Source organism: Segetibacter sp. 3557_3 (assembly GCF_004354985.1).
Lineage (GTDB): Bacteria > Bacteroidota > Bacteroidia > Chitinophagales > Chitinophagaceae > Segetibacter.
Map to the genome: position 1 here is coordinate 57,672 of NZ_SMSK01000012.1, position 115,343 is coordinate 173,014.

Sequence of the window (115,343 nt, forward strand, 5' to 3'; positions counted from 1 at the left end):
ATCAAGTACAGCAAAACTGGAACTGCCTAGGTTAACTTACCGCGAAACAGCTCTTAGAGCCGCTAAGGATTTCGAAGATGCAGCTGCTCTATTACCAATCAATTGGGACAGTTCACCCGTTGGCGATCTAACCAAGGGCCTCAATCAACAACGCGTAACTTCATCAGTGGCGCTTGCCTATAAGGGTAAAGATTTGTTGTATGCAGCCAGCCCAATGATGAACCAACTAACAACAGGTGGTAACACTTACGACCAGGAATTGTGCAAACAAGCCGCAGAGGCATTCTCGAGGGTGCTCAAATTATCTGAAACCGGAGCGTCCCAGTACAAACTGCTGCCCTGGGATCGTTACAGTGAAAATGTGTTTACAATTTCACCAAACGGCAAACATCCTGGCTTTCCTGAGGTCATCTTTGGCCCACCAAGTTTTAGTCCCGGTAATTCAAGGTGGTCATTGGTAAATATGTTCATCCCACCACCATTGGGTGGAGAGGCCGGAATATCATCACCAGCTGCCAACTATGTTAATTATTTCGGTATGGCAAACGGTTTGCCCATCGACGCAGCCGGTTCAGGATACACTACTGCTGATCCATGGACTAACAGGGACCCACGGTTCTATAAGGCGATTACTTACGATGGCGTACGCATGATACGTGGTACCGCCAATGCTGCTTATCGTTTTGCTGAACTCTTCAATGGCGGAAACTTACGCCTCGATAATACCGCCAGCCGTAGCGGATACCTGGTTCGCAAATTTGTAACCGACGGTTGCAACAGTACCGACAACGAATGGAATAACATTAATATCGTAATTCCTTATCTGCGCTTAGCTGATGTTTACCTTATGTATGCTGAAGCAGTTGTGCAGGGATATGGAACCCCTCAAAGCAGTGTTCCAACTTTCATTTCTGCAATCGAAGCGGTAAATAAAGTAAGGGCGCGGGCTACAGTACCAGATGTGGATAGCAGGTACGCAAACTCAAAAGACGCTTTCATGGGCGAACTGATGAGGGAAAGAGCGGTTGAACTGGCTTTCGAAGGTTTGCGTTGGCATGACCTCCGTCGCTGGAATGTGGCCGAACAAATGAAGTACCGCGAAAAAACTGTTATTGATTTTGACCGTGGCCCGAATGGCAAGCCGCTCAACCTCAGGGAAAGAGTTGTTGTGACAAGGGTATTCGAAAAGAAACACAACTGGCTTCCTTTACCAAATAATCAGGTAAATCTATATCCCTCATTTGGGCAAAACGAAGGATGGTAATTAGTACCGGCCTTGGTTGTATCGGGTAAAATCAATGTCGTTTAGTTAAGAGATTGCTTTGGTTCCAGCCGGAGTATTTGAACGGGCATTGTTTCCTCTCCCGCAACTATACAGTTGAATGGGCGTTGAACTTCCGTCGGCATGAGCCGGACAGGCTCTTACTGCATACAATCAACGGTAACAGCAGGTGAACAAACGGCTTAACTAAACGACATCGTTTCAAAATCAATTAGCACTAAGGCATAAACGAAGGAGTTAATTTCAAAAGTTACTTAATGAAGTATTTCAAAATATGGATGGCATTCTTGGTAATTCTCTCGTGTCTTTGCAAGAATGTAGCAGCACAAGATGCTAACCAGGTTACAATTGTTTCAGTTATTTATGACAATAAGGGTCTCCCTGTCGCCAATGCGCTTGTAAGCGGCAATGGCGGGCAAACAACAGCTTACACTGATGAAAGTGGCAAATTTTCCATCACCGTACCAGCAAACGCCGTTGTTTTAATCAATGCCAAAGGATTCAAAATGCAGTCACTCCGGGCAGGTGCAATACCCGCGAGAATTGGCCTTACTGTAGACAATGAGGCCGAAATGATATACCTTCCTTTTAGTAGAGTCAATAGGCAAGACCGTCCGGGTGCAATCAGCGTATTAAATCCTGAGACATATATCGATCGCGACTATAATTTCACTGTCGAAGGTGGAATGAACGGGAGGGTAGCGGGCTTGTTATCCAGTAATAATATCTGGGGCATGGAGAATGCTATGGTGATGATTGACGGGATCCGTCGTGAATTTAGCGATATCACTTTTCCTGAGGTACAACAGATATCAGTTCTAAAAGGCATCAACGCAGTTGCGCTTTATGGTAGCCAGGCAGCCAAGGGCATTATCTTCATCACAACAAAAAAAGGTGAGGTCAATACGCGTAAAATAAGTGTTCGGGTAAATTCAGGTATTGCGCTGCCAAGGGCTCTACCAAACTACCTGAATTCTGCTGACTATATGACCTTGTATAATGAGGCACGCCGTAACGATGGTCTGCCGGAATTGTATACCCCTGCTGCTATCGAAAGTCATCGTACGGGAAATTCTTTTCGCTACCCCAATGTTGATTATTACTCATCAGAATACCTGAAGAAGTTTCAGAACGCTACCGATGCGAACGCTGAATTCTCCGGGGGATCAAATGTTGCACGATTTTACTCGAATGTTGGTTATTCAAACAGTACGACCCTGCTGAATGTGGGAGAAGGTAAAGACGAAGGCGACAACCGTTTAAATGTTAGGGGAAATGTCGATTTAAAGTTGAATGACAAGATATCCAGTTCGATTTACGTATCTGCAATATTCCGTGAAAGCCGCAGGGCTCGTAGCAGTGTTGCAGGTGCCAATTACTGGAACAATGCCGCTACGTTGCTTCCCAACAGATTTACCCCGCTTATTCCTATTAGTTCAATATCTCCTAACGACAAGGCTACGCTCGGTGTTGTAGGAGCAAGTCGTAATTTGATTAATGGACAATACTTATTAGGTGGACTGCAAAGCTTTCAAACGAACCCTATTGCCGACTTGTATGTAGCCGGATACGATAAAAACATACAACGTGTGTTTCAGGTTACAAATGAAATCAATGCCGACCTGGGTGCAGTAATTCAGGGCCTTTCTTTTCACACATTGTTCAACCTTGATTATTCAAACTCTTACCTGCAGTCGATCAGTAATACTTACGCGGTGTATACACCTACCTGGAGTGCTTCAGGCGATACGATTACCGGGCTCCAGAAATTCGGTGAAGATACCCGGCCAGGTACGCAGAATATCAACAACACAGCTCAGCGGCAGAATAATAGCTTTTCAGCGTGGCTGGGTTACGACAGAAGCCTGAATGCAGTTCATAACATATCTGCCAAGTTGCTGGGTTATACTTCATCTATTACCGTTAATGATATCTACCAGCCCATTACCAATTCACACCTGGGACTACAACTGGGTTATAATTACAAACACAGGTATTGGGCAGATTTCAGCGGTGCCTATATTAATTCTACCAGGTTGCCGGATGGTAACAGAACAGGATTTTCTCCTACCGCAAGTGTGGGATGGTTACTTACCTCTGAACGCTTTCTTGCGAATTCCAAAGCTGTCAATTACCTGAAACTGTCTGCATCTGCAGGCATCCTGGACACTGACCTGGATATTAGAAGAAACAATCAGGATGCATTTTACCTGTATAACAATATTTATGGACGTGGTACAACCTACAGGTGGAATGACGATGTTGCGGGTGCAAATCAAACCACTACCTCAAACCAGGGAGCAAGCCCTGACCTTGGTTTCCCAAGCAGAAAAGAAGTGAATGCAAGTCTCGAAGGTTCTTTCTTCAACAACCTGATAACACTTCAAACAACTGTCTTTAAAACAAAAATGGACGGTCTTGCAACACAACGATTCTCACAGTATCCAAACTACTTTAGCACATTTATTCCTTTCACCAATTATAATGCTGACCAACGTAGTGGATTTGATGTAATGTTTAACGTGAACAAAAAAGTTGGGAATGTTGAATTAAGTCTGGGAACAAACGCCACCTATGCGGTATCAAAAGTGATAAAACGCGATGAGCTCTTTTTAGATAGTTACCAGAACAGGGCTGGCAGACCAGTGGATGCAATTTTCGGCCTGGTAAGTAATGGTTTCTATATGGATCAAAATGAAATCAACAGCCAGTCAAGACAGTTGTTTGGTGAAGTGAAACCCGGAGATATCAAGTACGTTGATCAAAACGGAGACAAGTTGATTGACACAAGGGACGAAGTAATAATTGGTCGCTTTGTTGCCCCTTTTACTTACGGTATCAACTTCAATGTTGCTTATAAAAATTTCAATCTGTTTGTGTTAGGCACAGGTAGTAAAGGTGGAAATAATCTAAGAAATAACAACTACTTCTGGGTAAGTGGTGATTTAAAGTATTCTGATGTTGTACTTGGCAGGTGGACAGAAAGTACCAAAAGCACCGCCACATTCCCTCGTTTAAGTGCACAGCAGAGTGCTAACAATTTCCGTACTTCTGATTTCTGGCTTTATAGTACAGACAGATTTAACCTTAGCAAAGTGCAGCTTACCTACAACCTGCCTGAGAAAGTTTCAGGTAACGCCTTAATTAGAGGTTTGGTAGTATATGTCGCCGGCTCAAATTTGTACACGTTTTCAAAAAACCGTGAAATCCTGGATTTGTCCATTGCCAACACGCCTCAGTTCAGAAATTATATTGTAGGTATCAGGGCAAAATTTTAAAGAAACATCTTACGTAGTAAAACGATAATCATGGGTAAAAACTTACTGGTACTTCTTATAGTCGCACTAGCGTTCGGCGGCTGTAGAAAGAACCTTGTTCCTCTCGACGATAACCATCGCACATTAGAAGATATTTATGCTGACGCCGGCTATGCCGAAGGAATATTAATGAATGCTTATACAAGGCTTCCAACAAATACATACACGTTTACCGAAGTAGCCACAGACGATGCGGTGACCAACAACAAATTCAGCCCACTCCTTAACATGGCCCTGGGCTCATGGTCAGCTGCTAGTAACCCGGTTGATCAATGGAACAACTCTTATACCGCCATCATGTACTTAAACCTTTTTCTCCGGGAAGTTGACAGTGTTAACTGGGCGCCCATGAGTAATAAGGATGTCCGCAGGTTATTTTCGGATCGTCTGAAAGGCGAAGTTTACGGGCTAAGGGCACTTTTTATGTTTCATCTTCTTCAGTCTCATGCCGGTTACAGTACCAGTGGCGAACTATTGGGTGTGCCGATCATTACTGAAGCACTTGAACCAGGTTCGGACTTTAAAAGGCCACGTAATACATTTGATCAATGTATGCAGCAGATATATGCTGACCTTGCAGAGTCTGAGAAGTATCTTCCATTGGACTATCTCTTCCAGGATATTACAAACCCTTCTCAATTGCCCGCAAAATACGCTGGTGTTGCAACGGGCGATTATAACCGGGTGTTTGGCAGGTTTGCAAGGCAACGTATGTCGGGCCGTATTGTAAAAGCGATCAGAGCCAAGGCAGCCCTGCTTGCCGCAAGTCCGGCATTCAATCCACAGTCACTGCAAAGTAAGTGGGAGGCTGCAGCAAATTTTGCAGGAGAAGTGCTGACCTTAAATGGAGGTGTCAACGGCATGGACCCCCAGGGAGGTTTGTTTTACACTTCCACGAATATCAATGCACTTAATCTCAATCCATCGTCAGGTTCACCAGTTGAACAACGCGAGATGTTGTGGAGAGGCAATATTGTAAATACAAGCAACTTAGAAGTCGACAATTACCCTCCAACTCTCTTTGGAAATGGACGGGTTAATCCAACGCAAAACTTAGTTGACGCCTTTCCTATGGCAAACGGCTACCCCATAACCAATCCTGCAAGTGGATATGTAGCGACTAACCCGTATAATAACCGGGATCCTAGGTTGAGGAACTACATAGTTGTTAACGGCACCACCATGAGAAGTACTACCATCTTTACCAAGTCCGATAATCCCACAAACGATGCGGTTGATGTACTTCCCACCTCCACCAGAACCGGCTATTATATGCGCAAGTTGCTTAACGAAAGTGTGAACGCTAACCCCACCTCCATCAGCAATCAGCGACATTACCCGGTCCATATCCGGTACACCGAGATATACCTGATTTACGCGGAAGCAGCAAACGAAGCCTGGGGACCTACAGGTACGGGAACCCACGGGTTTTCGGCCCGCGATGTTATTGCCGCTATACGCAGGAGAGCGACGATAACTCAGCCGGATAATTACCTGGCAACAATTGGTACAAAAGAAGAGATGCGCAGCCTGATCCGCAACGAAAGAAGACTGGAACTGAGCTTTGAAGGTTTTCGTTTTTGGGACCTGCGCCGCTGGAAGGAAAACCTGAATGATCCTGCAAGAGGGGTGCTCATAAACAATAACGTTTACAACATCAGAACGGTGGAAAGCAGGCAGTATACCAATGATATGTATTATGGTCCTATTCCTTTAACCGAAGCACTGAAGGCCAATCTTCAACAAAACAAAGGCTGGTAAAATCGGTTTTACAATCATCAAGACAATTAACATGAAAAGACTTTTTTTAATATCCTCTTTATTCCTTCTTGTACTAACAGCCTGTAACAAGGATTGGGAATTTCCTGACTACAAGTTTTCTACGGTATATTTTCCTTATCAATCGCCGGTAAGAACGCTGGTACTGGGGGAAGATATCTTTGATAACACTTTGGATAACCAACGGAAGTTTTCCGTTATGGCTACCATGGGTGGTGTTTACGAAAACAAGAAAGATGTAACACTTGACGTTTTGGTAGAGAATACGCTTACCCAGCGGTTAAAATTCAATACGGCGACCGGTGATGATGTAGTTGCTTTGCCAGCTAACTATTATACTTTGCCTCAGGACATGAAGATCAGAATCCCTGCCGGCAAGGTTATGGGTGGAATGGAAGTTCAGCTTACTGATGCGTTTTTCGCAGATCCCCGCTCAATTAAAAATACTTTCGTTCTTCCCCTCAAGATTGTTTCGGTAACCAATGCAGACTCAATCTTAAAGGGCACAAGTAGCAAGACTACTCCTGATCCGCGTCAGGCGGGCGACTGGGGTGTAGCGCCGAAGGATTATGTGCTGTATGCGGTTAAATACATCAATCCTTTTCATGGTGCCTATTTGCGCAGGGGTATCGATGAAGTGAAAGGAAATAATGGAAACACTGCCCTTGATACCACAGTTGTTTATCGGAATGCTTTTGTAGAGCAAGACGAGGTGGTTAGCCTTTTCACCAGATCGCTGACACAGGATAGTATATCGTTAAACGCAAAGAACAAGGGGAATATCAATGCTCCATTCCGGTTGGTGCTAACCTTTGATAATGCCGGAAAATGTACCGTCTCGGCCGTTCCTTCTGCAACGTATACCGTTTCAGGTAGCGGGCAGTTCGTTAAAAAAGGCGACATGTGGGGAAATGAAAAAAGAGATGTGCTGCATTTGAAATACCAGGTTAATTTCGGTACTACTACACATAATCTTACCGATACGCTGGTAATGCGCGACCGGGCGGTTAAGTTTGAAACCTTTTCCATGGTCGTAAATTAATAATCCTCCAACCACATAACGCATAGGTCTTACAAAGCAAGCCCGGGCTTCTTACCGGGTTTGCTTTGCTACCAAACCAGACTTATTAAATCCATTAGGCTTTTCAGGCGCGGTGAGTTGACAATGGTCACTTCGCGCGCTATGACACGCATTGTTGTTCCGGTTTGCCGTTGATGCAAGCTGGAACAGCATTAGCAATGCTAATGAGGTTAACTGAAAGACATGAGCATCTCGTATGCTTGAAGTAGCACTCGTTAGGTAACAGCACTTCTTACCTATACTCTTTCCGGTTTAAACGAGGCAATGCACGAGTTGCTTTGACCCAATTGTATAATCGAACACCCACAATATTCTTTTCAATAACAATCATGAATTCGATGAAATCTTACCTGCTGCTATTAAGTACGCTTTGTATTGCAGTCCTGTTTAGCCGGTGCACGGGAAAGATGTCCGCGCAAAATGCTACGCAATCGTCGCGATCCACAAAAGGTCTTAAGGACTACTATAAAAATTACTTCACCATGGGGGTCGCTGTATCCCCACGGGAGTTAAGAACAGATGCAGCTAAGCTGGTTGCTGAACACTTTGCCAGTGTTACACCCGAAAACGCCATGAAGATGGGGCCGATACATCCCAGGGAAAATGAATACTTCTGGTCAGATGCCGATACCATTGTTGCCTTTGCCAAAAAGAATAAAATGAAAGTACGTGGTCATACCCTCGTATGGCATGCACAAACACCCAACTGGCTCTTTACAGGAGCTAATGGCGACACGGTATCGAAACAGCTATTGTTGCAAAGAATGAAAGATCATATCACTACTGTTGTTAACCGCTATAAAGGCAGCATCTATGCATGGGATGTTGTTAACGAAGCAATAGACGATAATAACCAGCTTTACCTGCGCAATACTGCATGGTACCGCATTTGTGGCGAAGAATTCATTGCCAAAGCATTCGAGTATGCACACGCAGCCGATCCCAAAGCAGTACTTTTCTACAACGATTACAACACCGAAAACCCTGGAAAGCGGGATCGTATTTTCAAGCTGGTAAAAGGTTTGAAAGACGCCGGTGTACCCATTCACGGAGTCGGTTTGCAGGGCCATTGGTCTGTAAACAACCCCAGTCGCGAAGAGCTCGAGCAATCGATAAAAATGTTTTCTTCTCTTGGTCTCCAGGTACAGGTCACCGAGCTGGATGTCTCGGTTTATGCGGGCCGCCAGGGTGGTCAGCTCATCAACGGACAGCGCGATACTTCAAGCACCTTTACAGCTGAAATGGAGCAACAGCAACTGGAGAAGTATAAAATGGTATTTGATGTATTTCGTAAATACAAAAAGGAGTTAACGGGTGTTACTTTTTGGAATATCTCTGATCGTTATAGCTGGCTTGATGGGCGCGGGCGCAAAAACTACCCGCTCCTGTTCGATAGAAACCTCCAGCCAAAAAAGGCCTTTTGGGAAGTTGTAAATTTTTAGAATTATTTGTCGTTTGTTTTAAGGGGCACGATGTGCTGCATGCCTTTACACCATCACCTTTAAACATGAAGGTGAACTACGCTAACAGCAATATGGGCCACCCCGCTAACCTGGTAACACGATGCCGATAATGGCTTTGGGTTACTAGGATTGTGGTTTGAAATGGACCAGGTGTGGCTCATGGACAGATCCTGCTCCGGTATGGTTTGTCAACCACAGATTGAAGAGCGCTATTAGAAGACCTTAGACGTTACGTTCTCACAATATCCGTTCAGGGCTTAGCAGAACTTCTCAACTAAAAATTAGATACAATAACCTTAAGCAGTTTTAGAAAAGGTCAATGCGATAACGGTTTGGAGCGATGTTTTCCCGCAGTCAACCTGCTTATAGTCATACCACCCGGCCAGTACCTAAGCTCAAGGGCTGCATGAGCTTCAGACTAAAAAAGCCTTGTTTCTTAGGTATAGACTCCAGGGTATCTGATAAAATAATTTCTTTAACTTGCTTCAGGGGCGAATAGTTTCCGGTCAACCAATCATTACTTGAATCCGGTAGTCAGTAGAAGCGGTTCTGGAGTGCTAATTCTTAGCGTGGTTATTTCCATACTTAAACTCCTTGCTTGGCCGCATTGGAGGTGCCAATTTCGAGCATTATCTGAATCACCAATGAACCCGGACAAGGTGTGATTCCCAAACTTAGCTTGATCCAAACCGTTTTCCTTGTTTCATTGCCAGCGAATAACTGATAGGGGATATGGAGTCTGTAGAATACTTAATTTACCTTACAATTTCGATCCTGTTTATCAGGTCGAAGATTCCCTAAACATTCATTGCATCTATTTCAACATTTCAGCTCTGTTAAAACCCGTCTTAATTATAATTTGAGTGAGATTAATTATGGTCATGCGAGTGGGTATTTAAATTGATCAAACCGGCTCAATCCACCACGCTAATCACATTTAAGTTTTCCTGAGTCCCATCAAAAAAATTAACCATTCAGTTTTTTGAGCATTTGTTTAATGCCGATCATACATCAAACGATTCCTGCATAAATATGAAAAAATTTCCAGCGAAAATGACCTGTGCAATTCTTGCACTTTCAACTTTGTTTATCTATGCGTCATTTACTACAAACACCCCGGATAAGATTTATTCCAATAGCGACAGTGTTTCAACCTGGCGTCAATACGGTGGTGGACCGGACCAGTCGAAATACTTTAGTGCTTCGCACATTACCAAAGAAAATGTGAGCCAGCTCAAGGTGGCCTGGGTTTATCCTACTGCCGATTCCTTTCCAAACTTTTTTAGTCCGATCGTTGTCGATACCATCATGTATGTGATGGCCAAAAACTCTTCGCTAGTAGCGGTAAATGCGCAAACCGGTAAAGAGATTTGGATACATGCCAACCTGCAGGGATTAACGCGCAGAGGAATGAACTACTGGGAGAGTAAAGACCGGAAGGACAGGCGCCTATTATTTACCCTGAACAATACATTGCAGGCTATTGATGCCCTGACCGGGAAGTCTGTTATGACTTTTGGCAAGGACGGTTATGTGGATATGAGGGAGGGCCTCGGCCGTGTTCCTTCGACCATCAGGAGAATGCAATCGATGATGCCCGGTGTTGTGTTTGAAGATCTTATCATTATGGGCTCAGCCCCTGGGGAAGGTTATTTTTCTGCACCCGGCGATGTCCGGGCTTATAATGTAGTTACCGGAAAGCTGGCCTGGACCTTTCATACCATTCCACGCCCCGGTGAATTTGGTTATGATACCTGGCCAAAAGATGCCTATAAATATGTAGGCGGCACAAACGTATGGAGCGAAATCTCTATTGATGCTGCAAGAGGCATTGCCTACCTGCCCATTGGTTCGCCAACGTACGACTTTTATGGTGCTGACAGAACCGGAACCAACCTATTTGGCAACTGCCTTGTTGCACTAAATGCCCGTACAGGAAAACGGATTTGGCACTTTCAAACGGTGCACCATGATCTTTGGGACTATGACCTTTCTTCTGCACCTCAATTAATCACGGTAAAAAAAGAAGGCAAAAATGTTGATGCCGTTGCTGTCGCAACCAAACACGGTTTCATGTTTGTATTCGACCGGTTAAACGGTAAACCAATATTCCCTATTGAAGAAAAGCCTTTTCCTGCAAGTCAGATGCCGGGCGAGAAATCGTGGCCCACCCAACCCATTCCAACGGTCGTACCTGATTTTACCAGGCATGCGGTAACCAAAGAAATGCTCAACCCTTATTTACCTGAAGATGAAAAACAGAAATGGTATAAGCGGATCGCAGCTGCAAAATCAGGACTATTTATGCCCCTCTCTGATAAGTATGAAACCATTGCGTTACCCGGTGCTTTAGGCGGTGTAAATTTTGGCAATACTGCGTCAAACCCGGGCAAGGGAATGGTGTATATCCTCACCCAGGAGTACCCCTCTGTATATAAACTTGAAAAGGTTAAGTCAGCACGTGAACTGATGTCCAAAGACGAGGTAGAGAGAGCCAAGTCGATATTATCTACGAGTTGCCGCTCTTGCCATGGCGACAACCTGACCGGAAGAGGTATAGCACCTTCCATTGTTACTTCCGGACAGCGGATGTCATTCGAAGAATTCAAAACAGTTTTGTCGGTTGGCCGTGGTCAGATGCCTGGTTTTGCCCATATCGACGAACAAAGAATGATTGCTGTTCACCGCTACCTCGGTGGTAGTCCTCTTCCAAGAGCAGGTTTTGGTCCCAGAAGAAGTCAGGCATCAAGAACCCCGGAGGGACCTGTAGTGGCTTCGGGTGGCGCACCAGTTAAACCAGATGTAGACCCGGTTCCCGCAATGAATGATTATCCTAAACCGGTACCTCATCCGGCAAGCCGCTACACAACAGATTACGGTACCGCATGGCCCAATTTGTTGGGGCCAACCTGGGCATGGGTTATGGCATATGATCTTAATAGCGGTACCGTAAAATGGAAACAACCACTCGGCGAAGATTCGGCTGCTATGGCCAGGGGTGATAAAACATCCGGCGCCGTAAACGGCTCGCAACGTAAAGGCATGATTGTTACATCAACCGGGGTGCTCTTTTGTAACGGTAAGGGTGGAAAATTATATGCTTATGATGCAGATAATGGAAAACTCTTATGGGAGACCACGTTAAGTAATGAGTCAAATGCCCAGCCGATAATGTATGAGTTGAATGGTAAACAATTCCTCGTGGTTAATTCAACAGCAGGTTTCTCCAGGGATAGTTATGACCACTCTAAAAAGGCTGGTGCTTTACCAAGGGGTTATGTAGTGTACTCGTTGCCTTAAGCAAGCAGTATAATGATGAAGTATGAATCATGAATGCATTTATACTTCATCATTCCCATTGCGGGCGCAGCAAAGCAATCCCGTGTTAATGCAGAAGTATGAATGATGAATGCATTTGTACTTCATCGTTCGTCATTGCGCGCGCAGCAAAGCAATCCCAAGTTGTAGCATCGTAAGCATATGTTAGCAGAAGCAAACCCTTGCCAATCGTCATTGCGCGCGCAGCAAAGCAATCCCGTGTTAATGCAGAAGTATGAATGATGAATGCATTTGTAATCTGCAATTCGTCATTGCGCGCGCAGCAAAGCAATCCCTTTATTTAATTTTGAAGTATGAATGATGAATGCATTTGTAATCTGCCAATCGTCATTGCGCGCGCAGCAAAGCAATCTCATGTTGTGGCATCGTAAGCATATGTTAGCAGAAGCAATCCCTTGCCATTCGTCATTGCGCGGCAGCAAGGCAATCCCATGTTAATGCAGAAGTATGAATGATGAATGCATTTGTAATCTGCCAATCGTCATTGCGCGCGCAGCAAAGGAATCTCATGTTGTGGCATCGTAAGCATAATATTAGCAGAAGCAAACCCTTGCTTATCGTCATTGCGCGCGCAGCAAAGCAATTCCTTTTTTCTAATGATGAAGTATGAGTGAATATCGTTTACTTAACGTGAGTTGCAGAAATTGGTGAATAAAGCGATGCGGTACAAGGGAGTGACACAACGATGGCAAATAGAATTGCCACAGCTGGTCACCAAAGATTTCTCTTAAGTAAACGACATTGAACTATGAATGATGAATGCATTGGTTATCTGCCATTCATCATGCTTACTGCTCACCGGAGCAATCCGAAGTTGTGGCGTCGTAAGCATATGTTAGCAGAAGCAAACCCTTGCCAATCGTCATTGCCCGCGCAGCAAAGCAATCCCATGTTGTAGCATCGTAAGCATGTGTTAGCAGCAGCAAGAACCAAGGCAAAAAAAGGGCCCTGTGTAAAACAGGGCCCTGGACGAACCTTCAGGATTAGTAAGAATCTAAAGGTAAATATCGCTCATTTTATCGCTGGTCATCTTCACCCGCCACATCATAACCTCTCCACTTATAAGCTTTGGCAAGTTTTGCAGCTGCTGGCCATGCAACCTTGTGTTGTTCGCTGGCTACCCACTTGCGCCGGTTTTCTTCGGTATCAAATGCAATTTGTACCTGGTAATTGTATTCTGTTGGTTCAGCTTCAATTGATTTGCTGACATCTGCCGGAAACATGCGCAGCAACTTTGACCAGAGATAACCCGTTTGAACTTTCATTGCGGGAACATAAATGGAAGAATACATTTTTTCAAATGCTTCGCTGTTTTCTTTTGTTACGGTAAAGTCCATCTGCAATGCAATGCCTTTGGTTTTATCGGCAGGCTTCCTGGTCCCCTGGTCCTGGAGCTTATCTGTACTAATACCAACGACCAGTAACTGCAACTCGGTATTACCACGGTTTGATAATTTTAATGTTTCGCCTACCTTAACAAAAAAGGCATCATCCGCTTTAACAGCTGTAGAGTCACCATTGATGGTAACCGTACCCGAGCCATTCATAACATAATACACCTCTTCAATACCCGCCACCGGGCGCGGCTCACCAGAGCCACCCGCAGGTATCACAACATGGTCAACATGGTTCCAGTTGGTACCAAATACACCGGGACCCAGCTCGCGACGATATAGCGCACCACTGCCGGGGTAAGCTGTATTATTTGCCCTGAGGCCCTCCCGTTTTAACTGGCTGGAAACAAATACCGGGATAGGATCCAGGTGTGCGCCCACACGTGTATCGCCGAGATCAAAGTTTTCTGAACGGCCTTTTACCTGGCTCACAGCGAAGTTGAGCCATTTAACAGGTTGTGCTGTTGCATTATAAATTGCATGTGCATCGCCTAATTTACAAGGAACAAGCGCAGGGGCCTTTAACCTGGAGGTATGACCGTTAATGGTAAATTCTGCTTCACCACTAAGGAGCACATACATCTCTTCGATGCTGTGGTGAAAATGGTGGCCAATACCACTTTTTGGTTCTATCACGCCGGCGTGCAGGTAAAGAAAGTTGGTCGATAATGCCTGGCGTCCGATTAATTCGGTAAAGCCCATTTTTCCTGCTCCCGCATGCACTGCAGACAATGACCGGTATTTGGCTGGGTCATTTTGGATAACCCGTTTACTGTTTGCTTGTGCACAAACTGTTAAACAGGTGAGGACTGTGGATAATAGTAAAAGAGATCGGTTCATGTTGATGAAATTTGCCCCATAAAGGGAGAAAATGTTTGAGTTACTCTGATCAGCAATTGCCTGGAACGGCTCACCTCGGTCTACTTCACCAGGTTGTTCCGAACGGGTTTAGCGCTTTTCTTGGCTGTTCCTGAAAGATGAGTCTTAGCCATCAACGGCCAGCCGGAGAATGTGCACATGGATTAGAAAATCATAATTACAAAAGCGCATGTATGATAAAACGCTTTACGCGTTTGTTTACCGCTTTTTTGCAAATGACTTTTGGTCGTTGTTTATTAGTGTAAGTTGTTTTAAAGTTTATCGCCGGCAGGCAGGTGTAATCATTCTGCCCGGCAAATCAATGGGCAACTTTGGTCTTTAAGATCTTATTCCACTTATAGTAAACCCAAAATAAAGGTTTACGATCAATGAAAGCGGACCATAGTGAAAGCCTGAAGTTGCCCAAAGCTATGCGGATGAATGGAGGGTCGCCCCCCGTCCGAACCCGGTTCATCCGGGCGGGCGTCCGACTTGCGCAGCCGGGCGGGCAAGCAAAGCCTCCATGAAAAACAAATGTTCGCGACCAAGAAAAGTTTTCCTGTTTGTGAAAGAATAATCGGTTCAGATCACTATGCAAAAAACGGAACATTAGGTGTTGCATATTTTTTCATTGCCTCAATATTCAGATCAACCCCGATACCTGGCTTCTCAGAAACCCTGATGTAACTATCTTTTACCCAGTTTGCTTCATCAAAAGTTACAATCTCCCTGAACATGGGTTCTGTATGAAAATAAGATTGCCACTCCATCAGGTGGAAGTTAGGCACGGTAACACAAACGTGTGCACAGGCCATAGCTCCAAGTAAAGAAGCCACCATGTGCGGAGAGAAAGGAACATAATACATGTTGGCAAGATTAGCAATACGCTGACCTTCACCCAGGCCACCACATTTTTGCAAGTCAGGCATTACGATGTCTACACCATTATCGAGCAATTGCTTGAAACCATAACCAAGATATACGTTTTCGCCCGCAGCAATTGGTGTATTCGTTTCCGCTGCAATTGACTTGAATGCAGCATAATTCTCTGCCGGAATGGGCTCTTCTAACCAGGTAAGGTTTAAGGGCTCTACTTTTTTAGCGATAGCCTGTGCGGTTGCAAAATCGTACCGGCCGTGCATATCTACGCAAAGGTCAATTTTCGGCCCGACTGCTTCACGTACGGCAGCAAGCTGGTTGTACATCCTTTGTAATTCACCAGGGCTGGCCGTCCAGTTATAGCGGTCCTTCTTATCCGGATCAGATGCATAATCCAGGTCAAACTTTAACGCGTCGAAGTTCCACTTTTTGATGGCTTCTTTACCTGCGTCAGCAAAGTCTTTGGGTGTAGGAAATTGATTACGGTAAAGTGCTGTATCGCAGTATACCCTAACCCTGTCGCGGAGCTTGCCACCCAGCAACTGGTAAACAGGCATGTTATAAGCTTTCCCGGTCAAATCCCACATGGCTGTTTCAATAGCCGACAGTACTGCTACATACATACCTGATTGTCCGCCGCCGAAGTGAGCGCTCCTGCGCAGGTCTTCAAATATTTTATGCGGGTTCAACGGGCTTTGGCCCCTTAATCTTCTGCCAAGGTTTTGTACCAGGTGATAGGTGCCGCCGATGGCGTCTACACCTTCGCCCAAACCATAGATATCCTGGTTGGTAAAGATTTTTACAAAAAGGCTACCACGGATATATCCACATTTTACATCGGTAATTTTTAAATCGGATGGGGGAGAGCTCATTGGCGTTTTCTCAATCGCGTCCTCCATTGGCCTGCCAAAGGTTGCCAGTGGGGCAAGTGGGGCCAGGGCTGCCGCGAGCCCGGCTTTTGATAAAAATGATCGTCTTGAATTCGACATTGTAATCGTTTTAATTTTTCTGAAATGGAGTTGAGTATTCGATTTAAATGGTTGATCCCGCTACTAACTTAGGTCTTAGAAGGTGTTGGTTTGTACGCCGCTTTCTCTTTGTTTGATAATTTCCTGCACCTGCTCTTTGCCAACCGGTAATTTGTTCACGTTGTCTTTAAGCCATTGTGTGAAGTCTTTCTGAATGGGATCGGCCCATCTTGTATCAATCTGTCCGGAAGTATATTTTCCTTCACGTATACGGGTTTGACCGAACAGGTCTTCCAAACGGACACGTTCAGAATTCTTTACCACTCTCTCTGCCAAATGTGGTGGAATAAACATAACCATTCCCATTTTGCCTAATACCACATCGCCGGGCATTACCGTTACACCGTGAATATTCGTTGGCCTGTTAATTCCTACAATCATCGTTGTGAGGTCCCTGTTATTTCCGCCTCCGGGATTATGAAAGGAAGGATCGTAACTATTGAAGTAAGATGTAAAACCATTAAACTCCTTCAAACCTTCTACATCTCTTAATGCACCATTATAAACAATGCCATTACCGGTTCTCGTGTAAATATCTGTACCTACTCTATCTCCAATGGTAGGGCCATTCTTTTTTGCGCCAAATTGATCAGCAACATATACGTCACCCTTTTGCAACTGTTCTACGGCCCAAACATTTTGAGCCCGCCTGCCCACCTTTTTTCCGTCGGCAGTTATCACGCTGTCTTTCCTGCCCATCGAATCGATGGCTCTCCATACATCGGGGCGACCCGGCATAAACGTGGCGGTAAAAGCACGACCGACAAGTACACTATCAGGGTTGATGATCTGTCCCCAGCCTTCAGCAATTTGATACCTGAAGCCTCCTTGCCCCTGCACTACTTCCCATGCTTCTTCTATCGTTACAGCTTTCATTCTTTTAAGAATATCATCTGTTACTTTAGGTCGCCCATCGTGGAAACGATCGCCTTTCCAGTCAGGGGTTAGTGCAATAAGCTCTTCTTTGCTGGCCTGCACATATTGTGCTTGCAGGTGAGTTGTGAATACCACTAATAAGGAAAGCAAAAACAAACGTTTGGTTTTAGACATACCGGCTTATATTTTAAATGAACAATGTTTTAGAGGATATCTGCTTTTAAAACTTCTTTTTCGTCGGCGATTTTTTCGTTGTCCACCAGGTCATCTTTTGGCACACGGTTATGCCACCAACTTGAAAGCAACGAGCCGGTGATATTCATCATTGGTCCGAAAACAGCAGGAGCCAGCGCAACTGCAGGACTGGTACTAATCTTAGACGCTAACGCTGATGCGAGTCCTGCGTTCTGCATACCCACCTCCAGTGCGATTGTCCGGCTATCTCTTTCATTAAACTTGAACAATCTTGCTGACCAGTAACCTAATAGATAACCCAGTGTATTGTGAATGAATGTTGCGAGTACGATTAAGGCACCAACCTGTAAAAGTGCATCTCTTCCTTTTGCGATAATGATAACCAGGATCAGCACAATACCAATCATCGAAGTAATCGGCAGCACCTTGTTCAGCCATGTCGCCTTTCCTTTCAGCAGGTAGCGCAACAGCATACCTGCAGCTACAGGAATAACTACCATCTTCACCATTTCCCAAACCATATCGAGGAGGTGAATGGTAATAAAACTTCCTCCGAGGAACCGCATAAGCAAGGGGGTTAGTAAGGGTGCCAGTAAGGTTGACACCGTGGTGACAGATACAGACAGCGCCAGGTTGCCACGCGATAAATAACACATCACATTTGATGCGAGGCCACTGGGAGAACAACCAACGAGTATGATACCGGCTGCTATTTCGGGAGGAAAATTAAACATATTGGCCACACCAAAACCTATCATGGGCATAATGGTATAGTGGCAAACGATTCCGATTATTACACCTTTTGGCATCTGGAGGATACGACTAAAATCCTGCATACTCAACTCGGTACCCATACCAAACATGATGAGCTGCAACAGCGGTACGATAATAAGCGAAAGGTTGAAGCCCCCTAATGTTTTAAAATAATCAGGGTAGTACATAGACAGGCTCACCGCCGCAAAAATCAGTACGGTGTAAGAAAACCCTTTCAGGAATTTGTTTCCCCTGAAAGCAACCACAAGGCTCAGGAAGAACAGCATCAGCAGCCATCCGCCATACTGATGCATTTGCTGAATGCTTACAAAAATCCAGGCTGCCAAAAAGATACCGGCAGCAACGTAGCAAAGATTATAGATCGTGTTACTTTTCATACGAGCAATCATATTGATTTAAAAAACGGGTTAGTTTCCGGCGTCTTGTTGCAAACCTGCAATTGCTTCAAATTCATCAAACAGCTTTACACTTAGTCTTTCAAAAATCTCGAAGTGCTTCATATATACTTTGTGGTGCTGCGCATGGGGAAGAAAACTGTCGGGCAGTTTCACCGTTTTTGCAGCTTCTTCCAGGTTTTCATATTGGCCGTTTTCTGTTGCGGCGAGTAAAAAGGAGCCATAAGCCACACTGTCTGAACCTGACCCCTGCTTTATATGAACGGGCTTGTTAAAAATATCAGCCATCATTTGTGTCCAGAAAGGATAAGAAGCAAATGTGCCGTTTGCAGAAAGACTGGTGTACGTGCGATGTTCTGAAAGGCTTTTGCCGATGTTATAAAAGGCATATAAAATTCCTTCGATAGTGGCGCGCACAAAATGCTTTTGTTCGTGCTTTATGTTCAATCCAAAATAAACACCCCGTGCATTTGCATTCCAGATCGGCGCCCTTTCTCCCTGCAGGTACGGAAGAAAAATCAATCCATCAGATCCCACGGCAACCTTGCCTGCCTCATTAATCAGGTTCTCCATACAGTCCTCGAGATCGAAGGCTTTCTTGAAATCACCAAATTGTTTGGCATACCACTCAAACACCGCACCCGCATTGTTGGTCGGCCCCCCGGAAACATAGTTTCCTTCGGTTAGGAGGTAATTAAATATGCGTTGCTTTTCATCCTGTAGTACTTCTTTGCCGATCACGCGCACGGCCCCACTTTCTTCAAGCGTTACCGTTGCTTTTCCATCACCCCAAACGCCTGCGCCTAGTGTCGCCATACATCCGTCGCTTGATCCGACAATGATTTTAACCTTATCGTGCAGGCCCAACGACTTTTGATATTCTTTCTTTATTTTTTTTGGTGAATAAAAAACCGATACGAGATCCGCCAGCCTTTCCGTTTTTATACCGCTATGCTTTAGTGCATCAGCTTCCCAGTTCAAAGTATGAATATTTAGCATTCCGGTTGCAGAAGCCACACTGTAATCAATTACATATTCACCGGTTAGTTGCTGTATGATGTACGATTTCAGCGAAATGAACTTTTTTGTTGCCTGGAAGCGATCCTTGTCATTATTTTTTAACCACGTAATCTTATTGAGTGGTGACATGGGATGTATCGGGGTTCCGGTTTCTTTGTACAAAGATTTTCCAAGCTCGGAATTTTTTAGATCGTTTGATTCTTTTTTAGCCCGGTTATCCGACCAGACAATCGCGTTCCCAATAGGTGCCCCATTTCTGTCAATGGGCAATACACTATGCATGGCAGAACTAAAGCATATACTTACAACCTTGTAATTTTTGGGATGGATTTTATCGTTTAAGAAATTTTTCAGCAAGTACAACAGCGTAATGAAAATCTGCTCAGGGTCCTGCTCACTGAAATCCGGCTTTTCATGGAAAGTAGGATAGGCACCTTTTAGGGAGCCAAACATTTTTCCCTGCATAGTACAGGCAACAATTCTTATTGCTCCTGTTCCTATTTCTATTGTGATAATACATTCCATTGTCAGGCAGTTTCGTCAGATGGCGCTACGTGTTTTTTTCGAAATTCACTCGGGGTATAGCCGGTAAGCTTCTTGAAAGTTGTAGCAAAATGTTGTGATGAATAAAATCCTACATCCAGCGCTATATCGGTAATCTGCACATCTATTCGTTTCAGCAATTTCAGGGCTTCGGAAATGCGAATGTTAATCAGGTAATTCAGGGGAGAAAAGCCGGTAAAGCCTTTAACCTTTTCCGAAAATGCCGTAATGCCTAATCCAACCAATGCTGCCATTTCATCAACCGTCCATTGATGTGAGAGATCCGCGCGAAGCGTTTGTTCGAGTTTCGTAAAGGCTTGCGGGAAATCCCTTCTTGCATTGTTGTGTCGCGTTAGTTGGCGGGCCACCAGGATGATCAATTCATCCAATAACTGGTTAATGCGCGCAACATAACCGATTTCCTGGTTGATAAATTCTTTGTGTATTGTTTGTAAAATGGTACCTGCGTCTTTAAGTTTAGGAAATACCTGGCAGTTACTTACAAGTAGCATTTTTCCTATCGTTGTGCATTCTGTGTCCGAAAGACGACTCCAGTTTCCTATCGCCAGCTTTCCCTGTTGTTCCAATTCCTGCTGCTCCAGGTGAATCCATGAAACGGTGCCGATATCAAGTAAATCTTTTTCTCCGCCAAAGCATTGACCGGGTAAGATAATCGCCAGGTCACCTGGATAAAGTATATAATGTTGCTCCTCTATGTTCCAGTCGAAACGTCCATCTACTACATAATAAAAGCGCAGAAATTTGCAGGTTTCTTTTCTAAGCGAACCAAATTGTATCGTATTATTTTTTTTAAACGCGAATTCAAGCACATGAGGAAACGCATGAAGTTCCTTACATTCTTTTTTTAAAAAATATTGATTCATGCGATCGTTAGGTTCTGAAGTTCCGCTTCTTGCAGCGATATTAGTGAAAAAAGCGAAGGAGTTTGTACAATATCCTTCGCTGGGTTTTATTGGAAGTTTAACGTTCTGTAGTGCAGATATTTGTATAGTAAAGTGAAAGGCATTTTCCTTTTTTCATTTCCCCCTTAACGATCAATTTCTTGCCATGAACCCAAATCTCCACAGGCAGATTTCTGCACCATTTAAACGATTGTTTTTTTCGCTGCTGTTCCTGCTTTTATCAGCGTCCGCATTTTCCCAGGCCATTACGGGTACTATTACCGACGCTAACAAAAGCCCCATTAGTAAAGCTACCGTATCGGTGAAAGGCACACCAAGAGCGACTACTACGGATGATGCCGGAAAGTTCTCGATTAATGCATCGCAAAACGATGTACTTGTAATCAGCTTTGTTGGCTTTGCTCAACAGGAAGTTCCGGTAAGAGGACAAAGATCCATAACTGTGTCCATGGTTCCGGATACCAGGAATCTTGATGATGTAGTGGTAACTGCACTTGGTATCAAACGCGCAGCAAGAAGTCTCGGTTACTCTGCAACAACCGCTAAAGTGGATGAATTGCAGCAAAACCGAACCAACAATTTGGCGACTTCGCTGGAAGGTAAAATAGCAGGACTGGATATTTCTCCCCCTTCTGCCGGTCCCGCATCCAGTAATAAGATTCGCATACGTGGTCAGTCGGCATTTGCTGGCGCTGATAACAGCCCTTTGCTTGTAATAAACGGCCTTCCAATGAGCCAGGGCGCAACCAGCGCTGCTGGTGGTGGCGGCGGTGGTGATGCTAACAGCCGTGATAGAGGCGACAACCTGCTGTTGGTTAATCCGGATGATATTGAAACGATGACGGTGTTGAAAGGCGCTACTGCTGCGGCGCTATACGGATCAAGAGCTTCGAATGGCGCTATAATCATTACAACAAAAAGCGGCGCGAAGAATACGGGCCTTGGTGTTGAGGTTACATCGGGTGTTAACGTCGACGAAGTACTCGACCTTACCGATTATCAGATGGAATTTGGACAGGGCACGCTTGGTCAGGGCCAGCCTTCACGACCGGGGGTAAGGGGTGTAACTGCAGCGGCCACGGGCCAGTTCGGATGGGGTGAAAGATATGATGGGGTACCTACCATACAATTTGATGGCGTGTCAAGACCTTATTCTCCTCCTGCAAAAAGCCGGATCAAAGAATTTTTTAATACCGGGCTTACTTTAAGTAATACCGTCGCACTGTCAGGTGGAGGTCCGAAGGGAAGTTTCAGGGTATCGTATTCGCAGCTGGATGCCCAGGGCATTACCCCTGCAAATGAATACAAGAGAAAGATTTTTAATCTTGGTTTGAATCAGAACCTCGGCGATAAACTTTCCGTGTCCGTCAACATAAATTATACGAATGATAGAAACATCAACCCGCCCCAGGTTGGTGTGCAGGGGCAAGGTTACATGAACTTTATTGTAAGAACATCACCTGTTGTACCACTCACGGCTTTCCGGGAAAGTGCAGCAAACGCGGTAGGTGCTGAAAACCTCACCACCGGATTTGGAGCAACCATCCTTAATCCTTATTTCTATATACCAAGGCAATTTTACAAGAACTATGGCGACAGGGTACTTGGTACGGTTACTACAAAATACCAGTTTCTTAAATGGCTCTACTTACAGGGACGTATAGCAGTCAATTATGATGTAGCGCACGCTGAATTTAATAACCCTACAGGCGGCGCAGGCTTAACGCAATTTAGCAACGGCGGTGTCTATTATAATGCCTCCAGAAATACCTTCAACGGTACCTACGACCTAAACGAAAGCCAGTCGAAAGATATCAACTACGACTTCATACTGGGCGGTAATCATGAATTTAAAGATTTTACGGTTGGTTTTGGCTTTTCCGGTAACAGGAGAACCACCGTTGAGCGTGGTATAAGCGCAGGATCGGAGGCTTTTTTATCCAAGGATGTTTACACGCTTGCGAATGGAACAGTGTTTCGGCAGGGCCAAACATCTCGTCAGTCCTGGGTTAATTCGCTGTTTGGCTGGGCAGAGCTCGGCTGGAAGAATATGCTTTTCCTAAACGTAACCGGACGTAATGATTGGTTTTCGGTACTGAACCCTGATTATAACAGCTATTTCTATCCCTCAGTAAGTGGCAGTTTTGTGTTCACCGAGTTACTAAAAGGCCAGCCCAAATGGTTAAACTATGGCAAGGTACGTGCTTCGTGGGCAGAAGTAGGGCAACTTACCAATGTTGGTCCTTATTACTTCAACATCAATTATAGCTATAGTACACAACAATATCTGGGTCGTACGGTCGGATCAATCGGAACTAATGTACCTAACCAACAAATTGCACCCTACAGCTTACAGGAAAAAGAAGTTGGTTTGGAACTAAGAATGTTCAACAACAGGTTGACAACGGATATGGCGTTTTATCATAAGAAAACCACCAACCAGATTTTAAGCGTATTAACCTCCACAGCCTCCGGTGGAAGCAGTGTTCTTCAAAATGTTGCGGCACTTGAAAACAAAGGTGTTGAACTCCTCTTCGATGCCACTGTTTTAAAAACCACTAATTTTTCATGGAACTCTGCGTTCAACACAGCGTACAACATTAGCAAAGTGCTCGATTTGGGTGGTCAACAAAGAATGACTGTAATCGACTGGTACAACAACGGCTCAAGCAACGAATTCATGGGTAAGCAGGTTTACGAAGTAGGTAAACCATTGTCGCAGATTGCTGCAAGAACCTACCTCAGAAATGCTAATGGACAAGTATTATTGGACAACAGGGGACGGCTTATAGGCACACCAAACGATACGCTTTTTGGTAGCGCGCTGCCAAAATGGACCGGAGGATGGAACAACACTTTCCGTTACAAAAGACTAAGTCTTCTGGTACACTTCGACTATAAAGCTGGTGGCAAGTTTGTTTCGGGAAGCGCCCTGAATGCTTTAAGGCAAGGTCACTCAAAAGCATCTTTAGTCGGTCGCCGGCCTGGTGAAAACGGCGTTGTTTTCGACGGAATTTACAGGGATGGTCCTAACGCAGGAAAAGCAAATACAACAGCTGTTTTCGGCCAGGATTTCTATACTGATTACCGCGGACAGCAAATAGCCGATCCTTTTATTTTCAAATCAGACTATATCAAGCTCAGAAACGTCACTTTAACGTATGATTTTACACGTATGATTGGCACTCAGCTCAATTGGGTTAAAGGGCTAACCCTGTCGCTTTCCTGCCGCAACGTTGCCATCATAAAGAAATATGTTCCGGATATCGATCCTGAGCAAATTGCATCTACCAATGATAACAGGGCCGGGTATGAGGCGGTGTCATTACCAACTACCCGTACATGGGGCGCTAACCTAAATGTGAAATTCTAAAAAGAAGGAAAAATGAATAATTTGAAGCGTATACTAACAATGTGCCTGGCGGTTTCTTTGATGACGTCGTGCGATAAAGGTTTTGAACAACTAAATACAAATCCACTCGCAATAACTCAAATTAGTGATCCGGGTCTTCTGTTGACGAACATCTTACGAAACACATCCACTGCCGGCGGGTGGGATGCTGAATCGACCATAGTCCAGCATTTCGTACTTCCCTATAACGTGGGCGCTACATTGGGCTACCAGTTTAATGACAATAACCCTGGTATAAACGCCGGTCCGTGGGGTGTTTATACAGGGGTGTTAAGAACCACAGGGCAACTGATCACGCTGGTAAAAGACAATCCTGCAAGGTCTAACCTTTATAACATGGCCAGGATCTGGAGAGCATACCACTTTATGTGGTTGGTCGACCACTATGGAGATGTACCTTATTCTGAGGCTTTGCAAGGCCAGGCTGAAGGCAAATTTTATCCTAAATACGATAAAGGTGCTGTTATATACGAAGACCTTTACAAAGAGATCAAAGAAGCAACGGCTGCATTAGATCCCGCAAAGGACAATAATGCTGCGTTCGACATATTTGTGTCTACCAGTGCCTCTACGGCTGCTGAAATAACATTCTGGAAAAGACTGGGGTATTCCTTACTGCTGAGACTGGGAATGCGCTATTCGAAAGTTGACGCCAATAAAGCCAGAACGATTGTTACAGAAGCTTTCAATGGTGGGGTAATGCAAACCAACGCCGATAATGTGGTAGTTAGAAACATGACCGATGCCGGTGCGCCTATTGTAGGGTTTGAAAACGGCAGAATGACAACCATTCGCGTCCAAAATGCATTTAACTACTACGTGGCTGAACCCTTTGTTGATACCTTGAAAAGGTTCAGAGATCCGCGGTTAAAATTCATTGCTGCCCGTTATGCTCCGCTTCAGTCTACAGCGCCCCAGGTCGTGAGTCCTGATACGACGATGGCAAACCAATTTGGTTTTCCGGTGGGTATCGACCAATCAAATTTTCCTACAACGCACCCAAGCTACAGGGCTCCTACTGGGACCGGCCAAAACTTTTCACAGCTCAACTATAATGTTGTTGCCAATATGACAACCCCGTCGCTGGTAATTACCAATGCACAAACCAAATTGCTATTGGCTGAGGCGGCCTTTAGAAACTGGCTTCCTGCCGGTGCTCAAACAGCCCAACAGTATTACGAAGCAGGAGTAAAGGCCTCAATGGATGCATATACCTTGTTTCCAAATACAACCCCTATTCCCGTCTCGCTTCAAAATGAATACCTGAATGTTCCTGGTGTTGCATGGGATAATTCAAGTGCCCTAAGTTTAATCAATACCCAATATTGGATCGAAAACTTTAATAATGGATACGAAGCATGGTGTAATTGGAGAAGAACAGGTCTCCCGGTGTTGAAACCCAATCTTATCAATGCTAATCTTGCGGGTGGTTTCATCAGAAGATTTTCTTATCCGCAGGATGAACAAACAACAAATGCGGTAAATTACCAGGCAGCAGTATCAACATTGGGTGGCCCGGATTTTCTTACTACGCGAATTTTTTGGGACACGCCATAGTACCTGCTTGGCGACAATAAAACGGCAGACAAGCAGGTTCAACGCTCACCCCGGTTATTGCCGGTTTACAAGGGAGAACGTTGGTTATAATGGTACGATCAAGGGCTGTAGTTCTTAATTAATCGTTCGCGCAGGAAGGCGCTGGATCGAAAGAACATTTGTGCACGAAGAGTCATTTGTCGGCGAATTAGGTCTTTTTTCGGTGACCAACAGAAGAACATCTATTTGGCTCCGGTTGTGTCACTCACTTTTACGGTAACAATGCTACTGGGCAAGCGAAGGAGGGCAACTGCTGATCTTGTTTGTTATTGTTCAGCAGGCCGGTCAGTTGGCGAGATCCTACCGGCGTATGTAGACCTTACTGTGAAAAGATGTTCATAGGAACACCAGGGTGGGTCCAAACAAATATTGCATAATAAACAATGTTGATACAAGCGATATGGGCGATCTTGCAGGGGTAGAGAGCACAAAAGTTTTACATAGTGCCCTCTTTTCACCAACTAATCAGCATTGATCCAAAAACAGGTTAACAGATATGGAATTAAGAAGTAAAGAATGGTTCGGGAAATCCGACAAGATGGGATTTGTACATCGGTCGTGGTTGCGGAACCAGGGTTATCCCGACGATTACTTTCGCGGTAAACCAGTGATAGGCATTTGTAACACCTGGAGTGATTTAACACCTTGCAACGGGCACTTGCGCGATCTCGCCGAGGTTGTAAAACGCGGTGTACTTGAAGCAGGCGGTTTCCCGGTAGAGTTCCCCGTAACGTCGTTGGGTGAAACCATCATGAAGCCTACTACCATGCTGTTTCGTAACCTTGCTGCAATGGATACGGAAGAAATAATACGGGCCAATCCTATTGATGGGGTGGTATTATTGACCGGGTGCGACAAAACAACTCCTTCCACCCTAATGGGTGCATGCAGTGTTGATCTGCCAACAGTCGTTGTTCCGGGTGGCCCCATGTTGAACGGACGTTTTAGGGGGGAGTGTTTGGGCAGTGGCTCCTTTAACTGGATGGTTAAAGAAAAAATGCTGGTCGAGAAGTACTCAGATGAAGATATACTGGAAGCAGAAATCGGGGTGGCAAGAAGTGCGGGTCACTGCATGACAATGGGTACTGCATCAACAATGGCATGTATGGTGGAAGCACTTGGCTTAACCTTGCCGGGTGCTGCTGCTGTGCCCGCTGTAGATGCCAGGAAGAAAGTGATGGCACAACTTACGGGAAGAAGGATCGTAGAAATGGTGAAAGAGGACCTGAAGCTTTCAAAGATACTCACCAGGCAAGCCTTTGAAAATGCCATCGTTGTAAATGCCGCCGTTGGCGGTTCAACTAATTTCATCATCCACTTGCTGGCAATTGCCGGAAGGATAGGCATTGATCTGAAGCTTGAAGATTTTGATACCATAGGCAGTCATATTCCTTTACTCGTTAATTTAAAACCATCTGGTAAATACCTGATGGAAGACTTTTATTATGCAGGCGGCTTGCCTGTGGTGTTACAGGAACTAAAAGATGTTTTACACACCAACGCAATAACAGTAAACGGGAAAACCATAGGCGAAAATAACCTGAAGCATGTTTGTTATAACCAGGATGTTATTGCAACCATGAGTGAACCACTGCAGCAATCTGCAGGTATCGCCATATTAAAGGGTAACTTATGTGAACAGGGTGCGGTTATTAAACCTGCGGCTGCAACAAAAGAATTGCTAAAGCACCGCGGTCGTGCCGTAGTTTTCGAAACTATGGAAGACTATCACTTAAGGATTGATGAGCCTGATTTAGACATCGACGAGAACTGCGTGATTGTACTTAAAAATGTGGGTCCTGTTGGTTACCCAGGTATGCCCGAAGTGGGAAATGTTGACTTGCCCGAAAAGCTCCTGCGCAAAGGCGTGCGGGATATGATCAGGATTTCGGATGGTCGCATGAGTGGTACCGCCTCCGGTACAGTGGTTTTGCATGTATCTCCCGAATCTGCCGTTGGTGGCACCCTTGCATTGGTAAAAGATGGCGACATAATCGAACTGGATATAGACCAACGGAAATTGAATTTACTTGTGAGCGAAGAAGAACTGGCAATTCGAAGATCAGGGTGGACCGCGCCAGAGCCCATGGCAACTCGCGGCTACGCAAAGTTTTATATCGACCATGTGCAACAAGCCAGCCTTGGCGCCGACCTCGATATTCTGCAGGGTGGTTCGGGCTCTATTATAACAAGAGATTTGCATTGATCGTTTAACCGAAATAACGGATAACGATAAACGGGTTTTTACTTATGCCATCCGTATAAGCACTAAATCAATTATGCTGCGTTGCCACTTCTGCCTGTCATCAAAACGGGCAAACGTCAACGGCATCCGTTGCGGTAGCCAGTATACGATATGAGGCTCAATCACCGGAAAAAATTACTGACAAATAAACTGATATGAAAATTTACAGAACCACCGACGGCGTTGTTATTCAGAACGAGGGTAAATTCTATTTGTTACCAAACGAAGACTGGGATGTTTTTATTAACGATGACGATCTTATGAGTAAGGCGCAATCCAGGATATCATCAGCTACCAGCGGAGGAAGGGAGTTAATAGGTACCGTGCTGGCACCTATGGTTAATCAGGAGCTGTGGGCATGCGGTGTAACTTATTTGCGCAGTAAAATTGGGCGGCAGGAGGAGAGCAAAGATGCAGGCGGAGGTGATTTTTATGCAAGGGTTTATGAAGCTGAGCGACCGGAAGTTTTCTTTAAGTCAACCGCACATCGGGTAGTCGGGCCAGGCGGGCAGGTTAAAATAAGAAAAGACTCTACCTGGGATGTGCCTGAGCCGGAACTGACCCTGGTGGTAACCTCGTCGGGTAAAATTATAGGTTATACCATTGGCAACGATATGAGTAGCCGGAGTATAGAAGGCGAAAACCCCCTGTACCTTCCACAGGCGAAAACATACGACGGTTGTGCAGCGGTTGGACCTTGCGTTTATGTAACAGAACAATCATTGGATAGTAATACCCAAATTCAACTTGAGATTACCAGGGACAACAACCTGGCTTTTGAAGGAAATATCCCCATCAGTCAAATGAAAAGAACACCCCAGGAGCTCGTGTCGTTTGTGTACCGGGAGTGTAGTTTTCCTTTTGGCTGCCTGATCATGACCGGAACCGGGATTGTTCCCGAGCAAGGCTTCACCTTACAAAGTGGAGACGTGATCAGGATCTCAATCGACGGAATCGGTCAGTTGGAGAACGTGGTGGCATAGGGATAAATGGTCGTACCGGCTTCAAAGCATAAGTTTAAAAATACGTAGATGGAAGGTGCGGGTGCCTGGCTACTCCCTTCGACTGGCCTCCACGCCTGGTGCCCGCGCAAACCATCTTTTCGGGTTGAATCCCCCGATTGCACCCGGATGAACCCATTGGATTTCCCTGCACAGAAGCTTCATCAGGGAACTGCGGATGAACGGAGCGTCGCAACGGCTGCCACATCAAGGCTCTGCAGTTGACCCACAAAATGGACTCTCAAGTTCTATGCTCCGGCTTTAGACAAGCTGTTGACGCTATCATGCTAAAAGGAGATTGGGGGCTTAGCTCCTGTAAGCGTTCATCGCTCCAACGTAACCGAAACCTGGAGGTGGTAGTTGCCAACGTTCAAACAGGATACTTAAGCTTAAGATAAGGACAACAGGTTGCACCTGCGATGCCGGCTTGTGCAGGTTGATTTTGAGAACGAGCACTTTTTTCAATTAAAGTCAGCGATATGATCACCTGGGTTCGGCAGCCGCCTGTGCCTCGTTTGAAGAGGGTTATTGATACCCTTCGGTATCTGCCAAAGTGTAATGGTTTTTAATGGTTTAAAGAACATCTGTTCCATAAGTATCAACAAATGTTTCCTACTTCGCCTGGGTAAACGGGTAGTTTTGAGAACTGCGTTTTATTGGAAAAGTCGTCTGCAGGCATGGAAAATCCCCCATAGTGATATGTATTCAGGGGTTAACGGATAAGGAAGGTGGAAGTTATTCATGCAGCTTACCAGTTGAAAACGTTGTATTCGGGAACGGCTAACAGTTGTGCAATTTTGAACAGCCTGCCAATGCCTCCCGGAAAATGATTGCTGTTATTTCCCCATCGAAAAGGTGGGGGGCAACAACACCTGTTTTATATAAATAGCCATAATGAAAGTTGAAGCCCCTAAAACTTATTTCCAGGATATTCCCGACATTAAATACGAAGGTTTAGAAAGCGACAACCCCCTTGCTTTTCGCTGGTATGATGAAAACAAAGTGGTAGCTGGTAAAACGTTGCGGGACCATTTTAAATTTGCCTGCGCTTACTGGCATTCCTTCAACGATACGGGCGCTGATCCTTTTGGCGAGTCCACCCACCAGTTTCCCTGGAATGAATACAAATTTTCTATTGATCGGGCAAGGGCTAAAGCCGATGCCGCTTTTGAATTTATTACAAAGCTCCATCTGCCTTATTACTGCTTTCACGATATGGATGTAGTTGATTACACCAGCGACGTAGCAGATAATGACAAACGCCTTCAGACACTCACGAGCCACCTGAAACAAAAGCAACAGGACACTGGGGCAAAGTTGTTGTGGGGTACCGCAAACCTGTTTTCCAATAAACGTTATATGAATGGTGCTGCCACCAATCCCGACTTCCTGGTATTGGCGCACGGCGCGGCACAGGTAAAAGCAGCCCTTGATGCAACAATAGAACTGGGTGGAGAAAACTATGTGTTTTGGGGTGGCAGAGAAGGTTATATGTCGCTGCTCAATACAAATATGAAGCGGGAAAAAGAACATTTGGCGCGCTTCCTCCATACCGCAAAAGACTATGCGCGGAGAAACGGGTTTAAGGGTACTTTTTTTATTGAGCCAAAACCGGCTGAACCATCAAAACACCAATACGACTACGATGTGGAAACCGTTGTTGGATTCCTGCGACAGTATGACCTCATCGGGGATTTCAAAATTAACATCGAAGTAAATCATGCAACCTTAGCCGGGCACACTTTCACCCATGAGCTGCAGGCAGCAGCTGACCACGGCGTGCTGGGTTCAATCGATGCCAACCGGGGTGACTACCAAAATGGGTGGGACACCGACCAGTTCCCAAATAATATCAACGAGATTACTGAGGCGATGCTCATCTTCCTTGAAGCCGGTGGGCTACAGGGTGGTGGGGTAAACTTTGATGCCAAGATCAGGAGAAACTCTACGGATCCGCAAGACCTTTTTTATGCCCACATCGGAGCCATGGATACGTTTGCAAGGGCATTGATTATTGCAGACGAGATATTGCAAAACAGTGAATACAAAAAGTTTCGCCAGGAACGCTATGCAAGCTTCAACAGCGGTAAAGGAAAACAATTTGAAGAAGGCATCCTGAAGCTGGAAGACCTGCGACAATACGCGATCGATAATGGCGAGCCCGAAGTAAGAAGCGGCCGCCAGGAATGGCTGGAGAACCTTATCAACCGATACATCTGATGGCTTGGATGACCTGTAACTAACGTAGTCACCGCCGTTACAGGTGTACGAAGATGTTATTTGTTTTTCCTGTGTGCGGGTATAGCAGGAGACTTTTATATCGATTTTAAAACTGAACTGGGAGTCAGGGAGGCAACGCCATATCATTGCTAAATGAAGGTTGGTTTCAATCCAGCTCAGCAATTGTATAGCTGTACAAGGAGCCCTATACCGCACTCGTGGCGCTCCTCAGAACCCGTTATTAGGGTTAAAAATCTTTCCTAAGAAATACTCAAGATGAAAACATTAAGGCTGTTCTTTTTGGTTGCAATAACTGTGGTGAGCACAGGCGCCTTTGCCCAGGATAAGAATTTTTATATCTTCCTGTGCTTCGGGCAATCCAATATGGAAGGGAATGCAAGAGTGCAGGCACAAGACTCGTCAGGAGTACCCGAACGTTTCCAGGTTTTGGAAGCTGTTGACTGTGCTAACCTTAACCGTAAGAAGGATAACTGGTACACTGCCGTTCCACCGTTGAGTCGCTGCAGAACCGGCCTTACCCCTGCCGATTACTTCGGGCGCACAATGGTTGAAAACCTTCCTGAAAAGATCAGGATAGGGATCATCAATGTTTCTGTAGGGGGTTGTAAAATTGAGCTCTTCGATAAGGATAATTATGGGTCTTATGCGGCTACAGCTCCGGCGTGGATGGTTAATATGATTAAAGAGTACGACGGCAATCCATATGGTCGTTTAGTGGAACTGGGGAAGTTGGCCAGCCAATACGGTGTAATTAAAGGCATCCTGCTGCACCAGGGAGAGTCGAACACCAATGATAGTTTGTGGCCCGGCAAAGTGAAAGGAGTCTACAATAACCTCGTGAAGGACCTTCATCTAAAAGCCAAAAAAGTGCCCTTGCTTGCAGGAGAACTCGTTAATGCCGATCAGCAAGGCAGATGTGCAAGTATGAATAACATCATTGCGACGTTGCCGCAAACGATCCGTAATGCGCATGTAATTTCTTCAGCAGGTTGTGAAGCGGCACCAGACAGGTTGCATTTCAACGCGGAAGGTTATCGCAAGCTAGGTAAAAGGTATGCCGTTAAGATGCTTTCCTTGCTGGGGCATACGGTTACGCAACCTTAAGCAAAATGGGTTGGCCAAAGCGAAAGCGGTCAGCCGTGGTTCAGCAGCTTGGCTAGGCTATCGTAGCTAACCTGTCCGCTGGTATGCGATAGAACAGGAGTTTGGGTACTTTACGTCGACACCCTCCAGGCACCTAAGCAAGAATGTCTACAGTTCTGGCACCTTTTTAAGTTTTAGGTGATGGTAACCTGGTAAGCCTTCGCATTTACCGCCGGCTAACCGTGTTTGGCTTCTAACCCGCAAGAGGGGCCATCGGTTTAAATCAACTAATGATCAATATTCTAATGAAACTATTGCTGGTTACAGGGATCGTATTTATAACAGGTGTATTTTCCGCAGTGGCGCAGAAAGTGACCATCAAATCACCAAATCAAAAAATTACAGCATCACTTTTTTGCCGGCAAAATGCCATGATTGGTGAATGGTATCTAAGAGCCGATTATACCAATAACGAACAGACCTCTGAAGTAATTCCACAGATCGACCTTGGACTATCAAGAAGCGACCAGGTATTTACCAACGAACTAAAGTTCTTACGCACAAGCAAGCCCGTTTTAATTAACGAACAATACACGGCGCTTCATGGAAAAAAATCAGTGCGCAGCAATGCTGCCTATGAAACCATTGTCTCTTTTGAGAATCCCTCGAAGGCGAAAATGAACCTGGTTTTAAGAGCGTACAATGATGGTATCACTTTCAGGTATGAGTTCCCGGAAAAAGGCGGGAGTTTCGTGATTAAAGATGAGCAAACAGCTTACACTGTTACCCGCGAAACCGAAAGATGGATGGAACGATGGAACCCGGCAAATGAAGGACTTTACACGGCGATGAGCAATGAGAAAGTGCAAAAGCAGGAATGGTGCTACCCGGCGCTGTTCAAATTAAAAGATAGTGCTTGCTGGTACCTGCTGCATGAAGCGGGGCTTGATCGCACCTATTGTGGTACAAAGCTCAGTAATGTGGTAGACAGCTCCCGGTACAAGCTCACCTTTCCGAATCCTCGTGATGGCAGGGGCATGGGAGAGTCGGCACCAACAATCACCCTCCCATGGAAATCACCGTGGCGGCTTGTAACCATTGGTAGCCTTTCCGACATCGTAGCTTCTACCTTGGTAGATGATGTTTCGCCACCTTCAGTAGTAAGTAATACAGCCTGGATAAAACCGGGCCTGGTGTCATGGAATTACTGGTCGAGCAATCATGGAACAATGGATTATAAGATTGTGACAGACTTTGCTGACCTGGCTGCTGAAATGAACTGGCCTTATACCTTACTCGATTGGGAATGGGACAGAATGAGCAATGGCGGCAATGTGGAAGACGCAGCAAAATACATTTTGTCTAAAGGGGTAAAGCCATTGATCTGGTATAATTCAGGCGGCAATCATACCTGGGTTTCATCAACGCCAAAAGATCGTATGTTAACGCACGAAAACCGTCTTGTTGAATTTGCAAAGCTCAGGAAAATGGGGTTCGCAGGCGTTAAAATCGACTTCTTTGAAAGTGAGAAGCAGGATATGATCCGCTACTACCTTGACATTCTTGATGATGCCGCACAATTCGAAATGATGGTTTACTTTCATGGGTGCCTGGTGCCACGTGGATGGTCGCGCACTTACCCGCACCTGATGACGTACGAAGCAGTGCGCGGGGCAGAATGGTATAACAATACCCCTGATTTTACCATGCCTGCGGCTGAGCATAATGCAACCCTTCCTTTTACACGTAACGTTGTCGGGGGAATGGATTATACACCTGTCACCTTCACCAATTCGCAGTTTCCCCATGTTACTTCATATGCACATGAGCTGGCCCTAAGCGTATTGTTTGAATCGGGTCTTCAGCATTTCGCTGACCGACCCGAAGGATATCGTGCCCTGCCGGATGCAGTCAAAACGTTTTTGAAAGAAGTGCCAAACGCCTGGGACGACATCAGGTTGATAGAAGGAACTCCCGGCAAAAACGTGTTGTTAGCGCGACGAAAAGGAACCGGTTGGTACCTTGGGGGTATCAATGCCGAACAACGGGAAAGACGTAAAACAATAAAGCTAGACTTCCTTGAAGAAGGAGTGAAGTATAAGCTCACGCTAATTGCAGACGGCAAACACGATAAAGATTTCACAACCGAATATATGGTTGTTGATAAAACGGGTTCAATGGATGTAAGGGTACTTCGACGTGGTGGTTTTGTTGCTTCACTAAAACCAATGACAAAATAATCCAGGTTGTATTTTAATCGAAGAATCGCGGTTACATGTTGTGTCCCGGCTGTGCTTTGGCATCTATTCAAGCGAAATCATTATATCAACATCCATCTCAATCTCATTAGTTATCCATGAACTTTCGCATCAAGGTTAGTTGTATCAAAATACCGTTTTTCGTTTTATTGCTGATTGCATCAACAAATGGCTACGCTCAAAACAAGCCCGGTTTAAAACTTTGGTACAATAAGCCATCCGGTAAAACCTGGGAGAATGCACTTCCAATCGGAAACGGACGCCTCGGTGCAATGGTGTTTGGAAATGTAGAAAAGGAAACCATTCAGCTTAATGAGCACACCATATGGAGCGGGGGACCCAATCGAAACGACAATCCCCTCGCACTGGATTCTTTGCAAACAATAAGACGATTGATTTTTGAGGGTAAGCAAAAGGATGCGGAACGGATCGCCAACAGGGTAATCATTACAAAGAAGTCGCATGGCCAGATGTTTCAGCCTGCCGGTAATGTTCAGCTCACTTTTAATGAACACGAAAACTTTACCAGCTTTTATAGGGAGCTCGATATAGAAAGGGCGGTCGCTAAAACTTCCTACAAGGTTGGTGATGTTACCTATACACGCGAAGCATTTGCATCTTTCCCCGACCGTGTAGTGGTGATGCGATTAACAGCAAGCAAGCCGGGCAGCATTTCCTTTACCATTTCGTTTTCAACCCCGATGCCCAAGGTACAAGTGAAAACTACTCCTGCTAAAGCGTTAACCTTTGCAGGCACAACCATGGATCATGAGGGCGTCAAAGGAGTAGTGAATTACAAAGGCATCGTGCATGTTCAACCGGAAGGAGGAACGCTTACTTCAAACGATACTTCCGTTACGGTTAGCAACGCGAATACGGCGACGATCTATATTTCAATTGCCACCAACTTCAACAATTATAACAGTGTTGGCGATGATGAAGATGAAAGGGCTGCAGGGTATTTGAATAAGGTCTTTCGCAAACCCTATCCCGCTATCTTAGCCGCCCATGTTGCTGCATACCAAAAATATTTTAACCGTGTCAGGCTGGATCTTGGTACTTCTGAGTCTGCAGGTGCGCCAACTGACGAGCGATTAAAGAATTTCAATAGTGTTGTTGATCCGCAGCTGGTAACACTTTATTACCAGTATGGAAGGTATCTGTTGATTTGCTCGTCGCAGCCAGGTGGTCAGCCGGCAAACCTGCAGGGGATTTGGAATGATAAAGTTCGTCCGCCATGGGATAGTAAATACACCATCAACATCAATGCGCAGATGAATTACTGGCCTGCCGAAAAAGCCAACCTTTCAGAATTGCATATGCCGTTCCTGGAGATGGTAAAAGACCTGTCTGTTACTGGTCAGCAAACGGCTAAGGATATGTACGGCGCACGAGGTTGGGCAGCCCATCACAACACCGATATATGGCGCGCTACGGGTGCAATTGATGGTGCCACCTGGGGTGTTTGGAATGGCGCCGGCGGATGGACAAGTCAGCACCTTTGGGAACATTACCTGTATACCGGGGATAAGGCTTTTCTTGCATCGATATACCCGGTGTTAAAAGGGGCCTCAACATTTTACGTTGATTTCCTGGTTGAGCATCCGACAAAGAAATGGCTTGTTATTAACCCTGATATGTCGCCTGAAAATGCTCCCGCGGCACATCAAAATTCATCCCTCGATGCGGGTACAACGATGACGAACCAAATTGTTTTCGACATATTTAGTTCAACCATAAAGGCAGCTGAGCTATTGAAACAGGATGCGGCCTTTGTTGACACACTTATACAAATGCGTCGGCGTTTACCGCCCATGCAGGTTGGTAAACATGGCCAGCTACAGGAATGGCTGGATGATATCGATGATCCAAAAGATAATCACCGCCATATATCGCACCTCTATGGATTATTTCCCTCCAACCAGATTTCTCCTTATCGCACCCCGGAACTCTACAGTGCTGCTAAAACTACATTAACCCATCGCGGCGACATCTCAACGGGCTGGAGCATGGGATGGAAGGTAAACTGGTGGGCAAGAATGCTTGATGGTAATCACGCATATAAATTAATCCAGGGGCAACTTTCACCGGTTAGAAGTGGAAGAGGCGAGGGCGGCGGATCTTACAATAATCTTTTTGATGCCCATCCGCCATTTCAAATAGATGGCAACTTTGGTTGCACTTCAGGCATTACCGAAATGCTGGTGCAAAGTGCCAATGGTGAAGTTCACTTATTGCCGGCCTTGCCCGATGCCTGGCCCGAGGGCAGCATTGGGGGTATTAAGGCAATCGGGGGTTTTGAACTTCTCGGAATGGAATGGAAAGATGGCAGGCTGGTTAAAGCAGTTGTGACATCAAACCTGGGTGGTAACCTTCGTTTACGGCTCCCCAATGCTGTTAAGTTGAGCACCGGTAGCGGGCTCAAAGTAGCCAAGGGAACAAATACAAATCCGTTTTATAAAATAGAGGAAACGCTTGCACCTGTTATATCGTCAAATGCGAACGTTACACCTCCTGATTTGAAGAAAACTTTAGTTTACGATTTACAAACACAGCGAGGCAAAACATATACGCTGGTTGCTCAATAAGTGCATCTGCAACCAAAAGTTAGATGCCAGCATTGTCTTCTTTGCGCTAATAGTCGAGCTGATGTTTTTGGGCCAGGCAGAAGACGTATATGGAGCTTCTTTTGCGTCGCAACTTGTTGGCGGGTCGCACTCCCGTCCGACTGCCGGGCGGACTTGTACCATCGGAACGCTGTGCAGCTTGCCCGCGAACATTTAAACAGCTACGAAATCTAAAAAATTAAGCCTTCGGTTTTCACAACATGAAAATAGCCAGCCACATTCTTCTATTGATCTTATGGTGTCCTTCTATCATTCAGGCACAAGAGATCGTTTCCCTATATCCCGGAGCTATACCAAATTCAAGGGCCACCAATGTTAAAGAGAATAGCACCCTGCCAGCAAACGGTATGTATAACCGGGTAACTATTCCCACCCTTGAAATATACCAGCCTGAAAAAGAGAAGGCTTCCGGTGCTGCAGTAATTATTTGCCCTGGCGGCGGGTATAGCGTAGTTGTTTACCAGGGTGAGGGTATTGGAACAGCCAAAGAGTTTGCTAAAAGCGGGGTAACTGCTTTTGTATTGAAATATCGTCTTCCTGATGATTCGACAATGGTAGATAAAAGCATTGGGCCATTGCAAGACGTTCAACAAGCCATCAAACTTGTCCGTGAAAAAGCAGGCCAGTGGGGAATTGACGTAAACAAGGTAGGGATTGTCGGATTTTCTGCTGGCGGACACCTTGCTTCAACCGGCGCTACCCATTTTACCAAATCATATATTGAAAATAGCAATGGTACCAACCTTCGTCCTGATTTCCAGGTACTCGTCTACCCGGTGATCAGTATGCAGGACAGTTTAACGCATAAGGACTCCAGAAGAAAGTTATTGGGCAACCAACCTTCCGGCGAGATGGTAACCTTATTTTCAAATGAGTTACAGGTTGCCCGCAATTCGCCCCCTGCTTATCTAACCCATGCCGCTGATGACAAGGTAGTGGATGTGGATAATAGCATTGCCTATTTTGAAAAGTTACGCCGACTAGGCGTGGATGTAGAAATGCATATCTATCCCAAAGGCGGACATGGCTTTATATTCAGACAAAAGGGCTGGATGGAACCACTTATCCAATGGATGAAAAACAATAAATGGATGGCTAATTAAATCCAATCATGCTTTTACCACGACTAATAACCGGAACGATGGATGCATTAAAGTATGTTGCAGGGAGTGTTATCTTTTTACTATTCATCCACGGTGCAAGTGCGCAGCAAACTGCGGTAACGATACGGGTAGACGCGGCTAAAACGGTCGGGGATATGAAGCCGTTTTGGGCTTTTTTCGGCTACGATGAACCCAACTATACTACACGGGAAAACGGTAAGAAACTGTTGACCGAACTACAACAATTGAGCCCGGTCCCAGTATACGTTAGACCACACAACCTGCTGACCTCGAAGGGCAATAGTCCGGGTCCGGATCTCAAGTGGGGCTTTACAAACGCTTATCAAGAAGATGCAGCCGGTAAGCCAATCTATAACTGGACAGTCGTTGACAGCATCATTGATACCTATGTTCAAAGGGGGATGAAGCCCCTGATGGAAATCGGGTTTATGCCAAAAGACCTTTCCTCAAAGCCTGAACCATACGAGCATACCTGGAGCAAGAATGGCAAGATCTGGACGGGCTGGACGTACCCTCCAAAAGACTATGATAAATGGAGAGAACTGGTTTATCAATGGGCTAAACACTCGGTAGAACGTTACGGGAAACAAGAGGTTAACTCGTGGTTATGGGAATTATGGAATGAACCTGATATCGGGTATTGGTCGGGTACTTTTGAAGAGTTTTGCAAACTATACGACTACACCGTCGACGGGTTAAAGAAAGCCTGTCCCGAATGTACCATTGGAGGGCCGCATACTACAAATCCCGGGGGAGACAAAGCTTATGACTTTCTAACCAAGTTTATTGAGCACTGCCTGCAGGGTCAGAACTACGCAACAGGAAAGAAGGGAACACCACTACAATACATCGGCTTTCATGCAAAAGGAGCACCCGAACTTGTGAATGGAAATATTCGCATGAATATGGGCACGCAGTTGAAGAGTATTGAACGTGCTTTTGAGACCATCAGCAAGCATCCCCGATTTAAGAACATTCCAATAATAATTGGTGAAAACGATCCTGAAGGTTGTGCCGCATGCTCCGAAAAGCGGGAGCCTAGATACGGTTATCGAAACGGAACCATGTACCCGGCTTATACCGCATCGTCGTATGCAAGAATTTACGAATTGATGGACCGGTACAAAGTAAACCTGAGGGGTGCTGTAACATGGGCGTTTGAATTCGAGGACCAGGAGTGGTTTGCAGGTTTTCGTGATTTGGCTACCAACGGCGTTGATAAACCGGTGATGAACGTTTTTCGCATGTTGGGTATGATGAGTGGAAAAAGGATTCCAGTTCAATCTGGCGAAGGCTTCAGTGCAGCAGATATTATAGCTAACGGTGTACGGGGCAAAAACGATATTCATGCATTTGCAAGCAGGGATGGCAATTCAGTTGCCATTATGGTTTGGAATTATCATGATGACAACGTGGAAGGCCCGGCCGCCCCTGTCCAGTTATCTGTTAGCAACCTCGGCAAAAACAAGGTATTGGTTCATCATTACCGGGTAGACGATAAATTCAGCAATTCATTTAGTAAGTGGAAGGCAATTGGTAGCCCACAGCAAGTGAATGCTGAACAATTCAGAGAACTGGAACGTGCTGGGCAATTACAATTATTTACATCGCCGGAATGGAAGGAATCAAAAGAGGGTAACACTCAGTTGCGATTTGAATTGCCAAGGCAAGGTGTATCGTTTATCCGCTTGAGCTGGTAGTAGTAGGTGGGCGTAAACACGCAACGCTTAGTTAAGAAAACCTGGAGTGAATACTACCTATCGTACACGAGTCAACCAACTGGTTTATCAACACACCAGTATCATATAAGAAAGCTGTGATGATCATGTTCAAAAAAGGGATGCTCCGTTTATTGTTGATTGCAGTCGTTATTTGTTTTGTAGCGCCCGCATATAGTCAACCGCCGAGAGGACCACTGGTTAAATCGCCCCAAGTACTTGCCGATAAGAAAGTGACTTTTCGCTACCTCGCACCCTCGGCAAAAGAGGTAAGGCTTGCAGGCGGCCAGTTTGGTGCTGCTAATGTTCCAATGAAAAAAGATAGTGCCGGCATCTGGAGTATAACCGTTGGCCCCGTTATACCAGACATCTACCCATATAGTTTTACAGTAGATGGAATTACGGTGATGGATCCTGCAAACGTTGAATTTTTCCCTAATGAAAGGTTTAAAGCCAGCCTGGTTGACGTGCCTGGTTTTACGCCACTTATACATTCCATGCGTGATGTGCCGCATGGGTCGGTAAATTATGAATACTATCCTTCAGCAGGGGGTACAACCGGCTCCCTCGTGGTTTACACTCCACCGGGGTATGATAAAGGGGCCGCTCAGAAGTATCCTGTCTTTTATTTAATCAGCGGTACTACCGATACAGAAGAAACCTTTTTCAAAGTAGGCCGCACAAATCTGATCCTGGATAACCTTATCGCAGAAGGCAAGGCAAAACCAATGATCGTTGTTATGCCGTATGGGAATGTAGAAGCGAGGATAGCGGCACAAAAAGGTGGAAGCAAGCCGGCAGACCCAACCGGGAGAGAAAGCGCCGACGCCATGAGCAGGATGAAGAACTTTGCGGACGATATGACAAAAAACATCATTCCCTATATCGACAGAAACTACCGGACAATTGCTGATAAAAACAATCGTGCGATAGGAGGCTTCTCCCGTGGAGGTGGGCAAACACTGCGAACTGCTTTTTGGAACATGGATAAGTTTTCCTGGATTTGCTGCTATAGTGCTTATTTGCCACCGGCAGAAATGGAGAGCAATTACCAGGCGCTGGTATCTCAGGCCGACGCTACAAATAAGCAATTGAAATTGTTATGGGTGAGCGTGGGTACAGAGGACTTTCTGTACAATGACGTGGCTACATTCCTGAATTATTTAAAATCAAAAAATATCAATTTTCAGAGTCATATAACCGGGGGTGGCCATACCTGGATGAACGTGAAAACGTACCTGGCAGAAACCGCACAATTGCTTTTTAAATAATTGAAAGATCAACAAATGAAATCTTCATTTTCCATAGCTGTTATGTTGGTGTTTACTGCTGTTGCCGGTTTCTCACAAAGAGCTCCTGCTATAAGCTCACCCGAAGTACATGCCGATGATAAAGTAACCTTTAAGTATTATTCGCGTAATGCTCAAAAGGTAATGCTGAGCGGAGAATTCCTGACGGCCAATCAGGCGATGACAAAAGACACCTCCGGTATATGGAGCGTTACGGTAGGACCAATTAAGCCGGATATATATCCGTATAGCTTTTTAGTCGACAGCGTAAACCTTGCGGACCCAAACAATACCCAAATATTTGCCAACGAAAGGTTTAAGCGCAGTATTGTGGAGGTGCCCGGCAACACACCGTTAGTACATTCCCTGCAGAATGTTCCCCATGGTAAAATCAGTTATCGTTATTATAAGTCGGGTACACTAAAAACCACCCGCCAGCTATTGGTGTATACCCCGCCCGGCTACAACCCAAATGGCAAAACAAAGTACCCGGTACTCTACCTTATTCATGGTGGTTCCGATACGGAAGAAACCTGGACGAAAGTTGGTCGTGCGAACCTGATAGCAGACAACCTGATAGCACAGGGGAAAGCAAAACCAATGATCATTGTAATGCCCTATGGTAATGTAAGGCCTGCACCAATGGACGATTTTACAAAGGACGTCACCAATGATATCATCCCGTTTATTGAAGCCAATTACCCGGTTGCAGCAGAGAGCAGGAGCCGTGCAGTTGCAGGTTTCTCCGTTGGAGGTGGACAAACACTTAACATTGGCCTGACCAACACCGACAAGTTTGCATATATCTCGTCTTATGCTCCTTTTACAGCAACGGAAGAATTTAGAAGAAATTTTGCCAGTTGGTCACCGGATGCCAATAAAATAAACAGCCAGCTAAAACTTTTTACCATCAGTGTTGGTACCGAAGATTTCTTATACGAGCCCGTGAAGCAAAACATTGCCATGTTCAAAGAAAAGGGGATAAATGTAAAAAGCTATATCGTTCCCGGTGGTCATACCTGGATGAATTGCAAACAATACCTCGCTACTACACTACAGGAAATTTTTAAATAAGAACCAATGTCGGTACTTAAGCGCTTTTTGTGGTGACCAGCTTCAGTAATTCTATTTGCCATCGTTGAGCGTGCCCCCAATTCATTGGCGGGTCACTCACTTGTACTGAATAAATTTATTCACCCGGTTTCCGGCAATAGGCTTGAGTAAACGACATTGAAACAAGCGTTCAACTTTTTAACTTAAAAGATAATTACAATGAGTATCAAATCTGTCGCCCTCTTTTGCGTAGCCGCTTTATCCGGCGGTATCAGTTTCGCGCAAAATAGTCCCACCTCAATCGCCGAGGACTTCAAGCCATCAAGTTTTAATCAGCCCTTTCAGGACTATCCACAGGTAAACTCGCAAGGGTATGCACGGTTTCGGATACACGCTCCGCAAGCAGATAGCGTGAGAGTAACCCTTGGCCTGGGTGGACAAGGTGGAACAAGACTGACAAAAGGAGGGGATGGGTATTTTACAGGTGTAACCGCTGGGCCAATGGATGAGGGTTTTCACTACTACCATCTCATTGTTGACGGTGGCGTTTTTAATGATCCCGGCACAGGAAATTTCTACGGCTCACAACGTTGGGAAAGCGGCATCGAAATACCAGCTAAAGACCAGGATTTCTACGCGCTTAAAGATGTTCCGCACGGCCATGTTCATCAGGTTCTTTTCCCTTCAAAAAGCACGAAAACCTCACGTGTTGCCAATGTGTACACACCTCCCGGATACGAGAAAGGCAACACCAAATATCCTGTATTATACCTGCAACATGGTTGGGGTGAAAATGAGACCTCATGGGCTATTCAAGGCAAGACTAACCTGATTATGGACAACATGATTGCAGAAGGCAGAATAAAGCCATTTATCGTTGTTATGACCTATGGTATGACCAATACAGGTGGTAGACCAGGGGGTGCACCTCGCCCTGCAGCTCCTGCTGCTGGCGCTCCTGCTGCTGCTCCTGCGGGTGGTGCTCCTGCCGGCGGTGCAACTCCTCCGGCTGCCGGTGGCGCTGGTGCTGCTCCTGCTGCTCGTCCGGCTGGCGGCGGTATGGGTTCAGCTGGCGTTGTGCCTAGTGGTGTAACTGCAGGCGAACCTACTGGTGTTGGCGCTTTTCAGACTGTCTTACTTGATGAGTTGATACCTTATGTTGATTCACATTTCCGCACTATAGCTTCCAGGGATGGACGTGCAATGGCAGGACTGTCAATGGGCGGGTTTGAAACACACACGATAACATTAGCCAGACCAGAAGTTTTTGCTTACTGGGGACTAATGAGTGGTGGTAACTATACGCCAGCACAGTTAGAAGGTAAAATGAAACCAAAGCTTATGTTTATTACCTACGGTAGTAAGGAGACGCGCGGGGCTGAAGCTCTTCCAAAAGTTGAAGCAGATTTAAAAGCAGCTGGCTTTAATGTTGGTACTTATGTTTCGCAGGGAACTGCCCACGAATTTCAAACATGGCGCCGCAGCCTCCGTGAAATGGCTCCATTGCTGTTTAAGAAATAAAATAAGAGGGGGGCAGCATAACTGTCCCCTTTTCCAATAGTTCGTGGCCTTAATGTTGATGTTCAAAAGCAGGTGAAATACAAACAGCGTAACTCCTGCAACGGGGTTTAAGAACTTTCAAACCCTGTGTTCCTGCGATTACTTATTTGTCCATCTGGCAGGCACTTGCAACGGGTTAAAAAAGTAACAACTTCGAACGGTGCAAAGGCCTGAAAGTAGATCGCCTGTTAGAACATTAACTCAGGTAAACGATCCTTGCAAGGACCTCATCGTACCCATCAAATAAATGATTATGCATAAGAAAATGGTTAGGTTTTCTTTTTTAGTTGTAGCGGCATTTGTGACCTCCATTACTTATTCCCAGTCGAATTTCAGCAGTAAGCTGATCGGAGTAGGCGTTGTGGTATCTGACCTTGAGCGCTCCCTTGATTTCTATGTAAATGGGATTGGAATGGTTAAAGCATATACTTTCACCATCAATGAAGAATTCTCAAAGCGTTCCGGTCTTTCAAACGGGGTTCCTACTGCTGTAACGGTTTTAAAACTTGAAAATAGTCCGGAAGCGAATGAATGGAAGCTTATGAGTTTTGGCAAAAAGGCCAGTCATCCTAAACAGAAATTCATACAAGATGATGTAGGCATGCAGTACATTACCATTAATGTAAAATCTTTAAAGCCGGTGATTGAAAGGCTGAAGCAAAAAAACGTTCCCCTGCTTGGCAATACACCGATACCTCTAAATGCAAAGTCACATTTCGCCTTCGTGCAGGATCCTGATGGAAACTTCATTGAGTTAATCGGGCCGCTTGAATAGCAATCTTTTTCGAAGCGAAATCAATATCGCAACTTGTTTATTCTTACAAGCACCGCAGATGGTTCAGGCATAATATCAACGAACTAAACGGTTAGGAATTATGTTATCAGGAACATTACTTACACCACATTCTTGCCTTTAGCACTTGTGATCATGAAGCGACTACTAAATATTTGTTCTTTCTTTCTACTGGTGGCCGTATTCATTTTTATCTCATGCCAAAAAGAACTTGAATGTTATGATTGTGAAACCAACAAACCACCCATTGCAAATGCCGGTATAGATCAACAAATAGTTTTGCCAAAGGACAGTGTTGTCCTCGACGGTAGTACTTCTGCCGATACTGATGGTAAGATTACCAATTGGCTTTGGAAAAAAGTTGCCGGACCAACAGCTTCGATTACAAATCCAACTTCAGTTTCAACAGCAGCGAAAAGCCTGGTTGCAGGTGTATACCTCTTCGAGTTAAAAGTAACAGACGATAAAGGTGCAGCCACAACTGATACACTGCAGGTAACTGTTCAAACAAGGCTTGACAGTGCATTGGTAAACCGGGCACCAGTTGCTTGTGCCGGCGCTGACCAGGGCATTACCCTACCCACAAGTTCAGTAACACTCGATGCATCATGCTCCACCGATCCGGATATGGATATTAAAGCCTATACCTGGATAAAACTTACTGGTCCTGCAGGCCCGAATATCGCTAATGCAAACACGGCTACTACGCTGGTGTCTGGCCTGGTGCAGGGTGTTTATGAATTTCAGGTGAAGGTTACGGATGCAGGCGGCCTGTTTTCCACCGACACCATGAAAGTATTGGTGAGTGCAACAAACGTGGTCATGAATTGTGGTGATAGTAATCGACTCGTTGTCAATGCCCGGCTTGTGCCATTTGGAAAACTATCCGCGCCGGCGAGCGGCCTGGCGGTAGCAGCAGCAGGCAATAAAGTGGTGTTCGCTGGAGCATCTCTGTCAGGCAATCCTGCGGGGTATGGCTCTTCCAGGGTCGACATATTTGATGTTGTAACACAATCCTGGACAACTGCAACTCTTAGTGCGCGCCGGGCCGCTGTTTCAACGGTTACCGCCGGCAATAAAATATTCTTTGCCGGGGGAAGATTGGGCGACGGCGGAAATGATCAGCACTTTACCACAGTCGACATCTATGACGTGGTAACCAATAACTGGTCGGTTGCGCATTTGAGCCAGGCACGCGCCTATATTGCCAGTGCGACCGTAGGCAATAAGGTATTATTTGCCGGAGGCGAGCGGGAATGGCCCTATCCAGTGAGCGACCGGGTAGACGTATACGATCTTAATACCGGATCCTGGTCGATAACTAACCTAAGTGTTCCCCGAAATGGTATTACTGCTGTTACTGCTAACAACAGCGTTTATTTTGCCGGGGGCAGCAATCAACTTGGCGGCTCCAGTAATGTTGAAAGCATCATCGACATTTACGACAACGCTGCAAACACCTGGTCCACAACTACACTAACTGAACCCAAAACCTTTTTTGCGGGTATCAATGTGCGCAACAAAATCTACTGGGCCGGTGGTTATACCAGTTCTGATGCACCATCCTGTAAAGTAGAAATCAAAGACCCTGCTAGCCAAAACAGCACGGTTGGCTTTTTATCTCAACCGTTTACCTACGTTGTTGCAGAAGGGCAAAATGCCGTAACAAAAAATGATAAGATCATCTGGTTCGCTTCACTGGACCCACTTTCCGGCAACGCTACCGATAAGGTAAATATTTACGACGTTAATTCAACCACCTGGTCAATAGGGGTACTGCCGTTCAGGATAAGCGGTGCCTCAGTAATTTCAGTTAACAACACCATCTACGTGGCTGGCGGCTCCGTAAACGGTAAGCTTAGCGACCAGGTATGGCTGCTTGAATTTTGACAAGGCAACTTCTGTTTCTTCCCACTTACTACCTGATCTCAACCTGATCTATAATTATTAAAGACGTACTTATCATGATAAACACTCTAACAGGTGTGAATTTTACCGGCTTTACCACAAGCGCTGAAAGCAAAAAAACTTTCCAGGCGTTTTCACCTGCATCAAATAATTTTTTGGAAGACAAATTCAGTTATGCAACTGAGTCCGAGCTGAAGTATGTACTTGAACTGGCAGACCGGGCCTTTCCTGTATACCGCGATTTACCTGCCCTGAGAAGAGCAGAATTCCTGGATGCCATTGCAGATGAAATTATGGCATTGGGTGATGCGTTGATCCAGCGATGTTCAACAGAGACTGCACTTCCCGCTGCGCGGATTACCGGGGAAAGGGGTAGAACCTGTAACCAGTTAAAGATGTTTGCGCAGTTGTTAAGAGATGGCTGGTGGGTAGATGCACGTATCGATACTGCACAACCGGATAGGCAGCCGCTGCCTAAACCTGATGTAAGAAGGATGCACATTCCAATAGGCCCGGTGGCCGTATTTGGCGCCAGCAATTTTCCCTTGGCTTTTTCCACCGCCGGCGGTGATACGGCCTCAGCTTTGGCAGCAGGGTGCCCGGTTGTAGTAAAGGCACATTCTTCACACCCGGGAACAAACGAATTGGTTTCGTCTGCTATCATAAAGGCGGCAAAAACTACGGGTATGCCCGAGGGGGTTTTTTCTTCTGTTTATCTTTCTCATGATGATGTGGTTACATTGGTACAACACAGGGCCATCAAAGCTGTAGGCTTTACCGGCTCAAGGGACGTTGGCATGCTCTTATTTAAAGCCGCCAACGGGCGATTAGATCCGATACCGGTTTATGCCGAGATGAGTGCGGTAAACCCGGTTATCTTAATGGAAGGGGCGCTGCAAACCAAGGGCGAAAAAATTGCCAAAGACCTGGCAGGCTCTATCACGATGGGGGTTGGCCAGTTTTGTACGAACCCTGGTCTGGTACTTGCCATTGAGAGCGACACTACCAAAAAGTTTTTGGAGCTGCTTGCCGGAGAGATTACATCAACTTTACCCGCTTCAATGCTAAACAGGAACATTGCTAAAGCATATAATGAAGGGGTTAAAAAACGACAAGATAAAGCGGATGTATTAGCAACAGCAGCACGGGAGCCAAACAAAGATAAATACGAAGCTGGGGCGGTTGTACATACCATTGATGCGGAAGGATTTTCGGCAGCAAGAGAATTGTCGGAAGAGATTTTTGGGCCAGCTTCTTTAGTTGTGATGTGTAAAGATGAAACAGCGTTAATATCGGTGCTGCAATCATTGGAAGGGCAGCTAACAGCCACCATTCATGCTACTGAAGCTGATGAGCAATCACTGGCACCAATGATCAGCATTATTACACACAAAGCAGGCAGGGTGATCTATGGTGGTTACCCAACCGGGGTAGAAGTTTGTCATTCCATGCAACATGGTGGACCATTTCCTTCAACTACCGACGGCCGGTCTACATCGGTGGGTACTGCGGCAATCTATCGGTTTGTTCGCCCTGTAGCTTACCAGGACTTTCCTAATCACCTGCTTCCTGAAGCACTCAGAAACGATAATCCCTCAAACATTCTGCGCCTGGTAAACAATGAATGGACCAACAAGCCCATTGCAGGCCAATAGGCAATGCCGGGGTTCAAAACAAACACCGGATTGGTGTGCCGTTGAAGGCTGCCTGGCTTGATAAGCTAACGTGTTTGTTACCCGGATCCGTCCGGTACCAGGGACGGCTTCGATCCACAATGGTTTACACCTGAACTGAGCCCGTCCGAATGGCCTGCCGGGCGGACGTAGCAACGATGATCCCATAGAAAACCAATGCCGGTACCAAAAAAAGTCTCCATAAGTTTCGTGTTTCAGTTAAAAGAAGGAATGTTTGTTCAAGCCCCCTTTTGTGCCAACTGTAAACGCTACTCCATTGCTTGTTATAAAGAATACGTGCTCATGAAAATTACTGTTTTAAAAACCCTTGCCTTCCTTGCGTGTTTAATTGCTTCGTTAGCCACCTTTTCGCAAACAACTACTAAGGCTAAGCAAACCACCTTGTGCAACCCCGTAAACCTGAGTTACAGGTTTATGCTTGATACGCCTTCAAGGCGCGAGGCTGCTGACCCAACGATGATTGTTTATAAAGGTGAATACTACTTGTTTGCTTCAAAGTCGGGTGGCTATTTCCATTCAACAGATATGGTCAGGTGGGACCTGATTACTACAAACGATCTACCCTTGGAAGATTATGCACCTACGGCTGTGGTAATGAATGATACGTTATACTTTATGGCGTCTGCCGCTGCCCCGGTAAAGATTTTCAAAACCGCCGATCCTAAATCCGGCAAATGGCAGATCGCTAATTCGTCGTTCCCGATAGGCATGATCGATCCGGATTTATTTGTTGATGACGATGGTCGTTTGTTTTTCTACTATGGTTGCTCTAACATCAATCCAATTTATGCCGTTGAATTAGATAATAAAACGCTTAACCCGATCGGCAGCCCTGTAGCGTTATTTAACAGCAAAAAGAATATTTATGGCTGGGAACGCAAGGGCGACTATAACGAGGGAAGCGATAATCCCTGGATCGAAGGTGCTTGGATGACCAAACGGAACGGTAAGTATTACCTGCAATATGCCGCACCAGGAACCGAACACAAAAGTTATAACGATGGTTTGTATGTTTCGGATAAGCCGCTTGGGCCTTTTACTTTAGCCAGTCATAATCCCATTTCGTACAGGCCTGAAGGATTTGCCGCAAGTGCAGGACATAGCAGTACTTTCCAGGACAAGTATGGTAATTACTGGCATGTATCAACCATGACGATTTCACAAAAGCATATGTTTGAACGCCGCCTTGGATTTTTTCCGGCTTTCTTCGACAAAGACGGGGTCATGTTTGTGTACACCGGTTTTGGTGACTTCCCTTATAAGCTGCCAACTAAAAAAATAAACGGACCCGAGGAGTTATTTCCAGGTTGGATGTTGCTTTCGCACAATAAACCGGTTGAAGTATCCTCCGAATTAGCCAATCATCCCAGGGCTAATGCCACCGATGAAGAAATACGTACTTACTGGAGTGCTAAAACCGGCGATAAGGGTGAGTGGATAAGTATGGATTTACAAAAGAATTGTACTGTTAACGCCATTCAAATTAACTACGCTGAAAATAATATGCAGTTGTTTGGACGTAACCCGAATATTTACTATCAATACCTGTTGGAGTATTCAGATGATAATAAAACCTGGAAAACACTAGCCGATAAAAGGCAGAACACCATAGATGCGCCACACGACTACATCGAACTGACAACTCCGGTAAAGGCGCGCTATATACGACTAACCAATCATCGCATGCCCGATGGAACTTTTGCGCTTGCAGGTTTACGGGTGTTTGGTAAGGCTGGGGGAAAGCTGCCGGATAGCGTAGAAGATTTTAAAATGGTGCGCCCGGATGATCGTGCAATTGTACAATTGAACTGGAAAAAATCTCTCGCCGCTGTTGGATATAATATCCGTTATGGAACTGCAAAAGACAAATTGTATCATACTTACCAGGTGCTGGCAGCAGACGCAGTTACCATCAGAAGCCTGAACAGTTTGCAAAAATATTATTTCACTATCGACGCGTTTAATGAGAGTGGTGTTACAAAAGGAAAACAGGTAATTGAACTAAAATAGTTTGCCATCAACATTGCTTGTATGACTCAACAATCTTTCCTCCCACTCCTGCTCATTGTGTCGTGTTTGTTTTTGAGCAACAAGGGAAATACACAAGTGCCTGTAGGTGCTAAACCTGCCCCGACAAATATTCGTTCCAATGATTGTCCTTGTATATTCGATGACAACCGTGTTTTGTTCAGGGTAGCTGCACCCCACGCGATGAAAGTTCAGATAGCGCTGGATAAGGTGTATAATATGCTAAAGGATGACAAGGGTATTTGGACCGTAACTACGGATCCCCAGGTGCCGGGATTTCATTATTACTCATTAGTGATTGACAGTGTTAGGGTTGCTGACCCGGCAAGCGAATCCTTTTACGGAACTGGCCGGATGTCGAGCGCCATTGATGTTCCTGAAGCAGGTGCGGATTTTTATGAGATTAAGAATGTGCCTCATGGGGATATCAGATGGAAAAATTATTTTTCTAAAACAATGGGAACCTGGAGGAACGTAAATATCTATACACCTCCCGGTTATGATCAGGACAGCCGGAAAAGCTACCCCGTTCTGTATATACAACATGGGGGAGGCGAAGATGAACGGGGTTGGACCGTACAGGGAAAAACCAATAATATTCTTGACAATCTGATTGCCGCTGGAAAAGCGGTTTCAATGCTGGTGGTTATAGCTAATGGGAATGTTACAAAGCCGGGAGTAGCCGGCGGGTACAATGATGAGGCAATGGCTCTTTTTAAAGAAGAACTGGTTGGAAGCGTCATACCATTTATTGAAAGCAACTTTAGGGTAAAACCCGGAGTTGCCAACAGGGCTATTTCCGGATTGTCAATGGGAGGGGGACAGGCTTTTTATACGGGGCTGCGCAACACGGATATTTTTTCTCATGTAGGCGTCTTCAGCACAGGTGTTTTTGGCGGGATAAACCGGCAACAATCAGGTGCTGCATTTGATCCGGAGGTAGCGATCCCCGGAATACTCACCAACCCGCAATCCTTCAATAGTAAGCTAAAGTTGTTTTACATCTCCGTGGGAGAGCAGGACCCCAGAATAGAGGCTACAAAAAAGCTGATTGACACTTTCAAAAGCAAGAATTTAAAGGTTGAGTTTGCTTCATTTCCGGGAGGTCATGAGTGGCAGGTATGGAGAAAATCTCTTCATGATTTTGCACAAAGACTTTTCAAATAAATTTATGTTGCAGTGCATGCATGGCCCAACATAGCGGAACAGCAGAACCCTAATCTGCCACCAGTTTCTGCGTCTGCAACAATCCAGCTGTCGAATGTTCCATATGCCTTTTTGTATGCTTAGCTGACCAGTACTATTATGATCGTTTACCGTTGCACTAACAAGTATGATGCGCGGCGATGTACATGGAAAGTGGTACGCCCAGGCGTGATGAGGCCGTGAAAACCACTGGAGACCCTGATCAATTTAGACAGCTTTTAAGTTCGTTACTGACCAGGTGCAATCATAATTATAACTGATGAAAATTATGAGAATTTACGTTTATTCGATTGCTGCCTCGATGTTCTGCATGAGCACTAGTATCAGCAACGCTCAGGATATGCCGCCGACTTCATCAATGGTTTATCCCGGCATCAACGGCAAACTCGTATACAGGGCCGATACACTTGGTAATACCATTCCCGACTTTTCAAATGCGGGATATAAAGCTGGCGGGGTTAGTATTCCATATGTGCCCGTTAAAGCAACGGTTTGGCCCGGGTCTGGAGATAACTCAGCCAAAATCCAGGCGGCCATAGATAGTGTGTCGGCACTGGTGCCTGATCCAACGGGGTTCCGTGGTGCGGTACTGTTGAAAATGGGCAGGTACGAATTGGAGAAACCTATCAACATCAAGGCATCGGGTGTAGTGCTGCGCGGAGAAGGCAGTAGTGACATCGGTACCGTGTTGTTTGGTAAGACACCGAAGCAAACAAGTGGTCAAGGCGCAGGTCGCGGCGGAAGACCGGCGCTGGTAAACATTATGGGTGACAATGGTGTAAAGCCTGCTGAGGAAACAAAGCAGGCCATTACAGATAAATATGTGCCGGTGGGTGCAAGAAGCTTTACCGTAACTTCTGCAAAAGCATTTAAGGTGGGCGATAAAGTATTGGTCAGGCGTATTGGCAACGAGGATTGGATAAAGGCACTTGGCGAAGACACTGCAACCGTTGGTCGAAACAGGTGGCGGGCTTTTAACATCACCTTCGACAGGGTTATAACCGATATCAAAGCAAATACAATTACCGTAGATGGTCCAATCTTCACTGCTATAGAATCGCAATGGGGTGGGGGTGAACTGGTAAAGTACAACGACGACAGGATTGAACAGGTTGGTGTAGAAAACCTCCGTGGCATATCGGAATATGATCCTGGGGTTCGGGCAAAAAATTACGGCAATATGGACCGGGATAAGCTCGATGCTAAATACCGGTATGAAGGTGATGAATATTATGCGGATGAAAATCACTACTTCAACTTCATCAATATCTCCAATGCAAAAAATGCATGGGTTCGCAATATGACCGCACTACATTTTGGCAGCAGTGTGGTACAGGTAAACCCGGGCGCTAAATGGGTAACGGTGCAGGACTGCGAATCGTGGGAGCCCGTTTCCATGCGAATGGGAGCAAGGCGTTTTACCTACCAGATGAATGGCCAGTTCTGTTTGGTGCAGCGGTGTTTTTCGCAAAAGGGCCGGCACTCATTTGTATTGCAGGGTTCTGAGGCAAGCGGTAATGTTTTCCTGGATTGCAAAGCGGTAAACCCTTATTCAACAAGTGAACCGCATAATCACTGGTCGAGCGGGGTACTTTACGATAATGTAAAAGCACCGTTGACCGCCAGGTATTGGGATTACATTATTGGCTGGGCCGGTGCAAACATTGTGTTTTGGAACTGCGAAGGTGACTTTCTGATACAAAAGCCACCAACTGCGCAAAACTATTCTTTCGGGCATATTGGTGTTAACGCAGTTGTTTTTAATGCGGGTCTGCAGGACCTTACCAAACCAAACGGGCATGTTGAATCAATGGATAAACATGTTACACCTCGAAGTTTGTACCTGACCCAACTCAAAGAACGGCTGGGCAGCGAGGCAGTAAACAATATTAAAAAGCAAACCTCGGAACAGGAATAATTGGCAGCTATCAAAATATTTTTTTGGTACCGGCATAGGTTTTTTATAGCATCATCGTTGCCCGTCCGAATGGCTCAGCCGGGCGGGCGTCGCAATCCTTTCATCTGCATCGCTTTGTACGGCTCAGGTTTCTTCAGGCAAGTCGTTTAACTTATTCAGACTGGTTGCAACCATAAACAACGTGAGTGTTCTTATTCTCACATAGGCACATAGATACTCCCTTTGCACCTAAAAATGTTTCTCTTTTCTGTTTTAGTTCGTAGCAGCAAGCGCTAAGGGTTTTTCACACCCGCAAAGTCAGGCACCTTATCTTTAACAGGGTAAGGAGTTCTTTAATGTAAAACATCTTTTGGCGCAACAAGCAATGCTTTACTCACCACGTACTTACAATTTCAAATTAGTATGAACGATAACATCCACTTAGATGTTTACAATGCAATACAAGCATCTGTAAATGCTTATATTTTTTCAGACAGTGAAAGCATAATCCTGGTCGATTGTTTACGTAACAGCCACGAAGCCCAGGCATTGGCGGAACGAATAAGGACGCAGGATAAGCCGCTTACCCATATCCTGATCACACATGGTCATCCTGATCACTACCTGGGGCTGAATGTATTACTACACGAATTTCCTGCAGCACGGATCGTTGTTTTAAAGCAGGAAATAAAAGACGACATCATCAACTTTTCTACCTGGATGGAAAGCGTTGGCTGGCTGGAAAACGAGCCTGCGATGAAGCCGAAAACTGCTGCTAATGAAACTGGCTTTGATTATGCCAGGCACATCGATGTTTTAATGGGAACGTCGCTCGTTTTAGCCGAAGGAGGAATTCTTGAGTTAAACAGTGATTACCCACCTTCGGAATGTGAACACCTGACAACCATTTATAGCAAAGATCTTAACGCATTTTTTCCGGGTGATTTTTGTTATAATGGTGTTCATATGTGGTTAGCCGTGGATAAGGCAAACATTGCGTACTGGAAAAAACAGCTATCGCAGTTCGAACAGGAACTTGCCACACAAAATCCAACCATATATCCTGGTCATGGTAAACCGGCCGATATATCTTTGTTTAACGAAGTAGCAAAATATATCGAAGATTTTGAAGAAACAATTGCTTCATCTGGTACAAGGGATGAGGCAATGGCACGTATGACAACTTTGTATCCCAACCATCAGCAAGCCGATTTCCTGCTTTTTAATTCCGTAAATGCCGTTATCCCCGCTTAATTGTAATTTCCTTTTTAAACCATTATTCTAAGTACCCATATGAAATTGAACGTTGCTATTTTATTTATCTTTTGTTTTAGTTGCCTTTTTTGTACAACCTCTTCAGCACAAACCATTTCCAAAGACGAATTAATTTTCCTGACTTCCGAATGGAAGGGCGAACGCTTTGCTGATGGCAGGCCCAAATTGCCGGATAACTTGCTTGAACGCGCCAAACGTATTATGATTGATGATGCCTGGACCGTGTTGAAAAATGAAGGCTATTTAAACCAATACGAGGGTGGCTGGAAAAGGGTGAACGATACCCTGATGACCGGTCGGGCGGTTACCGCTATGTATATGCCCAGCCGGCCGGATGTTGAAAAAAACATTAAAGCAAGGGGAGCCAGCCAGGGCAGAAAAGGCAATACCAATTCATGGCCGATTGACATGCTTACCAAAGGTGACTTGTATGTTGCAGATGCCTTTGGCAAAATCAGCGGCGGTGGAATTATGGGTGCAACCCTGGCAAATTCTACTTTTAGCAAATCGGGTAATGGAGTAGTGTTTGATGGTGCATCAAGGGACCTGCAGGAAATCAGGAACATTAAGGGGTTTAACGCTTATGTGCGCGACTTTCATCCTTCCTTCACCGAAGAAATGGTATTGATGGGACTCAATACACCCATTCGTATCGGCAGTGTTATGGTACTGCCCGGCGACCTGGTAATTGCAACGGTAGAAGGGGTGCTCTTTGTGCCGGCACATATGGCCGAGCAGGTGGTTAGCACATCGGAATTTGTCATCCGTAAAGACCAGTTTGGTTTTGAAATGGTTCGCACCGGTAAATACACCACTGGCGAGATCGACAGTCAGTGGAATGATCAATTAAAGACCGATTTTCTGAAATGGCTCGAAAAGCATCCCGAACTGGGTAAGATGACGCGTGCAGAAGTAGACAAGGTAATGAGCAAACGTACCTGGTAGAAAATTCACTTTCACGACTGCCGGAGAAGTGTCTCGAGCAAATTTGGAATGCGCTCATTTGTAAGATCTGGCTATAAATATGAAACAGGTATATGGGCTGGTAAATAGTTTCAAATGTGATTCGAAAAGCTGGATGAAACATTTGAATTGAATATAATAAATTGCTCAAATCTTGCTTAATAAATGCACAAAACAAATTATATTTGGATACAATAATCTACGGGTATCTACTTCACTATTTCAAGTATAAATTTTTTCTTCAGCCGTTAAATATAACAGGGAAGGGGTAAAGAACAGGTGATTTTTAAAGCCGCATGTATGGTACGGGTGCAAAGCTCTATTCTGTTGAATATTGCTTGTTGCGGCCGGCACTAAATACATATTGTGGTTGAATATAAATATTCAAGGTAAAATTCCAATGATTATGAAATTATGCTTGCTGCTATTAACTAAGTCTGCCGTAACCCGGGAGCGCCTGAATGTAAAAAGGATCATTCCTTTTCTGTTTATGCTCTTCTTTTCGAATGTGATTCTTGCACAAGGAACAGTGCAGGGAAAAGTTACGGCGGGTGATTCTGCACTCTCCAATGTAACCGTCCAGGTAAGGGGAACGGGTACTGCAACGCAGACAGACAACAACGGCCGTTTTGTAATTTCTGCTCCGCCTGATGCCATACTGGTTTTAAGTGCAGTAGGGTATACGACGCAGGAGGTTAGCGTAAATAATAGATCAACCGTTAACGTGAGTCTTATATCGAGTTCAGCCCAGCTTGAACAGGTGGTGGTTGTAGGATATGGAACACAAAGAAGAGCTACGATTACGGGCGCAGTTTCCAATGTGAGCGGTAAAACCGTATCCGAATTGCCAGTGCCCAACATTTCCCAGGCCTTGCAGGGCCGGGTAGCCGGGGTTAATGTAACCAACAATGGTGGTCCCGGTGCACAGCCGATTGTACGTATACGGGGTATCAGTTCGATCTCTTTTGCTTCGGATCCTTTGTATGTAGTGGATGGATTTCCAACAGGAGACCTGTCGACCATTGATACAAGAGACATCGAATCCGTTGACGTATTAAAAGATGCCTCCGCTGCGGCTATCTACGGATCAAGAGCTACAAGCGGGGTAATTATGATCACCACGAAAAAGGGACGAAGAGACGGAAAGTTGCATGTAAGCCTTGACTCATATTATGGTCTACAGGAAGTAACAAAAAGATTAGACCTGTTGGACAGGGAGGGTTTTAAACAATATGCACTTGCATACAGGGGCACCTTACCTGGACGACTTTTGCCTCCTGAAGCGGATAAGCCAATTTATGCAGGCGCCACACAAACCTATGGTCAAACCAATACCGACTGGCAGGATGCCTACTTCAGGAGCGGTTCCATAACACAGCATAATATAGGGCTGAGTGGCGGTAACGAAACTTCCCGTTTTTATGCTTCCGGCGGTTTTATGGATCAGCAAGGTACTTCACCAACCGTAGCTTATCGCCGTTATAATTTCCGCATCAATTCAGAACATAACATCAGTAGAACATTCACATTTGGTCAGAACCTTTATGCTGCATCAGCTGACCAGGCTTATGATAATAATGAAACCCAGGCGAGAAGCAACCTTGTAAATGTAATCCGGAACTTCCCGCATATGCCCGTGTATGATCCAACATCTAACGGAGGTTACAGAGGGGTAAACAGCGTCCTGGATGGTGGTGACCCCACAAACCCCATTGAAGATGCAGAGCTCAAAAATCCCGGTAACCGGACGACCGCGAAAATACTTGGAACGGCTTTCCTGGAAGTTAACCTGATCAGATCTTTGAAGTTCCGTTCAACATTCGGGATAGACTATGCGAATGGCCTAGATTATCGTTTCTCACCTATTTTCAATAATAATGGAACAGTAAACGGTTCAAACGCCAACGTCGCATCAATCACCAACAACAGAAGTGCTTCTACCGTACTCTTATTTACTGAGCAACTTACATTTGATAAAACTTTCCGCGATCACCATATAAATGTTATTGCAGTATACGAACAGCAGGGTCAAAAAATAAGAAATGAAAATGGGAGCGGGCAACAGCAATCCAATGAGCTGCGAACACTGAATAATGCCAGCAATGTGGCGGTTCAAACCCTGTTTGGTGAGAATATGCTGATGTCTGTTCTGGGCCGGGTGAATTATGATTTCAGGAGCAAATACCTTTTCAGTGCTGCCGTACGTCGTGATGGTCTTTCTATTTGGGCGCCTGGTAACAAATGGGCAACTTTTCCTTCAGCTTCCGTGGGTTGGAGAATCGACCAGGAAGATTTCATGATTGGGAATACAAAGATCTCTGAGCTTAAGCTAAGAGCAGGTTATGGTATTACCGGTTTAAACGGAACAGTGTTAGGTAATACGCCATGGTTGGTAACGGTTAACGCCAATAGTGCGCTTTATCCTTTTGGCAACACTCCTGCTTCCGGTCCCGCATCTTCTATTCAGCGGCTCGGAAACCGCGAATTGGAGTGGGAGAAAACAAAACAGTTAAACATAGGCCTCGACTTAGGACTTTTAAGGAACAAGATTACATTGTCGGCTGAGTATTTCAATCGTAAAACCGATAACCTGATCTTGAGTGTGCCACTTGCCAACTCTCTCGGTTTCATCACCAGCACCGTGACACAAAATGTAGGCGCAATGGAAAACAAGGGTGTTGAACTCCAGGTGGGCTATAACGACAGGGAGGGAAGTTTTAAATGGAATGCCAATGCTAACTTTAGTGCCATCAGAAATAAAGTTACCAGCTTAGCAGAGGGTGTTAACAATATCGAAAGAGGTAGTGATCAGGATTTTGGTAATGAAAACATTACAAGAACCCAGGTTGGGCAGGCTGTACAGTCTTTTTACGGATACGTTGTAGAAGGCATTTTCCAGGACTCTGCTGATTTGAAAGGTCATGCGAAACAAAGGGATGGTACGGGGCCTGGCGACCTTAAATTTAAGGACCTGGACAAGAATGGCGTAATCGATGTAAATGACAGGCAGTTCCTGGGAAGTTTCATTCCAAAATACACCTATGCTGTTAACTTGAGCGCAAACTACCGCAACTTTGATCTGTCACTTTTCTTCCAGGGGGTTCAGGGAAATAAGATCTTCAACGCTACCAGGGTAATTACCGAAGGGATGGTGCGTTTCTTCAATGCTGGTACGCAAGTGTTACGGGCGTGGACACCCACAAACAGGAATACCGATATTCCACGTGCAGCTTCCGGCGACCCTAACCAAAATTCAAGACCTTCTACCCGGTTCATTGAAGACGGGTCTTACCTGCGCCTGAAAAATATTATTCTGGCTTATAACGTCCCGGCATCGTCGTTGCAGTCGATAACCAGGGGTACGGTAAACAACCTTCGAATTTACGTTTCGGCCCAAAACCTGTTGACCTTTACCAATTATTCAGGTTATGATCCGGAAGTAGGTAACAGAACTCCCAATTCATCGCTGACAAACGGAATAGATTTCGCTGTATATCCCCAGCCTAAAGCTTACCAGGTAGGTATCCAGGTTGGTTTTTAAATCCTTTCACAGGTTATCTAAATAAAAGATTATGAAACTTAGTATTAATAAACTGGTGATTGCAGGATTTCTTGGTTTAACTCTTGTTAACGGTTGTTCCGATAAGCTCGATGTTCTGGACCGGAACAATCCAACTACTGAAAGTTATTTTAAAACTGCTGCAGAACTTCAAAATGGAACAAATGCCATTTATTCTTCTATGCGTGGCGATAACTTTATCGGCAGGCCATGGCACTATTTGCATGAGATGAGGGGTAGTGAAGCCGCAGCTGGTGGCCCTCAACTGGAAGCGCCAAATGCAGAATTGTTATTGCAAACAAACGGTGCCCCTTCCAACGGAACGGTAACGAGTATATGGAACGCGTCGTACCAAATGATCAACAGGGCAAATATGGTTCTTTCCAAGGCGCCAGGAGTTACAGACAATCCTACGCTTAGGGATATCCTGGTTGGAGAGGCGAAGTTCCTAAGAGCTTGGGCCTATTATGAACTGGTATCGCAATGGGGTGATGTTCCTTTGTATACAGAAGTAGTTAATGCAATTAGCGGGTATAAGGGCAAGTCGCCGGCTACAGAGATCTATACACAGATCACCAAGGACTTAACAGAGGCTGCCCAGGCCCTGCCTGAAACTCCGGCACAACAAGGCCGCGCAACAAGAGGAGCCGCTAATGCTTTGTTGGGAAGGGTGCTGATGCAAAAAGGAGACTATGCAGCGGCCAAAGATGCGCTGTTAAAGGTGTATGGCAAATATATCCTTGAGCCAGATTTCTTAAGTAATTTCAGCGGAGATGTCAGATCAGGTACCACCTTATTGGCAACCGGTACCGAATTCAACAGGGAGTCAATCTTTGAGGTGGCATTTTACGACAGGGGCGACAATGGCTTTAATTGGGGCGGCAACGGCGAAGGTGTTGCGGCCGCTGCTACTACAGCACGAAGCCAGGATTTTGGAATGGTGTGGGGCAATGTGATTCCTTCGAATCGTTTGTTAGATGAATTCGACAATACTGACCCTCGTTATAAGTATACCATTTATGAAGAGGGAGACAGGATATTGACTTTCAATGGCACCCAGCCTGGCAAAATCCTTACCGCAAATGACCTCAACGTTGAGCCCAGCACCCAACGTGGTGTAACCAGGAAACGCATATTTCGGAAATATTCTGTTAGTGATTGGGTTCAGGAGCCGATCCATATGTCTGGCATTAACCAGCGTTTGATCAGGTATGCTGATGTTTTATTAATGCTGGCGGAGTGTGAGGCTGAAACAGGCAATTTTGCCAACACTGCAAAATACATCAACGAAGTACGTGCCCGTCCAAGTGTTAACATGCCTCCCATCACGCTTGCATCCAAGAATGAATCAATAAGAGCAGTAATGCGCGAAAGAGCCCTCGAATTAGCTGGTGAAGGGTTGAACAACCTCGACATTCTCCGTTGGAGACGAAAAGGCTATTATCCTTCTATAATGCCCGATCCTAGGCCAAACCAGCAGGAATTCCTGCCCATTCCTGCAGCCGAAATTGCAGCAAACCCAATGATCCGCTAAACAATACCAAACTTGCTGGCAAAAGGGCATCGTGTAATCCATGCTGTTTAGTTAAACCTATTTTTTGGGCGCAAACAGAGGGATATTTATTCATCATTGTTACCCGCCCGGATGCGCCTCTGTGCACCGGGTGTCACTCACTTGTCCTTATGAGAATTCTATTGAGCCAAATTCCGTCGCGCCTGTAGTTACGACTGTAATAGTGCAATGCAGACCAATCGCGCTGCATATTCCGGATTTTCTACCATGTTTATTTGTCGCCGCCTCGGATTGGTTACGGACGGCATGGTGACAAGTTATAAACAGCTTGCACATTTAGACGATGCAAAACACCAGGAGCTGAGATGGACTTGAAAGTACAAGTGTGCAAACCAAAAATAGTTTAAAGGTAGAACGACAAGCTTAGCTTGATAATCGTTATTCAGTTTTGCCCATCAAAATAAGGGCGAGAATTTACACTGTGCAGCATACTTCATTACCTTTCGGGAGCAAAGCTTGCAGTATTCAAATATGCCAACTCAATCCTTAACAAACCGGCGGCTACTTGTTTGGATTATAGTCTGTTTGTTCATTACTCCTGATTGCAAAAACACCCGAAGAGAAAAGGCCTTATTTGTCCCGCTCAGCTCCGACCATACCGGCATACACTTCATAAATGCAGTTGAAGAGACTGACTCGACGAAGTCGTTTATAAACGAATTTGGCTACATGGGTGGCGGGGTTGGTATCGGCGATTTTAATAATGATGGACTTAAAGATATTTTCTTTACCGGCAACCAGGTAAGTTGTAAAATGTACATCAACAAAGGCAACACGCGCTTTGAAGATGTTACCGAAACAGCCGGCCTGACAACCGGGATATGGACAACCGGCATCAGTATCGCAGATGTTAATAATGATGGTTATGACGACCTCTACATCTGTTCATACGGGAAGGATCTGTTACACAGCGCGAAAAACCTGTTGTTCATCAATCAGCATAACCTGACATTTAAAGAGCAGGCGCAGGAGTATGGTTTAGCTGACACCGGCTATTCTTCCCAGGCTGTTTTTTTTGACTATGATAAGGATGGCGACCTGGATATGTATCTGGCTAACTACATGCTTAACGGGCCCAATGCAAACACCATATTTAGCAAAGATCTAAGCGGCCGGTCTGTTGCAAACGATAAGCTTTACAAAAACGATGGTGACCCGGTTCAGCGCGGCCATCCGGTTTTTACCGATGTAACATTACAGGCAAACATTAAAGAAGGCGGATTTGGATTAGGCGTTGTTGTAAGTGATTTCAATAACGACAATTGGCCGGACGTATATGTTGCTAACGACTTTATCTCGAATGACCTGTTGTGGCTCAATAATAAAGATGGAACATTCTCCAATTGCATCAGTACCTCTATCCAGCACCAGAGTTATTCAAGTATGGGTGCCGATGCAGCAGATATCAACAACGACTTGTTGCCAGATATAACAACGCTGGATATGCTGCCCGAAGACAATGAGAGAAAGAAGACAAGTTCTTCTTTCATGAATTACGACAGGTATGAAACCGAGCGGTCCCTTGGCTATGAGCCTGAGTTTGCCAGGAATATGTTGCAGCTCAATAATGGCATTTACACCGTAGGTAAAACAGCAATCCCCTTTTTTAGCGAGATAGGCCAAATGGCGGGGGTGGCGGCTACAGACTGGAGCTGGAGTGTACTGACCGCCGACTTTAATAACGATGGCTGGAAAGACATGCACATCACCAATGGAATAGGGAGAGACTTTATAAACGCTGACTTCCTGGAGTACAGCAACACGGTGTTTAGTACCGGTGGCAGCGAGAAAGATAAACGAAAAATGATCCGGGATAAATTGATAGCCCTAAAGCATATCAAACTTCCGAATTATCTGTACCTCAACAACCACGATTATACCTTTCTTGACGCGTCTAAGGGCTCGGGCATCGACGAGCCATCTATGTCGAATGGTGCCGCTTATGCAGACCTCGATAACGACGGAGACCTTGATCTGGTTGTAAGCAACATCAATAGAGAAGCCTTTGTATTTAGTAACAATACCATCACCAACAAAAACTATGTTAACAACCACTATGTCGCATTCAGTCTAAAGGGCGATGCCGCTAACATTAAGGGATATGGCTGTAAGGTGTATGTTTATGCAGGTGGGCAAATGCAAATGCAGGAACAGAACCCTGTGCGGGGTTACTTCTCGACTGTTGATCAAAAGCTCGTATTTGGGCTTGGGACAAGCCAACGTGCCGACTCCATCGTTGTACAATGGCCAAATAATAAAACCGAATTCATCAGGCAAACGAAAGGTGATACGGTGTACCTGTTAACAGAAGCGAACGCGGTTTATGAAAAGACTCCTGCTGTATCCGGGGCGGCACCTGAAACGATTTTTGAAGATGTGACTGCTGCATCAACTATTCTATATAAACACGTTGATAATCCATACAACGAATTTAATTTTCAACGACTATTACTTCAGAAGTATTCACAGTCGGGCCCATTTATAACGACCGGGGATATTAATAATGACGGGCTGACCGATTTTTTTGTTGGGGGAGCATTCAACTTTTCTGGTAAGTTTTTCATTCAGCAGCCAAACGGAACATTCACGCCCCGCAACCTGACCGACAGCGTTAAGATGCAGGAAGATATGGACTGCACCTTGTTTGATGCAGATAAGGACGGCGATTTGGATCTCCTGATTACCTCCGGCGACACCCGTTACGAAGAGAATGCTGAGTATTACCAGCCCAGGTATTATGCTAACGATGGAAAGGGTGGTTATTCGCTGCAGATGGGTGCAATACCATCAGATGTAAGAACAATAGCTGGCTGTGTTACCACCGGCGATTATGACGGCGACGGGGACCTGGATGTTTTTATTGGAGGAAGAGTATCAAAGAATTACCCGCTTTCACCTCGAAGCTTTATTCTTAGGAATGATCGCGGTGTTTTTACAGATGTCACTGGTCAGGTATGTCCTGCACTGCAAAATCCCGGGATGACAACATCAGCCGCGTGGACAGATTTTGATAACGATAAGCAGCCCGACCTGATCATAGCAGGGGACTGGATGCCGGTAAGATTTTTTAAAAGCAATAGTGGCAAACTAAGTGAGGTGACCGACCTCACCGGCTTAAAACAGATTACCGGTATGTGGCGGAGCCTTACGGTAGCTGACATTGATGGCGATGGTGACCCCGATGTAATTGCGGGTAACCTTGGCGCTAATTGTATTTACCATGTAAATTCAGACAATCCTATGCACTTATTTGCCGCCGACATTGATGGCAACAGCAGCATAGACCCTGTAGTATTTTATTACATTAAAAATAAGGATGGCAACAGGCAATTGGCACCTGCAATAAGCCGGGGTCAATTTGCTGAACAGGTACCATTGATTAAGAAAAAGTTTCTCTACCATAAGGATTATGCCCGTGCAACCTTCGTTGATATCTATGATGCCCGTGCTAAGGAAAAGATGGTCACTTTAACGTGTGATGAAACACGGAGTTGCTTTTTCGAAAATACCGGTAATGGAAAATTTACAAAACACATCCTGCCACAGGAGGCACAATTTGCACCGGTTAACGCGATAATATGCGATGATTTAGATGGTGATAACATTCCCGATTTATTGCTGGCAGGAAATGAATACCAGGCAGATGTTATAACAGGAAGGTATGATGCATCCTATGGCTGCTTTTTAAAAGGAAGAACGAACAAGAAATTTACCTATGTGCCTCCCTCCAGGTCGGGGTTTATCGTAAGGGGTGATGTGAAAGACATGGCAATGTTAAAGACCGCAAAACAAAAATTGATAATTACAGCAGTAAATAATGACTCAATGAGGGTAGTCAAGCTGAAATTATAGCAAAAGGCTTTGGGTCATGAAGAATAGATCTTAACCGAAAGTTTTTTCGGGTCCCGTTTATGTGGTGAAATTGTAATTTGAGAAGGGACATATACACTACATGCATAATTGTTGCTGACTGGCAGCATCCGAAGCTAAAAACCATAATCGTATTTATTTTCACTGATAATTCAGCAACGGATTTCTTGGGGCTTTCATCTAACAGATAGCACTGGCCGGTCCTTAAGGCAATCGCTTACAACGCTGGATGGGAAAAAAGCACAAAGTATCCGGGCATTTATATGGTATCATTGTATGGAACCTGTACTACAATCAACTCCAGTTTTTTATGCAAACATTCGGGTCTATATTTAAAAATAAATCATTGTACACTGCTTTAAAATTTGTGATTGTATGAACAGGTATGCTTCGCTTATTATTCTTGTTTTCGGAGCTTTTGCTTGCTCTAATGCTGTGGTTGGGCAGTCAACTGCTACTGCTGTTAAACCCGCTTCAAGAACAATTGAGGATGGCGGCAACGGACCCCATAAGGCGCTTATGTTATCGGAGGCCTCACTGCCCACTCATACCGTGTTTCGACCAAATGATATGAGCGCTTTTGGGAAGAAAACAAAGCTGCCGATCATCGCCTGGGGAAACGGTGCTTGTGCCAATTCTCCATGGGAACATGTCAATTTTCTTAATGAGGTAGCCTCGTATGGCTTTTTGGTCGTCGCAATTGGCCCTATGCCTCAGGAAGGAGAACGCGGCAGCGGCCGGTCAACCTCGTCGCAGATGTTGGATGCAATCAATTGGGCGATTAGTCAAAACAGTGACAAGACAAGTATTTATTACAATAAGTTAGATGTAAAAAAGATAGCCGTAAGCGGTATGTCGTGTGGCGGCTTGCAGACGCTGGAGACGGCTCCCGACCCCCGGGTAACTACTGCGGTAATCTGCAACAGTGGCATATTGCCTGAACCCGGAAGTGGGATGGCCGGTATGCCCGGTTTGAAGAAAGAACAACTTAGTAAATTACACACCCCAACGCTGTACATCCTGGGCGGGGAAAAAGATATAGCTTATAAGAATGGGATGGACGATTTTAATCGCATTAACCATGTACCCGTATTTGTGGCAAACATGGATGTAGGGCATGGCGGAACCTATCGCCAGCCACATGGTGGTGAATTCGCAAAGGTCGCAACTGCATGGTTTCAATGGCAGTTGAAAGGCGATAAGACGGCCGGCAAATTATTTACCGGCAAACCGAGTGGGTTGTCGAAAGATCCACAATGGAAAGTCGAAAAGAAGAATATGCGTTAACCCATGAAGAAGATATCCCACAAACAGGTTTATTCATTATTGCTGCTGATTCTTTGTGCTGCCGGAGCAAACTTGACCGTCTCCGCGCAGGATGAAAAACAATTGGTGATCGGGCAGCAGCCAGTCTACAAAGTAGCAAAAGCAAGGCACGCCATAACGGTAGATGGAAAGATGGACGATGCCGCCTGGAAAGATGCCGAGGTGCAATCGTTCGATTACTTTTACCGGGGAGACAAACCGGTAGATAAACAAAAGAGTAAATTCAGGATGCTCTGGGATAGTGCTAATCTTTACCTTTTTTATGAATGCGAGGATACTTCACTTACAGCCCGGGAGACAAATTTTGATGCCCGCCCTTATCTTGATGACTGCGCCGAGTTCTTTGTTGTTCCTGCACCAGACAGTGTGTACATGCACTTTGGCTTCGAGATAAATATCACTAAGGCAGCCTATGATTATATTGTACTATGGAAGTATTATAACAATAGAACAATCTTTCTAAGGGGCTATAACCCGGCTTATAAGGTAGAAGTGACTTATGACGGTACAATCAATAATGACAAAGACAAGGACAAAGGGTGGAAGATGGAATTTCAAATCCCATTTACGGCACTAAGCGATTTTCAAAATCTTTCACGTCCCAGGGCAGGGGTAAGGTGGGCATTTCAGGCGGTTCGCCAGGACAGGAATCTTGTAGAAGACAGGTTTCGTTCAACGTCCACCCTTTACCCGATATATGACATAAAGCTCGATGTTCATCAGCCAGCACGTTTCGGTTTACTTGAATTTACGGGAAATTGAGGTCCTGGTTTGCAGGTCTGTTTCTCATGTTGAAACGCTATACACACCATTTAGTAGCATGGGAGCGACTTAATTAAAATGGCCCTATTACCTAATTGAATCGAGCTGTTTAATGAACAACAGCAGCTTTGATAAGCCATAAGTTTACACTGCAACTTTCACCGATACCAGTGAAAGTTTTCCGGTAAGATGATTTAACAGCAGCACCCTGTTGAAGCAAACCACAATTAGGATTGGATAAGAAGTCGCAAGTACAACTCACCAAACGTACATCAGCATTGTTTTAGCAACAATATTGTAGCAACGCCGTGGTCGGTGGATTAGCACATGCTGGCCGCGGCGTAGCTTTTTTCATAAAACAAGCTGGAAGTTGTTGTGCTCTTTGCATCGGAAACTGCATTTCATTATACATATCTCTAAACCTCCACATGCGTCATTATCTGTTGCTAGTTGTTCTTTTATTGTCTCTGTTGAAAACAGGTGCACAAGACGCGGTTGCGGTAAGTAAGGAGCCATTGCATAAAAACGTGTTTGAAAATCGATATGTACGGGCTTTGGAATTGCACATTGCTCCCGGTGATACAACGATGTTTCATAAACATGAAAAACCCTGCGTTTCAATTTCCTTACACCCGGTTCGAACAGGGTCGCAAACCTTACTTGATGACAAAGGTCCGCGGGTGCAATCTGCCGACCGGAGGATAACCTTCGACGGATTCTACCAAAGCCCACGTATTCACCGAGTCTGGAACAGAGATTCTGAAATGTTTCATTGGATGGATGTAGAAATACTTACAAGCGGAAATCGGGTCTTGGAAGAACCGATGGCAGCTGAAGGGATTAAGCAAGTGTTTGATGCACCTCCTGTACGGGCATACCTACTTACACTAAAAGGTAAACAAAAAATGAGCTTTAAAAGAAATGCTCCATTCCTGATCGTTAGTCTCAGCCAGGCCAGCACGGCCACAGTAAACAAACATCATTTTTCGAGGCAAGGTGACTTTCTTTTTGTCAAGCCTTCCAAAAAGATCCGGTTCTCAAATAACAGCGACACCGATTATTCTTTGGCTGTGTTGGAACTGAAGTAATGAGCACGTGTTATCATTCTCCCGATTACGAATTAAACCATTAATATGAAGAAAGTTATTATTCTGATGTTGTTTAGCCCATTGATGATTACCGTTGGTGCACAAGAAGCAAAGGGGCCGATTGGCGCCATCGAATTTGTTTCCAATGAGCTTTCGAAAGTGATAAACAAAGACGCAAAGGTGGAAGTAATCGCTGAAGGTTTTCAGTTCACGGAAGGACCGCTATGGTTAGAAAAACAGCAGGCGTTACTGTTTTCAGATGTTCCCGGCAATACCATCTATAAATGGACCGAAGCCAAAGGCAAAGAAGTATACCTGACACCAGGGGGTTATACAGGCACTGAAGCCCGTGGCGGGTTTATGGGCCCTAATGCGCTATCTCTCGATGGAAAGGGCCAGCTGTTGATATGCCAGCATGGTGACAGGCGGATAGCCAAGATGGATGCTCCTTTAAATGCACCGAAGCCGAACTTTGTTACCGTAGCAGGTGAGTACAACGGTAAAAAGCTGAATAGCCCAAACGACTTTATTCTTAATGCTGCCGGCGACATGTATTTTACCGATCCTTCGTATGGTCTTGAAAGAGGTGGAAGAGATCCAAAGAAGGAAATTACCTACCAGGGTGTATACAAAATGGATAAAGCAGGTCGCACAACCTTATTGGTCGACTCCATCGAGCAGCCAAACGGCATCGGCATTTTTCCGGACGGAAAAACATTACTGGTCTCCAACTCCGACAACAGAAAAAAAAGGTGGTATGCATACGATATTTCAGGTGATGGCGCATTGAAGAATGCACGGGTGTTTTATGATGTAAGCAATGAGAAGGGTATGGGCGGATGCGACGGTTTCAAAATCGACAAAGCGGGAAATGTATTTGCTTCCGGCCCGGGTGGTATCTGGATATTTGCTAAAACCGGGAAACTCATAGGAAAGATAAATCTGAATGGAACAACTGCTGCAAATTGCGCATTAACCCCGGATGGCAAAACAATCTTCATTACTGCGACGACCTATCTGCTTAGGATTAAGATGCGCTAGAATGATCGTTCATCGGCGTCATATCACCTGTCCTCAAATGCTGATATCTTATTAAAATGTATCTTCAAAGCTACATCATGAACCTTCGGGCATATCCTTTATCAACCCGATTGCGTTGCCCTTTAAATTAAACACGAGATATGAATAACATAGGTGACTCCGACGCATATGGAAGGAGAGCATTCATAAGTACGGTTGGTAAACTGGCTGGTACTTCCATGATATTGGCTTTGCCAGGAGTAAGCAGCGCTGGTATCGCATCACCACCACAAGCGTCATATACTGTTCAGCAGGTAATTGACATTATCCTCAAAGAGATACCCAATGCCCGCAGGGAAAACACGGTGGACAAAATCAGGTCTGGTACTCCTGACCAGCAGGTAACCGGCATTGTTACAACCATGTTTCCGAGCATCGAAGTAATTGAGAAAACAAAGCGTGCCGGGGCCAATTTCATCATTGCGCACGAAACACCATTTTACAACAACCCCGACGAAACCGAGTGGTTGAAAAACGACGATGCTTACAAGTACAAAGTTGACCTCTTGAACAAATACAAGATTGCGATCTGGCGTTTCCACGACAACTGGCATGCCCACAGGCCTGATGGTATTGCAATGGGGAACCTGCTTAAGCTTGGGTGGGAAAAGTATTACGACCCACAAAACCCTAGGCTGATCACCTTACCACAACCCATGACAATAAGGTCTATAGCGGAACTCGCAAAGAAAAAGCTGGGTATCGCTATGGTACGTGTGGTGGGCGATGGTAAACAACAGTGTAAAACCATTTACCTGGCATTTGGATACATGGATCCGAAGATGCAAATACCCGTTATTCAGCAATCAAAACCCGACCTGATACTTAGTGGGGAAACAAGAGAGTGGGAAACCGTTGAAAGGGTAAGGGACGGACTTGCGATGGGCCAAAAAACTTCATTGATGGTGTTGAGCCATTCTGTAAGTGAAGAAGCAGGTATGGAATACCTTGTGCAATGGTTGCAGCCAAGAGTACCGGGGCTTAAGATAGCCAATATACCATCCAATAATCCCTTCACCTTTGTATAGCAGGGAAGCTGAGTCGTCAATTGATTGTAACCAGGTTGATTCTGGATTTTTGGATCCGAACCAGGGAATATCACTTGGGCATCATTGCCTGCCCGGGTGTGCTCCATTGGAGTCTCGCTCACTTGTACTTTACGTTTGCTATAGCGCAGAAATCCTGCGCGGCTTGGCCGAACGACATTATGACAATTACTTAAAGGCGTTTGCAGTAGCCTGTATACGCTAACCTTATATGGCTGCCCAAGGGTTACTATCGCCTGGCCGGTTCAACTACTCGCCAGTTGTTGCTTGCCTTTTTATTTTCAACCTCCTTATTTTTTGAATTCACCTCAATATGAACCCATTCAATAGAATAACCTTTTCCAGATCTTTAATAGCATTGAGCTTGTTTGCGATTACCCAATGCACTTCTACCTCAGCGCCCGAACCTGCATGGGGTAAGAAGAATGCAGAGCTCATATCGAAATACAACTTGAACGTTAGAGAGATTTCGGACCTTCCAAAAACAACTGTTGCGTCGAACCTTGATCCGGCAATGGTAAAAAGTTTGAATAACGTCGACAGCACCGAACTCTACCCTGGTGTCAATGCAAAACTTTTCTGGGGTACTGGTACAATGGTTGGTGTACTTCAGCTTGCACCCAATGCAACGATCCCCGAAGAAGTATTAACAGCCGACAGGTTTGTATTTGTGCTGGAGGGTTCGATCAACCAACTGATAAAGGGTGCGCCGGTTGCTATGACATCAAGAAAGCGGGAAGAACCCGACGGCATACACGGTGCGACCCCAAAAACCGATTTCGTTTATCTGGAGAAAGGGACAAAAAACGGGTTGACGGCTGGTCCCGATGGTGCTAAGTTACTTGAGGTGTATAGTCCTCTACGCCTCGATTATCTCAAGAAAGCAGGGGTTTCGAATTTGCCCAAAGAAATGCCGGATGTTGCAACTACGCAAACACCCAATGTCGTACCCGGAAAAGTCTACGATCTCTACGATCTGCAGCTAACCGAACTCACTGCAGTTGGCTACTCGAGATTGGTGTCGGGAAAAAACACCCAGCTCAGTTTTATATTAATGGAGCCAAATTCATTATTCCCGCACCACATACACCCCGAGGAACAGATGATGTTTGTACTAAGGGGCACCTGCAACGAAATTCTCCTGGACGGCGAACAAGGAATGAAAACCAATGACGTTGTGCGTATCCCCGCAAACCTGGTACATGGTGCAAAAATGAGCGATGTTGGCTGCGATGCCCTGGACATCTTCTGGCCTGCACGAGCGGACTACCTGGATAAGGAAAAAGCAAGAATGTCGGCCTACCGGTCAATTATTCCGGAAGGAGTGAAACCGGAGATCGTTGTTGACGGGAAAAAAACAAAGCCTGAATTGAACTTTAGCGAGGGACCAAAATGGATGAATGGCAAGGTTTACTTTTCCAATATGTATTTCGACCAAAATTGGGGAGCCAACCCCGCTAAAAGTTCAACGGTTGAATTGGACCCTAATGGAAGTTACCGTAACATCACGGCAGGCAAGATGCAAACCAACGGCCTGTACCCCTATAAAAATGGAAACCTCATTGTTTGCGATATGATGGGGCACAGGGTTGTTGAGATGACCACGAAAGGGGATGTGGTACGGGTGCTTGCCGACAAATACGATGGCAAATCCATCGATGGACCCAACGACGTGATAACAGATGCAAAAGGCGGGTTCTACTTTACCGATCCACAGTTTACAATGGAAGCGAAAAAGTTTCAGCCAGGTCGTGCCGTTTATTATGTGTCACCAGCAGGCAAGATAACAAGAGTGGTTCAGCCCAACGAATTTGCAATGCCAAATGGTATTGTACTGTCGCCTGATGGAAAAACACTTTACATCAACAACTGTTATGACGATGAATCATGGTACCCCGTTAAAAGCGAAAAAGATAACTTCATCTGGGCATACGACGTTAATGCTGATGGTACCATTGCAAATGGAAGAAAGTTTAGTAAACTATTCCTCACGCCCAATGTGCTGGACAGAAAGGGAAAGTCGTCGAGTGCTGATGGTATGGCGATCGATAAGCTGGGTAATCTTTACGTTTGTACTTATTATGGCGTGCAGATCTTTAACAACAAAGGTCAATTTGTTGGTATGATCAATCTACCGTCATTTCCTGTTAGTCTTTGTTTTGGCGATCCTGATATGAAAACATTGTATATTGTTAGTTACAGCAAGGTTTTTAAGATTCGTACCAACATGGAGGGTTTTGTGCAGTATTTGTAATACTCAATACGGAATGGTTGCAAAGCAGGGAACTGGTAAACGAATAAACAGCAAGGACGTTTAAAATGGCAAATTCCGTTGATTTTTGAGGATATAATCAGCCTAAACAACATAATTTGCCGACCGGGAAAACAGTGCACACCAACACCATCTCACGCTTAACTTCTTGACATGGGTATGCTAAGATAACAGCGGCTCAAGCAGATCCGAAAAGCTGGCTTCAATCACATTAGATTAATTCCACAACCTATTTAAATCATCAAAAACAGTGAGTAAGACCCAAAGCCTATTTTGTATTCTGGTGCTTATTGTGTCCGTAGCAATTACTGGCTATGCACCCCCAAAACAAAAGAAAATATTAGTTTTTAGTAAAACCGCTGGTTTCCGCCATACTTCCGCCATACAGGCCGGAAAAAAGCACCTGATGGAAGCGGGCCGGCAAAGTGGTTTCCACGCGGATACAACAGAAAGTTCACTTGCCTTTACCGCAGAGAACCTAAAGAAATATGCTGCAGTGGTTTTCCTGTGCACCACGGGTGATGTGTTAAACCCCGATCAACAACGGGTGTTCCAGGCATTCATCCGTAATGGAGGCGGGTACGTAGGTCTTCATTCTTCTGCTGATACCGAATATGACTGGCCCTGGTTTGGCGAACTGAACGGGGCATACTTCAAGAGTCATCCAAGGCCCCAGGAAGCCATCTTCAATGTAGTAGACCTAAATAATATTGCTACCGCGCACCTGCCAAAGGTGTGGAAGCGTTTAGATGAATTGTATAATTTCAAATGGATCGGTACCGATCTGAATGTGTTGATCACTATAGATGAAACAAGTTACAACGGTGGGGGTAATGGCGAAAATCATCCCATGGCCTGGTACCACGATTTTGATGGCGGCAGGGCCTTTTACACGGCTTTGGGCCATGATAATAAGTCGTGGGAAGATCCCCTGTACCTTCAACATGTGTTAGGCGCCATCAAGTATGCGATTGGTGCTAAACCACAAGTAAAATAAATACAGCACATAAATACAACAACAAGTTCTAAGATGAAGAAGACCTCCATTATTATTGGTTTACTGATATCGTGTGTGGCGATTTATAATTGTAGCCGACCTTTAATAGCCGTGAAGAACCAGGCCGGCAATCCATACCCGGTCCGCACTTTTGACTCGACCCCTTCTGTTGACTACCTAAGTCCCGAAGCAAGCCTTAAAACTTTCAATCTCCCTGCAGGTTATCACCTGGAACTGGTTGCCAGTGAACCTATGATAAAAGAGCCGGTTGCGATTGCATGGGATGGCAATGCAAAAATGTATGTTGCCGAGATGCTCACCTATATGATGGATGCCGACGCCACAAACGAGCAAAAGCCGCTAAGCCGTATATCCCTGCTTGAGGATACCGACAATGATGGCAAAATGGACAAAAACACGGTGTTTGTGGATAGTTTGTTATTGCCCCGGATGATCTTATGCGTGGATCATGAATTGCTGGTAAATGAAACCAATACGATTACAATCAATGCCTATAAGGATACAAACGGCGACGGGAAAGCTGACCAAAAGAGGACGGTGTTCCAAAGAGATGATTACAGGATGCTTGATGCCAATATGGAGCACCAGCGCAGTGGCCTCGACTGGAACGTAGACAACCGTATCTACATAACTTATGATCCCGTGCGGTTTCGTTATAAAAATGGAATGCTACAGGCTGATTCAATTTATTCGGGACCTGGAGGCCAATGGGGTGTTACACACGATAACTATGGGCGCCTGTTTCTTACAAACGCTGGTGCCGAAAACCCCCTGGTGCGTACACAGATGAACCCTTCTTATGGTGGACTTGAATTGCCCGACCAGGTAAACAATGAGTTCCAGGAAGTATGGCCGATTGTTGCCACCCCTGATGTTCAGGGAGGTTTGATGCGCTTGCGGGCGGATAGCACCCTCAACCATTTTACAGGTGCCTGCGGACAATCTATTTACAGGGGAAACACCTTGCCCCGGAACATGGAAGGCGACTATATTATCTGCGAGCCCGTGGCAAGAATAATCCGCCGGGCAAAAGTGCTCAACATCAAAGGAAAGATAACACTTCAAAATGCTTACTACCGCCAGGAGTTTATTGCTTCTACGGATATGAATTTCAGGCCGGTGAATTCCTATACCGGCCCGGATGGAAATCTCTACATTGTTGATATGCACCGCGGTATCATCCAGCAGGGAAACTGGACAAGACCAGGATCCTTTCTGAGAAAGAAAATCGATGAGAAAGGCATGGCTAAAAACACCGGCCACGGAAGAATTTACCGTTTGGTATATGATGGGTTCAAGCAAGGGGAGAAGCCCAACATGTTGGCGGAAAGTGCCCCTAAATTGGTCACCCATCTTGATCATAAAAACGGCTGGTGGAGAGATAATGCCCAAAAGCAGATCATTTTACTGGGCGACAAATCAGTTGTACCCACTTTAAAACAAATAGTTCGCGGGGAGCAGGCCACCCTGGCCGGGAAGCCTTCTCACCTGGCCCGTTTGCATGCCTTATGGACCCTGGAGGGCCTTGAGGCGGTGAATAATGATGTGCTAACTACGGCCCTCAATGACGAACATCCGCAGATCCGGAAAGCAGGTATTATCATCAGCGAACCGTTGCTCAAAAACAATGATCGCGAAATGATTGCCAAACTTTCGGGATTAAAAAATGATCCTTCATATGATGTGAAGCTGCAATTGTACTATTCATTTTACACTATCCGGCCCGCAAATGATACTTCTTTTGCATACGGGTTGAGAACGGCCAACGCTTCGAACGAAATGTTTGCTGCGGCCCAAAGGGCGATGGACCGGAATACGGATATCAAAACGTATGGCAGCAGGCTTGCCGGTATTCCGGCTGAAGACAGAAAATCAATTTTGGCGGGTTCGGCTGTATTTACTTCTTTTTGCGCCACCTGCCATGGTCCTGGTGGCAAAGGCGTAGTTGTTGCGGGAACAGCAAATCTTGCAGCGCCTCCACTAGTAGAGTCTAAACGAATGAACGGAGACAAAGCATTACTCGCCAAAATCCTGCTTCATGGTTTATCGGGGCCCATCGATGGAAAGTCGTACCCCTCACAAATGCCAGCGCTTGCAGCAAATTCAGACGAATGGATGGCATCCGTTGTCAACTATGTTCGTTATGAATTTGGAAATGCCGCCCGTCGCTTCCGCAGACCAACCGACACCATTTCCCCTTTCATTTCCGCGTCTGAAGTAGCAGCCATCAGAAAACAATATGCCTCAAGAGTAGCAACCTGGACGTTGGCTGAACTGGAAAACACAAATGTAACTTCTGCAGTTGCTACAACAAATGCCGTTAGCACTAAAGAGGAAACTACTACGGCTGCCGCAAAAACGAGTAAAGCTACGCCCGAGAAAAAGCCGGTACCCAATTCAAGCCAGGTAAAAACAATCACCTACGCAAGCGTTCAACCATTATTACAAAAGCATATCTGTCTTACCTGTCATCAACCCGACAAAAAAGTAATCGGGCCATCTTACCGCGAGATAGCTTCAAAAAAATATTCTGTCGCGCAACTGGTGCAGCTTATTCAAAAGCCAAGTCCAACCAACTGGCCGAATTATACAACCCGAATGCCGCCTATGGCACATGTGCCAAAAAGCGATTTGACCAAAATAGCAACATGGATAAAATCGCTTGAAAAAGGCAAATAAGCTGCTACAGGAATGTATAGGTAAAAAGCGCCGGAGATCCCTCCGGCGCTTTTTTTTTGTTCACGGAACTTGTTCGCAGGCAACATTATTCCGCACCCGGCATTTATAAAAATTGCGGGCGAGGTGACATTCTGCCCCTTTGTGAAATGTTCACTCTTATATACGACGTCTGGTTAGGATGTTTCTTTTTGGACCCAACGGTGGATTGGCTATAGGGCACCGTTGCGTCGCACTCTTGTACGGCATTTTATATACGCAGCCAACATTTCGAAAAACCTGAGCATACGACATGGAATGGTATACCAGGAGGGACTTCTTATTACCAAAGAGATCCGGCTACGATTTCGAGTTGTAGCATACAACGCAAGTTCAAATCGAAACGGTTCCGCTTACTGCCTTATTTGAATAGTTGCGTTTTTAGCTGTCTCAATATCCTTTGCAACATCGGGCCGGATTTTTTTCCAATGAAATGTCAGGTGCTTGTTTTCTTCGGAACGTACCCCATTTTGTTCGCTATAATGAACGAGTGGCATCTCATTATAAATCGGGGACGTTATACGAACAATTTCATCCCAATTGGCGAGCGCATCCTCTAAATGTTTTATCGCTTTTTGCTTATGTTCCTCTTGTCCCCTGGTACGGTAGGTGTGCAGTGCTAGGGCTCCTTTTAATTTATTTGCGAAGTGCAATCCCATATTTGCCCATGTCTTTACATCAGCGACTTCAAAAAGCAAGGCAGGATTTCCTGATGTGTTGACGTTTTTTACCAGCGCCAGCGCCCTGGCGCAATCCTCCTCAAGCATTTGGATCAGCATCGGAGGCGTTACTTTTTCTTTGCCAAAGGAAGTGCCGGCACCCAGTGCCTTAACAAAGTCTGCAATGGATACATAGTCGGGATCGGTTACCGGCTGATGTATAAGGCGGTCAACGGATATGTATTCCACCCTTTTTACTTTATCGTCCAACGCCATAAATCCTTCAGCATAAAATGTCAGGTCCATGGTAAAATCAAACAGCGAACCAAGGCGTAACGGTGTTTTGCCGGCTAAAGACGATGCCTGTAATAAATTGAGGCCTTCTTTGCCATAACGGTGGGTAAACTCTGCCTGGAAAACGGCATCGGGAGTAGCAGGATTATACAACAACCGTCCCCACAACTTGTAAAACAACCATTGTCTTTCAAATGCATACTTCCAGTTAATCGCAATACCTTCTTTAGTAAAATAGTCTTTCGCGGGAATGTAGGTTTCAGACCCAATCATGTACCCACCAACATAAGATTGGTTGTTTTTGGCGATATGAGCACGTATAAAATCGGGCACACCCCAACGAAGACAAAAGAAATCTTCATTACGGGCCGTCCAGTTAATCTTATAGTTTTTTGGCTCAGGCTTAAAATAGGTGTCGTACAATTTTCCTCCGTGTACCTTTACCAGCGTTGGTGTAGAATGCGCGTGGGACCAGTTGTATTTTAAGTCTGCAAAAATCGGCGGTTGAAGAAATGAGAGTTGTCCCTGCGCCTCAATTCGTTTCCGGGTTAGTTTTTCTGTTTCGATACTCGTAACACCCAACGATCCGGTGGTACTTGAAAACGGGATCCGATGAATGAGTTTTAGTTTGCGGCCACTCAAACGCATACCTTCAATAATCGTTTGGTCCATCCAGTCTTCCCGCTGTTCGGGTGTCATGCCTGCCATACCTTCGCCAAGGGTAAGTCCCATACCGGTGATCTCCGGGTACTCCTGCAGCATTTGTGAAACACATTCCCGTGTATAGCGCTTCACCAGTTCCGATGTATCGCCTTTTACAAAGAAGTCATGTTGAAGATTATCGATGTTTACATTATGTGCTTTTGAAAATTCCGGACTTACAAATATGTTGAAGGGTATAATGTAGGTTTCTATAGCCCTTTCTTTTGCCATACGAAAGATGCCATGAAAGAGCGATTGCCATTCCTTTAATTGTGCATCGGTAAATCCCGAAGCTTCAGGAAAATTTACGGGCTTAATCATAAAGGTATAAGGGTGCAGGTTCCATAGGGTAAGCGCGTTCAGCCGGTTTTCCACCATCATGTCAAGGAAAGCTTTCCAATAATTAAGGTCTTTGCAGGTTTCGTAATGCAGATCGAGGGCATCGCTATGCCGGTAAGTATCCCAGGGTAAATCGAACTTAATCGCGCGCAGAGAAAAGCGTGGCTTCTCGGTTCGTGACTTTACCGCTTCAAGCCTGGTGCCGTTGCGCAGTTCTTCGGCAAGTGATAAAGTGCCATAAATCATTCCCCTTTCGCCGCCACCAACAACGGCAATCCTTTTCGCGGCTGCCCCCAGTTCAAATCCTTCTACGCCAACTTGCCCCATGTTTGTAGAAAGGGTTATGACCATAGCCGCATTAGTATGGTCTAAGGTATATCCCTTTGCTACCAGCACTTTTCCTAAAAGGTCGGCAGCATAATTTGCCTGTGGTGACGATTTATCGTACTGTATGTTGACCTGCTGTGAAAAAGCGAATGAAAAACAGGTTAGAAGAAAGCTGAAAAGGAAACAGGCTGTTTTATACATTGATCGTGTTTTGTGTAATTAAGCTTGTTTGCAGCCGGAACTACCAGAGAACTATCAGGCAAGGTGTTTCGGGCTTTAATGTTATTGAATAAGTTTTACATACGTGAATTAGCTGGTGACTGTTGTAAATAGGGTAGGAGTAACGCGAACTACAGCAAGTCTTTAAACAATAGATGATCCAACAAAGCAAGTCCCCGGAACACTACGTTTAAGATCGACGCTTTATCGAATTTACAGGTTTATATATTAACACTGCAGGCTGTATACGGATTGTTTGTTGGTGAAGATGTATCGTTTGAAATCTTACCTGCGCTCGGTTTATATGAACTCCTTTTGTGGTGGAAGATAACCTGTGCTGATGAACTATCCCGGACAAGAATAGGCGAAAGCTTTGAAAGGCATAGGTATACATGGTTTTTAACCCTATCCCTAAAACAAATTTGCCTTTTGCAGTTGTTTCCCGTACCCACCTGAATTGTACTGATCAGAACTAATGCATTGTAAATATTGGGGGCTGGATCGAAATTAAAGGATAAGCTGCGGCATAGACAAAAGTACAAGAGTGCGACGCAACAAAAGCCCTATAAAGAACAAATGCCTGGTACAAAAAAAATAGGTACTACCCGTTGCCGTATCTGTATACCTGACGCGGATTTTTCTACGCCGAATAGAACGATAAGGTGACCAGGGTTATGATATTGAATCTTGCCGGGCACTGCATACATATGTGCTATTTGTTTCAACAAACGATGTATGCAATGCTTTATACAGTGGTTACTTTGGTGCCCTGAGCGCAGCAATTTTTAACAGCATGGTGATCCGGTTGATGACCTTACTGTAGCGAAGTTCAGAAAGGATTGGGTATCAAAACTGACCTGGTGTGCAGCTGTAAGCTGAAAAGTTGATTGATGATCAAAGGAGATTTCGCGAACAATCCACAATATTTCATATGGCAACAAGCATCCGCTGTTTCTACAGGGGGTGCATTTTTTTATAATCCATCGCCAGCGGGGTAAGTGCAGGATTAAGTGCTAAGAGCTTGTTGATGAAATTAGATAGCGTGCAACACGCTAAAAATGTTGTGTTTAACAAGCTTTAATGCCTTAGTTTTAAACATTTGTGACAGGAAATTGCAGGAATATACCGTTTGATTATGGAGTGCCAGAATACCTTTAGCGCTGTTTAATTGCTTGTTGGCCTTGTATGCGAAAGTTGCAGACTCACTAAGAAGATGTAAATACAGGGTTGACCAAGCGTGGTTTCTTTACAGATAATAACCGGAGATACTTTTAGCCGATTGCTTTCAAACTAACTATTGATACATATGAAATCCAGCTTTACCTGCTATCCAACAATTTTCCCCCGGATCATTTCAGGCAATTTTTCGCTAATGTACCTCAAAGCGAAACCAGCCTTCCAACTTCAATCACCATAGATTTTGTCCTGTATTGTACCGTCGTCTCTTCGTGGGTTGCGGTCGTGCAGGTATTCCCCCAGATAAGTTGCCCATACAAATCCCATTATCAAAAAGCGCAGCATGAATTTTACTTTACAATCGCGTCCCTGGCTTTCCGTGTTCACCTTGCTGATTGCAGCTATTGCATTCAGCCTTCCCTTGTCGGCTCAAAATTCGCGGACGATTACCGGTTCAATCAGGGATCAGTCCGGAGCTTTCCTTACGGGTGCAACAGTAGCCGTTAAGGGCACTGTAATAGCCACTACATCTGATAATACAGGAACATTCAGGATCACCGTTCCGGTAAACACGAAAACGCTTATCGTAAGCTATGTTGGAATGGGTGAACAGGAGGTTAACCTGACCAAACAAAGCGTGCTCGATGTACGGTTGAGTTCCGGGAGTTCTGCTTTAAACGACGTGATCGTTGTAGGTTATGGAAGGCAACGGAAAGCGAGCGTTGTTGGAGCAATCAGCCAAACAACGGGTGCGGTGCTGGAAAGAACCGGCGGGGTAAGCAACCTTGGTATGGCACTAACGGGTAACCTGCCAGGACTTGTAACGACCAGTTCAACGGGCATTCCAGGGGGTGAGGATCCGCAGATACTGATCCGTGCTCAAACGACATGGAACGGTGGCGGTCCGCTTATTCTTGTAGATGGGGTTGAGCGTCCGGGTGCATTGGGTACAATAGATATTACGTCGGTAGAAAGTGTATCCATTTTAAAGGATGCCTCTGCAACCGCGGTGTATGGTGTGAAGGGAGCTAATGGGGTTATCCTGATTACAACCAAGCGTGGCGTAGCAGGCAAACCAAGCATCCGGATCAGGTCTAATATGACCATGAAAGTTGCTTCGAAGCTGCCAAAAAAGTATGATGCTTATGATGGGCTTGCATTGAAAAATGAAGTGATTGAGCGTGAGCTGATGGCAACTACCGCGGGCTGGACTTCTTACAAGCCCCAAGAGATACTGAATAAATATCGTTTTCCGGCAAATGAGGCCGAATGGGACAGGTACCCCAACGTGGACTGGGAAAAGGAATTATTCAGGAGCAATGCAAAGTCTTACAATACAAGTGCTAACATTTCCGGCGGTTCAAATTTCGTAACCTATTTCGCTGCAATAGATTTTGTTTCGGAGGGTGACCTATTTAAGACGTTCCAGAATGGGAGGGGCTACAATTCAGGCTATGGTTATACGCGTACCAATGTGCGCAGTAATCTTGATTTCAACCTGACAAAAACAACCAAATTCACTACGCGCTTATTTGGATCAAATGGTGTTCGCCAGGGACCGTGGGGAGGGCTTGATGGTGAAGCCGCTTACTGGGCATCAGCCTACAGAACCTCTCCGGATGCTTTGCGGCCAATTTATTCAGACGGCACCTGGGGTTGGTTTGCACCACGCAATGCCGATGTTCCAAACTCAGTTTATAACCTCGCCATCTCAGGTATAGAAAAAAGAACAACTGCACAGCTAACCACTGACTTTGTACTACAACAGGACCTGAGCGTGCTTTTGAAGGGATTGGATTTCAGGGGTAGCTTATCGCTCGACAACAGCTTTAGGGAAAACGGACGCGGTATCAACGACCAGTTCAATGGACCTCAAAGAAAATGGATTGATCCTGAGACTGGCGTAGTAACGCTTGAAACACCAATTAATACAGGTACACAGCTGGACTACTTTGATCCGGTAAGGTGGTTGAACCAGGCAGGTTCGGTAGACCGGGGACAAACTTACCGTCGCTCCAACTACCAGATTCAATTAAACTATGCAAACAAATTTGGCAAACATGATGTAACGGGTCTTGCGCTATTGCAACGCGAGCGGTATGCAAGGGGTGGTGAGTTTCCGTGGTTCCGTGAAGATTGGGTGTTTCGTGCTACCTACAACTACGACTCGCGCTTTCCTGTTGAGGTTAACGGAGCCTATAACGGTTCAGCTAAGTTTGGCCCTGACTACCGCTTTGCTTTTTTTCCGTCATTTTCAGCCGGCTGGATGCTTAGCAATGAAAACTTCATGAAGAATGTTGATTTCATCAACCTGTTGAAGTTCCGGGGATCATGGGGTAGAGTAGGCGACGACAATGGTGGTGACCGGTTTGCTTACTCGAACCAGTTGAGTTTCGGCGGCAATACCCAAATGGGAAGTCCGCTTGCCAATACACCCTATTCCTTCTTCCGGATAACCCGGTTGGGAAATCCCAACCTATCGTGGGAGACTGTAGAGAAGCGGAACATAGGTGTTGACTACTCGTTGTTCAAAGGAAAGATTTCAGGTAGTGTAGACGTATTTAGGGATGACAGGAGCCGCATTATCATAGCCGGTAACCAGCGTGCTATTCCAACCTATTTTGGTGTAGCTGCACCACAGGCTAATCTCGGCAGGGTGAAAGGAAAGGGTTATGAGATTGAGTTGCGATTGAACCACACCTTTGGTAAAGCAATACGGGTTTATGCAAATACAAATATGACCCATGCAGAAAATAGAACCATTTTCCGTGATGATCCGGAGTTACTGCCAGCTTACCAGAAAAATGCCGGCCAGATGTTGGGTCAATATCGCTCGTACCTCGACTATGGTTTTCTGCAAACCTGGGATGATATATATGGTACCGCGCAGCGTGCTACCAACGACCAAAACAAGTTACCCGGTGATTATAAAATCATAGACTTTAATGGTGACGGCATTATCGACCAATATGACCTGGCACCACATCAGTACAGTGGTTCGCCGCAGAACACCTACAATGCGACGATCGGGTTAGATTGGAAAGGCCTGAGTTTCTTTGTTCAGTTCTACGCGGTGAATAATGTAACCCGCCAGGTTAGGTTCCCAACTTTTGATACTTACCCCAATTCGAACGTTGCTTTTGTTGAAGGTAGTTTTTGGACAAAAGGTGAAGGTGGCGAAAAACCAATGCCTCGTTGGTCTACGCTCTACCCTGCAGGTGGTGACGGAACCCGGTTTGTTTATGATGGGTCGTACGTTCGTTTAAAGAATGCTGAACTTGGCTATACCTTAAGTGGCAGGACAATCAACAAACTGGGGATGAAGTCAATGAAGATCTATGTAAATGGAAACAACCTGTTGTTATGGACCCGGATGCCTGATGATCGTGAGTCTAATTTTTCGGGTGCCGGTGATGGTGGTAATGGAGCCTACCCGACTGTAAGGCGATTCAATTTAGGTTTAGACGTCAACTTATAAATTTAGTACCATGAAAAGAAATATAACATCAGTATGGTTACCAATTACAATCGGTTTTTGCTTTATCCTGGTGCTCAGTTCCTGTAAAAAGTACCTCGATAAATCACCGCTTGTAGATATCGAAGAAACAGAACCGTTTAAAGATTTCCGCAATTTCCAGGGGTTTACAGAAGAATTATACAGTGCCATTCCAATTCTTAGTTCAACCCAAAATGCCGGTCATAGTAACTGGAACTGGGGAGATGATGAATACTGGGAGCCCACAGAAACCCGTGTTTGGGCCAATAGCATCGACCAGGGCAACTACCCGGTGTGGAACACCATATTTTACGGCTCGTGGATCAGAACCGGCGGTAATCCGTCAAGTCAAAATAATTGGGACAAGGGCAACCTCTGGGGACTTGCCTGGTATTCGATCCGGAAAGCCAATATTGGGATAGCTAATCTTGATTTGCTTAAAGATGCAACCCCGGAAGAAAAGCGCCTCCTGGAAGGACAGCTGTACTTCTTCAGGGGATGGTATCACTTTATGCTGATGCAATACTGGGGACATATTCCTTATATCGATGTTGCTTTGCCAACTGATGAAACACCGAGGTTGAAGCAATTGAGCTACCGGGAAGCAGCAGACAAGGTTGCTGCCGACCTGCAGAAAGCTGCGGACCTGCTGCCGGTTAATTGGGATGAAACCACTGTAGGCGCGCAAACGCGTGGAAATAACAATTTTCGCATCAACAAGATTATGGCACTGGCTTTCCTCGGTAAAAATCTACTGTATGCCGCAAGCCCGTTGATGAATCGTGAAGCCACAGGTAGCAGCAGCTACAACGAAGAATACAGTAAGAAGGCCGCTGATGTTTTTGGACAGGCGCTAAAGCTTACAGAAGAAACAGGTCGTTATAAACTCGCAGATTTTTCGCAATACTCGCAAATCTTCTACACCTTCAACCAGAACGGAAAAATTCCGGGACTTGAGGAGGCGATATTCATGGAGAATTTAGCAGGAGCGGCCGGCCGTTTTCGCTGGAACCAGGTTAACGATTATCGTCCCCCGACTATCAATAACTCAGGTATTAAAGTATACCCAACAGCCAACTATGTTGATTTTTATGGAATGGCCAATGGGCAGCCTATTGCTGATCCGGAGAAGGCTGATCCGATTTCAGGATATGATCCACAATATCCATGGAGGGATCGCGATCCCCGGTTTTACCACGACATTATGATTGATGGCGAAAAAGCGGTTAACAACGCTGCAAACGTGGGAAATAATCAATTCAGGCAGTATGCCAGTCTTTATACCGGTGGTTTATACCGGACGGACAACCCTAATAAAGCAGTGTTTACGGGTTATATGCTATCCAAGTATATCTCCAAGCTGATGAATGATTGGGACGGGTATAAGGAGAACAATGCAATGGTGTTAAGCCTGTTGCGTTTGTCTGATTTGTACTTGATGTATGCAGAGGCTGCTTCAGAAGGTTATAATTCTCCGACCGGCAAGGCTCCGGGGTATTCGAAAACGGCAGTTGACGCTGTTAATTTCGTAAGAAGCAGACCGGGATTAAATGTTGGGCCGGTAGCTGACCGGTTCCTGAGCTCACAAGAAGGTTTCAGAAGTGAATACAGAAGGGAACGTGCTGTAGAACTTGCTTTTGAAGGCCATCGCTTTAACGACCTGCGTCGCTGGCAGTTGTTGACACAGCGGCCTTACACCCTGAAGAAAGCCGTAGAGTTTGACCGGGATATGCCTAACAACGACGTTTATGCCAACTCAAGAAATGCACGTGTAAGAAATTTCAGGGAACGGATACTATTTGAGAGACAATTGGGTGAACGACACTACTGGATGCCATTCCTGCTTAATGATGTAAACATGTATTCCGATTTTAAACAGAACCCGGGGTGGTAATTTTTAAAAAGCATTTAATGAAGAAAATTTATCTAAAAGCCTGCTGTGTTCTGATCGCAACATCTTTGTTCAATATAACAGGCTTGCAAGCGCAGGAGATTTCAAAAACAGAGCAAGCATCCGGCGCTGATAGTACGGTACACGTAGCGTTTAAATCCGTTGCCAGGGAAGATTTACTTGGTGGGGTTTCGGTTGTAGATGTAGAGGAGTTGCTAAAGAAAAACTATGGCACTTACAGCCTGGATAACCTCCAGAGTTTTGTTGGCGGGTATACGGGTAATGTATGGGGACAAGAGGCGCTTATCCTGGTAGATGGAATTCCACGCCAGGCGGCCGACGTTCGCCTGGTTGAAATCGCAACGATTTCAGTTTTAAAAGGCGCCAGCGCCGTTGTTCTATACGGCAGTAATGCGGCAAAAGGTGTAATTCTTATTACAACAAAAAGGGGTAATATAAAGCCTTTATCCATTGACGTGCGGGCGAATACGGGCATGTTCGTTCCAAAGAGATTTGCCAATTACCTGGGAGCAGCAGATTATATGACCCTGTATAATGAGGCAAGCCGTAACGACGGGATTGCTGAGAGATATACCCAGGGTGTAATTGATAGTACAAGGTCCGGAGTAAATCCATTCAGGTATGCCGATGTAGATTTTTTCAATGGTGATTATCTCAGGAAGGCTTATAGCCGCTCTGATATTACCACGGAGATCTCGGGCGGAAATGACATGGCGAGGTACTATACCAACCTCGGATTGTCGCACAACAACAGCATCATGAACTACGGGGACCAGAAGAACAATAAGGATCTGGCCTTCAATGTTCGCGGTAATGTAGACATGAACCTAAGTAAATGGCTGAGTGCTTCCGCGGATGCGGTAGTTAATATTTCAAACAGCTATACAGGCAGAGGTAACTTTTGGGGAGCGTCGAATACGTTGCGCCGAAACTGGTTTTCGCCCCTGATCCCGATTAGCATGTTAGATACCGCTAACAATGCAGCCAATAGAACAACCGTAGAAAACAGTAATAATGTAATTGACGGGAAGTATTTGCTGGGGGGACTGTCAACTGATCAGACAAATGCCTTTGCCGATATGCTGGCGGCAGGATACATCAAAAGAAAAAACCGGACTTTCTTATACCAGGTGACCGCGAAGGCTGACCTGGGAGCTGTTGTTAAAGGCTTGTCATTTAGTTCTGGTTACAGCATGGATTACCGGTCGGTGTATTCAGAAGCTTACCAGGTAGCTTATGCAACCTATGAACCCACATGGTCCACTATCAATGGCCAGGATGTAATTACCTCGCTAAGAAAATATGGTGCGGATGGTAATACAACAACTGAAAGTATCGGGCAGACTACATATGAACAGACAATGTCGTTCAGGTCGCAATTCAACTACGACCGTTCATTTGCCGGCAAGCACAACGTAACTGCGGCCTTGTTGGGATGGTGGTACATGACACAGTTTTCAAGTGACCCTGACAATGATGGTGGCAGCGATTACCATCCATTGCGAAATACAAACCTCGGTTTCCAGGCTGGCTACAATTATCGCAGGAAGTACTATGTTGATTTCTCCGGGGCATTGGTGCATTCAGCCAAACTTCCGCCAGGTGGTCGCAACGCGGTGTCACCAACCTTAACTGTAGGATGGAGAATCAGCGATGAAGCATTTATGAAAAACACATTTGCTTTTGTTGACAACCTTAAGCTTACCGCCTCTTACGCTTCTATAAAACAGGATTTGGATATTACCGGTTTCAGGCCGAATGGTACTACTCCGACTGACTATTACCTATATGCAGGTTTTTATGGTAACGATGGTAACCTGGGCGGGTGGTATCCATGGCGTGATGGCGCGTCTGGTGGCTTCACCACTTTGTCTGGCCGCGGAGGTAATCCCAATCTCACCTTTATCGAAAGAAATGAGCTGCGTGCAGGATTAGAAGCGTCGTTGTTCAAGGGCCTGATCACGCTCGATGCCAACTACTTTTTGCAAAACACCAATGGCTTACTTACGAGAGGTGCAACTCTGTTCCCTTCTTACTTTACAGGTTCAGGAGATTTCCGCCCTTATTTAAACTATAACAACGACAGGCGTTCTGGTGTTGACTTCGCCCTAAACGTAAACAATAAGGTTGGAAAATTAAATTACTCCGTAGGTGTTACCGGAATGTTCTTTTCGTCGAAGGCTGTTCAACGCGATGAAGTTTACCAGGACGCTTATCAGTACAGGGCAGGAAAAAACCTCGATGCCTATTGGGGATACATTAGCGAAGGATTATTTCAAAGCCAGGATGAGATTAACAACCACCCCAGGCAAACCTTTGGTGGTACGCTTAAGCCAGGTGATATCAAATATAGAGATGTTAATGGGGATGGTATCATTGATACAAAGGACCAGGTTGATCTGGGACGAAACGGCTGGGCAGCAGCACCATTTACATACGGCGTTAACCTTACTTTGAAGTGGAAAAACCTGACCCTGTTTGCTCTGGGTAACGGACAAACTGGTGCGATAGGGTTTAAGAATACTTCTGAGTATTGGGTGAGGGGAACAAACGTATTCACCGACAAAGTATGGGATCGCTGGACAGAGCCTACAAAAAGCACGGCTACATTTCCAAGGCTAACAACAACAGCAGGAAATAACAATTACCAGAATTCCAGCTTTTGGATGTACAAAACAAACCGGTTTAATCTTACCAGGATACAGCTTACCTACGACCTTAATGAGCAGATTTTTAAAAAATCATTTGTGCATGGACTTAGCCTGTACGTTGCAGGCGACAACTTACTTGTTGCAGCCAAAGAGCGTGAACTAATGGAAACAAATATTGGATCTGCTCCCCAATTCCGCTTTTATAATTTGGGTGTAAAAGCTGCCTTTTAACAATCAGAATAGCGAGACGATTATGAAAATGAAACTGATACTTATCGGGGTTACCGCACTGCTGGCTACGGGCTGTAAAAAGATTTTAGATGCAGATCCGGAGAATCTTAAAGCTATCGACCAGATGTACACAGATGGTAGTTATGCCCAGGGTTTCCTGGTAAATGCGTACAGAACAATACCGGGCTATTACGACAACAGTGACTATGCCACAGACGATGCTGTTACAAATCAAAGAACAAATGCCTATTTACAAATGGCTACAGGATCATGGACCGCTGCAAACAATCCTGTTTCAGTCTGGAACGGTTCATATGGCGCCCTGCAGTATGTAAACCTTTTTCTCAGCAATTCAGACAAAGTGAAATGGGCCGCCGACCCGGATGCAAATAAGCTTTTTAATATGCGGATGAAGGGTGAAGCATACGGCTTACGTGCGCTTCATATGTTCTTTCTGCTACGTGCACATGGGGGATTTACCGACGATGGCCAGTTGATGGGGGTACCAATTATAACTGATCTGCAAACAATCGAGTCTGAAGTCAACATGCCACGCGCCAGTTTTGACGCCTGCGTAAAGCAAATTTATAAAGACCTGGATAGTGCAGAGGCGAATTTGCCCCTTGAATATAATGACATTACTACAGCCGCCCAGATCCCTGACCGGTTTAAGGTTGCAACCCAAAAACCCGAAATTTATAACCGGGTCATGGGGCAATATTCACGGCAGTTATTTAACGGAATTATCGCGCGATCTTTTAGGGCCAGGACCGCTTTGCTGGCTGCCAGTCCTGCGTTTCAACATCCGTCTAATACAAGTACCTGGGCTAATGCTGCTGAGTATGCTGGTGCAGTCATTGATTATAAAGGAGGAGTTAACCAATTGCCTGCGACCGGTTTAACCTATTACACCAACAAGGCCGAGATTGATGCGCTAAGCGGAGGAAGTAATCCTCCCGAAATGATTTGGAGAGAAAATGTGCTTACCAATGAAAGTAGCCAGGAAGCGGCTAATTTTCCCCCATCCTTTTTTGGTAACGGCAATATGAACCCGACGCAAAACCTGGTTGATGCGTTTCCGATGGCAAATGGATACCCTATTACTCACGGCAGTTCCAATTATAATCCTACATCCCCGTATGCAGGAAGAGATCCCCGGCTTAACACCTACATTATATTCAACGGCGGTACCGTTGGGGAAGGTGCAGCGGCTAGGGCAATCTTCACCGGTTCAAAGTCGGGTACAGACGACGCAATTAACAGGAGGGAAACATCTACGCGTACCGGATATTATATGAGAAAACGCCTTCGCATGGATGTTAACCGCAATCCTGCATCGATAACCAATAAAAACCATATCATACCACGTATTCGTTATACCGAAATGTACCTTGCTTATGCGGAAGCAGCCAATGAGGCCTGGGGACCAACAGGTGTTGGAACCCGGTCATATTCAGCATATGATGTGATAAAAAAGATCCGGAACAGGGCAGGGGTTGGAACAACCAACAATGATGCATGGTTAGAGGAATGTAAGGGAGATAAAGAAAAAATGCGTGAACTCATCCGCAATGAGCGCAGGCTGGAGCTTTGTTTTGAAAGCTTCCGTTTCTGGGATTTGCGTAGGTGGAAAGAAAATTTGAACATGACTGCCCGCGGCCTGGATGTTAATGGAACGGTGTTCACTCCGTTTGATGTTGAAAGCCGTTCTTATGCGGATTATATGTATTACGGACCAGTGCCCTTCTCCGAAACCCTTAAGTTCAGCAATTTATCTCAAAACAAAGGTTGGAGGTAAATCCACTTGAACAGTTAAAAGATCACAAAATGAAAAATAACAGAATATCTATAGGTCTTGTAGTAGTGCTTATTTCGATGCTGAGTGCATGTATGAAGAACGATGAAATCATTCACCCTGATTTTGACTTTCAAACCATCTATTTTGGTACTCAATTTCCCATCAGAACAGTTGAGCTTGGTGAAGATTTATTTATCGACAATACTTTAGATAATCAACGCAAGGTTCTGGTAAATGTGACCACCGGCGGCGTTCGGGAAAACAAGAAAGACATCGTTACTAGTTTTGTTGTAGACACTTCGCTATGCAGTCGGTTATTTTTTCCTGCTGACAAAGGTGGCAATAAGATTCTTCCTTTGCCCGCAAACTATTACCAACTTGCATCGAATCAGATCACCATTCCTAAAGGAAGCTTTTTAGGTGGAGTAGAAGTGCAACTGACAGATGCGTTTTTTGAAGACCCGTTGACCATTGGTAATAACTATGCACTTCCTTTGGTGTTGAGCGATGTAAAAGGTGCTGACTCTGTACTTCGCGGAATTCCTTCCGTGGCGACTCCAAATCGTAGCATTGATGCGAATTGGACGATCAAGCCCCGTGACTTCGTGCTCTATAGTCTTAAGTATGTAAACGTGTGGCATGGCAATTACCTTCGTCGGGGAACTGATGTCATCACCGGTAGCGTAAATCAAACACTGGTAAGACGCAAACAGTTTGTTGAAAATGATGAGGTCAACAAGTTGTCGACGGTTTCTTTAAGCAAGTTGAACTTCCCTGTCGTATTCAAAAATGCAAGCGGCAACAATGTTGGTTGTACGTTGCAATTGACCTTTGACGCATCTAATAATTGCACCATTACATCAATTACTAACGGGGTAACAGCTTCTGGTACGGGAAAGTTCGTTAAGAAGGGCGAAGTAAACAGCTGGGGAAGTAAGGACCGGGATGCACTGTATTTAGACTACCTGATAAACCTGACGGCCCAGAATATGCGTGTTGCGAGTAAGGATACATTGGTGGTGCGTGATCGGGCATTATCGATAGAAACCTTTGTGCCGGTTTACAAATAATCGCCGATTGAAAAAACCAGGACTACCGGGTTCCATTTTGGTGCGTTAAATGCATTTTGGGTACGAGGTGAGGTTTAAGTCGGATCGCCTTAAACCTTCTACCTAATGTAAGAAGGATCTACGTTGCCCGTTTACCGCTAATTGTACATTGCCCGTCCGTACCTGCGATAATGCCACGTGTTTATCGTAGCACAATTCACCCGGCGCTGCACCTTTGGATACCCGCGCCTGCATGCTCAAAACACACCTCAGAATATCTCTCCTGAGGTGAATGCTCGCGGCAAGGATTAGAACGCATTTAGCCCAAGTGGTACTAGGCCGTGTTGCTTACTACCATAGGCTGGATAATAGGATCCGGATCATTTGGGGGTTGCGGCTCCTCCGAAAGCACTTCCTTATTAAATTGTAAAGCAGGTTACTGTTCTTCGTTTTGGATGTAAGCACCCCCCGGGAAATACATCCTGTTGTACCGAAATAATTTCATGTGTAAGCCTTTTCACCTCGGATGATCTGGATACGGGAGGTGAAAACTTGCTTCGACGGAAGAGAGAACTGGCATTCCTTCCTTAACTAACCATCCTGGTCAGGTCTCTTCATTTTTCCCAGACTTGCTACGTTTTTCGGTGACGTATTCCGAGGGCAGCATATTGTACTTCGACTTAAACGACTTGGCGAAATAATTCGGGCTTGAAAAGCCTACCGAATACGCAATCTGTGCAATGTTCATATCACTTCTTTCCAACAACACTGCTGCCTTTTCAAGTTTTAACGAGCGAATATATTCCACGGGTGTTTGACCGGTGAGTTGTAATAGTTTGTTGTAAAGCGAGCTACGGCTCATGCCCACATGTCTGCTTAAATCTTCAACAGACAACTGTGGATTAGTAAGGTTCTCCTCGAGGTAAGTAACGATACTCTTCATCAGTTTCTCATCACTGGAAACAATTTCAATTTCCGGCACGCTTGTTTTAATTTGTTTTGTGTAGGTCTTTTTTAAAGACTCATTCAACACCAGCAGGTTTTTGATTCTTGTGCTGAGTAGCTCGAAATTAAAAGGTTTGGTGATGTAGTCATTTGCGCCTGTTCTTAAGCCTTGCAGCTGATCCTCTTCCGCAGTAAGTGCTGTCAGCAATATAACCGGGATATGGCTCGTGCGTTTATCGGACTTAATCTTTTTGCAGAGTTCGATACCATTCATTTCAGGCATGCTGATATCGCTTACGATAAGCTGTGGATGCTGGGATAGTGCTTTCTGCCACCCTTCCTTGCCATTGCCAGCCTCGATAACCCTGTACTCTAAACGAAGATTGTCCTTGAGGTAAAAACGAAAATCATCATCGTCTTCTACCAGTAGTACGGTTACATGATTAAGAGCTGCGGCCGCAGAAACATCCGTAATAGACTGTTCTGTCAACACCTCTTCCTCATCCTCAACAACGGGGGTATCGGGTACCTCCTGGAGCACGGCAGGCGTTTCAGTTGTACGCACAAAAGGTAGCTCAACAGAAAAGGTACTGCCGATATTCGGTTGACTTTCCACGTCAATCCTTCCTCCCTGCATCTTGACAAACTCTTTGGTAATAGACAAGCCTATACCTGTTCCCTGGTTGAGTATTGAAGCAGCTGTGGGATTTTGGAAGAACACATCAAAGATCTTGTTTTTTGTCTCCTCGGGAATACCGATCCCCGTGTCATTCACCTTGATACAAACCCAAACGGTGTTTGGATCAGCATGTTTGCGCAGCTCTTCGACTTTCAAACGTATTGTACCTTCCTTAAGGGTAAACTTAAAGGCGTTCGATAACAGGTTAAAAAGGATACGTTCAATTTTATCATGATCAAAAAGTGTTTGGAGTTCTGTCAGCTCGCTTTCAAATACAAAATGGATGTTTTTTCTTTCCGCGAGGTCTCTGAAAGACTCGCATATGTCCTTTATAAATGAAATCAAATCTCCTGCCGACGGGTGCAGCTGCAGTTCATGTTCTTCCATTTTACGGAAATCCAGCAACTGGTTGACAAGATTTAGAAGTCGTCTCCCGTTTCTTCGAATCAATTGCAGATCACCTGATGCATGCTTGTTTTCAGGACGCGAAAGCATCGTTTCCACGGGGCCGAGAATCAGTGAAATCGGGGTTCGAAACTCGTGGCTGAGGTTTGTCAAAAATTTTATCTTGAGGAGATCAAGTTCATGCGTGCGCAGGGCCTCTTTACGCTCCTGCTCCACCTTAAGACCTTCCTGTTCTAACCTAAATCGTCGTTTAATCTTTTGAATCCCTTTGTACCTCGAAAAGAACAGTAACCCGAGTATGACCAGTGCGTAGAAGATATAGGCGTAGATTGTCCGCCAAAAGGGTGGATGCACCCTTATCCTGATAGACGTACCTACGTCGTTCCATACGCCATCATTATTGCTGGCCCTTACGTGAAAAGTATATGTGCCGGGATCTATGTTGGTGTAGGTTGCGGTGGTTGCCGTTCCTACATAATTCCACTCCTTATCAAATCCTTCCAGTTTATACGCGTATTGGTTTTGCTCCGGAGCCGAGTAGTCGAGTCCAACAAACTCGAGCGTAAAGTTTTGTTTGAAGTCAAGGTTGATTTCTTTGGCAACCGAAATATGCTCTGTTAGCGGCCCATCAGGCGAAGGAACAACTGACTGGTTACCCACTTTCAGGTCTCTTATCAAAACTACCGGAACATGATGGTCCTTTTTCAGGTATTCAGGATGGAAATAGTTCATTCCTTCCTGTCCACCAAAGAAAATTGTTCCATCTTTTAGCTTTGCTCCTGCAGCATGAAAAAAGCTGTTGTTCTGAACCCCGTTATGTTCGTTGTAGTTAACGATCTTTTTAGTACCAGGGTCAATACTGCTGATCCCTTTATTTGTGCTAACCCAGATTAACCCCTTATTGTCCTCAACAATCGAATACACGGTACTATTTTGCAATCCGTCCTTTTCAGATAGAACGTTGAACCGGCCGGTATTCTTATCATACAAGCCTATGCCTTCGCCAAAGGTACCTGCCCAGATATACCCTTTGCTATCCACCAACAGACACTGAACTTTATCATTAGGTAGCTGGCTGTTTGTCGTACTATAGATAATAAACTTTTTGGTCGCAGGGTTAAATACAGCAATGCCACCACCGTGAGTGGCTATCCATATGTTCCGGTAGCTGTCTTCAGCGATATCCCTGATGTACCCGTTGATGGGTAACCTGATGTCGTTTTCATGTTGTGGATTTGGGGTAAGCCTGCGGATAACCTTGTTGTCCTTATTAATTACATTTATCCCATTCCCGTTTGTTCCTGCCCAGAGGTTACCGTCAGATAGTTCTTTTAAGCAAAATATGCTGTTTGAGTTTACATCGTTTACGGCTGTGCCCTGCAGCAATTGTTGATAGTTGCCGGAAACAGGATCAACAATGAACAGCCCATCCTGGTAAGTGCCGACAGCAAGCATGCGGTTGTTCGTGATGGCTAATGCAAGAACAGAGAATTGTTTGGTGGTTGAGTTTCGCCTCGATTGCAGGTCGACGTGCTGAAAGCTCCTGGTTTTTGGATTAAAAACCTGTAAGCCCCTGTCCTCCATTCCAACATATATCCTGTCTGCAGCATACTCGGCAAAGGAGCTGACGGGCGATGGCCCGAGATTACTTTTGGCAAAGGCTCTGTTTGGAATAAAGTTAAACAGGTTAAGGTTTTGGTCATACTTACTCACCCCGCCGGCGATTGTACCAAACCAGAAAATTCCCAAATTGTCGCGGTAAACTACCCGGATCAACTTAGAAGAAACGCTGTAAATATTGTTTGGGTCTTGTGTATACGAAGCAACGGTCCTGGTAGCGGTATTGAGTACCTTAACACCGCCTGCAGTGCCCAACCATAAGTTGCTGCCATCTGCAACAATCGAGTTTACAACGTGGTTTTTTTCCTGTGGAAAGTTGATTTCGCTAAAGTTTCTAAAGGTTTGCGTCTCTGGCCTAAACATGCTTAAGCCTTCGTTTGTGCCAATCCAAAGGTTGCCGGTACTGTCGTTTGTAATCGAATGCACGAAATTGTCGCTTAGGCTAGACGTGTCTCCTGGAGCATGCCGGTATTGAGTGAGGGTTTGACTTTGATTGTTATAACAAAATACGCCATTATCAGTGCCTATCCACATCTGTTTGCGGAAGTCCTCACACAGGGCAGAAGTCGTTCCGATTACTGTTGAGGGTAAGCTTCCCGCACGCACGGGAACTTCGGTTACCTTTCCCGTACGTGGGTCCATAATATTAACACCCGCGTAATGGCCGATCCAAAGTCTTCCTGAATGATCGCTCCTTAAGCTCAAAATCACATTATTTCCTAAAGTGCCCTCAGTTCCATTAGAAGGATAGTTAATAAATGCATCTTTAGTCCGGTTGTAACGACTAAGGGATCCGCCGCTCGTTCCTATCCACAGGTTGCCTTTCTGGTCTTCGTGAAGCGCAATAATTTCATTTGATTGCAGACTTGCGGTGTCGCCGGCTTTGTGCCGGTAGATGGTGAAGTGCGTGCCATCAAACTTATTAAGGCCATCCTCTGTGCCAAACCAGATAAGGCCGTATCGATCTTTTAAAATGGTATTGACATTGTTGCTCGATAGCCCATTCCGGGTCGTTAGTGTCGTGAACTTTATGTCAGCAGATTGAGCCACGGCGACACAAATCCACCCAAATAGGCATAAAATGGCAAGTGTAAGTTTCCTTAAAAACATTATCAGCAAAGCAATTTATAATAAGCAAAAATTAAAAGTTACGCATTTGCGTCATCTATGAATCCGCAGTATCAGTCGCACCAATGGTGCTGCGCCGGCAGCAAACCAACACCTTAGCAAAGGGACCGTAGGTTTTGAGAGTGTGCGCTGCTAAGGTAGCAGACCAGGTGTCGGTCTGTTCTCGAAAGATAAGCGCTTCTGCTTGACTGCGAACAACCAATTGCATCTTCTGGCTCCTCAACAGGTAACGATTCATAATTGAACAACATTTGTCGTATGTATTTAAACAAATTTACTCCACACTTTTCGTGTTATCGGAAGGTATTTTAGCGCTTTATACATCGATTGCCTCCAATTCTCAATAATCTCCTTTCCTGCTTTCGTTAGCACAATCACGTTGGCTTCTGCCGCATGGTGAATCTGGCAGGCAGTTGTGAAAACGCACTTGCAGGTGTCCCCCTGGTAAAACATTGTGGAAGAAACAATTGTATCCAAGGAAGATTGCATTGCTGGCACTGGTTAAACATTACTAGCTAATAATTATAGAATTTTGCCACCGGCTTTGTATGGGCGGGGTTAGTTTCGGCACCCTTAGTTCTAATGGTTTGCACAAGGTAGCAAAACGGTATTAAGCACTTGTTTCTTGCTTGCCTTTCCAATCGGAAGTATCATAGTCAGGTTATTGATTGCCTGTACCTGCGGGTTTGATACCTGAACTATCTAAATAGTACCTACATTACATTGTTGTTAAATAGTAAGGAAACAAATGACGTTCAAAAGAGAGAAGCTCCTGTTGCAAGTGCTGGTATGGTTGGCTGTTTGCCCGGTTATGTTTAATGTTGCTTATGCACAGAAAAAGAGTAAAAGCATTACTAAAGGTGATCCTAACGTACCCGTGTTCTCAAATTTTAGCTACAAGGGCAACGACAAGGTTTACAACGAAAATCCGCTAAAAGCCGGTGATTTTTACAACCCGATCTTACAAGGTTGTTACCCTGATCCAAGTATAACACGAAGGGGCGATGATTACTACCTCGTAAATTCCTCGTTTTCGATGTTCCCCGGCGTGCCCATTTTCCACTCAACCGACCTTGTAAACTGGAAACAAATCGGCCATGTGCTGGATAGGCCTTCACAACTAAAAGTTGAAAAATCAGGTATATCTGCAGGCATCTATGCACCTTGTATCAAGTACAACAAGGCTAACGAAACTTTTTATATGATCACCACCCAGATTGCTGGCGGTATCGGCAATATGGTGGTAAAAACAAAAGACCCGCATAAAGGCTGGGGCGAAGTAAATAAACTAAAGTTCGACGGCATAGATCCCTCCATGTTTTTTGACGACGATGGAAAGGCCTACGTTGTGCACAACGATGCGCCCGATAAGGGCAAGGAGTTGTATAGCGGTCATCGTGTCATCAAAATCTGGGACTATGATTTACAGAACGACCAGGTGATTCCCGGAACCGATAAGATCATTGTGGATGGCGGTGTAGACATCACGCAAAAACCCATCTGGATCGAGGGGCCGCATATCTACAAAAAAAATGGCAAATATTACCTCATGTGTGCCGAAGGTGGCACCGGTGACTGGCACAGCGAGGTGGTATTTATGGCAGACAACCCGAGGGGACCGTTTGTACCGGCTCCTAGTAACCCGATCCTTACACAACGACATTTTCCTGCAAACAGGGCAGGCAAGATCGATTGGACAGGTCATGCCGATCTTGTAGAAGGTAAAGATGGAAAATATTATGGGGTATTTCTTGGCATCCGACCTAACGTAAAAGACCGTGTAAACGCCGGTCGTGAAACATTTATTTTACCTGTAGACTGGAGCGGAACTTATCCCGTTTTTGAAAACGGCCTTGTGCCGATGAAACCTTATAATAAGCTACCAAAGGGTACGTCCAACGAAACCGGGCAAAATGGCTTTTTCCCCAACGGTAATTTTACGTTCACCGACAACTTTACTGAAGCTAACCTGGATTACCGGTGGATTGCGATGAGGGGTCCACGCGATTCTTTTATCACTAAGCAGTCGGGCGGGGGAGTTAGTATCAAGCCATATAAAACTAACATCAAGGCACTGGCTCCGATCTCTGCTCTCTTTCACCGGCAACAGCATTCCAGTTTCCAGGCCGAAGTGAGCCTTCAATATGTACCATCATCCGGGCAGGACCTTGCGGGTATCACTTGCTACCAGGGTGAGGCGTTTAATTATGTGTTCGGTGTTACAAAAAAAGAAAACGAATATTACCTGGTACTCGCGAAAACGGCCAGGAACAGGTCAGCCGGAGCTCAGGGCCCGGGGGCACCTGCACAAACTACTATTATTGCCAGCACTAAAGTCGATGCGAAACCCATTAAACTACAAGTGACCGCCTCACAGCAGGATGAATATCATTTCAATTATTCTACCAACGGCGGGTCTTTTCAAAATCTTGGAGGTGCAGTATCCGGAGACATATTGTCCACCAATGTAGCGGGTGGTTTTACAGGTACACTCATAGGCTTATATGCAACTTCAGGCAATGATATCCAACCACAATAATTTACAGGTAATAATTTAAGGATCGAATTCATCGGACATGGGTAAGTGAATGCGCTCGAGTAATATTTTTTTGTACCGGGCAGAAGGAATGCTATGGAGCATCGTTGCGTCGCACTCTTGTACCAGAAGTTCACTACTCAGCCCCTTTTAAAACAGCGTCAACTAACCGACTTCAATAGCATTGTAAGCCGCTTACTTCAACGATTTGGCATAGGTGAAGGACAGCGTTGTAAATAAATAATGCCACGGCACTCAAGTAAAAGGGGAACAAACGGGGTCACTGCCTGGGTTTGATAGATGTGTCCATCCCGGTCACCAACGTTTATTTGAGCAAATCGCGCTAAAACAAACAGAAAAATAGCTTAATGAGGAAGTTCATAACAATCGCATGTATTACCTGTTTTGCAATACCAGGAGCGGCCCAGATTGCAGTTGTATCAAGCCCGGATAAGCTACTTAAACTTACCGTAAACGTGGTCGACAGCTTGCCGGTATATTCGGTTACCTACGATGGTAAAATGATGCTCGATAATTCACCACTTGGGCTTATCACCAACGAGGGTGATTTCTCAAAAGGCATGAAATACATCAGCAAGCAGGATAGCCTGGTTGATAAATCCTACAAGCAGGACAAGATTAAAACATCCTCTGTACACTATCTGGCAAATACCCTCAGCTGCACTTTTGAGAATGCCCGCCAAAGAAGGATCAATATAACTTTCCAATTGAGCAACAATAATATTGCCTTCCGCTACGAATTGCCGGTATGGCGTGATCGTATGAGTTGCGTAGTGGAGAAAGAAGTTACAGGTTTTAAGTTTCCTGCACAAACCACCACCTTCCTTTCCAATATGATGGCACCAATGACAGGTTTTGCCCGCACGGCCCCCAGCTATGAAAGTGGCTATGAAGCAGATGGCTCATTAGCAAGAACTACCAGGCAGGGTGAGGGCTTTGTTTTCCCCGGACTTTTTCATGTCGGCAACGATGGATGGGTGCTCGTTTCTGAAACGGGGGTAAGCAGCCTGTATTGTGCAAGCCATCTAAGTGACGGCAATGCTAATGGTCTTTACACTGTCGAATATCCCAACCCTAAACAAAACAATGGTTTTGGCAGCACCGGCGCAGCCCTTAGCTTGCCTGGTGTTACCCCCTGGCGAACGATCACGATAGGCAACACGCTTAAACCTATTGTAGAAACAACGATACCTTACGACGTAGTAGATCCCCTGTATGCGCCCTCAATACCTTACAAGTTTGGCCGATCAACCTGGAGTTGGATTGTGTGGCAGGATAACAGTATGAACTATGGTGACCAGGTAAAATACATCGATCTCGCGGCTGCTATGGGCTATGAATACATACTTATAGATGCGCTGTGGGATAAAAACATTGGTAAAGAGCGGATGAAAGAGCTGATTAATTACGCCAGGTCAAAGAAAGTTGACGTTTTGTTATGGTATAATTCAAATGGCTCCTTCAACGATGCTCCGCAGGGGCCGAGGGATAAGATGTACCGGGCAATAGAACGTAAGAAAGAAATGGCTTGGCTCAGGCAAGCTGGTGTAAAAGGGCTGAAGGTGGATTTCTTTGGTGGGGACAAGCAGGAAACCATGCGGCTATACGAGGATATCTTGTCGGATGCAAACGACTACGGTCTGATGATTATCTTTCATGGTGCAACCTTGCCGCGTGGTTGGGAAAGAATGTATCCAAACTTTGTAGGCTCCGAAGCAGTTGTTGCTTCAGAGATGTTGATTTTCTCCCAGGGTGTGCGGGAGTCAGAAGCCTTTAATGCAACCCTGCACCCGTTTATCAGAAACGCCGTAGCCAGTATGGAATTTGGCGGTGTATTGCTGAATAAGTACCTGGTCAAGAGCAACGAAGGAAGAAACAAGCGGCTTACAACGGATGTTTTCCAGCTTGCCACTGCTATCCTATACCAGAATTCGGTACAGGCATTTGGTATAACTCCGAACAACCTTTCGGATGCTCCCCGGTTCGCAATTGATTTTATGAAAAAGGTGCCCACTACCTGGGATGAAACGCGATTTGTAGAAGGTTATCCCGGCAAGTACAGTATCCTTGCAAGAAGGCACGGAAAGGCATGGTATGTTGCGGGAGTAAATGCGCAAAAAGAGCCGTTCAAAATCAAGATCAAGGTGCCCATGATTGCTGGTAAAAAGGTACAATACTATTCAGACGGCGAAGGTGCTGCTGGCAATATGAAGGAGGTTGAAGTTTCCAGAAACGGAGAGATCGAAGTTGAGATGCAATCAGGCGGAGGTTTCGTGATTGCCTCCCAACTATAACGCATTAGCAAGAAGGGAACATTTAGCCCGTGATTAATAGGTTGTAACACTTCTCACGTCAGGTGTTCAACACCGGATCGGTGGGATCAATTATAGATCGGTGTCCATAAGAGCAAAGGTAAATGGAGAACCAGCGTTGCCGTAATACCATATATTTCTTCTCGGGAGCGCTTCTTGTAACGTTCATGTTTACGCACACATTGCTTCACTGCAACAGAAAGTGTAGGAGCACCGGATGATCGCCTAACCAGGTGAACTTTATCGTTCTTTTCTATTTTACCCACGGCTGCTGGCTTCAATATTGATAAAGCTGTATATATGAAAAGCATGCTTTTATCCTTATTTTCCTGCTTGGTGCTGTCGGTTACCGGACAGGCTCAACAGGAGAAAGGTCGTCTGGATATTCAACTTAACAAAAACATTCTACAACCCGGCGATTCCTTAGTTATCAAAGTGGAATATAAAGATGGCAGAAGCCAACTGCCGGATCAATCCCTTGCTACGCTGGAACTCATCGTTGAAAACGAACAAGGCCAGCGTACCCGCCTACGGTGGCCATTGATCAATGGGCAAGCCTCCGGTGCCTTGTATTTATCCGACTCGCTGCCCCGTGGGCAATACACGCTGCTGGCGGGTTTGCAGCGACGCTTCTTCGAAGTAAGAGGCAAGATACAGGAACCGCAGGGCAACGGTACTATCCAGGCCATGCTCCTTACCAAAACCGGCGACTGGGACGACCAGGAAGTGCCAGTCGATCATGATGGCACTTTTGCCATACGTAACTGGCTTTTTGAAGACAATGCCTTGTTGGCTTTCGCCGGAACAAGAAACAATAGCCAGCCACTGAATATCAGTATCAGCACCCAACTCGACTCCAGCTACAGGCCTTTGGCAGTGGCTGGCCGGGCATTCTACATTGGTAATCCGCCCGCTGCTGCAAGATCAATCCTCAGCCAGCCCGTTGCCACTTCCGGGACCGATTTTGAAGACAAGGGTAGCGTACTGCCGGCAGTTCTTGTCAGGACTACCGTTAAAAGTCCCGCCCAGCAATTTAACGACGAGTATGTTAGTGGTTTGTTCCGGTCAGGCGACGAAAGGATGATCAGTATTATGGACGACCCCACCGCATTTAGCCAGCCCAACATTTTCTCCTACCTGCAAGGCAGGGTTGCCGGTTTGCAAATATCGCCTGCAGGCTTCAGCGGAGGTATTGCAAGGTGGCGTGGCAGCCCGGTCACGTTTTTTATAGATGAGGTAAGGGTTTCTGCCCAACAGGTTGGCAACATACCCATGACAGACATCGCCATTGTAAAAGCTTATCCTCCACCTTTCTTCGGTGCTCCCGGAGGCGGTGGGGCGATTGCTATTTATACCCGGCGGGGCGGCGAGGCCAATTACCTCCCAGCGAATAGGTCAGTATTCAAAATAAGGGGATACACCCCTTCAGCTACGGTGCTCGATATGAATAGGCTTAGCTTGTAGCATAGCGCGGTGCTGGCAAAACCCGCTTCTTTTAAAGCGATTAGGCGCTTCACCTTCCTTGCGACGGTTTTAGGTACAGCGGCGATTTATAAAGCAGGCATCGTGATTATTCTTAAGTTTTGCAAATGGTATAACGAAACCGACTAATTAATTCCGATACCCACTTTGCGTGCCTGGCCATTTACGATACCTTAATCGAGTCGCCGTAATAAATTTTTCGTTTCAAACCGATCAAATGCCTGCGCGGGTGCGAACGCAGGCTGAGTTGCTGCCTGTCAGCAACATTTGTTTTAAACAACGAGTCTGATTAGCAAATGATCACGCTGGTTCGAAAACGCTTTGCCTTAACTGCAAATAGTGCAACGTTCACCTTATATCTATTGTCAGCAGTAAAATTTTTTTATGCGACAGGCGATTCTTTATTGTTTGGCCATATTGCTTTTTGCAGGCTGTAAAAAGGAACAGGGCTCAAGGGTGAATATTTATTTGTTGAAATCCTTTACCTCAGCGGTTGACACAACAACAAAACCAGTAACCGTTGCCATCACCAATCCGGTACTCGACGACACTCCTCTTGTTGCTGATGAGGATATTAGATTCTATACCAGGGGAACAAACACCTTTACATTAAGGAAAGACATAAAGACTGTTATTCAACATTATGGGCCAGACAAGGCCTTTGCTGTAACCGTAGATAATCAGCCGGTATATTTAGGAAAGTTTCACCCGCTTTACCTCAGCTCAATGACCTTTGGTGTGGCGACGATTGCTCCTGAGATAAATAACAACAAAGAATTAAAAATCGATTTCATAACAATCGAAGGAAACAGTTTTCTCCAACAGCTCGACAAAAGAAACGATAGTCGTATTATAAACACCCTTAAAGCATCAAACAGGTTGCGGTAACGTGTTCAAAATGCGCATACCTAATTGCAATCCCTCATCAATCTATAAGCTTTCTGCGGTACGCTAACGATCAGGATTGATCATGTTGAAGCTTCAGCCCTACCGGTCAACTACGATTTACTAAACAATCTTTCGGCTCTCTGCTACCGGTTCACGATCCTAAAACAAAGTGTTGCTGCTTACATCAAACCAACCGTCGCTACAAGTTGTGCCGGCCATGCATCAGTATTACCAAATTCGTGATAGATTGAGCTTATATCAAGGTGGGAGGGTAGGGCTCTTGTTTGTTCCATAACGGCCAAACCCTTTAACCTCGCACATACACGAAGCAAAAAAGGCCGTCGTTACGACAGCCTTTTTGCTTTAAGGACTTGCGATATAGTTCCTTCATCGCCAAAGGGTGAAAAGGGGATAGCTATCCGGATGATCAAAAGCGCAATTACCGGGGCGACACCGCTTGTTCATCAAAATATTGAATTAGTGGATGCTTGCTTCAATGGCAGGCAGGATAAGCCCATGAACGTGGCGCTGTTTTCCGTTGCTGTCTACAAACCCTTTAACAGGGCTGTTGATCAAAAGCGCGATGTTAACATTGTTGGGCAGACAATAAACAGCAGCTTGTTCTTCGCCACCATTTATGCTCCAGCCACCGAGCCTGACATATACCTTTCCTGCAGCAGTGTCAACAGAACCGTTGTGACCAAGGTTGTTGTCGAGCATGTATTGTGCGCGGGCTGCAGGGATGATGTCCCCGTTTCTGAAACCATCAAGGGTTTTAAGAATCTGGGTTACCGACATATAAAATCCTGCGCCTCCGGATACAGTTGACCAGTCGCCATCTCTTCCTTCAGGATCGGTTGGTGATGAATACGCCTTTGCAGTAGGTCCGCCTACCCCCGGCGTAAATCCAATTGTTGGTAAGCCTACATCAGAAAAAACTTCCCTGTTCATATACTCCTGGAAATATTTGGTGCAAACAAGATCCCACAGAGAGTCCAGCAGCCCGGGAAAAGTGAATGGCAGGTTATAAGTAGAATTTGCCTGCATACGGCCATCTATAATGGTGATGATTACCCGCATGATGCTGAAATTTACATTGGCATAGGTGCCCGCGGCCACGTTTGGACCTTTAGCAACCTGCTCTTTCATAAACGCATAATCACAACGGGAGTTTTCACCTGAGAAGCCCGAGGTATGATTGAGTAGCTTACGGAAAGTAATTCCTGCTACACCGTTGCCGCGGTTCCAATAAGTGGGTAAATAGGCATTGATTGATGTATCAAGAGAGATGCCTTTTTTATCGAGGAGCTTAACAAGGCCAATAGCAGTCATTAATTTGCTTACGCTTGCAACGTGCATGCGTGTATCTGCGGTCCAACCTTTTGCACCATCATTTGGATTCTTCGCCCAGTTCCAGATGCCGGTAAATATGGGTGAGCTGCCTTTGTACACCTGGTACATATAGCCCATCACTTTATCATGTATCAGCTCGTGTACGATAGGGCCGAAGTAGTTTGCATTAAAAGCAGGCGCAGCCTTGGCAACGGGGGGAGCGAACTTTTTCGCGATGATACTACGGGTGTTAACACTGTCTTCTACTTTTGCGCTTACATTGTCGTCGGTTGTACGCACATTGATCGTTGAGGGTAGTTTTACCGTATGTGCCCTTAGCTGATCTTCAGAGATGTTCAGGGTTCTTAACGACTCAGTCGAAGCGGAAAGATTAATGCCTGATAATGGAGCAATGATTTCTTTTTCCATGTTGTTGTTTTTTTTAGAATTTTTCGAATTTGTTATGAAAGTTTGTCATCACTTTTGGCAGCCCGGTGTAGTTGCACCTCGCTTTGTGATTGTTTCATAAAAGTATATTTGGCATTACCCGGATCATAATGCAGCAAACGAACGGTAGGTATCGCTTTGCCTCCGGTATAAACATGTGCCGCTTCCCGTGAATTGTACCAACGTGATAATTAACAAGTGCAATAGATAGCAGCAAACACTTTGAAGTATATTATAGAGGAAAGTCAAAAGAAGGTATCCTGATGTAATTATTGTTATGAAGGTCTTTAACGTTGGAAACAATGCTGTGAACCTGTATTTGCTGGATAGCGGAACACATCTGCTGCTTGTTGACTGTGGCTTTCCTGGTCAACTCAGCAGCTTAGGTAGGTGTATGCGAACAAGGGGCTATAAGATGAGGAACATAGATTATCTTCTGGTAACCCATTTTCATATCGACCATGCAGGGTTAATACAGGAACTCAAAAAAGAGGGTGTAAAGTTTCTGCTCATCGAAACCCAGCAGCCGATGATTAGCACTATGGAATTGATGGCTGCAAGAAAATGGGCGTATACTTTCCTGGACTTAAGTGACAACCTAATGATGCCAGTGGGCTCATCAAGAGACTTCCTGAAACAACTCGATATTAATGGAACCATAATCAGCACTCCGGGCCACACAGACGATAGTATTACGCTTGTACTTGACTCCGGCGAGGCGTTTACAGGGGACTTACCTGCCGAACACCTTGCTGCCGACGAACAGTCTCCCATGAGATTGTCCTGGACAAAGTTGAGGGCTGCCGGAGCAAGCGTTATCTATCCCGGACATGGCAATGTATATGAACTCGCAGGGACGAGTACGAGATAAATTAGTTAGTCCGTACTGTTACTACCGGTTTATTGAGAGGTCTTCGAGTTCTACATTGTCCATAGCTGAATCACATAGTTCGGCTAAGGTTTTCTCGTCATCTTCAAGATCTCTGAAAAGCTTATAAATTAATTTCTGCAGGAGGTTTGATTTAGTTTTCGGAGAGAGTTCCTGGATAATACCCTGCATCATTTTAACGGCCTTGGGTTTGTTCTTTTCTTTGTAGGCAACCAGGGCAAGTCCGTATTCTCCATATAACCTTCCAATGGCAATCCTGTCCTGCGCACGCAGTATTTCAAACCTTCGCTTTGCTTCCTGGAGGCCATTTTCTATTCCAAGATAAGCTAAGCCAATCCTTGGTTCAAGTTGATAGCCGTGTCCCTCCTCACCATAGTCAATTTTACCTGCAGCCAGCTGGTAATAGTGAAGCGCCTTTTCACTGTTGTCTGATTTGAACTCGATATCACCTGCCACCATATAAACCCGGGTTTGTATCCAGGCACTGCAAGGTATCGACAGAGCTTCCTTAACCAGTTTTTCTGCGGTGGCCGGCTCATCCTTTTCTGCCATTACCCTTGCCTGCCAGGCAAGGCCTAAAGCAAGCAGGTCCCTTTTTGTTTGATTTGTTTCAGGTAATTGTGATGCGATATTAAAACCCTGCAGTATCTCCGCATATGCATCGTCCAGGCGGTCCTCTTCAACATAGGTCCAACCCAATGCATCTAATCTCAACAGCGCTTCATCCTCTAAACATGCCCTGGTATGTGCAACTTCAATTGCTTGTTTTACGTAAGCGATCCTTTCCTGGTTTAAAAACCGGCTGTCCATATAATGCACCAATAAGAGCAAGAGGTCATAAAATATCCCGTTCGGATTGGTGCTTGATGTCCACTTTAGTACTTCGTTGATGTTTGACCATTCAATGTCAATTGCCAACATGTTGTCGTTTACCAGTACGTTCCAGTAGCGTTCACACGGGGTAGTTCGTTTGATGTTGTTACTTACATATTCAAAGTAATAATTGCTAAATCGATTACGCGCTTCTTCATGGAACGCTGGAGCCTCTGCCAGTTTTGCGCTAACATGCTCTCTGGTCATGGGGTGCACGATAATGTTTCCTTCTTTACCGTCCACCTCCAATAAGCCATACTGAACCAGCTGCTGCAAGGCACAGTCAAATTCAAACTCTTGCAAACCGCTTACTTTACATACCGCTAGTCTTCTGATCCCGGTTGTTCTGTTCGCGGTTTTTTGCGCGAGGGAATTGCCTGCACTAAACAGGGGCAAAGTCAGTAGTATACATCTTGCCTGACCGGTTATTTGGCTCCACGACCAGGAGTACAAAGAATTAAATACTTCGCGAATACTTTTTGGAGTAGACAAGTGAATGTGGTTGCGGATCTCGTTCAAACTCAACCGGCCGCCTGCCATTAAACCCAAAGCCAATACAATCGCCTGCGGGTTGCCACCGGTGATGTCTGAAAGCGACAACAACTTGGGGTCCCACGTAATCCCCTTTGCTTTTGCTTCCTGCGAAATAAACCGGGTTGCTTCGTTTTTGGCAAGGCCTTTCACTCTTATCGGATAGGCTTTTTGCCAGAGTTGAACCCTTGACGTTAATAGTACTTTGCTTGGGGATGGCACAGACTCCATCCATTTCTTCAACCTCGGATCTGGCATGGTCTCGAAGTTGTCGATGATGATTAAAACCTTGTTGCGCTGTAATAATTCGTTCACCAATCTCATCTCCCTTACATTCAGCGGGGTGGGTGTTGCACTGGAGTTATTCGAAACCGTGCTCAGCACTTCATTAACAACTTCACTTAGCCATTCTTTTTGTTCAGGTTTATCGACTGCAGAAATCCAGACAACATAGGTAAACTTTGGCGGATCCGGAATGGCGGACTTCGCCAGTCCCAATACAATATAACCGGTCTCAATTGCAAGACTGGTTTTACCAACTCCTGCAAAACCTTCAATCGTGATTACCGGGTAACGTGTTTTCAGCCCTTCCATAACCTCCTTCATATATTTTGCCCGCATGACGAACTGTTCGTAGTTGGGTTGAGGTAGGTTGTGAAAAATGGGAGAGGCATTATCTGTTTTTCCCAACTTGTTTAATGCCTCTGCCACAAGCCTGCCCAATTCATCGGGAGAACTAAAATGCGGGCCGGTTAAGTGGGTTTTTGCAAGTTCCTCCCTAAACGTATCAATCCTCGTTGTATCCTTGTCAATATACATCCGGGGCCATGGCGCTTTCTCGGAAAGCATAAATATCAAACATGGTTTTTTGGAGGCAACAGCCTGTCGATACTCCAATTCAGTAATTGAAAGCCCGTCGCTGTTACCTGCGTCAGGGATCCATCCATACCTCCAGGCGAAAATGCCGATGTAGAGATTGGCGTTTGATACATCAAGTAAACACTTATCCAACGGACGTACATCCTCCGCTACGTAGTACTCCATAGCAATGTCTTCATGACCTAACCTACGGAGTACGATATTGACCATTCGTCGATAGTCCTCAAGATCAATAAACGTAGACGAAACATAAATCTTTAGCATGGGTTGCGCTTAATATAACAAGGTGAATAAAAGTGCTTTTAAACCATACCTGCCAGGCGGCGATTGATTCCTGTATCAGTCCATTATGTTGTGAAAGATCCCCGGCTCAAAGCAATAGCAACTTTAAACTACAAAGGATTCACGGTAGTGTCAATAGGGGCTACAATGTTTGTAATAGCGGGAAGCGGGAATCCATGAATCTTGCAAACAATGCTGTGGATACCCATATGCTTCTTAGTAAATCATTTCCGAATGCCGGCGCTTCATAGTCCGGCTGCGGCACTCCCGCGCATGAACCCTTCCAGCCGGCGTAAAAGGTAGGACAGCAAATGGGTTATTGGCTTTCGACAGGTTCAAAAGCACCCACACATTTCTTTTCAAATCCAAGTACCCGGTAATTCGTGCTAAGGAGTTTATTCGACCTTATTATCAGTGGTCCGCCTTCAACTTCATTGTTACCAGTTCCGCCTCAAGCCGGTCGAAGTTCTCTTCGTTTTTTTCAACCGCAAACACCCTCACTTTTTCGCATTCATGTGATGACGCAAATATTTGCCGGAAAACAATCTTCGTTTTGTTCGCACCGGCTTCTTCAAAGGTTGCTACCACGTTAAACAATGGTTTGGTCAACCGTTCCCAGGCAATCAGGGCAGGTTGCTCAACCTGGATAAATACGCATTCATTAGGATAGTTGCCCTTGTCGGGTCCATGCATAATAAAACGCCATCTGCCACCCGGTCGCAGGTCGAACTCGTTAAAAGTATTGGTGAAACCAGCTGGTCCCCACCATTTCTTAAGGTGTTTGGGACTGGTCCATGCTGTATAAACCATTTCCCTGGGTGCATCCACCAAACGGGTACTTACGATTTCAAACCCCGTTGTTGAAGTTGACTTTGCAGTCATAATTTAAATGATTATTCGCTTTTATAATCACCATATCTGGTGATTGATCGATCGTGGTTGTTTTAGCAATTTTACTAAATATCAATCAATGTTGTAAGCGAATTTGCCGTCAGCGGCTTGCTGAATAGAATTGCCAGATATCTAGAGGGCGGGCGCATACGAACGGGTTCATTCGGGCCGGCAACGTGTTGGTATACGTTTATGTTGGGACGGCAAAAACCTGTTCCACATACACCCATTCGAACATTTACTCACAACTAAAATTCGGGCAATGATACCTTTCAAATGTTTTGTTCAGCTTCGGAATTCTTTTCAACATAGCGCCGACCAGGCTATACTTACTTATGTGGTAATCATTATTGCACTTGCTTTGGCGATTACGGGCTGCAAGAAAGAGAGTGAAAAGAAAGCCAGGTTTAACTTTGACTTTCTTTACCACACAAAATGGCGCACGGTCTCCCAGGCAACAACACCAACGTGGACCGACCCGGCCACCGGTAAATCGTATACTGATCTCTTCGATTTTGCTAGGGATAATTTTCCATGTGCGATAGACGATTACTCCGTTTTTCTGCCAGATGGTTCTACGCACCAATACTACAACACGATAAAGTGCAACCCGAATGATCCGGCCACGGAAGCCCCTATTGGTTATCACTTTTTGGACAACGCAAATGATTCGCTAATCGTCGTGGTTCCCCTTGAGGTGCCGAATTTAAAACCGGAAATTATAATGGCACGCTGCAAGGTACTGGAACTGACAGTGGATAAACTCGTGGTGAGATACAATCAAATTGTGCCGTTTACTTTTACCAAACAAACCAATACACAAACGTATGTCGCGATGCCATAACCTTTCTGTTTGAGGTTCTGATGCAAAGCCATTTGATCAGCTGGAAAGGTCTTAGTGAGGAAATCTCAGGGCGCCAGGAATCGGGTCTGAAACCAAACCTCGCAACACAATGCCGGCCGTTGCCACAAGGGTATCGTGCGCCTTGCTGTATTAAGGGTTGTCATGACTTGTATACAGCCGTAATCCACCCCGGTCGAAATTAGTTTTCCCCGCTGCTACCCGGAAGCCTGCTCCTGATCCATTTCATCTGGCCGTTGTGATTAGACTCGTGTTCAACCACATGAAACCACTTGCAGTAGTTGTTGGTTGGTCCCCATCCCCAGCTTTTGTCTACCGTCAGCAACCATTTATCGTCACGCATTCTGAGCTGCTCAAGCGTTTTCTGACGCACTTCGGTTAACGTATTCAGGTAATGGTCCAGCTGCTCACCTTTGATGGTCTTTCTTCCCGCATCCCCCAGATTCATGGGAATGTCCCATTGTTTTTTTATTTTATCATCCCAGCTTCCCCACTTCGTGTTTTCAAAAGTGTGCAGTTGGTAGTAGCGTTCTGTTGCTGCCAGGTGCAGCAGGAGTGCACCGATGGAGTTTGCTTTAGAATCGGGTAAGAGGTCCAGTTGTGCAACCGTTAGACCCTGTACAGATTGGAGCACCACAGAACGCATCCAGGCCATCATGGAAACCAATGTGCCAATATGTGGTGAAAATCCCTGCCTGGGTCCAATTACGTTAAGTCCTTCAATAGCATGTTGCTGGCTGCACGCTTGTTGCGGCAGGATGGATAGGCCAGCAATACCCGCTGCAAGTGCAGCACCACTGCCAATAAATCTTCTTCGGTCAAAGAGAGCTCCGGTTTCTTCCATATTTTTATTTCAACAGAAAGTTACTGTTTTAAAGTCCGGATTACAACTGGTGTTTGTCTATACTTGAACGATTGAAACCTTGATGAGACATCCACGGCAAGGCAAGGTGTTTACGGTACCCGGTATGCAGTAGCAGGCTAACTTTACCTTGCTTGATGATATTGTAAATTGATTGCAGAAGAAGGTGATTACTAATGAAAGATATTTATAACGATAAGAGCTATCTCCGTAACAATCCTTCCTGGCATGAGGAGGACGCGCCGGGCAAGGTAAAACAGGTACTGACAATCCTGAAAAGGAACCGTATTGCTTTTGAAACCATCTGCGAAATTGGGTGCGGTAGCGGCGAGATACTGGCGCAGCTAGCAAAACAATTGCCGGGTGTAAATAGCTTTCGTGGGTACGATATCTCACGGGATGCAATCGAGATTGCAAAACAAAAAGCAAACGACCGGGTAAGCTTCGAAGTAAAAGATATTACCCAAAGCGACAAAGAAGTCCCCTTTGATTTGTTAATGGTAATTGATGTTATTGAACATATCCCAGACTATTTTAAGTTTCTTGCCGGCATTATCCATAAAGGCAGGTATACCATTTTTCACATACCACTGGATATGTGTATGTGGTCGCTTTTTAAGGAACAAATGTTAGTCGAGTCAAAAAAACGAGTGGGACATATTCACAATTTTACGGAAGACTTCATCAAAAGCGTTTTGGCTGAATACGGGTTTGAGCTCATCGACCAACTGTATACTCCGCCCACGTTTGAACAGCAGACTGCAAAACAACAGGTCGTTGATACTTTTCGTAAACTGCTATTCAAAATCAATCAGCGTTTTTGTACCAAGACAGTTGGCGGATACTCGCTGTTATTGTTGACCAAAAATAATTGGGTTGCCGCCGAGCAGTTATTATCGAAGTGATGAATATATCGGATACAATTGCGGGGGGTGATCTGCCGGTGCATGTGGTAAACATCAACCAGGTTGATGTTCACAAAGGTCGTGATCAGTTGCACTCCACCATAAAGCCAAATGCCTTTGCCTGGCTGAGCTTTAATGTCCATAACATTGCCGACCAGGTCTTCACTTATCCGGGTTGCACGATCATCCCTATTGGGAGCCTTCGAGAACACATATTTCGTTTGGCTGTGGAACGTTTTGCCAAAGTAATCATTCTGTTGCAGGAGCATCATGGCCGGGCTGAAAATTACCCCAAAGGACATAGCTTTTTCGTCGATCAAGTATGGTGTCTAAGCTTGATAAACAGCCGTTAAATCCCATATCATCTTCCATGATACACTAATTTGTTTCACCATTGGGTCCTTCAATATACCCATCATGCGTTACGGCTAAACCCAGGACAATTTTCCTAATTTTTAGAATTTAAAATTTGTATCACCGGTGATGCAATCCAATTGTTTGTCACAACGGTATAACATAAAGTGGTGATGCCGCGAGGCACTTCAACGCCGTCTTCGGCGAATTACCATACCATGGTGCTCCCCGTTCCAGATGCTAATAAATCACATATAAATGCGATTGCCCGACAGTGTACCCAAAGATATTTTTGTCTTAAATAATCAAGCAAAACAAAACATGAAAACTTTAAAACTAAACAGATTGGCGCTCGCAATAATAGCAGCAATTTTAGTATCCATTTCAGTAACGGGTTGCGAAAAAGACGATGTTACGCCAAAACCTCCAGCTGGTGCGGTTCACATAGTAGATCAACGACTTGTTGGTAAATGGATGTGGACCAACAGTAGTGATGGCGCTTATTACGATAACAACGGTGTTTACCAGGGCTCGGCATATGGCCTGGCAAAACAATACAACATCGGTGCCGATGGTTATGGTTCCTGCTACAGTCACCTTTATTCAACTATTGGCGCGGGCACTTATATCGAAGTAAACATTTCTTCACAAGGTTTTTTTGAGTCGGACAACCAGGGTCACCTTGGCTACTTCCCAACCAGTGGTACATACAAATCTACCAGTGGTGAAAACAGGCCGTTAAGGGCTGATGAACTTTGGAACACACAAACAAACAGTGGCAAAAGTGATCTTGTACAAAAACTGGTGATTACCAAAGTTGGCGGACGCGATTGTTTCCAGGTTACGGCAACTAATGGTACTGTTGACACGTTTTTTAAAGTGCCTTAATCATAATATCATCACAGTTGAATTGGTTCTGCGAAGCTGTTGATGCATACATAAAAAAACTCCCTGCATATGATGTGTCAGGGAGTTTTTTATTTGTTGTTATTTTTGGATGTAGTGCGCATGATCCTGTCCTGAAAGCGGGCAGGTCGCAGACGGTCTTGAAAAATATAAACGCTCTTCATGTTGATTAACTCTTCTTCTGGCTATATCCCAGTTAAAGTCACGGCTTATGGTTTTCGAACCACTTAACCATTGACGGTAAATTCCTTTCAAATCCACCTGGGATATCAATATTCAACATTCCTGCACGGCCTGAGTGCGATTTGCAAAATTGTGGATCGTAAACCTGGGAATACTAATGAATGTTCCTTTGGGCGCGTCGATCCAATCATCGGCAACCAGCATATAGATCGTGCCTGCAAGCACATAAAATACCTGGGCCTTATGTTTATGCGGTGCCGGGCCGCACGGAGTGGGGTTCAGGCAACATTCTGAAATGCTCCATTATTTGCTGTTTCGTTTTTTCTTCCGCTGTTTAAATTCGGTCATTGTCCCGGGTTGGTATAGCCATCCTTCCCCTGATTGTAAAATGATCGTTTCAGTACGATCCCCGGTGTGCTGACTCATTTGCTTTAAAATTAAGTGGTGCTTACTTTGCCCGGTCGGCATTCAGGAATTCGTTGACCAGGGAAACCGTAGCAGTAATCAGGGCAGTATTCTGCGGTGTTGTTAATTCACCAATGTATTCACCATGTCCACCGGGGATTATTGCTAACCGTGAGTTTGGAACCAGGCGATGCATTTCAACAGCATGTTCAGGTGTTGCAATATCTCTGTCTCCTTGTATAAAGAATACCGGAGCCTTTATGGATTTCATCTGCTCCGCTGTAATATCAGGAAAGGATTGCATTCTTGCCACGTCCCGCTCATACATGCGATATAATGCGTTTGAGTCGGGGTTGATTTCCAGGAACGCGTCTTTGTAAACCTGCGGTATGGTTTCAAACGTGGGTTTTGCCATCATCTCCCAAAACCATCCAGGGGCACCAGTCTTGTTGTAAAACGTTGATGCTACAACTATTTTGTTCGTCATCTGAGGATGCCGGATAGCAAATTGTAGCGTGGTGCTTGCTCCATTGCTAAAGCCAAAAACGTCTGCTGTTTTGATGTTTAATTGGGTGAGGAGAGCCGCAATGTCGTCTGCATCCTGTTCAAAACTTAAAGGCCTGTCTATGTCCGCTGTTCGCCCGTGTGCCTGCATTTCTACTGCGATTACCTTGCGTGTTTTTGCAAACTCCGGTAACACCCTGCCGTATGTGGTTGCTATCGAAGATCCGCCACCATGAATCAACACTAACGGAGCACCCGTGCCATGAACTTCATGATACATGTTGAGCCCATTGACCAATGCAAAGCCACTTGTTTTGTTTGTGTTACCGGTTGTTGGGGAGGCACCCATCTGGTTAGTGTTTGTTTGATTGCAAGCTGAAATTATTAAAGCTGCAATGGTTATCCAAATGCGCGTTTTATGCATTTCATTTTATTAAGGCGGTTGATGCATGCCATCGCCCTTGGCTATTTCAAGTATAAGGAATACCCGGAAACTCTGGCCTGGTTTGCGTAGGGAAGATTCGTGTTTTAAACGGTGCCATGTGCTATCCCAAACCTGGGTTCAATCGATTTATAGTTAGCAGCTGTTTGTAAATCAATTGAAGCTCTATATGCATATCGCTATAGTTTAAATTGCTTAAGCCTGGCCTTAATTGAGGGAACATCTTCCTGTTTAACTTGTGTAATGGTTATTACAAAATCCTGTTTTAACTCTTGCCGTTGCGACAACAGGTTATAAAGTGCCTGCAATGAATTCACGCGTACTATTCTGCTTTCCTTTTTATTGGTCGCCCACCCTGTAAGCAATTGCCAGGCGTTACCAAGCTCCTCATCTGAAAGCTGCAGCCTGGCAACAAGTAATGCCAGGTGCCACTTCAATTCTTTGTCTTTAGCTGTGTGCAGCAGTTGCAGCAGGGCAGTTTTATGGGTCTGTAGATATTCC

Annotated in this window: 68 protein-coding genes (2 of these 68 cut by a window edge); 53 read left to right on the forward strand and 15 right to left on the reverse strand. The window is 45.2% G+C overall.

The window, feature by feature from the left end; translation table 11 throughout:
• From EXU57_RS16770 to EXU57_RS16795, 6 genes are all read left to right on the forward strand, one after another.
• Positions 1-1,264 carry the 3' portion of a RagB/SusD family nutrient uptake outer membrane protein gene (locus EXU57_RS16770; protein ID WP_133269393.1) on the forward strand. The gene continues 560 nt to the left of window position 1, outside the view, so the window shows 1,264 of its 1,824 coding nt (coding positions 561-1,824); its start codon lies beyond the left edge, outside the window; it ends in the stop codon at positions 1,262-1,264.
• 275 nt (positions 1,265-1,539) lie between these two features.
• Positions 1,540-4,560, forward strand: a complete 3,021-nt coding sequence (locus tag EXU57_RS16775; RefSeq protein WP_133269394.1) for a SusC/RagA family TonB-linked outer membrane protein — start codon at positions 1,540-1,542, stop codon at positions 4,558-4,560.
• A 30-nt stretch (positions 4,561-4,590) separates the two neighbouring features.
• A complete protein-coding gene (locus tag EXU57_RS16780; protein WP_133269395.1) occupies positions 4,591-6,360 on the forward strand; it encodes a RagB/SusD family nutrient uptake outer membrane protein in 1,770 nt (589 codons plus the stop codon).
• Positions 6,361-6,391: 31 nt separating this feature from the next.
• Complete coding sequence (locus EXU57_RS16785; protein ID WP_133269396.1) at positions 6,392-7,420, forward strand: DUF5627 domain-containing protein; 1,029 nt, start codon at positions 6,392-6,394, stop codon at positions 7,418-7,420.
• A gap of 368 nt (positions 7,421-7,788) precedes the next feature.
• On the forward strand, positions 7,789-8,901 hold the full coding sequence (locus tag EXU57_RS16790; protein ID WP_133269397.1) for an endo-1,4-beta-xylanase: 1,113 nt from the start codon (positions 7,789-7,791) through the stop codon (positions 8,899-8,901).
• A gap of 1,053 nt (positions 8,902-9,954) precedes the next feature.
• Entirely contained in the window at positions 9,955-12,222 is a 2,268-nt protein-coding gene (locus tag EXU57_RS16795; RefSeq protein ID WP_207955508.1) for a PQQ-binding-like beta-propeller repeat protein, read from the forward strand.
• Between the two features lie 1,055 nt (positions 12,223-13,277).
• Here the strand turns inward: EXU57_RS16795 and EXU57_RS16800 are convergent.
• A complete protein-coding gene (locus tag EXU57_RS16800) occupies positions 13,278-14,495 on the reverse strand; it encodes a cupin domain-containing protein (protein ID WP_133269398.1) in 1,218 nt (405 codons plus the stop codon).
• Positions 14,496-14,703: 208 nt separating this feature from the next.
• Here EXU57_RS16800 and EXU57_RS25190 point away from each other — a divergent pair, with 208 nt between their 5' ends.
• Positions 14,704-14,856: a hypothetical protein gene (locus EXU57_RS25190; protein WP_165958182.1), complete on the forward strand. Its 153-nt coding sequence runs from the start codon at positions 14,704-14,706 to the stop codon at positions 14,854-14,856.
• Between the two features lie 247 nt (positions 14,857-15,103).
• Here EXU57_RS25190 and EXU57_RS16805 read toward each other — a convergent pair whose 3' ends face one another.
• From EXU57_RS16805 to EXU57_RS16825, 5 genes are all read right to left on the reverse strand, one after another.
• Positions 15,104-16,381 (reverse strand): mandelate racemase/muconate lactonizing enzyme family protein, encoded by a 1,278-nt coding sequence (locus EXU57_RS16805; protein ID WP_133269399.1) that lies wholly within the window; start codon positions 16,379-16,381, stop codon positions 15,104-15,106.
• A gap of 75 nt (positions 16,382-16,456) precedes the next feature.
• A complete protein-coding gene (locus tag EXU57_RS16810) occupies positions 16,457-17,470 on the reverse strand; it encodes an RraA family protein (protein WP_133269400.1) in 1,014 nt (337 codons plus the stop codon).
• Positions 17,471-17,499: 29 nt separating this feature from the next.
• Positions 17,500-18,642, reverse strand: a complete 1,143-nt coding sequence (locus EXU57_RS16815) for a bile acid:sodium symporter family protein (protein ID WP_133269401.1) — start codon at positions 18,640-18,642, stop codon at positions 17,500-17,502.
• 30 nt (positions 18,643-18,672) lie between these two features.
• Entirely contained in the window at positions 18,673-20,205 is a 1,533-nt protein-coding gene (locus EXU57_RS16820; protein WP_133269402.1) for a gluconokinase, read from the reverse strand.
• Between the two features lie 2 nt (positions 20,206-20,207).
• Positions 20,208-21,107: a helix-turn-helix transcriptional regulator gene (locus EXU57_RS16825; protein WP_133269403.1), complete on the reverse strand. Its 900-nt coding sequence runs from the start codon at positions 21,105-21,107 to the stop codon at positions 20,208-20,210.
• Positions 21,108-21,291: 184 nt separating this feature from the next.
• Here EXU57_RS16825 and EXU57_RS16830 point away from each other — a divergent pair, with 184 nt between their 5' ends.
• The 32 genes from EXU57_RS16830 to EXU57_RS16985 all read left to right on the forward strand — a co-directional run bounded on the left by EXU57_RS16830 (position 21,292) and on the right by EXU57_RS16985 (position 76,390).
• Entirely contained in the window at positions 21,292-24,519 is a 3,228-nt protein-coding gene (locus EXU57_RS16830) for a SusC/RagA family TonB-linked outer membrane protein (RefSeq protein WP_133269404.1), read from the forward strand.
• A gap of 12 nt (positions 24,520-24,531) precedes the next feature.
• Positions 24,532-26,115, forward strand: a complete 1,584-nt coding sequence (locus EXU57_RS16835) for a SusD/RagB family nutrient-binding outer membrane lipoprotein (protein ID WP_133269405.1) — start codon at positions 24,532-24,534, stop codon at positions 26,113-26,115.
• Between the two features lie 535 nt (positions 26,116-26,650).
• Positions 26,651-28,360, forward strand: a complete 1,710-nt coding sequence (locus tag EXU57_RS16840; protein ID WP_133269406.1) for an IlvD/Edd family dehydratase — start codon at positions 26,651-26,653, stop codon at positions 28,358-28,360.
• 194 nt (positions 28,361-28,554) lie between these two features.
• On the forward strand, positions 28,555-29,382 hold the full coding sequence (locus EXU57_RS16845) for a fumarylacetoacetate hydrolase family protein (protein WP_133269407.1): 828 nt from the start codon (positions 28,555-28,557) through the stop codon (positions 29,380-29,382).
• A gap of 912 nt (positions 29,383-30,294) precedes the next feature.
• Positions 30,295-31,620 carry a xylose isomerase gene (gene xylA / locus EXU57_RS16850; protein ID WP_133269408.1) on the forward strand — a complete coding sequence of 442 codons (1,326 nt, stop codon included), beginning with the start codon at positions 30,295-30,297 and terminating at the stop codon, positions 31,618-31,620.
• 276 nt (positions 31,621-31,896) lie between these two features.
• Positions 31,897-32,745 carry a sialate O-acetylesterase gene (locus EXU57_RS16855; protein ID WP_133269409.1) on the forward strand — a complete coding sequence of 283 codons (849 nt, stop codon included), beginning with the start codon at positions 31,897-31,899 and terminating at the stop codon, positions 32,743-32,745.
• Positions 32,746-33,014: 269 nt separating this feature from the next.
• The gene (locus tag EXU57_RS16860; RefSeq protein WP_243745633.1) at positions 33,015-34,964 is read left to right on the forward strand and encodes a glycoside hydrolase family 97 protein; all 1,950 of its coding nucleotides are present in this window, start codon (positions 33,015-33,017) and stop codon (positions 34,962-34,964) included.
• Positions 34,965-35,080: 116 nt separating this feature from the next.
• The gene (locus EXU57_RS16865) at positions 35,081-37,570 is read left to right on the forward strand and encodes a glycosyl hydrolase family 95 catalytic domain-containing protein (RefSeq protein ID WP_133269410.1); all 2,490 of its coding nucleotides are present in this window, start codon (positions 35,081-35,083) and stop codon (positions 37,568-37,570) included.
• Between the two features lie 239 nt (positions 37,571-37,809).
• Positions 37,810-38,712, forward strand: a complete 903-nt coding sequence (locus EXU57_RS16870; protein WP_133269411.1) for an alpha/beta hydrolase — start codon at positions 37,810-37,812, stop codon at positions 38,710-38,712.
• An 8-nt stretch (positions 38,713-38,720) separates the two neighbouring features.
• Positions 38,721-40,433 (forward strand): GH39 family glycosyl hydrolase, encoded by a 1,713-nt coding sequence (locus EXU57_RS16875; protein ID WP_207955509.1) that lies wholly within the window; start codon positions 38,721-38,723, stop codon positions 40,431-40,433.
• Positions 40,434-40,552: 119 nt separating this feature from the next.
• Positions 40,553-41,722, forward strand: a complete 1,170-nt coding sequence (locus EXU57_RS16880; protein WP_207955510.1) for an esterase — start codon at positions 40,553-40,555, stop codon at positions 41,720-41,722.
• Between the two features lie 15 nt (positions 41,723-41,737).
• On the forward strand, positions 41,738-42,814 hold the full coding sequence (locus EXU57_RS16885) for an alpha/beta hydrolase-fold protein (RefSeq protein WP_133269412.1): 1,077 nt from the start codon (positions 41,738-41,740) through the stop codon (positions 42,812-42,814).
• 198 nt (positions 42,815-43,012) lie between these two features.
• Entirely contained in the window at positions 43,013-44,314 is a 1,302-nt protein-coding gene (locus EXU57_RS25675; protein WP_133269413.1) for an alpha/beta hydrolase-fold protein, read from the forward strand.
• Positions 44,315-44,606: 292 nt separating this feature from the next.
• Complete coding sequence (locus EXU57_RS16895; RefSeq protein WP_207955511.1) at positions 44,607-45,128, forward strand: VOC family protein; 522 nt, start codon at positions 44,607-44,609, stop codon at positions 45,126-45,128.
• 153 nt (positions 45,129-45,281) lie between these two features.
• Entirely contained in the window at positions 45,282-47,036 is a 1,755-nt protein-coding gene (locus EXU57_RS16900) for a Kelch repeat-containing protein (protein WP_133269414.1), read from the forward strand.
• Between the two features lie 74 nt (positions 47,037-47,110).
• Complete coding sequence (locus EXU57_RS16905) at positions 47,111-48,709, forward strand: aldehyde dehydrogenase (NADP(+)) (protein WP_133269415.1); 1,599 nt, start codon at positions 47,111-47,113, stop codon at positions 48,707-48,709.
• A 321-nt stretch (positions 48,710-49,030) separates the two neighbouring features.
• Positions 49,031-50,758 (forward strand): family 43 glycosylhydrolase, encoded by a 1,728-nt coding sequence (locus tag EXU57_RS16910; protein ID WP_133269416.1) that lies wholly within the window; start codon positions 49,031-49,033, stop codon positions 50,756-50,758.
• Between the two features lie 21 nt (positions 50,759-50,779).
• Positions 50,780-51,943: an alpha/beta hydrolase-fold protein gene (locus EXU57_RS16915; RefSeq protein ID WP_133269417.1), complete on the forward strand. Its 1,164-nt coding sequence runs from the start codon at positions 50,780-50,782 to the stop codon at positions 51,941-51,943.
• A 307-nt stretch (positions 51,944-52,250) separates the two neighbouring features.
• Entirely contained in the window at positions 52,251-53,900 is a 1,650-nt protein-coding gene (locus EXU57_RS16920) for a hypothetical protein (protein WP_165958183.1), read from the forward strand.
• A 402-nt stretch (positions 53,901-54,302) separates the two neighbouring features.
• Positions 54,303-55,133 carry an MBL fold metallo-hydrolase gene (locus EXU57_RS16925; RefSeq protein WP_133269419.1) on the forward strand — a complete coding sequence of 277 codons (831 nt, stop codon included), beginning with the start codon at positions 54,303-54,305 and terminating at the stop codon, positions 55,131-55,133.
• 39 nt (positions 55,134-55,172) lie between these two features.
• Positions 55,173-56,099: an RraA family protein gene (locus EXU57_RS16930; RefSeq protein WP_133269420.1), complete on the forward strand. Its 927-nt coding sequence runs from the start codon at positions 55,173-55,175 to the stop codon at positions 56,097-56,099.
• Between the two features lie 424 nt (positions 56,100-56,523).
• A complete protein-coding gene (locus tag EXU57_RS16935; RefSeq protein WP_207955512.1) occupies positions 56,524-59,658 on the forward strand; it encodes a SusC/RagA family TonB-linked outer membrane protein in 3,135 nt (1,044 codons plus the stop codon).
• 31 nt (positions 59,659-59,689) lie between these two features.
• Positions 59,690-61,210 (forward strand): RagB/SusD family nutrient uptake outer membrane protein, encoded by a 1,521-nt coding sequence (locus EXU57_RS16940; RefSeq protein ID WP_133269421.1) that lies wholly within the window; start codon positions 59,690-59,692, stop codon positions 61,208-61,210.
• Between the two features lie 510 nt (positions 61,211-61,720).
• Positions 61,721-65,101: a VCBS repeat-containing protein gene (locus tag EXU57_RS16945; RefSeq protein WP_133269422.1), complete on the forward strand. Its 3,381-nt coding sequence runs from the start codon at positions 61,721-61,723 to the stop codon at positions 65,099-65,101.
• Positions 65,102-65,494: 393 nt separating this feature from the next.
• On the forward strand, positions 65,495-66,406 hold the full coding sequence (locus EXU57_RS16950) for an alpha/beta hydrolase family protein (RefSeq protein WP_207955513.1): 912 nt from the start codon (positions 65,495-65,497) through the stop codon (positions 66,404-66,406).
• A 3-nt stretch (positions 66,407-66,409) separates the two neighbouring features.
• Positions 66,410-67,207, forward strand: a complete 798-nt coding sequence (locus EXU57_RS16955) for a carbohydrate-binding family 9-like protein (protein ID WP_133269423.1) — start codon at positions 66,410-66,412, stop codon at positions 67,205-67,207.
• 428 nt (positions 67,208-67,635) lie between these two features.
• Positions 67,636-68,295, forward strand: a complete 660-nt coding sequence (locus EXU57_RS16960; RefSeq protein ID WP_133269424.1) for a hypothetical protein — start codon at positions 67,636-67,638, stop codon at positions 68,293-68,295.
• A gap of 45 nt (positions 68,296-68,340) precedes the next feature.
• The gene (locus tag EXU57_RS16965) at positions 68,341-69,336 is read left to right on the forward strand and encodes an SMP-30/gluconolactonase/LRE family protein (protein ID WP_133269425.1); all 996 of its coding nucleotides are present in this window, start codon (positions 68,341-68,343) and stop codon (positions 69,334-69,336) included.
• 140 nt (positions 69,337-69,476) lie between these two features.
• Complete coding sequence (locus tag EXU57_RS16970) at positions 69,477-70,403, forward strand: Nif3-like dinuclear metal center hexameric protein (RefSeq protein WP_133269426.1); 927 nt, start codon at positions 69,477-69,479, stop codon at positions 70,401-70,403.
• A 331-nt stretch (positions 70,404-70,734) separates the two neighbouring features.
• A complete protein-coding gene (locus tag EXU57_RS16975; protein WP_133269427.1) occupies positions 70,735-72,675 on the forward strand; it encodes an SMP-30/gluconolactonase/LRE family protein in 1,941 nt (646 codons plus the stop codon).
• A gap of 268 nt (positions 72,676-72,943) precedes the next feature.
• Positions 72,944-73,690 (forward strand): ThuA domain-containing protein, encoded by a 747-nt coding sequence (locus tag EXU57_RS16980; protein ID WP_133269428.1) that lies wholly within the window; start codon positions 72,944-72,946, stop codon positions 73,688-73,690.
• A gap of 33 nt (positions 73,691-73,723) precedes the next feature.
• Positions 73,724-76,390 (forward strand): c-type cytochrome, encoded by a 2,667-nt coding sequence (locus tag EXU57_RS16985; RefSeq protein ID WP_133269429.1) that lies wholly within the window; start codon positions 73,724-73,726, stop codon positions 76,388-76,390.
• Between the two features lie 389 nt (positions 76,391-76,779).
• On the opposite strand, the gene EXU57_RS16990 is transcribed toward EXU57_RS16985, so the two are convergent.
• Positions 76,780-78,948 (reverse strand): glycoside hydrolase family 20 zincin-like fold domain-containing protein, encoded by a 2,169-nt coding sequence (locus tag EXU57_RS16990; protein WP_133269430.1) that lies wholly within the window; start codon positions 78,946-78,948, stop codon positions 76,780-76,782.
• A gap of 1,537 nt (positions 78,949-80,485) precedes the next feature.
• Between EXU57_RS16990 and EXU57_RS16995 the strand changes: the two genes are divergently transcribed.
• Genes EXU57_RS16995 through EXU57_RS17015 form a run of 5 tightly spaced genes read left to right on the forward strand, consistent with a single transcriptional unit; the run spans position 80,486 to position 91,300 of the window.
• The gene (locus EXU57_RS16995) at positions 80,486-83,620 is read left to right on the forward strand and encodes a SusC/RagA family TonB-linked outer membrane protein (RefSeq protein WP_133269431.1); all 3,135 of its coding nucleotides are present in this window, start codon (positions 80,486-80,488) and stop codon (positions 83,618-83,620) included.
• A gap of 10 nt (positions 83,621-83,630) precedes the next feature.
• Positions 83,631-85,532, forward strand: a complete 1,902-nt coding sequence (locus EXU57_RS17000) for a RagB/SusD family nutrient uptake outer membrane protein (protein ID WP_133269432.1) — start codon at positions 83,631-83,633, stop codon at positions 85,530-85,532.
• Positions 85,533-85,549: 17 nt separating this feature from the next.
• Complete coding sequence (locus EXU57_RS17005) at positions 85,550-88,432, forward strand: SusC/RagA family TonB-linked outer membrane protein (protein ID WP_133269433.1); 2,883 nt, start codon at positions 85,550-85,552, stop codon at positions 88,430-88,432.
• Positions 88,433-88,454: 22 nt separating this feature from the next.
• Positions 88,455-90,230, forward strand: coding sequence for a RagB/SusD family nutrient uptake outer membrane protein (locus EXU57_RS17010; protein WP_133269434.1), 1,776 nt, complete (start codon positions 88,455-88,457; stop codon positions 90,228-90,230).
• Positions 90,231-90,259: 29 nt separating this feature from the next.
• On the forward strand, positions 90,260-91,300 hold the full coding sequence (locus EXU57_RS17015; protein WP_133269435.1) for a DUF5627 domain-containing protein: 1,041 nt from the start codon (positions 90,260-90,262) through the stop codon (positions 91,298-91,300).
• A gap of 583 nt (positions 91,301-91,883) precedes the next feature.
• Here the strand turns inward: EXU57_RS17015 and EXU57_RS17020 are convergent.
• Complete coding sequence (locus EXU57_RS17020; RefSeq protein WP_133269436.1) at positions 91,884-96,038, reverse strand: two-component regulator propeller domain-containing protein; 4,155 nt, start codon at positions 96,036-96,038, stop codon at positions 91,884-91,886.
• A gap of 766 nt (positions 96,039-96,804) precedes the next feature.
• Between EXU57_RS17020 and EXU57_RS17025 the strand changes: the two genes are divergently transcribed.
• From EXU57_RS17025 to EXU57_RS17040, 4 genes are all read left to right on the forward strand, one after another.
• A complete protein-coding gene (locus EXU57_RS17025) occupies positions 96,805-98,595 on the forward strand; it encodes a glycoside hydrolase family 43 protein (RefSeq protein ID WP_207955514.1) in 1,791 nt (596 codons plus the stop codon).
• A 365-nt stretch (positions 98,596-98,960) separates the two neighbouring features.
• Positions 98,961-100,907, forward strand: a complete 1,947-nt coding sequence (locus EXU57_RS17030; RefSeq protein ID WP_133269437.1) for a glycoside hydrolase family 97 protein — start codon at positions 98,961-98,963, stop codon at positions 100,905-100,907.
• Between the two features lie 318 nt (positions 100,908-101,225).
• Positions 101,226-102,389 (forward strand): hypothetical protein, encoded by a 1,164-nt coding sequence (locus EXU57_RS17035; RefSeq protein ID WP_133269438.1) that lies wholly within the window; start codon positions 101,226-101,228, stop codon positions 102,387-102,389.
• A gap of 402 nt (positions 102,390-102,791) precedes the next feature.
• Positions 102,792-103,295 carry a hypothetical protein gene (locus EXU57_RS17040; RefSeq protein ID WP_133269439.1) on the forward strand — a complete coding sequence of 168 codons (504 nt, stop codon included), beginning with the start codon at positions 102,792-102,794 and terminating at the stop codon, positions 103,293-103,295.
• A gap of 477 nt (positions 103,296-103,772) precedes the next feature.
• Here EXU57_RS17040 and EXU57_RS17045 read toward each other — a convergent pair whose 3' ends face one another.
• Complete coding sequence (locus EXU57_RS17045) at positions 103,773-105,056, reverse strand: serine hydrolase domain-containing protein (protein WP_133269440.1); 1,284 nt, start codon at positions 105,054-105,056, stop codon at positions 103,773-103,775.
• Between the two features lie 295 nt (positions 105,057-105,351).
• On the opposite strand from EXU57_RS17045, the gene EXU57_RS17050 reads away from it, so the two are divergent.
• Entirely contained in the window at positions 105,352-105,945 is a 594-nt protein-coding gene (locus EXU57_RS17050) for an MBL fold metallo-hydrolase (protein ID WP_133269441.1), read from the forward strand.
• 21 nt (positions 105,946-105,966) lie between these two features.
• Here the strand turns inward: EXU57_RS17050 and EXU57_RS17055 are convergent, their stop codons facing one another.
• A complete protein-coding gene (locus EXU57_RS17055; RefSeq protein ID WP_133269442.1) occupies positions 105,967-108,510 on the reverse strand; it encodes a DUF4062 domain-containing protein in 2,544 nt (847 codons plus the stop codon).
• 429 nt (positions 108,511-108,939) lie between these two features.
• Entirely contained in the window at positions 108,940-109,410 is a 471-nt protein-coding gene (locus EXU57_RS17060; RefSeq protein ID WP_133269443.1) for an SRPBCC family protein, read from the reverse strand.
• 271 nt (positions 109,411-109,681) lie between these two features.
• On the opposite strand from EXU57_RS17060, the gene EXU57_RS17065 reads away from it, so the two are divergent.
• Entirely contained in the window at positions 109,682-110,263 is a 582-nt protein-coding gene (locus EXU57_RS17065) for a hypothetical protein (RefSeq protein WP_133269444.1), read from the forward strand.
• Positions 110,264-110,462: 199 nt separating this feature from the next.
• Here EXU57_RS17065 and EXU57_RS17070 read toward each other — a convergent pair whose 3' ends face one another.
• Complete coding sequence (locus EXU57_RS17070) at positions 110,463-111,125, reverse strand: DinB family protein (RefSeq protein ID WP_133269445.1); 663 nt, start codon at positions 111,123-111,125, stop codon at positions 110,463-110,465.
• A 194-nt stretch (positions 111,126-111,319) separates the two neighbouring features.
• On the opposite strand from EXU57_RS17070, the gene EXU57_RS17075 reads away from it, so the two are divergent.
• The 3 genes from EXU57_RS17075 to EXU57_RS17085 all read left to right on the forward strand — a co-directional run bounded on the left by EXU57_RS17075 (position 111,320) and on the right by EXU57_RS17085 (position 113,290).
• Positions 111,320-112,048 carry a class I SAM-dependent methyltransferase gene (locus EXU57_RS17075; protein ID WP_133269446.1) on the forward strand — a complete coding sequence of 243 codons (729 nt, stop codon included), beginning with the start codon at positions 111,320-111,322 and terminating at the stop codon, positions 112,046-112,048.
• Positions 112,048-112,401: a hypothetical protein gene (locus EXU57_RS17080; protein WP_133269447.1), complete on the forward strand. Its 354-nt coding sequence runs from the start codon at positions 112,048-112,050 to the stop codon at positions 112,399-112,401. The genes EXU57_RS17075 and EXU57_RS17080 overlap by 1 nt, the downstream gene beginning before the upstream one ends.
• Before the next feature lie 322 nt (positions 112,402-112,723).
• Positions 112,724-113,290 carry a hypothetical protein gene (locus EXU57_RS17085; protein WP_133269448.1) on the forward strand — a complete coding sequence of 189 codons (567 nt, stop codon included), beginning with the start codon at positions 112,724-112,726 and terminating at the stop codon, positions 113,288-113,290.
• A gap of 294 nt (positions 113,291-113,584) precedes the next feature.
• On the opposite strand, the gene EXU57_RS25930 is transcribed toward EXU57_RS17085, so the two are convergent.
• The 3 genes from EXU57_RS25930 to EXU57_RS17100 form a co-directional block, all read right to left on the reverse strand.
• A complete protein-coding gene (locus EXU57_RS25930) occupies positions 113,585-113,788 on the reverse strand; it encodes a cupin domain-containing protein (RefSeq protein ID WP_133269480.1) in 204 nt (67 codons plus the stop codon).
• A 151-nt stretch (positions 113,789-113,939) separates the two neighbouring features.
• Positions 113,940-114,749, reverse strand: a complete 810-nt coding sequence (locus tag EXU57_RS17095) for an alpha/beta fold hydrolase (RefSeq protein WP_133269449.1) — start codon at positions 114,747-114,749, stop codon at positions 113,940-113,942.
• 272 nt (positions 114,750-115,021) lie between these two features.
• On the reverse strand, positions 115,022-115,343 hold the 3' portion of the coding sequence (locus tag EXU57_RS17100; protein ID WP_133269450.1) for a hypothetical protein. 185 nt of this gene lie beyond the right edge of the window; only the last 322 of its 507 coding nucleotides appear in the window; the start codon falls outside the window, past its right edge — the gene reads right to left on this strand; the stop codon is at positions 115,022-115,024.

Excerpts from the sequence above, each read along its gene's own strand:
- EXU57_RS16775 (WP_133269394.1), top strand. The coding sequence starts at position 1,540 with ATGAAGTATTTCAAAATATGGATGGCATTCTTGGTAATTCTCTCGTGT.
- EXU57_RS16780 (WP_133269395.1), top strand. The coding sequence starts at position 4,591 with ATGGGTAAAAACTTACTGGTACTTCTTATAGTCGCACTAGCGTTCGGC.
- EXU57_RS16785 (WP_133269396.1), top strand. The coding sequence starts at position 6,392 with ATGAAAAGACTTTTTTTAATATCCTCTTTATTCCTTCTTGTACTAACA.
- EXU57_RS16790 (WP_133269397.1), top strand. The coding sequence starts at position 7,789 with ATGAATTCGATGAAATCTTACCTGCTGCTATTAAGTACGCTTTGTATT.
- EXU57_RS16795 (WP_207955508.1), top strand. The coding sequence starts at position 9,955 with ATGAAAAAATTTCCAGCGAAAATGACCTGTGCAATTCTTGCACTTTCA.
- EXU57_RS16800 (WP_133269398.1), bottom strand. The coding sequence starts at position 14,495 with ATGAACCGATCTCTTTTACTATTATCCACAGTCCTCACCTGTTTAACA.
- EXU57_RS25190 (WP_165958182.1), top strand. The coding sequence starts at position 14,704 with ATGTATGATAAAACGCTTTACGCGTTTGTTTACCGCTTTTTTGCAAAT.
- EXU57_RS16805 (WP_133269399.1), bottom strand. The coding sequence starts at position 16,381 with ATGTCGAATTCAAGACGATCATTTTTATCAAAAGCCGGGCTCGCGGCA.
- EXU57_RS16810 (WP_133269400.1), bottom strand. The coding sequence starts at position 17,470 with ATGTCTAAAACCAAACGTTTGTTTTTGCTTTCCTTATTAGTGGTATTC.
- EXU57_RS16815 (WP_133269401.1), bottom strand. The coding sequence starts at position 18,642 with ATGAAAAGTAACACGATCTATAATCTTTGCTACGTTGCTGCCGGTATC.
- EXU57_RS16820 (WP_133269402.1), bottom strand. The coding sequence starts at position 20,205 with ATGGAATGTATTATCACAATAGAAATAGGAACAGGAGCAATAAGAATT.
- EXU57_RS16825 (WP_133269403.1), bottom strand. The coding sequence starts at position 21,107 with ATGAATCAATATTTTTTAAAAAAAGAATGTAAGGAACTTCATGCGTTT.
- EXU57_RS16830 (WP_133269404.1), top strand. The coding sequence starts at position 21,292 with ATGAACCCAAATCTCCACAGGCAGATTTCTGCACCATTTAAACGATTG.
- EXU57_RS16835 (WP_133269405.1), top strand. The coding sequence starts at position 24,532 with ATGAATAATTTGAAGCGTATACTAACAATGTGCCTGGCGGTTTCTTTG.
- EXU57_RS16840 (WP_133269406.1), top strand. The coding sequence starts at position 26,651 with ATGGAATTAAGAAGTAAAGAATGGTTCGGGAAATCCGACAAGATGGGA.
- EXU57_RS16845 (WP_133269407.1), top strand. The coding sequence starts at position 28,555 with ATGAAAATTTACAGAACCACCGACGGCGTTGTTATTCAGAACGAGGGT.
- xylA (WP_133269408.1), top strand. The coding sequence starts at position 30,295 with ATGAAAGTTGAAGCCCCTAAAACTTATTTCCAGGATATTCCCGACATT.
- EXU57_RS16855 (WP_133269409.1), top strand. The coding sequence starts at position 31,897 with ATGAAAACATTAAGGCTGTTCTTTTTGGTTGCAATAACTGTGGTGAGC.
- EXU57_RS16860 (WP_243745633.1), top strand. The coding sequence starts at position 33,015 with ATGATCAATATTCTAATGAAACTATTGCTGGTTACAGGGATCGTATTT.
- EXU57_RS16865 (WP_133269410.1), top strand. The coding sequence starts at position 35,081 with ATGAACTTTCGCATCAAGGTTAGTTGTATCAAAATACCGTTTTTCGTT.
- EXU57_RS16870 (WP_133269411.1), top strand. The coding sequence starts at position 37,810 with ATGAAAATAGCCAGCCACATTCTTCTATTGATCTTATGGTGTCCTTCT.
- EXU57_RS16875 (WP_207955509.1), top strand. The coding sequence starts at position 38,721 with ATGCTTTTACCACGACTAATAACCGGAACGATGGATGCATTAAAGTAT.
- EXU57_RS16880 (WP_207955510.1), top strand. The coding sequence starts at position 40,553 with ATGATCATGTTCAAAAAAGGGATGCTCCGTTTATTGTTGATTGCAGTC.
- EXU57_RS16885 (WP_133269412.1), top strand. The coding sequence starts at position 41,738 with ATGAAATCTTCATTTTCCATAGCTGTTATGTTGGTGTTTACTGCTGTT.
- EXU57_RS25675 (WP_133269413.1), top strand. The coding sequence starts at position 43,013 with ATGAGTATCAAATCTGTCGCCCTCTTTTGCGTAGCCGCTTTATCCGGC.
- EXU57_RS16895 (WP_207955511.1), top strand. The coding sequence starts at position 44,607 with ATGCATAAGAAAATGGTTAGGTTTTCTTTTTTAGTTGTAGCGGCATTT.
- EXU57_RS16900 (WP_133269414.1), top strand. The coding sequence starts at position 45,282 with ATGAAGCGACTACTAAATATTTGTTCTTTCTTTCTACTGGTGGCCGTA.
- EXU57_RS16905 (WP_133269415.1), top strand. The coding sequence starts at position 47,111 with ATGATAAACACTCTAACAGGTGTGAATTTTACCGGCTTTACCACAAGC.
- EXU57_RS16910 (WP_133269416.1), top strand. The coding sequence starts at position 49,031 with ATGAAAATTACTGTTTTAAAAACCCTTGCCTTCCTTGCGTGTTTAATT.
- EXU57_RS16915 (WP_133269417.1), top strand. The coding sequence starts at position 50,780 with ATGACTCAACAATCTTTCCTCCCACTCCTGCTCATTGTGTCGTGTTTG.
- EXU57_RS16920 (WP_165958183.1), top strand. The coding sequence starts at position 52,251 with ATGAGAATTTACGTTTATTCGATTGCTGCCTCGATGTTCTGCATGAGC.
- EXU57_RS16925 (WP_133269419.1), top strand. The coding sequence starts at position 54,303 with ATGAACGATAACATCCACTTAGATGTTTACAATGCAATACAAGCATCT.
- EXU57_RS16930 (WP_133269420.1), top strand. The coding sequence starts at position 55,173 with ATGAAATTGAACGTTGCTATTTTATTTATCTTTTGTTTTAGTTGCCTT.
- EXU57_RS16935 (WP_207955512.1), top strand. The coding sequence starts at position 56,524 with ATGAAATTATGCTTGCTGCTATTAACTAAGTCTGCCGTAACCCGGGAG.
- EXU57_RS16940 (WP_133269421.1), top strand. The coding sequence starts at position 59,690 with ATGAAACTTAGTATTAATAAACTGGTGATTGCAGGATTTCTTGGTTTA.
- EXU57_RS16945 (WP_133269422.1), top strand. The coding sequence starts at position 61,721 with ATGCCAACTCAATCCTTAACAAACCGGCGGCTACTTGTTTGGATTATA.
- EXU57_RS16950 (WP_207955513.1), top strand. The coding sequence starts at position 65,495 with ATGAACAGGTATGCTTCGCTTATTATTCTTGTTTTCGGAGCTTTTGCT.
- EXU57_RS16955 (WP_133269423.1), top strand. The coding sequence starts at position 66,410 with ATGAAGAAGATATCCCACAAACAGGTTTATTCATTATTGCTGCTGATT.
- EXU57_RS16960 (WP_133269424.1), top strand. The coding sequence starts at position 67,636 with ATGCGTCATTATCTGTTGCTAGTTGTTCTTTTATTGTCTCTGTTGAAA.
- EXU57_RS16965 (WP_133269425.1), top strand. The coding sequence starts at position 68,341 with ATGAAGAAAGTTATTATTCTGATGTTGTTTAGCCCATTGATGATTACC.
- EXU57_RS16970 (WP_133269426.1), top strand. The coding sequence starts at position 69,477 with ATGAATAACATAGGTGACTCCGACGCATATGGAAGGAGAGCATTCATA.
- EXU57_RS16975 (WP_133269427.1), top strand. The coding sequence starts at position 70,735 with ATGAACCCATTCAATAGAATAACCTTTTCCAGATCTTTAATAGCATTG.
- EXU57_RS16985 (WP_133269429.1), top strand. The coding sequence starts at position 73,724 with ATGAAGAAGACCTCCATTATTATTGGTTTACTGATATCGTGTGTGGCG.
- EXU57_RS16990 (WP_133269430.1), bottom strand. The coding sequence starts at position 78,948 with ATGTATAAAACAGCCTGTTTCCTTTTCAGCTTTCTTCTAACCTGTTTT.
- EXU57_RS16995 (WP_133269431.1), top strand. The coding sequence starts at position 80,486 with ATGAATTTTACTTTACAATCGCGTCCCTGGCTTTCCGTGTTCACCTTG.
- EXU57_RS17000 (WP_133269432.1), top strand. The coding sequence starts at position 83,631 with ATGAAAAGAAATATAACATCAGTATGGTTACCAATTACAATCGGTTTT.
- EXU57_RS17005 (WP_133269433.1), top strand. The coding sequence starts at position 85,550 with ATGAAGAAAATTTATCTAAAAGCCTGCTGTGTTCTGATCGCAACATCT.
- EXU57_RS17010 (WP_133269434.1), top strand. The coding sequence starts at position 88,455 with ATGAAAATGAAACTGATACTTATCGGGGTTACCGCACTGCTGGCTACG.
- EXU57_RS17015 (WP_133269435.1), top strand. The coding sequence starts at position 90,260 with ATGAAAAATAACAGAATATCTATAGGTCTTGTAGTAGTGCTTATTTCG.
- EXU57_RS17020 (WP_133269436.1), bottom strand. The coding sequence starts at position 96,038 with ATGTTTTTAAGGAAACTTACACTTGCCATTTTATGCCTATTTGGGTGG.
- EXU57_RS17025 (WP_207955514.1), top strand. The coding sequence starts at position 96,805 with ATGACGTTCAAAAGAGAGAAGCTCCTGTTGCAAGTGCTGGTATGGTTG.
- EXU57_RS17030 (WP_133269437.1), top strand. The coding sequence starts at position 98,961 with ATGAGGAAGTTCATAACAATCGCATGTATTACCTGTTTTGCAATACCA.
- EXU57_RS17035 (WP_133269438.1), top strand. The coding sequence starts at position 101,226 with ATGAAAAGCATGCTTTTATCCTTATTTTCCTGCTTGGTGCTGTCGGTT.
- EXU57_RS17040 (WP_133269439.1), top strand. The coding sequence starts at position 102,792 with ATGCGACAGGCGATTCTTTATTGTTTGGCCATATTGCTTTTTGCAGGC.
- EXU57_RS17045 (WP_133269440.1), bottom strand. The coding sequence starts at position 105,056 with ATGGAAAAAGAAATCATTGCTCCATTATCAGGCATTAATCTTTCCGCT.
- EXU57_RS17050 (WP_133269441.1), top strand. The coding sequence starts at position 105,352 with ATGAAGGTCTTTAACGTTGGAAACAATGCTGTGAACCTGTATTTGCTG.
- EXU57_RS17055 (WP_133269442.1), bottom strand. The coding sequence starts at position 108,510 with ATGCTAAAGATTTATGTTTCGTCTACGTTTATTGATCTTGAGGACTAT.
- EXU57_RS17060 (WP_133269443.1), bottom strand. The coding sequence starts at position 109,410 with ATGACTGCAAAGTCAACTTCAACAACGGGGTTTGAAATCGTAAGTACC.
- EXU57_RS17065 (WP_133269444.1), top strand. The coding sequence starts at position 109,682 with ATGATACCTTTCAAATGTTTTGTTCAGCTTCGGAATTCTTTTCAACAT.
- EXU57_RS17070 (WP_133269445.1), bottom strand. The coding sequence starts at position 111,125 with ATGGAAGAAACCGGAGCTCTCTTTGACCGAAGAAGATTTATTGGCAGT.
- EXU57_RS17075 (WP_133269446.1), top strand. The coding sequence starts at position 111,320 with ATGAAAGATATTTATAACGATAAGAGCTATCTCCGTAACAATCCTTCC.
- EXU57_RS17080 (WP_133269447.1), top strand. The coding sequence starts at position 112,048 with ATGAATATATCGGATACAATTGCGGGGGGTGATCTGCCGGTGCATGTG.
- EXU57_RS17085 (WP_133269448.1), top strand. The coding sequence starts at position 112,724 with ATGAAAACTTTAAAACTAAACAGATTGGCGCTCGCAATAATAGCAGCA.
- EXU57_RS17095 (WP_133269449.1), bottom strand. The coding sequence starts at position 114,749 with ATGGGTGCCTCCCCAACAACCGGTAACACAAACAAAACAAGTGGCTTT.